The following is a 115,343-nucleotide window of genomic DNA, read 5'->3' as shown; positions in this document are numbered from 1 at the left end:
AAGCCAGTCAGTTCCAGTGAATTTGGGCATCTGATAGAGAGAAGCGGCAGGTAAGGCGACGTATTGGAGGATGAGAGATGACGATCGATTCTCTTAGGGAGTTTGGTGCAAATGTAGATGAGGGCCTTGAGCGGTGCATGGGCATGGAAGACTTCTATCTGGAAATGATAGAGCTTGGTCTTTCTGACCAGCGCTTTGAAGCGCTGGGAGAACTATTGGACGCCGGGCGCTTTGATGAGGCCTTTGAAATGGTCCATGCCCTTAAGGGAGTGATCGGTAACCTGGCGCTGGGGCCACTATATAACACTATTTCTGATATGACGGAATTCCTTCGGGTCAAGGCTGACGTTGATTACAAGGCGCTGTACCAGCGGGTGATGGAACAGCGGAAGAGGATAATGGAGGGGTGAAAGGTTGTTTGGTGGCTCCTGGGTAGCTGAAGAAACTAGCTGGGAGCCACTATTTTTGGGCGCAAAAAAACGACTGCCATCTGGCACCCGCTCTTTTGCATTATATATATGTCACCTACCTTACGCGTATAGGTCGATAGCACTGCCACTCATTCCATAGCTCAGGGCTTCTGAGTTCTGTGCGTACCCTGTTGTCATCCCCTGGAATTTGGAAGCTACATCATTGTACATACGATTTGCTTCCTGACTTTTCTGAACTGTATTTATTGAAAGTGCAAGTGGATCGCTTTCATCATCTGCCTTTGGAATTTCCTGTGCGTTTGGATAAACCACAGGAGGCACATTCATAATGGCATTTGACATTCCAGTCTCCATGAAAGCATCTGATACAGAGCCTTCGTTCTTAACTGGATAGTTCATTGGCTGAATGAAGCTCATTCCGTATGCACTTCCGATACCACCGATTGATATAGCCATTTGACTCCCTCTCGATGACGCGCGTCTGGGGCAACAATTTGGACCCCATGTGCGCCGTCATCTAAAAAACCGCAAACTACCTTTATAATTTAGCTTGTATGGAAATATTACAGCTACAGGCTGGCGGATTCAATTATGAGAGTGGGAAATAAGTATTAAATAAACATAAAGTCGCCGCAAAGGGCTTGTTTAGGCCTTTTGCGGCGATTTGTTTTAGTTGGATTCTGTTTTGCTGGTTAGATGTTCTCGATGGCTCTGAACTCATCAAACTGTGGATCTTCCACAAACTCCATAATGAGATTAAGCGGCGTTAAGCCAATTGCCTCATGATGGATCTGCTGCTTGATGACCATCTTTTCGTAGTTTGACAGATCCTGGAACTCAGGATGTGTCTTCTCATACTTTTCATTAAGCTGGTCGAATAAATTGTACTCCGGATCACCCCACGCAAATACTTCGGCTGTCTTCAAATTTGGTTTGAACGGAGAATATTGCAGCTGGTTAGTTGACATAATCAGGTGCTCCTTTCTCTGGCAAAAATTGAAGTTGCAAGTCCGAAGGATAAATATACCCCTCTTCAATATGATAGCACAGAAGTGAACAAAATTTCAGATATTTTGTTACAGGGATGGTATATAGTTGTGCTTTTTCTCTAGTGGGGAGTATGGCGAGGATTTTGTATTTCTTAAGAAAAATTAATGATTTTCGATGGTAAATCTTAAGATTTGACTGGTATAGTTGTCTTTGTGCAATTACTGCACGTTCTTAGGTTACTGTGTCTGCACAGTTCTAGCGTATTCTTATGGGATTCATTTATGGCGATTCGCCAGGAACACTTCCTAAAGAAGATTCTTATTTTTGAATGAAGAGGTATGAAACATGGATATTACTGCACTTATGCTTGCAGAAAGGGCAAAGCTTGTAGAGAGGCTGGCTAGAGAGGAATATGAGTTTGAGAAGGCTCATTATCCTGAAGGCGGATTAAGGGCTAAGAAAAATGGCGATTATTTCAAATACTATCAACTGATAGAAACGCCATCTGGCACGAAGTGGAAGTATATAAAAAAGTCAAATCAGGGTCTGGCCAAAGAGCTGGCTATGAAATCCTATAAAAAGCGCGTGATTTATGGGATTGAACGTGAGATCAAAGCGATAGATGAATATCTTGAGTATTATCCTAAACAAACTGCAGATGAGCTTTTCCGAACTGCGCCAGGATTCAGGGCGCTCCTTGAACCACAGGTGATTCCGGATAACTCGTGTGAAGGATGGGAAAAAGAACCATATGACCAGAGCACGGATCACCCTGAGCATCTTGTATTTCCGACAATGAAAGGACATCTAGTTCGATCTAAGTCAGAAGCTATGATAGCTGATGAGTTATACAGGAGAGGAATTCCATATAGATATGAATGGGTGAGGATGTTTGGTGGACAACTGCTTAGTCCGGACTTTACCATTCTTGATCCAAAGACGAAGGACATTCGGATATGGGAGCACTATGGCAAGATGGATGATCCTGACTATGTTGAAAAGTATCTAAGGAAGATGCAGATCTATACCCGGAATGGCTACATAGAAACCATGAATCTAATCTGTACTTACGAGACTAAAGACTGCCCATTGACTTCAATAAAAGCTGTAGATGTGATTGAACATTATTTTGTTAATCATTACTGATGTTGCCATGTAAAATTGGGCCAAAAAGTGGGTTTGGGGAAAAGAGGGGCAATCAGAATCAAGGTTTTTCATAGGAAATCCAAGGAAAAAGGCTATCTGAATTGCCCCTCTTTTTCAAAAGATAGGGGTTTGGCCCAAAAGAGTGCGATATAGCGATAAGTTTTTAAAAGTCAGGTACACCCCTTTTTGAAAATGGCGGCTTTTGGCCCAAATTGCAGCGAGCAGAGAGACTTTTGGCCCAAATTGCATCTGAACAAGAGCATAACAAAAAGATAGAATTGTTTTGGCGCGTTCCGCGCCAGCCATCATAGCCAAGCGCATAACGATCAAAATTCTGCCCAACCAGCGCCAGTCACCAAATCTCCTTAACCCTTTTTGAAATTCCCCTCCCCAAGTGGTACTATTGACCTATGGAAGAAAAAAACAGCCGAATCGGCACACTAATTGAACATATTCCAGACCTTGACCTCATTGGCAGGATCAGGGTGCTGTTTAGATGGGTAGTCCTTGGAGGGCTGACGGGCGCTATAGTTGGCGCGATCGGAGCCTTGTTCTCCAAGGCTATTGGCTTTGCGACGGAGTTTAGGACCAGCCATGACCTGATCATCTTAGGCCTGCCAGTAGCAGGTCTGTTCATCGTATTCCTCTACAGGCTCTGCAAGGACTACGAGGACAAGGGCACAAACCTTGTCATCAAGTCTATTCAGGAGGGAGAGCACCTTCCGGTAACGAAGGCGCCGCTTATCTTTATTTCAACGACGATAACCCACCTGTTTGGTGGATCTACAGGACGTGAGAGTGCTGCGCTCCAGATGGGCGGCAGCATTGGCTATAACCTGGGCAAACTCTGCAGGTTAAAAGAAGGAAACGTCAAGATCATGACCATGTGCGGTATGAGTGCCGCTTTCTCAGCGCTGTTTGGAACGCCTATGACAGCGTCATTCATGGCGATGGAGATCGAGAACGTAGGTGTAATGTACTATTCAGCCCTGGTTCCATGCGTAATCTCAGCTCTTGTAGCTCAGGGAGTTGCGGAATTCCTTGGCGCAACAGGAGAGCAGTTTGCAGTTAACATCGTTCCTGAGCTGACGGTTCAAAACGGCATCTATACTGGCCTTCTGGCGCTTCTTTGCGCCTTTGTCAGCGTGCTGTTCTGTACAACCCTTAAACTTGCAGGCAAGACATACAAAAAAGTTTTCGCAAATCCATATATTCGCGTATTCGTAGGCGGCTGTATCGTAACAGCATTGACCTTCATATCAGGAACAAGATACTACAATGGTGCAGGTATGAACGTCATCGAGATGGCGCTTAAGGGCGAGGCTCCAGCCTGGGCCTTCCTATTAAAGATAATCTTCACAGCTCTGACACTGGGAGCAGGCTATAAAGGCGGTGAGATCGTGCCAGCGCTGTACATCGGAGCGACCTTCGGATGCCTGTATTCACAGCTTCTTGGCTTTGATCCGGCTCTTTGCGCAGCTATCGGAATGGGAGCGCTGTTCTGCGGCGTCACCAACTGTCCGATCTCTTCGCTGTTCATATGCTTTGAGCTCTTTGGATTCAAGGGAATGCCATATTACCTTCTGGCAATTGCCTTAAGCTACACCTTCTCTGGCTACTACAGCCTCTACAGCAGCCAGAAGATCATGTATTCCAAGTTCCACAACAAGTACGTTAACAGGGAAACCAAATAATATGAAGAAACTAAAAGAAGCACTGCCGGCGATCCTAGCGGTAGTGCTTGTCTATTGTCTATTTTACATATCAGGCATTGGTTGCCCCATCAAATATCTGACGGGGATTTCCTGCATGGGCTGTGGCATGACCAGGGCGTATGTGTCCCTGCTTCGCCTCGACTTCGCCAGTGCATTTAAATATCATCCGTTATGGATAATCCCCTTGATCGCAGCAACCATCTTCCCTTTCCGCGCAAGACTTTCAAAGAAACTAACCCATTTTTTGTTGTTTACAACCATAGTCCTCTTCTCTATAATATACCTGTTGAGGCTTTGGAACCCGGCAGATACAGTAGTAGTGTGCGAGCCGGCTCACGGAGCGATCTACAGAACTATACGGCTGGGGCTTAGCTTTTTTGGGTGAAAAGAGATCTCTATTCCCTGCCATATATTGAGGAGGAGAAAAGATAAATGTTTTGTGAGAATTGTGGAACACAGGTAGAAGACGGCGCAAAGTTCTGCCCTAACTGCGGAACACCTGTGAATAATAGCGGTGAAGTTAAGGGCTTTGTTTATGACGAGAATACACCAGTTGATCCAGCTCCAGCACCTGGCTTTACAGGAACAAACGGCGGATACAATGGAGTAAACAACGGATACAACGCAGGCAGCTACAACGCTGGCCCACAGGCATTCATGCCACTTAGAACTGACAGAAGCCTTCTGATCTTCATTCTTCTGTCACTTGTAACCTGCGGAATTTACATGTACATTTTCCTGTACTACATGATCAAGGATGTAAACACAGCCTGCGCTGGCGATGGCGATGAGACACCAGGGCTTCTTCTGTACATCCTTCTGTCCCTGGTAACTTGCGGTATCTATTCATACATCTGGGTTTACAAGCTTGGCGACAGACTTGCAAGAAACTGCCAGAGATATGGCTACACAGTTACTGAGAATGGCACAACAGTGCTTCTCTGGTTCCTGTTTGGTGCACTTCTTTGCGGCGTTGGACCATTCATCGGATGGAACATCCTTATTAACAACACAAACATGGTCTGTGCGGGCTATAACAGAGAGCATGGCGTAGGCTAATAAGATATTTTGGGCAAAAGAGCTATCTCACCCCAGGATGGACTTACCATCTTGGGGTGTTTTTATGCCCCTAACCCCAGTATCCACCAACTTTGCACGTTTCACGCACCGCGTCCCTCACAATCCCCTAATATACGCGAAAACGAACATGAATTAACGTTTATTACATGATTGCAATAATGTTTCATGAAGCGTAAAATTATTCTATAGGGGGATAAACTTCATGCTTACATTAGCTTATGCGGGGATTGCCTTTTCTCTGGTTTTCTACGTTGTGTTTGGCTTAGCTGTTCGCTTCATGGAGTTGACTGAAAAAGCCAGAAATAAGGCAAGGTTAGTAATTCTTATTACTTCCATGTTTGTTTTTGCAATATCGGGTACCACTGCTGGAGTCCTGAATCTACGACTAGGGCTTACAATCTATGGCGTGGGATTTCTTGTTTTCTCTTCTTTTGCGGTTTTCATCGTACTTTCCATCATCATAGAACTTCATCAGATTAACACGAGAGTGCGTATGCGCAGGTTTATGGTTCTGTTCGACATCGTGGACAGATTCAGGCGTGAAGGTAAGAGCAGAGACGAGATATTTACGTACTTAACTGACAGCCAGAAGCTCTCTAACAGAGAGGCTTCAGATTTTCTGGAATTCATATCGGATCCGCACAATCACCAGTTTTTGTGCGATGTAAACGACAAGATACAGGAAGCAAAGCGTCTGCGTTAAGCAGACGCTTTTTTTTATCTTCAAACACTTTTTTGCTTTAAAGTATTGACTTTTTACTATAATTAATTAAACTTGAAATATATATAATTGTATACAAATATACAAATCGAGGAGGACATTAATTATGAAGAAGGCTAAAAAAGTATTCAGTGCTGTTCTTGCTTCAGCAATGGCTCTTTCACTTCTTGCAGGATGTGGCGCAGGCGCTGCAAAGGGCGGAAGTGACACATTCAAGATTGGTGCCATTGGACCTCTCACAGGTGCAGCAGCAGCTTATGGTAACGCTGTAGTAAATGGTGCTCAGATCGCTGTTGACGAGATCAACGCAGCAGGCGGCATTAACGGATATCAGATCGAGTACAAGTCAGAAGACGACGAGCTCAACGCTGAGAAGTCAGTTAACGCTTACAACACTCTTAAGGACTGGGGTATGCAGATCCTTGTTGGTTCAACAACATCTGCTTGCTCAATCGCAGTTTCAGAGAACACCAAGAACGACAACATGTTCCAGCTTACTCCTTCAGGATCAGCTGAGGATTGCGTTAAGTACGACAACGTATTCCGCGTATGCTTCTCAGATCCTAACCAGGGTATCGCTTCTGCTCAGTACATCAGTGATCACAACCTTGCAACTAAGGTTGGTATCATCTATGACAACTCAGACGTTTATTCTTCAGGTATCTACCAGAAGTTCGCTCAGGAGTCTGAGGGCAAGAACTACGAGATAGTTTCAGCTGAGGCTTACACACAGGACAACAACACAGACTTCTCTGTACAGCTTCAGAAGGCTAAGGATGCAGGCGCTGACCTCGTATTCCTTCCTATCTACTACTCAGATGCAGCTCTTATCCTTACACAGGCTAACACAATGGGTTACGCTCCTACATTCTTCGGTGTAGACGGTATGGACGGAATCCTTACAGTTGAGAACTTCGACACATCACTTGCTGAGGGACTTATGCTTCTTACTCCTTTCGCAGCTGATGCAACAGATGACCTTACAGTTAACTTCGTTAAGCAGTACAACGACAAGTTCGGTGAGACTCCTAACCAGTTCGCAGCTGACGCTTACGATGCAGTTTACATCATCAAGGCAGCTATCGAGAAGGCTGGCGTAACACCTGACAAGTCAACATCAGAGATCTGCGACGCAGTTAAGGCTGCTATGCTTGAAATCGAAGCTAAGGGTCTTACATCACAGAAGATGACTTGGGAGGCTTCAGGTGAGCCTAACAAGGAGCCTAAGGCTGTTGTAATCAAGGGCGGCACATACGTTTCAGCTGAGTAATTTCTGCTTACGGGCAAAAGAGCTAACGGCTGACTCAACAATTTAACAACGACTAAACATTTTCATACAGCGAGGGATGCTGTCAAAGGTATCCCTCGCATTCTCTGTTGTAGGCGGAATATTCATACATGCTTGCATGCAACGGAACAATTCGTTTATCATATATTAGATAATATTAACTTGGAGGTGCGGGATGAGTTTTTTAACCTATCTCATTAATGGACTAAGTCTGGGGAGCATATATGCCATAATCGCCCTTGGATATACCATGGTTTATGGTATTGCCAAGATGCTGAATTTCGCTCATGGCGACTTCATCATGGTGGGCTGCTACATTATCTTTTCTGTCAGCGCAGCGCTGTCGGGCAATTCTGTGGTGGGCATTATCGTGGCTATCGTCCTGTGCACCGTCCTTGGCGTAACAACTGAATTCGTGGCCTACAGGCCTCTTAGAGGGGCTGCATCTCCTCTGGCGGTTCTTATCACTGCCATCGGTGTCAGCTACCTTCTGGAAAATATAGCGCTTCTTATCTACGGCGCAGATATCAAGTCATTCACATCCGTAGTTAACTGGGAAGGCCTTAGCTTTGCAGGCGGAGAGCTCAAGATCCAGGGCGTAACAATCGTGACCATCGCCATTAGCGTAGTGATCCTCATTGCTCTTCAGCTTTTCATCAACAAGACCAAGCAGGGCCAGGCTATGCTGGCTGCTTCTGAGGACAAGGGAGCTGCAGCTCTCATGGGCATCAATGTAAACAGGACAATTGCCCTGACATTCGCCATTGGTTCAGCTCTTGCAGCTGTTGCCGGTGCACTTCTTTGCTCAGCTTATCCTTCACTTTCTCCATACACCGGAGCAATGCCTGGTATCAAGGCTTTCGTTGCAGCGGTTCTTGGAGGAATCGGCTCAATCCCAGGTGCCATGATAGGCGGTCTCGTTCTTGGAATCGTTGAGATCCTGTCCAAGACCTACATTTCATCACAGCTTTCCGATGCCATCGTGTTCGGAATCCTGGTAATCGTGCTGCTTGTAAAACCAACAGGAATCCTGGGCAAGCAGATACAGGAAAAGGTATAAGGGGGAGGAGCCATGAAAAACAAGATCACTAAACAGAACTTAATCACATATGGCATTGTCCTTGCCTTCTATATAATCGTTGAGATCCTGATGCTGACAGGTGTTCTGTCAAGCCACATGAAGGGCCTTCTGGTACCGATGACCTATTACGCTATCATCGCCGTTGCCCTTAACCTCTGCGTAGGTATCCTTGGAGAGCTATCCATCGGACACTGCGGCTTTATGTGCATCGGAGCATTTACAAGTGCGTTCTTTTCAAGAGCTACAGAGAACAGCATCCCAACAGTGCCAAGATTCATCATTGCTTTCATCATAGGAATTGCCTTCGCAGCGCTGTTTGGCTTCCTTATCGGAATCCCTGTTCTTCGTCTTAAAGGTGACTACCTGGCGATCGTAACTCTGGCCTTTGGCGAGATCATCAAGAACGTCATCAACTCTTTTTACATCGGAATCGATTCTAAGGGCGTGCACTTCTCCATGAAGGACAGCATGGCTCTTGGCATGGAGGCGGACGGAGACATCATCGTCAACGGTGCCATGGGTATTACAGGAACACCTCACAACGCCAACTTCACCATCGGTATCGTGGTGCTCCTCATCTCACTTTTCGTAGTACAGAACCTTGTTAATTCCCGTGACGGCCGTGCTATCATGGCCATCCGTGACAACTATATCGCCGCTGAGGCAACAGGTATCAACATCACAGGTTACAAGATGATGGCATTTACCATTTCTGCTGCAATTGCAGGGGCTGCGGGAGTTCTTTTCTCCCATAACATCACAACCCTGACGGCGTCATCACAGTACTTTGGCTACAACGCATCCATCATGATCCTGGTATACGTGGTACTTGGTGGCATCGGAAACATCAGAGGCAGCGTCATTGCGGCATGCATCCTGTACCTGCTTCCTGAGCTCCTTAGAGGCCTCAACACCTACAGAATGCTGATCTATTCAATCGTGCTCATCGTCATGATGATCGTGAACTGGTCACCGAAGGTTATCGAGTGGAGGAAAAGAACTTTCGGCCGCCTGAACCTTAAACGCGCAAAGGAGGTGGCTTAAATATGGCACTTCTTGACGTAAACAACCTTAGCATTTCATTTGGCGGTCTTCGCGCCGTTGACAATTTCAATATATCCATCGAAAAGGGCGAGCTCTACGGCCTTATCGGACCTAACGGCGCCGGTAAGACCACAGTTTTCAACCTTTTGACAGGTGTGTACAAGCCAAACGAAGGTATCATCAGGCTTGACGGCGAGGATATCACAAGAAAGAGCACCATCGAGATCAACCACGCAGGTATCGCCAGAACCTTCCAGAACATCAGGCTTTTCAAGAACATGAGCGTTATCGACAACGTTAAGGTAGGTCTTTCAGAGCACTTCAAGTACAGCGCCCTCGAGGGAATCCTTCATCTTGGAAGATTCTCCAAGGTGGAAAAAGAGATGGACGCTGAGGCAATGCGCCTTTTAAAGGTCTTTGATCTTGACGCTGAGAGGGACACTCTTGCTGCGAACCTCCCTTACGGGAAACAGCGTAAGCTTGAGATCGCAAGAGCCATGGCTACAGGCCCTAAGCTCCTTCTTCTTGACGAGCCCGCAGCCGGAATGAACCCCAACGAGACAAAAGAGCTGATGGACACCATCGCCCTTGTCCGCAGGGAGTTTGATATGACTATACTTCTTATCGAGCATGATATGAAGCTGGTTTCAGGAATCTGTGAGAAGCTGACAGTGCTGAACTTTGGTAGAGTTCTTTGCCAGGGCGAGACAAAAGAGGTGCTGGCTAATCCGGAAGTTATTACTGCGTATCTGGGAAGCTGAGAGAACTTGGTGAGGTTCTGTCGAACCTAGTTCGAACGTTGTTATGGTGAGCGTAGCGAGGCAGAACTTCCTTATGAAAGAGGTATATATGAGTTCAATTTTGGAAGTCAAAGATTTATCCGTATATTATGGCGTGATCCAGGCCCTAAAGGGAATCTCTTTTCACGTAGACAGGGGCGAGATCGTGGCTCTTATCGGTGCAAACGGCGCTGGTAAGACTACAACTCTTCATACTTTGTCGGGACTGATCGCGGCAGATGGTGGTACAATTAATTATAAGGGACATGAGCTTACCAAGATCCCAAGCCATCAGATCGTAACCTTTGGAATGGCACAGGTGCCTGAGGGAAGGCGCGTATTCGCTCAGATGACAGTTCTTCAGAACCTGAAGATGGGTGCCTACACAAGAGCTGACAAGGCTGAGATGGAGGCTACACTTGCTAACATCTACAAGCGTTTCCCAAGACTTGAAGAGCGTAAGAATCAGCTTGCTGGAACACTTTCAGGTGGCGAGCAGCAGATGCTTGCCATGGGAAGAGCTCTGATGTCACATCCTGACCTTATCCTTATGGATGAGCCATCCATGGGACTGTCACCTATCTTCGTTAACGAGATCTTTAGCATTATCGAGGACGTCAATAAGGACGGCGTTACAGTTCTTTTGGTTGAGCAGAACGCCAAGAAGGCCCTTTCAATCGCCAACAGAGCCTACGTTTTAGAGACTGGCTCAATTGCCAAAGAGGGCGATGCAAAAGAGCTGCTTAATGACGAAGCAATTCGTAAGGCATACCTTGGAGAGTAAGTTCAAGAACTGCCGAGCTCCGCATCCTGCGGGAGCTTAGCTACTAATTCAGATAGACGGAGGCGCATATGAAGCGTAACATAGTCATCACAATCGCAAGACAGTACGGAAGTGGCGGAAGGACTGTTGGCGAGATGCTCGCCAAGGACCTCGGTATCCACTATTACAATAATGAGCTGATAAGGCTTGCTTCAGAAGAGAGCGGTATCAGCGAGAGCCTTTTCCTTGAGAACGATGAGAGGATGAGGAACAGTCTCTTCTTCAAGGTCCCTGTTAAGGTGTATAACGGCGAGATAATCGGACCTGAGAGCAAGGAATTTACTTCAGAGGACAACCTCTTTGCATTCCAGGCAAGAGCCATCAGAAAGCTTGCTGAGACCACCAGCGGAGTAGTTGTTGGAAGAGCAGCAGATTTTGTGCTTAGGGACTACGACAACGTTCTTAGCGTATTCGTTCATGCCCCACACGATTTCCTCGTGGAGCAGGCAGCCAAGGTTAAGAGCCTTCCCAAGGATGAACTTGAGAAATTCATGGCCAAAGAGGACAAGTATCGCGCAGCTTACTATGAGCACCACACAGGTCAGAAGTGGACAGACGCCATGAACTACGACCTCTGCCTGGATTCTAGTAAATTGGGATTTGAAAAGTGCGTAGAAGCCATAAAAGCCCACTGCAAGGTTCGCTTCGGCGAGGATATATTCGACTAAAGAGTATAAGAAAAGCCCGATGCAAAAGCACCGGGCTTTAACTATGTCATGATATGGATTATTTGAAGAACGCCAGATCCTGTTCAAGCTTATCTGCAACGCTCTTGAGGTCGTTAGCATTGCCAGCGAGGGTAGTAACTGTTGCGGAGAGCTCCTGCATGGAAGCGCCAGTTTCCTGTGAAGAAGCTGCATTCTCTTCAGAAATAGCTGAAAGAGCACTCATTGTATCTACAACCGCATTCTTACTTGTCTCGCACTGGTCAGCGCCTTCGCTGATGCTCTTTACGCCGCCAACTGTGGAGTTGATGTCATCAAGCATTCCGTTGATGGATGTGATGGTTCCTTCAAGAGCTTCCTGCTGATCCAGATTGCCCTGGCGAACGTCATCTGCTGCACTAACTGCTGCATTTGCCTCTTCAAGGAGGATCTCCATCTCTTTCCTGATCTCGTCTGCCATGATTCTTGAGTTCTCAGCAAGATTACCGATCTCTCCAGCAACGACTGCAAATCCTTTTCCTGCTTCACCGGCTCTTGCAGCCTCGATAGAAGCGTTGAGTGAAAGGAGGTTGGTCTGTGTTGCGATGGATGTGATTCCTTCAACCTTTGAAGAAATATTGTTAACTGCTTCCTGTGTTCTCTGGATGGTAGTTGAGATCTCGTCGATCTTAGCTGTCATCTCAGCAGATGAGCTCTTGAGGGATTCAAGGGATGAACTTGAAACTTCAGAAGCCTCTTTCATCTTGCCTGCAAGATTGTCGAGCTCGCCAGTAGATGTCTGTACGTTTCCAACTGCATCGCCAATTCTTCCAACGTTGTCTGCGGCATTCTGGATCTCGTCTGCCTGCTGGGTTGCTCCGGATGCGATCTCCTGTACAGCATTTGAAACGTCTTCAGCTGTGTGTGAAATCTGATCTGCCATGTCAGAGAGCTCTGTGGATGAAGCGTTTACAGAACTTGCTGACTGTCTGATGTTATCAACTATAGTCTCAAGAGTATCAATAACTCCATTTGTATTGTTAAGTGTTACTCCAAGTTCGTCGCTTCTATCAAGATATTTTTCAGGACGAACGAATTCACCATTTGCCAAGTGCTCAATACTCTTATTTATCTCTCTGATGGCTCCTGCCATTCCGGATGAAAGATAGATGGCAACCAGGATAGAGAGAACAAGTACGATAACTGCAACGATCACCATGATACTGGTTGATCTTGCCACAAGTGCGTCCACAGACTCTCTGGAAACACCGGTAAATGCCATGGCAACTGTCTTTCCGGATTCATCCTTAACAGGTACATATGCAACGAAATACGCTTTTCCAGCGACCTGTGTATTGGTGGAAGAGAAAGTGTTACCGCCGTTAATTACGGCCTTTATTACAGTATCTGCAGCCTGGGTTCCGATTACGTTTGCTCCCAGGGATGAGTTCTTTCTGGTATCTCCGTCAAACCAGGTGAAATCGTAGCCAGTATCTTTTTTCAGATTACTCTCAATTTCGTTGTCTCCAGGTTCACGGTATGTAACATTCACACCTATATCCTTATAGGTATAAGCAGAGGACATAAGTCCCTTTAAGATCTCCTGCTCCATTCCGCCCTTGATCAGTCTGATACCGCAGATCAAAAGAGCTATCGTGATAACGGTAGCAGGCAGAACTGTGAATGATAAAATCCTTAACTTAATTGAAAAACCTTTCTTCATCTTTGGCGCCTCCTAATATAAGTAATATCATCATAATGATTATCGGCATTTCATATGAATATTATAACGCTTTACCGACTAAAATTATCTCATTTTCCTAACAATTCTCTAAATTTTGCATAAAGTTTGACAAAATAGGCACATTTTAGAATCATCATCTCATTTTTCTTGTTGCAAAACTTATATAATGATAAGATTTATGGGTATATTGCTATGAAATTTAAGGAGGCATTATGTCCGACAAATTTATCCTCATAGATGGCAGCTCCATGCTGGTAACCAATTATTATGGAAACCTTCCGAAAGCTCTTTTGTTCGAAAAAGATCCTGACAAGAAGGTGGCGCTCTACAATCAGATCATGCACAACGACAAGGGCCAGTACACCAACGCCATGTATGGCATGATGCGCACGATCCTTAAGATCATGGCTGAGCAGAAGCCCACACATATGATGTTTGCTTTCGACAGGACAAGGGACACTTTCCGTCGTGAGAAATACCCGGATTATAAGGGCAATAGAGGCGACACTCCAGAGCCACTCAAGGAGCAGTTCGAGAACATGGAGAACATGCTAAGGGAGCTTGGCTTTGTTGTCATGAGCGATAACAGGTTTGAAGCCGACGACATCGTAGGCAGCGTGGTTACGCGTTTTGAAAAAGAGATCCCGTCCTATATCATTACCAAGGACCACGATTATCTTCAGCTGGTGTCCGATTACACAAGAGTGTGGCTGATCCAGACCAAGCAGGAGACCGCTGAGGAACTTCAGAATAAATACGGTGCGGAGTACGGCTGGAACAAGAAGCTTGTAAGCCTTCCTGATAAAGCCTTTGAAGTAACTCCGGACCTTTGCCTTAAGGAGTACGGCGTCCGCCCTGAGCAGATTCCGGACCTGAAGGGCATTCAGGGTGATAGCAGCGATAACATTCCGGGCGTCAAGGGAGTCAGCAGTGCGGCGATACCTCTTTTGGCTAAATATGACACTATTGAGGGTATCTACGAAGCTATCGACGAGGCGGGAGATGACAAGGCGCTCAAAGCCCTTGCTGGCAGCTGGAAAGAAGAGCTTGGGATCACCAGAAGCCCCATGAAGCCACTTTGTGAATACAGGGATATAGCTCTTTTGTCAAAAGAGCTTGCACAGATCCGCAGGGACTTCCCAGTTCCGGATGAGCTTGAGCACTACCGCATAAAGTTCGATAAAGATAAGGCTGTGGCTCAGTTTAAGGAGTTTGGATTTAAGTCTTTGATGGAAAAGATTTGATGTGATATAATTCTTCGTTGTTATACACATTTTTAGGACTAGAAAGTTTTTTGAATGAGCAATTATGTAGTTACGATTATTAAAAATCTTCATCGGATCATCTACTACGTGGTGAAGGCAAGGATCTGGATGAGACATCCGGAGAGGCACAGCCTGGAAGATCGCTACGCGGTGGCAAGAGAGATGGTGTCCAAGATGAACGGTTCCATGGGCTACAAGACTGTAGCTATCGGTCAGGACAAACTCCCCAAGGAGGGTGGATACATCCTGTACCCCAATCATCAGGGCAAGTACGACGTTCCTGGTATCTTTGCTACTCACGATGCGCCATGTTCCTTCGTTATGGATGAGGCCAAGGCCCACATCATCCTGGTGGCGGAGTTTCTGATGCTGGTGGACGGCAAGTCATTTGGACTTACGGATCTTCGCGGTACCATCAGGGTTTTCCAGGAGATGGCAAAAGAGATCCAAAAGGACGGCAAGAAATACATCCTCTTCCCGGAGGGTGGCTACAAGGAGAACAATCAGAACGTGGTGGAGCCCTTTAAGGCAGGAAGCTTTAAGGCGGCGCAGATGGCCAAGTGTCCCATCGTTCCAGTGGCGCTTGTTGATTCCTACAAGGTTTACAACAGCCCTCACAAGGGACCTGTGACCACTTACGTTTACTACCTTGATCCCATCAGTTACGAGGAATATAAGGGAATGAAGACCCAGGAGATCGCAACTCTGGTGGAGAATAGAATTAAGGACAAGATCAAAGAGCACATTGCTGGCTGAACCAGAATGTGCTCTTTTTTAATGCGCTCTGCTGGCGCGATTATTTATATTACATGCAGGTCAGGACCGCTTTTACTGTGAAGCTGTCTTCTTCCTGGGTGAAGCTTGCCACGCCTCCGTACTTCTCGGCGATTCCTTTGATCTGGGCGGTTCCGACACCGCTTTGGACCTCTCTGGTGCTGACGGGAAGACCGTTCTCTTTAAAGGTGGTCTCCACTGTGTAGGGATTCCTGGTAAAGAGCTTGAGCTTCCTGCCATCGTAGGTTATTTCAAACTGGAGAGCGCGTCGCTCCTCCTCTACGTGGCTTAAGGCTTCGCAGGCATTTTCGAGGATATTGCCCACAAGACTTGTAAGGTCGGTGGACTCTATTGGGAAGTGCTCCGGTACAACTGCCTTGAATCTTGGCTTAAATCCCATCTTCTGACAGCGGTTTGCGTAGATGGACAAAAGCTCGTTGACAATAGGATTGTCGCAAAAGCTCACCGATGTTACGGTTTCTAACATATCGTCAAATTCCTGCAGGTACTTGGCGGCTTCGTCATACTCTTTATTCTGTATGAATCCTGCCAGCACGCGGTTGTAGTGCCTTACGTCGTGCTTGTATTTTCTGATGGTCTGCTCGTTGCTCTCGTAGATCTCAAGAAGACGCTGTAGCCTGTGAGTTCTCTCTTTCTGGTAAAAAGAGATCTTCTCGTCCGAGAGCTTTTTATCTATCTGGTAAGTGGTAAGCTCATACTCGATTACAGCTGATGCCATCATCATTACAAAGTAGATAACGGTAAACCAGTTGATCATGTTCTTGCCGTAGGGCTGAAGGTAATACAGCATCCTGGTGTGGAAGCACACAAAACTCAGTATCAGTCCGCTAAAGGCAGCTATAGTGCCATACACAACTCCTGCCATGTAGTCTGTTATAAAGGGCATGACCAGAATAAAGAGCCAGAAGGCGTCCATTCCGATGGTCCAGTCAGTCTCTGTGATGAAATGGATGAACAGCACCAGACACAACTCGTAAGACCCCAGGATAACGGTGCTGGCATGATTATGGAATAGCTGGAGATGTAGCATCGCCAAAAGGAAAACCACGATGATAGAGAGGTTTGAAACCATGCCATGAAGATATCCCCTGTTGACGCAGGGAATGATAGTAATGGCAGAGTAGAGGATAAACCCCACGAACAGGATCATGGCGGTGTGATACCGCTGCTTCTGTATGGATTCATCCTTCTCAAAGTCCATCAGCTGTTTTAAATTGTAGCGGAATCGCCCGCGAAAGCTGTCTGTTGCGTAATTAGTATTCATGAAATAAGTATAAGGTTTATTGGGGGAGAGAGTCAATTGCCATAAGCCGGCGTGTTCTTGACTGTTTGCGTAGTAGTTGTTATTATTGGCTCTGCACTTTGTGTTGATGTGCGGGGATTCTGTTTTTACCGCATCTGCGGTTACTGTACATTGTTCTGATGTACGGAAAAATCCATTTTATACTGGGATTTTGATGAGTTTACGGGCTTTTTGTTGAATTTATACCTTCATGAGTGAAAATTGTTGCGTGAAGGTATACCTTTTTTGAGTGTTGATGATGCTGTTGCAAAAAGTATACCTTCGGTGAGCGAAAAGAGTCTCTGAAGGCATACGCTGAGATAGCCCACATACAATAACTTGAAAAAAGTATACCTTTAGCGAGCGAAAACATCTCCTGAAGGCATATTTCTATTTTTTTTGCCGCTATACATTGTTCTGATGTGCAGAAAAATCCATATTTATACTTGGCACCCTCTGCTTAAGAAAGATGCTAAATATATACTTATGGCAGAAATGGGAAAATATAGTATAATAAAGCTAACTAAGACCATATATCTAGTGTTTTGAGGAAAGAAGATATGTCATTCGATATTTCAAAACTGACAAGTGCTGTCAACAAATACCTCAATTCAATATCAGAAATAAGCCTGGCTTCCAAGCGTGCTCAGGAAGAGATTGCAGCTAAGACACAATTCTCAACCGAGCTCTCAAGCGCTATTCAGCAGAACATAGAGAACAGGATCCATGACCAGGTTACAATGCCTGACATCGGGAAGCAGGTTCAGGACACAGTAGAAGCTAAAGTGCAGCAGGCTGTAAGTTCAATTGACAATACATTCGAGCAGCTCAATGGTGCGTTTGAAGAGATCAGAAAGGCTGGAGCTGCCAACGCAGTGACAGATACAGACAAAGCGGTAGAAGCTACTAAGGCGGCAGACGCTACCAATCCCTTGGCAAAGGCTGTTGCTTCAGGAACTGCTGCATCTGGAATAACATCAACTACTGGTGCTACAGGTGCTAACGCTTTAAATACCAACACTAACCGCGATGCATACAGCGGAACTCTTAGCACAGAGGCTCTTCAGGATCTGTCCAAGTCACAGTACTTCTCAGCTAACCTCATCCAGAGCTCGCTTTTCAATGAGGGTAACGATTCGGAGAATAAGAGCAGCAATGGAACCTCAGCCTTCGATACAGTATCACTGTCAGACCTTAACACAAATTCCCTGTTGGCCAACGCACTGACATCTGGAAACGTGACGAATGCACTTACATCCGGAAACGTGGCTACAGAGACAGCAACTACATCGAACGCCACCAACAACACTTCCGACCTGGCTAAGGCCCTGATCAAGGCCTACACCAGCAACGCTTCATCAGCAGCTACAACAAGTATATTTGGAGACTTTACATTATGAATAGAATGCTCACAATCTACGCCGCTCTTATCTTTATAGCAGGAGTGGTGGTATTCACAATTGGGCAACTCAATAAAGATAATGAAGAAGAGGCAGAAACTTACAGGTGGATGCGTATCTTCGCCATCATAGCTGTCGTACTGGCAGCAGTCTGCGCCATCGCAGCCAAAGCCATTGGCTGATCCAGGCGTCATCGTCACCAAAGACCCTCGCAAGCGACCCTGTTCCGCGCAAATAAAAAAGACCCCGCGCGATCCTGTCACACGAAGCCCTTTTAACAAAATTAAAAAGAAAAATTAAAGATCAAAGCTACCAGTTACATCGTTATTAACAACATAGTAAGCTTTGCCTTCTTCTGGCTTTACATAAATATCAAGATTCTTGATATCCTTCTTGCCATAAGCCTTCTTAGCCTGAGCAACGAGCTGATCCTCGCTAACTGCCTTATCGCCAAACTGAAGCTCAATCTTAGTATTAACCTTAGCTGCCATCGCTGTTTCCTCCCTTTAAGAAAATTTAAATGTAAACTATTGGAATATATTATATTCCTTTTTTTGATTAATATGCAAATTTTTTTCTTTTTTACCGTTTAGTTTTGATACAATTATTAAAAGAGGTATCAACATGACAAACGAAAAATCAACTAATAAAATATCACTTCACGTCCTTGGATGCCGAGGTTCCATGCCGGTTTCAGGCCCTGAGTATGTAGAGTTTGGAGGAGCTACCAGTAGCTATCTTTACATGACAGAAACAGAGGCAATCATCCTTGATGCAGGCACAGGTATCATGAACATGCCTGACATTGGCGACAGGAACGTGACCATTATCATAACTCACGCCCACATCGACCACGTGCTGGGACTCCCCATGTACGTTGCAACTCTTGGGGCAAAAGAACTGACGATTGCCGGAGCTTCTCACGAAGGCCGCACAATACGCCAGCAGCTGGACACTTACATCAAACGCCCACTATGGCCTGTAAGCCTTGATATTTTCCCAGCTAAGATCAATTACATTGATGTAAAAGAAGATGCTTCTGCCTTTCAGATTGGTCCTGTTACTATAACAGCTATACCAGCCAATCACCCAGGCGGATCCACTATATATAAACTTGAGTGCGATGGAACAACCTTAGTTTATGCTACAGACTTCGAGCACGAGGAACTTCCAGATGACAGGAAGGACAGTGGGCTCATACCACCGTATTCTACAGAGCCACTCAAAACTCTGATAGACTTTTCTCAGGGGGCAGACCTCGTCCTCTACGACGCCCAGTACACCCCAGAAGAGTACCCAGGATGTAAGACCTTTGGTCACTCAACCTGCGAGAAAGCCAACGAACTCAGGACCACAGCCGGAGTTAAAGAGATGATCCTGGTTCACCATGCACCTAATCACTCCGATGCATTCCTTAATGGCATGGAGAATGCCATGCACGACATATATAACTGCGCTTCGAACGAAATGCGCCTGGCAAGAGAGGGCGATGAGATTACAATTAAATAAACCTACTTGACAGAAAATGTTACTATATAGAGAGCAAAAAACACTGAATCGCAAAGAGGAATACTATGGAAAAACTTGCAATACACGGGGGAACCCCGGTTAGATCAAAAAAGATATATTACGGTCGTCAGTGGATTGGCGATGACGATGTTAAGGCTGTAGCAGACTCACTTACAGGAGACTACATCACATGCGGTCCAAGAGTAACAGCCCTTGAACAGAAGCTCTGTGAGGTTACTGGTGCGAAGTATGCAGTTTCAGTCTGCAACGGAACAGCAGCTCTTCACTGTGCAGCAATCGCTGCAGGCCTTGGCCCTGGTGATGAGATGATCACAACACCGCTTACATTTGCTGCTTCAGCGAACTGTGCAGTATATGTGGGTGCAACACCTGTATTTGCTGACGTCAATCCTGAGACCTACAACATAGATCCAGACTCAATCGAAGCGCATATCACTGACAAGACTAAGGCAGTGGTTGCAGTTGATTTCACTGGTCAGGCAGTAGAACATGACAGAATCAGGGAGATCTGTGACAAGCACGGTCTTACCCTTATTATTGATGCAGCTCACGCCATTGGTACAAAATATAACGGTAAGCCAGAGGGCTCCATCGAAGATATAACATGCTTTAGCTTCCATCCAGTTAAGACCATCACATCCGGAGAGGGCGGAGCTATTACAACCAATGACCCAGAACTGTACCGCAAGCTGCGCCTTGCTTCACAGCATGGTATCAGCCATGATCCAGCAGAATTCGTGGACAAGAACCCTGAGGGACCATGGGTATATGAAATGCAGACCCTTGGATTTAACTATAGAATGACTGACTTCCAGGCGGCTCTCCTTACCAGTCAGCTCACTAAGCTTAAAGAGTTCTCAGACAGACGTAAGGCCATAGTTAACCGCTACAATGAAGCTTTTGCCGACATGCCAGAGATCATTGTGCAAAAAGAAATCCCAGAGTCCGACACAACAAGACATCTGTATATCATTCGTCTCAACAAGGACAAGCTCTCCTGCACAAGACGAGAGTTCTTTGATGCTATGAGCGCAGAGAATGTTCAGTGCCAGGTGCACTATGTACCTGTTTATTACTTCCCGTTCTATCAGGAACGTGGCTATAAAAAAGGCCTCTGCCCCAATGCAGAAGCTATATATGAAGGAATCATGAGTATTCCTCTGTACCCAATGATGACAGATGATGACGTAGAATCCGTAATCGCAGCTGTTAAGAAGATTGTAGATTACTACAGAAAATAAAACATGCATAAATAATAACTATCAATGACTCAAAAAATGGGCGCAAATCCGAAAAACAACAGATTTGCGCCCTCTTTATGTGGTATACTGTTATGTGGTTATTCTAGGAATAATATTCCCTAAAACAGGAGTGTAAGAACCCATGAAATCAAAAACCAAAATTTTTTGGATAATAATACTTGCTGCATTTATAGCTGTAGATGCCTACATGCTGTTCCACAACCTTGGAAAAGGCTTCCTTGTTCAGACTGATGAGGCATGGCATGCGACTAACGGCTATGAGATGGTCAAGCAGGGCAACTGGATCATCAATTCCTACCGCTATGCGGCTGACTACTTCAATTCCAAGCCACCGCTTTGTCTGGACCTGATGATGGTGTCCTACAAGATATTTGGTGTCAGCAATTTTGCAGCCAGATTTCCTTCAGCACTGGCTGGACTTATCACTATAGCACTCATCGTAGTATTTCTTATCCGAGACAAGAAAACCTACGCAGCAGCACTGTTCCCAATAATCTTTGGAGCATGCTCAACCTTCTTTACATTCCATATGTACAGAGCAGCAGAGATGGATGCCATTTACAATCTGTTCTTTGTGACAGCTATGCTGTCTCTCTACATGATGGCTGAACAGCCAAACTTCATGTACCTCTATGGCCTTTCCTTTGGCCTGGCCTTCATGTGCAAAGGCCCTCACTCAGCACTGATATTTGTGATCGGCCTTCTCTATATTCCGAAGTGCAAGGCAGCATTTAAGTCTATTCCAAGAGTTATCATTTCAGCACTCCTTGCTGCAGCTATTCCGCTTGCCTGGATGGCTAAGAGATATATGTTTGATGGAATGGAGCTCATCAATAAACTCTTTATGGGCGAAGTTGCTGGAAGAGTTTCAAACGCCAGCCAGAATATGAGCGCGCCCATCATAGATTTCTTTACATCAAACAGTTTCTTTGTATTTGTGGCAACTGTTATAGCGATGGTGATCATAGCATTGGTCGCAAAACGCACTGCTTCGGATCAGGAGAAAAGAGCTACAACGTCCCTTAAGGAATTTGCATGGGACAACTACCTCTTTATCGTCTGGACTGTGGTCCCTGTAGTGTTTTTTGCAGCAACCAGAAGCTTCCTTTCATGGTACACATACACCGCACAGATAGCTCTTTGCATCTTAGCAGCCCGCCTTGCTGAGTACTGTATCAAAGAGGTGGGAAAAGAAACTGTAATATCCCAGGCACTTACTGCAGTAGCTATAATTGCTGTTTCACTGTTCTGCATCGTTCCAACAATTATGTACGATGTAAATCTTGCTGGAACAGGAGGACATCCGGTGGATCAGTTCCTGGAAGACATGCAGCAGTTCAAGGATCAGTACGGTGATACCTATTCAGGAGTCAACGCATACCTGATATCAGAGTTCAGACTGGATGTGGCAAATGAGGACCACTGGGAGCCGGAGTACGTTGCTCCGGCTGAGATGTATCCTGATCTCATGCCGGTAGATGGTACAGTAGACAATTTCCTGTCTGACCCAGATTCAATCATCATCGTTGACAAAGACCGCTGGGATGAGTTTGCAGGAGATTTAAGTGGTCATGTGATCCTGTTCGATGGCTCATATCTTATATTAAGTAGTGACATGTACTGATCAAATAGTGTAATATGCACCAAGAGAAAAACACTGAAACGAAAGGCAACTAAATGGATATATCAGTAGTAATACCTGTGTATGGCTGCAGAGAAGCAGTACCAGAACTTCATAAGAGACTAGTGGCGACCCTGGAGCAGACAGGCAGGACTTTTGAGATAATACTTGTAGATGATTGCTGTCCTCAGGGCTCCTGGATCGAGATTAAGAAGATCTGTGAGGCTGATACCAGAGTGGAGGGAATCCATCTCTCAAGGAACTTTGGCCAGATGAGAGCCATAACAGCAGGTCTTCAGAAGTCAGTAGGTGATCTTGTTATTGTTATGGACTGCGACCTTCAGGACCGTCCGGAGTTTATACCTCAATTCCTGGACAAGATAGATGAGGGCTACGATATCGTCTATTCCAAGAGAAAAGAGCGTAAGGATTCCGCAATAGTTAAGGCTTTGTCCAGATCCTTCTACGCAGTTTACAATTATCTTTCTGATATGAAATACGACTTTGAGGTTGGTAACTACAGTATTGCCAGAAGAAAAGTTGTTGACTCATTCCTTGAGATGAAGGAGCAGAACAGAGACTACATCATGTTCCTTATGTGGCTTGGCTACAATGACACCACTATAGAAATCGAAGGTGATGAGCGTTTTGCTGGCGAGTCTTCATATACCTTCAGGAAAAAGGTGAATCTCGCCATCAGTATCATTACTGAGCAGTCAAACAAACCTCTGATCATGGCCATGAAAGCCGGACTTGGAATTGCTGCCATATCAGCCATATTCATCATTTACCTGCTGATCAGAAACTTTGCAGTGGGAGATCTGGACATGGGCTGGCCATCTATGATCGCTTCAATCTATCTCATGGGAGGACTTACTTTGAGTGCCATTGGAATTGTGGGCCTGTATATTGGTAACATCTTCTCAGAGAGCAAGAGCCGCCCAATATATGTTATTTCAGAGGTCCTTAATGACCATCAGGAAAGGACTTAAGGTTAATGGCTAAACTCGACAAAATAGTAAATGTCGTTCTGTGCCTTGTGGCAGCAGCTCTGACTATTTGGATCGTGTTGATATTTGCAGATGCCAATATCAATCACTATACAGCATATATGGACGCAGATGTGGCAGGAGAGACACTCCTTGCCAAAGCCTGTTGGGAGAACGGGGGCTGGCAGCCAGACACATGGTTTATGTCCACCGGTCGAGAGATTTTCGCAGCAGCGAGGCTCGCGCCCTTTATTTATCCATATGTAGGAAACGACCTTAATCTCTCCATGGGAATAGCCTGCACCATCATGGTGATTGCCCTGATTGGCTGTATGCTTTTCTTCAATTTTGAGATCGGACTTACGCTAAAAGAGAGCCTTGTCATGCTGATCCTGTCCCTGACTCTTGCAGTACCTGCAGGCTCTATACACAAGATGCTATACCTTTACGGCGTAATGTATCTTGGACTTTTCATCACCATGTTCTTTGTGATGGCAGTATATGCAAGATCGCTTCGGTTAAAAAAGCTATCCCTTCTTAGCATAATCGCCCTGGCACTTACTGTTGTTAACGGACTGCAGGGTATGCACGCCAGCGTATTTATCTTTATGCCTCTCCTTGGAACAGAGATACTTAGAAGACTGGTGCTTTTTCTCCAGAAGAAAAAGGATGAAGCCAGATTTGTAACAGTAAGCGTTATAGTCTATGCTGTTACAGCCCTTGCTTGTGCTATATTTCTTGGAACACACATGTACAGTGATACCTCCAGAAATCTAAGGCACGCTCCCGAGAAATTCCTCCAGGAAGTGTGGCCGTCATTTACTGAGGTATTTCAGATAAACAGGATGCAGCCACTGATCATAGTGTTTATCATCCTTGCTGTTGCTGGAGTTATACTATCCATTAAGCATTTCCTGGATACACCTAATCTGTGGGGAGCAGCAGTAATACCGATTGAGATTGCAGTAGTAATGATATCTACCACCTTTAGTACAGTGGAGGTTGCACCAAGATATTTCCTTCCGCTGATCTTCCTGGTGGCAGTAGGACTTGCTCTTTTATCCCATTATTCAAAATCATGGATAGCTGCTATAGTAGCTGCTCTGGTCATTGTATTTGGAGCAGATTCAGGAATGCTTTTTGACCAGGTTCTTATTAAGAATGATGCTTCAGACAGTTCAACCTATATGGAGATGGCCAGGTGGATGCAGGACAACGGCTATGAGTATGGTTACTCAAACTTTGCCCATGCAAGTACCATGACTGTAGTGGCCAATGAAGCGGTCAAGATCAGACAGCTTGATAAGTTTGAAGAATTAAACGCCATGAAGTGGCTAAGTGATGCCACCTGGTACCCTCCCATCAAGAATGATCAGGGACCGACGTGTTATGTGGTTTCCAAGCCGAGATTAGAAGAGTTTGATGTGTTTCTTAAGAACAATGATCCGACGATAGTAGAACAAAAAGAATTTGGTGATTTCGTTGTATTTGTTCTTGATAAAGATTATACTCATCTAGATATGTAAAAATTTCAAACAAGAGGAGTAATAAGTGAAAAATCTATACAAAGTTACAAATATCATATTAATAGCTTTTTTTGCGGTACTGATACTGCTTCGTATTTTCTACAGACTGGATGCTATTGGCTGGCTTGATATTGATGAAGCTAAGCATGCATCCAATGCGTATGAAACATTTAAGGCAGGTAACTGGGTGGTGCATTTATATAACGGAGAAGTAGACTACGTTAATTCTAAGCCACCTTTATATTATTGGCTTACAAACATCCTTTTTGGATTATTTGGAATAAACATATTAACGTTTAAATTGCCATCTGCTATAGCTGGTACGATTCTTTGTGTTATTATTTCTGTTTTTTTATATAGACATATTACTAAAAGATTTGGCAAAAAGGATTTAGCTCTTAGCGGGGTAGTAGTATTTCTGGCCGTATTTCTTTCCATGGACCTATTATATGATTATCACATGATTAGAACTGGTAATTTTGATGCATTATACGTTCTCTTTATACTCGCTGGTATTATCTGCATGATAAAAGCTCAGGACGATAACAGATATCTTATTCCTTTTGGCGCATTTACCGGATTGGCTTTTTTGGCTAAGGGATTCAATTCAACAACAGTAGTTTTGTCAGCAATTTGTTGTATACCTTTGTTGGCAAAGGAAAAGAGGCTAAAATATATTATTTATTCTGTTCTTACTGCAATTGTAGTAGTCTTTCCTTGGGCAGCGTTAAGATTTAGATTTGATGGCACAGAATTCTTTTATAATATGCTTTTTGGAGAAGCAAAAGATAAGCTTGTTGGAGTGACTTTTGAATTCTTTCAGATGATGCCCAAAACGCTTACGTTTAGACTGTTAATGTACGGAATGGCGTTTTACATTATAGCGCTCTTCATTGGTAAAAAATCAGGCAAAATGGTTGCTGAGGCTGTTTTGTCTGATTTGAGAGAAAATGCGATCTTGTGGATATGGTTTTGGGTTTCGATTTTGTTCTATTCCTGGGCTGGTTTTTTTAATGAGTGGTACATATATTCGTCGTTCGTATTAGCCGCTGTTCTGAGTGGTATCTATGTAGCTATAGGTATTGATTCATTAAAGGATACAACAGTTGCTTTGAAGGTGATAGCTACATTGTCTATTGGCGTAATTTTGGCTGTAGCAGCATATGATGGAATCCATAATCTTGGTAGTTATTGGCTAGCTGGCAATGGAGGTGGACCAGCACTTCCTTTCTGGGCGGATATGCGAGAAATCAAAGAAATGTATGGAGACCAATACCAGGGAAGCGATGTCTATGTGGAAGATATCTCACAATATGCGGACCTGGATGACATCTCTATTGAGGATGCACCTACAAGTCAAGAACTGTTCTTTGACAAGCTAGCTTATGCTGAGTATGAGTGTGACTGGCATGAAAAGAAGGGCGGAATAGATGCCTGGAAAGAGGCAGAAGATGGAATTCTAGTAGTAAATAAAGATATTCTGGATAGATTTATTGATCGATTGTCAGGTCATGTGATTATTCAGGATGATGGATATATTTATTTTATTCACGACACGTATTAACAAAAAGCTTGGCCAATTTGACCAAGCTTTTTTATTTGAGAGAAGAGTTTAATAGTTATAATTTGTAAGGTAAGATTGTTCTTTGTCAAGGAATTCATCCACATTGTCAGAAGTGATCTTTCCTTCTTCGTTTGCTATGTTCTGTAGAATGAAAGAACTCACCCATCCAACATAATGGACTGCATCATTATAGTTTTTGGGATCCTCTAGTATTTCGGTATGGTCATTGAAAGAGTATACTTCTATATTTTCCTGTTTAAGCATCATGTTTATGGCAATTTCTTCTGCCTGAAGTACTTTAACTAAACTTCCTTCCTTATACATCTGTTTGTAATGATAGATGCTGCAGGGAGGGATGAAGTAAATCATTTTTGTGTCAGGGTATCTTTTAGCTATATCGATGATATTTTGCTGTACATTGCTTTCTACATTCTTGATTTCGGATTCAGTTAGTTCATCTTGAAAAACTGATTTATCCAGAGGAGCTATAACATTGTTAACCCAGCTACCATCAGAATAGTCATAATCATCGTTGGATAAATGCAGGTAGCCCTGCTTTTCATAGCTTTCAACACCAGGCTGTTCGCCTGCTTTAGCTGCTTTTATCATGGGATAGATATAAGTAAAAAGAACTTCTTTGTTGAAGATGTATTTTACATCATCCAGGAAAAAATCATTGTATAGATATGTTGGATGATCCAGTATATCTGAACGTCTGTGATCTTTATCCTGATACAGCTTCGAAAGGAACAGACTACACAGAACTATTCTGGTATCTGGCTTGGAGCGAAGAGTTCTTGATATGCCTTCACCAGTTTCCTTGAATGTTCCGCCAGAGTAAATGATCTTTTCGCTTTTCACACCGAATAGCGAGTCAAATTCAGACATGCAAAAGCCTTCGCTGACAGAGACACCGGTTATAAGAGCATTAAAGTCAAAATGCCTCGCGATACCATCGTTGGTGTATCTTTCTACTGTTGCTGAACGCTTATAATAAAAGGAATTCAATGGAGCATGAAAGTGAAAAAAGGGATCAATATATACCACAATGGCTCCATGAATTGTCAAAAGAAGCAATGTGATTATCAAAATGATAGATATGTTTTTCTTAGCCATTTTATACACCTTAGAAATTGAAATAAATAAATACGGAAACTCCACCCAGAGAAACAATTGAGCAAAAGAGGAGGATTGCAGCAATTAACGAAGTTCTAAAGTTTATCTGTATCTTCTTTTCAATATTGTTTCTATGATTCAAGCAGATGCAGAATCCCATGATAATAAAGAATAGTGCTATAACAAAAGGAGCTTTACTGATAATCGGATTTAAGTGAAGAATATCGGTTATAAAAGGTTTCTCAGGAAGAGAGAAGCAATTGAGTAGCTCGTCCCTTACAGTCAGATTCTCCATTTTTATCATCCTAAGTACTAATCGAATCCATTGTGATATGCTGTCTGCTCTAAATAATAGCCAAAGGATATTCACAGAAATAAATGTGATAAACCATTGAAATGCAACATGCATCTTCTGATATTGGTTATTTAGTGCTCTTGTAATGATATTAGCGATTCCGTGTAAAACACCCCATAATATAAATGTCCAGTTTGCTCCATGCCAAACTCCACTTACTACAAAGACAATAAAGATATTAATATACGTTTTAATGGTACCCTTTCTGCTTCCTCCAAGTGGAAAGTAGATATACTGTCTTAAAAAACCTCGTAAGAGTCATGTGCCATCTTTTCCAAAAATCAGGAATGGTCATAGCTTTATATGGTGAATTAAAGTTCATTGGAAGGGCGAAGTTAAAACAACGAGCGATGCCCGTTGCCATATCGCTATATGCACTGAAGTCAAAATAAATCTGAAATGTGTATGACAACATGACTATGAAAATTTCAAGGGATGTTAGTGTATACAGATTGCCATTCCATGCCCAATCAACGCATCTTGAATATGTATCAGCCAATAAAACCTTTTTTGCTAAACCAAAAGAAAACAAAACAAGTCCGGAATAGATGTTATCCGCATTTGGTTTTAGGTTTGAAGTATTTCGAAATTGAGGAATTAATTCATTGTGAAGGACGATGGGGCCAGCTATTAATTGTGGGAAGAATGTAACGAAAAGAGCATATTCAAGGAAACTATAATCTGAAGTTTCTCCCTTGTATGAATCCACCAAAAAAGAAATTTGCTGAAAGGTATAGAAGCTGATTCCCAGAGGAATTACAATATTGCTTATCACGAAATCAGTTTTGAAAGCGGTATTGATACATTCTTTAAAGAAATCAAAGTATTTAAAATAGAATATTACAGAGACGTTGACAATTATCCCAATAGTGAGTAGTGTCTTGCTTTTTCGAGAAAAGACTATTTTCGAAAAGAAATAATTAAAAAGAACACTTCCGCAGATAATAAATAAATACCATGGATTGAAATATCCATAGAAAAGAAGGGACATAAAACCTAATACTGCTTTAGATAACTTCTCACTATGTTGAGCTATCAAAAAATAAAGTATTAGCGTAAGCGGGAAGAAAGCTAAGATAAAATATAGGAATTAAATAACATTTTGTATTCTCCTGCGAAAGCTTACTCTATAATAGTTATTTCTTTAACTGAATAGGCCTTCTTATAACTAGCATCTCCTGTGTTGAAGTATATCTTCATCAGTATCTCGCTCATAAGTCCAAATATGAACATCATGATTCCTAGAACAATAAAGAATACTGTGAGAAGTGGCGCCATCAGGTTATCTGACATATCAAAGCCAGTGGCGAAAAGAACTATTGACCAGATACCACATACTAGACCCAATGTAAAGAATGTAATTCCTATTGCTCCGAGAAGATGGAGAGGTCTTGATGCATAGCGATTCCAGAACCATACAGAAATCATATCTACGAAGCCCTTAACGGTTCTCTTCCAGTTGTACTTGGTAACTCCTGCTGTACGAGGTCTGTGGTTTACAACCATCTCGCCAACCTTAAAACCTCTGATCTCAAGAAGGGCTGGAATAAATCTGTGCTGCTCGCCGTAGAGAGTAAGACCTTCGAAACATTCTCTCTTATAGATCTTAAGAGAACAACCACTGTCATGGATATGATCCTTGACAATAATGCCTCTTAAAAGATTAGCACCTCTTGATACAAACTTTTTGGCAGGAGTATCTTTTCTATTTTTTCTCCAACCGGAGACAACATCCAGATCATTTTCCTCAAGGTAAGCAATAAGCTTTGGAATATCCGCGGGGTCGTTCTGTCTGTCGCCATCCATTGTGACGATGTAATCCTTGGTTGCGGCATGGATGCCAGCATCCATGGCAGCAGTCTGACCAAAGTTACGGCGCATTTCGATGTATTTTAGTGGCTTAAGGGACCTGCAGATCTCATCGGTCTTATCAGTGGATCCATCATTGATAAAAATGATCTCGTAGTCATAACCCTCTTTGACACAGACGTCCTTGATCTCGTTGTGAAGTTCCCTCGCGTTTCCTTCCTCGTTATAAACAGGTACTACTATTGAAACTGACTTCATTCTGTTTCTTCCTCTTTCTTTACAAAAACAAACTTTTTACCAAAAACATAGTTCAGGATGATAACAATGACCTGAATGAAATATTTGGATATCATCTGGTCTATGCCACATACGCTGACCATAAACCACACGCCCACGAAGTCCACTATACCAGTGAACCCTCTTGCTATAAAGAACTTGAAGAATTCAACAAAGAATTCCTTGAAGCTTGGAGTGTGAGTCCTGAATACCAGGATCTTATTGGTTACAAACGCATAGAGCTTGGCGGTTACAATGGCAATGAGATTGGCTATGTTGTAACCAAGACCTGCCTTCTGCAGAAGGTAATACACACCGATGTTGACGATGGTGGTAGTCACTCCTGAGATTCCATACCAGAACAGCTCTTTTAATTGTTCCTTATCTTTTAGTTTCTCTATTATCTTATTTATCATTTATTCTATACCTTTTTCGCGTAACAATGAATTATATCATAATTATCAGGATAATGCATTCATGTTAGTAAACTATCATAAAGTGGCGTATAATTATAAAATAAGACACATGATTTCGGTTCGTTTGTGATAAGTCACCAAGAAAGGAGAGCGTCCCATGAGTTCTAATGAATTTAATAACAAGGCTATGTACAAGTTGTCATACGGTCTCTTTGTATGTACTGCCAAGCGCGGCGACAAGATGAACGGCTGTATCATCAATACTGCAGTCCAGGTGGCTTCAGATCCCAACCGCATATCCATCGCCATCAACAAGGCCAACTATACCCATGATATGGTAAAAGAAACGGGCGAATGTAACATATCTGTTATCAGTACTTCAGCAGGATTTGATATGTTTAAGCACTTCGGTTTCCAGTCAGGTAGGGATGTGGACAAATTCTCCAAGGATTATACTACCTATCAGCTGGCTGAAAATGGTATTCCTTATATCATTACAGGTACTAACGCCTACTTTTCGCTGAAGGTGGAAAAAGAGGTTGATCTTGGCTCCCACACTTTGTTCATCTGCGAGCCTACCTTCATGACAGTACTCTCAGACACTCCATCCTGCACTTATGAATACTATCAGAATAATATCAAACCAAAGCCTCAGCCTGTTGGCGAAACTCCAAAGGGTGAGACAATCTGGAGATGCGTGATCTGCGGATATGAGTATGTCGGCGAAGATCTTCCAGATGACTTTATCTGCCCTATCTGCAAGCATGGAAAAGATGACTTTGAGAAGATAATCAGATAAATACTAATAAAGAGAGTAAACAAAACAATAAATGGATATCGATAACAACATAAAATCCACCCAAACATCATACATATCTCCCACCCGATGCCCCATTTTCTGCGTGAATTACTGCGTCTCCAATCTCTATGACGCAGTCCAGTATGTCTATACTCACTTGAACGACCTTTCGGGCCAATACATATGTTTCTCCAACGTCCATACCACAGTTATGGCAAAAGAGAATACGGAGTACTGCAACATCCTCAACGCAGCAGCTCTTACATACCCGGATGGAGCACCAGTTGCAAAGCTTCAGAGAAAGAGAAAACATCCGGAAGCCAAGCGCGTGGCGGGACCGGATTTCATGGATCTGATGTTTAAGGCAACAGCGGATGGAACTGTTAAACACTACTTCTATGGCTCTAAACTAGAGACCCTTGAAGCTCTAAAGCGTAACTTGATTAAGAAGTACCCCAACCTCAACATATGTGGCATGTATTCTCCGCCCTTCAGACCATTATCGCCAGAAGAAGACGACGAGGCCATCAGCCGAATCAACGATTCTGACGCAGATATTATCTGGATCGGTCTGGGAGCTCCCAAGCAAGAGCAATGGATGAATGCCCATAAGGGCAAGTTTAATGGCGTTATGATGGGAGTTGGCGCCGGCTTTGATTTCCACGCTGGAACAATCCAAAGAGCCCCTGTGTGGGTACAGAAGATAGGTCTCGAGTGGCTATATCGTTTGACAAGAGATCCTAAGCGCTTGTTTATGAGGTATCTTGTTACCAACACAAAATTCTTCTGGTATTTGCTTACTGAACATTCAAAGAGGGCAACAATATAATATGGCTGCGAAATACCGCACAACAAAGATATTCTCGCGAAAAGAGCTTATCATAGCATTTAGTTTTTCAATATATCTGTTCGTTCACATGTCCATTCAGACTATGATAAACCGGACATCAACAGGTATACTGACCTACTTGCCGGCATTTGATCACTAATATTAAACTCAGGATGTATTTATTTGAGGAAATTAGAAATATATAAAAACATAAAAATTCATGAAGGAGGGTAACTTAATGAAGTATGTATGTAATGTATGTGGGTATGTTTACGACGAGGCAGCAGGCGATCCAGATAACGGAATCGCTCCTGGAACAAAGTGGGACGATCTCCCAGCAGACTTTACATGCCCACTGTGCAGCGTAGGCAAGGATCAGTTCTCATCACAGGAGTAAAAAACAACTAAACTAATGGAGGGTAACAACATGAAATTCTACAGATGTGAAACTTGCGGAAACATAATTACTAAGTTAAATGATTCAGGGGTACCAGTTGTATGTTGCGGAGAGCCCATGAAGGAACTTGTTCCTGGTGCTGTTGATGGCGCAGTAGAAAAACACGTGCCTGCAGTAACTGTAGAGGGAAGTACTATTAAGGTTCAGATTGGTGAAGTGGAGCATCCTATGATGGATAACCACTATATTCAGTTTATCGCGCTGGAAACAACAAGTGGTGCGCAGGTCAAGTATCTCAAGCCTTCTGAGAAACCAGTTGCTGAATTCGTACTTCCAGCCGGAGAAAAGGCTATAGCAGTATATGAATACTGCAATCTCCACGGACTTTGGGTTAAGGAAATCTGATACGGTAATTGGATTGATATCACATTACTATATAGCGGAAGCGTTTCACGCTTCCGCTATATTATGTTATAATAGGATGTTGTATTTTGTTTAAATATATCTAAAAAGAGGAAGAATAATGACCAGTCACAACGACAGTGTTTTATCCATGGTGGGACGTACAAAACCACTTTTTGATAACGATATAGCCCGTATAGAAGATAGTATCAGCGAGATAGTCCATGGTTCCAAGTTCCTGGTTATAGGCGGTGCTGGTACAATTGGGTCTGCAATTTGTAGAGAACTGTTTGCAAGGGACCCCAAAGTGCTTCATGTGGTAGATATTTCTGAGAACAACATGGTGGAGCTTGTCAGGGATATCAGATCTTCAAAGGGATATGGAACTGGCGAATTTGCTACCTTTGCCATTGATTGTGGCAGCGATATCTTCAAGGCATTTATTGACGAACAGACCAAGAGGTTTGGAGGGTATGACTACATCTTTAATACCTCAGCCCTCAAGCATGTTAGATCAGAAAAAGACCCATATACTTTGATGCGCATGATAGACACCAATATCTTCAACACAGACCTCACCATGATGATGGCGAGTGATATGGGTGCCAAGAAATATTTCTGTGTGTCCACAGATAAGGCAGCCAATCCCGTTAACATGATGGGTGCTTCCAAGCGTATTATGGAGATGTTTTTAAATCGCAGGAGCGAAACAATGCCTGTATCTACCGCACGATTTGCCAATGTGGCTTTTTCTGATGGCAGCCTTTTGTATGGCTTTAACAGACGAATTGAGAAGAACCAGCCCTTGTCTGCTCCTTGTGATGTTAGAAGATATTTCGTGACGCCCAAAGAGTCCGGACAGTTATGCCTTATGTCGTGCCTGACTGGAGAAAATAGAGATATCTATTTCCCTAAGCTTGATGAAGAACTTAATCTTGTCACGTTTAGTAGCATAGCAGAGAAGTACCTTGAAAACTTGGGATACGAGCCTGTGCAGTGTGCGACAGAGCAGGAAGCAAGAGACAGAGTTTCAGAGCTCAAGGCAATTCACAAGTACCCTGTATACTTCTTTACCAGTGACACCACGGGTGAAAAGGATTTTGAGGAGTTCTATACCGAAAATGAGATTCTTGATATGGATAGATTTGAATCCATAGGTGTTATCAAGAATAATGCTGATTATGATAGTGATAAACTGGATATGTTTGAAAAGACTATTGATTCATTTAAAACAAGTGGAATATGGAGCAGAGGTGAGATTATAGATCTTTTCAACGAAATGATTCCCGACTTTAATCATAAGGAAACAGGAAAATTCCTGGATTCAAGAATGTAAACTACTTTTAGAATGATGGTGCATTGTCAATGAAAAAGATGGTTCCTCCTACATCCAGGAGAAATAGTAAATACTTATATCGATATGTGTGTGCGGCTGTATTTGTGCTGATTTCAGCGCTGTTGTTTTTGCCTTTCTGGATTCCTTACGTAAAAGGACATTATTTGCCGACTGACTCGCTTCTTGGTCTAGGTAACTTGGCAATGTCTGTTGGGTTATACGGAATCTTGTACCTTATTGTTGGCAGATGGCTTCATGCATTTAAGATAGGTGTTGAGCGAAAATCAAACGTGCTGGCAAGCCATGTTCTAACACTTCTTACTGTGAATTTTTTGGGAACTCTATTATCTAGCGCGATTTCGGGACAGTTTAGATACTATTTTGATCTTGTAAAAATGTATGCTGGGTTGTTTTTTGTTCAGGCTCTCATCAATTGTGTGATTTCTATTCCTATGATTGATGTGTATAGAAAATTATTTCCACCACTAAAGCTCCTGGAAATCTTTGGACATTACGAGAACGATCTTAGTGAGAGATTAAATGGTGTTTATCATAAGTATCAAGTGGTTGATAGAATTTCAGCAGAGACAGATGAAAGTGCGCTGAAAGAGTATATTAAACAATACGATGCCGTTATATTAAATGATCTGGATTCTCACACAGAAAACAGAATGATAAAGATTTGTTTTGAGATTGATGCCAGAGTCTATTATGTGCCAAAGCTGTCAGACATCATAGTTAAGAGCGCGGAAGAATTAAATCAGATAGATGCACCATTGTTTCTCAACAGAAATAATGGAATTGGACCAATCACACGGTTTGCCAAGAGATTTTTTGATATAATTCTCAGTTTTATTGCGTTAATCGTATTAAGTCCTTTAATGCTAATAGTAGCATTATTGATTCATTTAGAGGATGGCGGACCGGTATTTTATAAGCAGGAACGAGTTACTTTATGTTCGAAGCGCTTTATGATTATAAAGTTTCGGTCAATGATTGTTGATGCGGAGAGAGATGGAACTCCTCGTCCTGCTGGTCAGGATGATGACAGGATAACCAAAATAGGAAAATTCATTCGAAAAGTAAGAATAGATGAGTTGCCACAGCTTATCAACATTATCAAGGGAGATATGTCTATAGTAGGGCCAAGACCTGAAAGGTGGGAACATGTGGAAAAATATACGCAAGAGATTCCGGAATTCTCCTATAGGTTAAAGATGAAAGCCGGACTTACAGGTTACGCACAGGTATATGGTAAGTATAATACTACAGCGTTGGATAAGCTTAAATTAGATTTATGCTATATCACGAATTATTCGCTTCTTTTGGACCTTCAGATTATTTTTGAGACAATAAAGATACTTCTTCATAAAGATAGTACAGAAGGGTTTACAGAAAAAAACATAAATGAAATGAGGAATTGATTTGACTAGAGTTTTTGATATTGTTTTTTCATTTGTCGCCATAGTTATTCTTACCCCATTCATGATTCCGATTATGATAGCTTTAAAGCTTACTGGAGAGCATGATATTTTCTATAAGCAAATGCGAGTGGGCAAATATGGCAAGGAATTTGGATTACTTAAGTTTGCTACCATGTTGAGAAATAGCCCGAATCTGCCAGGCGGATTGTTTACATCTGAGAATGACCCAAGAATGCTTCCAATGGGACCCTTTCTCCGCAAAACTAAGATAAATGAGCTCCCTCAGTTGATAAACATCCTGAAAGGTGATATGAGCATTATAGGGTATAGGCCTCAAGTCAGGAAACAGTATGAATTTTTTCCTGTTGAAGATCAGAAACTTATGGCTACTGACATTCCTGGACTTTCCGGGCTTGGAGCGGTTGTATTTCGAGATGAAGAAGAAATGCTAAGAGGGATAGATGATCACGAAAAGTTTTACGAGGAGATAATCAGTCCTTATAAGAGCAAGTTGGAATGCTATTATATTCAGCATAAAACTGTCGGACTATATTTCAAAATGATTTGGCTTACAGTGAAGGCAGTACTAAAACCGGGAGATAATAGTTGGAAAAAGCTTAAGGATTTGCCTGAAATACCTGATGAGCTAAAACCGTATATCTAATGGAGTAAATACTATGAATCTTAATTATAATGATGATGACCATATTAAGTTTTGTTGGCCAGATTTAACTGAAGAGGAAATTGAAGAAGTTGTTGACACTCTTAGAACTGGGTGGATTACTACTGGACCTAAGACTAAACAGTTTGAAAAGGATATAGCTGAATTTGTAGGTGGCAATCGTGCTGTCGCACTGAATTCAGCTACTGCTGCGGAGGAGATGAATCTCAGGGTACTAGGTATTGGAGAGGGTGATGAGGTAATCGTTCCTGCCTTTACATATTCAGCTACGGTTTCTGCAGTTATTCATGTTGGCGCAAAACCAGTGATGATCGATGTAATGCCTAATCCAGTATCTAAAACTCCAGAGATGGATTATGAGGCTGTTGAGAAGGCGATAGATAAATACACTAAGGCGATTATACCTGTTGATATTTATGGTATTCCATGTGATTATGACAGGCTATATTCAATTGTTGAACAAAAAAAATCCTTGTTTGAACCAAAGTCTGATCTACAAGCTGCGTTGGGACGAGTGGCTATAATATCTGATGCTGCTCACGCTCTAGGTGCTGACCGAATAGTAAATAATACCAGGGTAAAATGCGGTCAGATTGCAGATTTTACATCGTTTAGCTTTCATTCAGTAAAGAATATTACTTCTGCTGAGGGTGGAGCATCAGTGTGGAGACCGATTCCAGGAGTGTCGGATGATGATATCTATCGTCAATTTATGCTTTATAGTTTACATGGTCAGAGTAAAGACGCTTTTACAAAGAATAAAGGCGGTGGTTGGGAGTATGATATTTTAGGACCATGGTATAAGTGCAATATGACTGATATCCTGGCATCAGTGGGACTTGTTCAGCTTCGAAGATACAATAAAATGTTGGATCGCCGAAGAGAGATAATCGGTATATATGATAAAGCGATGGATGAGATGGGAGTAGAGCATGTAATTCACTATACTGATGATTACACTTCTTCTGGTCATTTATATGTTACAAGAACTCCATGGTTAGATGAAAGTGGCCGTAATGAGGTGATTAAATGCCTGGCAGATAATCATCTCCCTGTTAATGTTCACTATAAACCTCTTCCGATGATGACAGCATATAAGAAGATGGGAATAAAAATAGAAGATTATCCTAATGCTTTTGCATATTATCAAAACCTGATAACACTTCCGCTGTACACATTGTTAACTGATGATGACCTGGATTTTATTGTTCAAATGTTCCGCTACGTAATTTCACAGAATAAATGATAAGGGTTAGGACGTTTATGAGCGCAAATTTATCGAATGAAGAATTATTGGATATTACAGAGTGGGACACAGTAAATTGGGGAAAGGCTATTAAATGGATCGATGGCTTGAATCTAGACATTAATGGAAAAAAGGTACTAGAGATGGGGGCGCGAAATGGCGGAATGAGTTTATATTTTGCAAATCGAGGTGCCTTTTGTACTTGTACTGATTTATTTATCCCAGGAGAAAAAGCCAAAAATAAGCATAGGAAATGGAAGGTTGATAATAGAATAAGCTATGCAGCGCTTGATGCAACAGAAGATAAAATTCCAGAAAAGTATATCAATAGTTTCGATATTGTTACTTTTAAGAGTGTATTAGGTGGAGTGGGTTCATACGAAAATGTTGATAACGAAAAAAAGATGGTTGAACTGATAGGAAGAGTATTAACAGATAACGGAATTGTTGTTTTTATCGAAAACATGAAGGCATCTGACTTACATGTAATGTTAAGAAGAATATTCAGAAAACATGGTCATAGATGGCATTATCAAACTGATCTCAATATCAATGAATTGTTTAAGGATTATATTCTTATAGACAAGAAATACTACGGTTATTTGGGGTTGTTTGGACCCACAGAAAAAACCAGAAAAATACTTGGAAGAATTGACATCTTTTTCGAAGCAATTATTCCAGACAAGTGGAAATATTTGGGGGCTTATGTATATCGAAAAAGTAATTGAATTAAGGAGCAATCACCATGAAATGGGAACTAAGTTCCTTATTTTAGTCGATTTGGTGGATAAAGAATACTGATGAATATATTGTACTTAGAACATTACGCCGGCTCACCTGAAATGGGGATGGAGTTCAGGCCTTATTATTTGTCGCGAGAATGGGTGAAGATGGGGCACAAGGTCACAATAATTGCTGGAGACTATTCGCATCTGCGTAAGAAAAACCCTATTGTAACTCGGGATTTTCAATCTGAAGATATAGATGGAATTGAATATGTTTGGGTGAAAACTGGGTCGTATGAAGGTAACGGAGTCGCCCGTGCGCTAACAATGGAGCGTTTTGTTAGAAAACTCTATACTTGTTCAAGGATGATAGCCCAAAGATGGAAGCCTGATATAGTAATAGCATCATCTACATATCCTTTAGATACTTGGCCGGCACAGAAAATTAGTAAAATAGCACAATGCAAATATATTCACGAAGTACATGACTTGTGGCCGGCTACACTATATGAGGTAGGAGGGATGTCAAAAAAACATCCTTTTGTAGTTGCTATGCAGATTGCTGAGAATTCTGCTTATAAGCATTGTGATTTGTGCGTGTCACTAACTCCTTATTCTAAGGGATATATGGTGCAACATGGATTAGAACCAGAAAAATGGGTGAATGTTCAAAATGGTATAGTTGAGGAGGAGTGGGATAATCCAGATCCACTTCCTGAAGAACATCAGAAATTTTTCGAGGAGCATAAAGATAAGTTTATAGTTGGATATTTTGGTGGTCATGCGCTTTCAAATGCATTAGATAATTTGCTAGATGCAGCAAAAATGATAACTGATCCCGGCATAATCTTTGTTTTGGTGGGAAATGGCGTAAAAAAAGAGAATCTTATCAAACGCAAACAAGATGAGAGTATTGACAACGTTTTTTTTCTTCCGCCAATAAAGAAATCTGTAGTTCCAACATTAACTAAACAATTTGATGTTTCTATAATGACGGGTGTGCCATCACCACTATATAAATACGGATTGTGCATGAACAAGATGTATGATTCTATGATGGCTGGGAAACCAATAATATGTGCGATTAGCGCTCCGAAAACGTTGGTAGATGAATACAATTGTGGGGAGCAGATTTCAGATGTATCGCCATTTGAGATAGCAAAGTCTGTGGAAAGATTTGCCAGGATGAGTGAAGGTGACAGACAAAAGATTGGGATAAACGGCAGAAATGCAGTGAAAAAGAACTATACTTATAAAAAACTAGCTGAATGCTTTATTCAAAGAATTGATAAATAATCTATTAAACAAATGCACTGTTCAAGAGATTTTAAAATACAAAAGGAGATAAGAAAATGAAATATGCACTAATTGGATGTGGAAGAATAAGTCCGAATCATATTGCGGCAGCAAAGGCGAACAATCTTGAGTTTGTGGGCATCTGTGATATTAATCCAGAAAATATGCAGGATAAGATCCTGAAATTTGAACTGAATCCTATTCATACATATTCCAACTATAAGGAAATGTTGGAGGTAGAAAAACCTGAACTTGTAGCCATTTGCACGGAATCTGGAAAACATGCTCAAATAGCTCTTGATTGTATAGATGCAGGATGTAATGTGATTATCGAAAAACCAATTGCGTTATCTTTGGCCGATGCAGATGAAATTATTAGGCGCGGAAAAGAAAAAGGTGTCAAGGTTTGTGCTAATCATCAGAATCGCTTTAATAAATCAATTCAGAAAATCCGCGATGCTGTTGATAAGGGAAGATTTGGAAAAATGTTTTATGGAACCGCTCATATTCGCTGGTGCCGTGACTGGAACTATTATTCCAGAGCTGATTGGCGTGGAACTTGGGAACAGGATGGAGGAGCTTTAATGAATCAGTGCATCCACAACACTGATCTTCTCAGATGGATGATGGGAGATGAGATTGATACTGTTGTAGGAATGACTGATAAACTTAATCATGATTATATTGAGGCGGAAGATCTTGGAATAGCTCTTATTAAGTTTAAGAATGGCTCATATGGAATACTCGAGGGAACTACGGATATCTATCCCAAAAATTTGGAAGAGACTCTTTACCTTTTTGGAGAAAAAGGGACTATTAAGGCAGGCGGAACAAGTGTTAATCGTATAGAGGAATGGAGATTCTCCGATCAGCTTGATGATCCAGAAGAGGTGATGGCACAGTTCCACGAGAATCCACCGAATGTATACGGATTTGGTCATACACCATTATATGCAGATGTCATAGATGCCATTAAGAATGATAGGGAGCCATATGTTACTGCGGAAGATGGACGTAGAGCGCTAGAGCTTGTGCTTGCTGTATATAAGTCTGCAGCTGAAGGCAAGCCGGTGAAGTTGCCACTTACAGACTGCAGCACTATGGATTTCGTTGGAAGATTCGGCGAACGAAAAATCATGAAATGAGTTTTTGGAGATAAATAAAATGGATTTATATAACAAATTGATTACTAACGAAGATTCACTTGCACTTGTGGGGCTGGGGTATGTAGGAATGCCTATAGCGCATGCTTTTGCTAAGAAGGGAATAAATGTAATTGGTTTTGATCTGAACAAAGAAAAGATTGAACTCTACAAGTCTGGTATTGATCCGACAAATGAAGTAGGCAATGAGGAGATTAAGAAGACAAAGATACATTTTACTTGTGACGAGACTGAATTAAACAAGGCAAAGTTTATTATTATTGCTGTTCCTACTCCAGTAAACACTGATCATACACCAGATTTGACACCTGTTATCGGAGCATCAGAGATAGTTGGAAGAAACCTTCAAAAGGGATCAATAGTTGTATATGAATCGACAGTATATCCAGGGTGTACGGAGGATGTATGTATTCCTATTCTCGAAAGAGAGTCGAGGTTAAAATGCGGAGAAGGTTTTAAAGTTGGTTACTCACCAGAACGTATTAATCCTGGAGACAAAGTTCATCGACTCGAAAATATTCGAAAGATTGTATCGGGAATAGACCAAGAATCGCTTGATATAATTAAGGCGGTTTATGACATTGTAATTGAAGTGGGAACATTCCCTGTTTCAAACCTTCGTACAGCTGAAGCGGTGAAGGTGGTTGAGAATTCTCAGCGTGACATAAATATTGCTTTCATGAACGAACTAGCAATGGTGTTTGACCGTATGAGCATTGATACAAATGAAGTAGTTGACGGAATGAATACCAAATGGAATGCACTTGGCTTCAGACCAGGCTTGGTGGGTGGTCACTGCATAGGTGTCGATCCTTACTACTTTACTTATGAAGCGGAAAAGCTAGGGTATCATAGCCAAATAATTCTTAATGGGCGAATGGTTAATGATCATATGGGCGCATACGTTGCTGATGCTGCGATACGTAAGATGATCAAGGCGGGACAGGCTCCTAAGAAGAGTAAGGTGGTCATTCTCGGTCTTACTTTTAAGGAAAATTGTCCAGATACAAGGAATAGCAAAGTGTCTGATATTATAAATGAGTTGGGGAGGTTTAGAATAAGACCTTTAGTTGTGGATCCATGGGCAAATGAGCGAGATGCAATGAATGAGTATGGCGTGGAACTCACAAAGCTTGAGGACGTAAAAGATGCCGATTGTGTGATTGTAGCGGTTGCGCATAATGAGTTTAAAGAATTAGGACTAGATAAAGTAAAGAAGCTTTATAGAGATGGAGCAGATGATGAGAAGGTTTTGATTGATGTTAAGGGAATTTATAAGGTGGATGAGCTGAAGGCATCAGGACTCCAGTGGTGGAGATTATGAGATTTACATCTAAAAAACGTATTGGCAATGGAGAAGCATAAGAAATGAGAGTATGTCATGTGACGAGCGTTCATCCAAGACACGATATTAGAATATGCGAGAAAGAATGTGTTTCGCTATCTGAGTATGGTTTTGATGTGTTTTTGGTGGTAAATGATCCTGAAGCAGATGAGGAATATAGAGGCGTACATATCATTTCAACTGGAGAGAAATATAAAGGCAGGATTGATCGTATTATCAAGGCACCAAAATGTGTTCTGAGAAAGGCGTTAGAAGTTGATGCTGATATCTATCATTTGCATGACCCGGAATTGCTGAGCATAGCTTTAAAGCTCAAAAGATATGGAAAAACAGTTGTTTTTGATAGTCATGAGTTTACTGCAGTGCAGATAGAATATAAACCATATATTCCAGAGTTTCTTCGCAAGCCTGTTTCAGATATGTATAAGCTATACGAGGCGAGAATTCTTCGAAAACTAGATGGAATGGTTGAGCCCTGCACGTACAATGGGAAAGATTTTTTCGGAAAAATAGGTATTCCGAAGGTGATTATTGGTAACTATCCAAAACGTGGACATTTCGACGAAATTAGTAGGGGGGATATAGATTTTAATAAATGCTGTTATGTGGGCGGTATTACAGCAATTCGAGGAATCTTCCATATGATCAAAGGATGCTATTTGGCAGGAAAACGGCTTGTGCTAATTGGAAGCATTGATGCTGATTTAAAAGAGAAAATTGAGAGCATGCCAGAATATGATTGTGTAGAGTATATGGGAGTGTTGCCACATGATGAAGCAATGAAGGAAGTTGCCAAATGTGGGATGGGTTTGTCGTTATTAGAACCTGTAGCACAGTATGTAAACATTGATAATTTGCCAACAAAAGTATATGAATATATGATGATGGGAATGCCAGTTGTGTTATCCAACTTTCCTTTCTATAACAGAATTATAGAAAAGTATGCGTTTGGCCTGACGGTTGATTCAACAGATGATCAGTCTGTTGCGAAAGCAATAATTGAATTGGCTGCTGATAAAGATAGAATGAAAAAAATGGGAGAAGAGGGTAAACGTGCCATAAAGGAAGAAATGAGTTGGGAGTTAGATGCAGAAAAACTGGTGAGCTTTTATAAAACAATCTTGGGAGAATAACAAGAGAAATGATAGCCATAGTAGATTATGGGGTTGGAAATCTCGGCTCTATCAGCAATATGCTAAAAAAGGTTGGAGTGGATGAGATTGTTCTAGCCACTACTTCAGATGACATAAAAAAAGCTGACAAAATAATATTACCCGGTGTTGGGGCATTTGATACAGGAATGAAACTGTTAAATGAGTCCGGATTGCGGCAGGAATTGGATATACAGGTGATGGATAATCACAAGCCAATTCTAGGGATATGTTTAGGAATGCAAATGCTTGGTAAAGGAAGCGAAGAAGGAAATGAGGCAGGTTTAGGGTACATTGATTTTAAATGTTATAAATTTAACATCTCTGACCATAATTTGCATATTCCGCACATGGGGTGGGACTATGTGGAAATAAACAAAGAAGTACCGCTAACACGGAATCCAAAAGAAAAAATGAGATTTTATTTTGTTCATTCTTATTATGCTGAGTGCGAGGATAAGAATGATATTTTGTTTTCTTGCGATTATGGAATTACATTTGCTGCAGGTGTAAATAAAAAAAATGTATATGGCGTTCAATTCCATCCTGAGAAGAGCCACAACTATGGAAAGTGGCTAATTAAGAATTTTACGGAGATCTAATAGATGTATACAAAACCAAGAGTTATACCTAGTCTCCTCATAGAAAATGGAGATTTAGTAAAGACAGAAAGATTTAAAAAAAGAACATATATTGGAGATCCTATCAATGCAGTAAAAATATTCAATGAAGAAGAAGCAGATGAATTGTGCCTTCTTGATATTTCAGTGAAGAAGAACGATGATATCAATTTCAGTTTGTTAGAAGACATTGCAACTGAGGCTTTTATGCCATTATCTTACGGAGGAGGGATAATGGATATGGACGAAGTGAAAAAACTGTTTCGAATAGGATTTGAGAAATTGATATTTAACACTGCATTATATGAAAAACCAGATCTTATTAGGGAAGCAGTAGCTTTTGCGGGATCGCAGAGTATTGTGGCATCTATTGATGTGAGACGAGACTTGTTTGGAAAAACTGTTTGCTATACAGATCATGGATGTAAGAAAATAAAATCCAATATTATCGATTACTTACATCAAGTTGAAAACTTAGGGGTTGGAGAAATACTACTTCAATCCATAGATAACGATGGAGTAATGAAGGGCTATGACTACTCTCTTATTGGAAACATAACATCTAATACGATACTTCCGGTTATTTGCTTAGGAGGTGCAGGTAATCTTTCAGACATGGTCAAGGCAGTAAATGAGTGCGGTGCCCATGCGGTTGCGGCGGGTAGTATGTTTGTTTATTATGGGGAGCGTAAAGCGGTTCTAATTAATTATCCGACTGAACAAGAACAGGCGGAAGCGGGTATATTTTAGGAATTGGAGGAATTAAGATTGGACTACCAAATATGTACACGATGTATCATGGACAATAAATCAGATCCATTGATTACTTTTGATAATAATGGAGTGTGTAATCATTGTCGTGATTTTGATAGCGTAGTTGATAAGTTACCTAAAACAGATCAAGAGAAAGAGATTGCATTTAATTCAATTATTCAAGAGATAAAGGAACATGGAAAAGGCAAGGAGTTTGATTGTGTTCTAGGAATATCCGGTGGAGTTGATAGTGCTTATTTAGCATATATTGCAAAAAAAGCAGGCCTTCGTATTCTTGCAACACATGTGGATGCTGGATGGAATACTGATGTTGCTGTTGAAAACATAAAAAAATTGTGTAAAGCGCTGGATATAGAGCTTCATACGATTGTAGTTGATTGGACTACTATTAAGGAGCTGCAACGAGCATATATGTTTTCTGGATTACCAAATCTTGATGTTGTGCAGGATCATGCTTTTCTTGCTGGAACATATAAGTTTGCGAGGAAGTATGGGATAGATTATATGCTTAATGGCAGTAATTATCAGACAGAAGGAATCCTTCCATCCAACTATGGTTATGCTGCGATAGATTATAAGAACATTAAGGATGTTTATAAGAAGTGTGGTCGAGGAAAAGTGTCATTAAGGAAATATCCCAAAATGTCTTTATTCACATATTCCTTGACTTACTTGGGTAAAACCAAAAGAGTTAATCTGCTTAATTATGTTCCATACTCCAAAAAAATGGCGATAGAGGTTTTACATAATGAATTCGATTGGAATTATTATGGAGGTAAACATTTTGAATCAAGGTTTACAAAGTTTTTCCAATCATATTATTTGCCAAAAAAATTTAGGTATGAAAAGAAGAGAGCCCATATTTCAAGTCTTATAGTTGGAGGCGAGATATCAAGAGAAGAAGGGCTTCGTGAAATGTCCGACGATTCGGCATATACTGAGGTACAGATGCTGGAAGATCGTGATTATATTCTCAAGAAACTGGATATTTCTATTGATGAATGGAACGCTCTTATGGCGGCACCGAATAAGACGGAAGATGACTATAAGAACAACAAGAAATTGATGAAGTTGATGCAGAGCGTTAAGAGGCGTATTAAGAAGTAAATATAGCTTTTTGAACCTACAAAAAAGTTTTAAGGATATTATTCATGTATAGAAAAGAAGATGATTCTTCATGCGGTACATTAGTTGTTAAGGTATGTATAAATGAGTGGGAGAATGAAAGTCGTGACAAAAAAGAGCTTTCAGTTTGCAGAGAATTAGGTGCAAAAATAGAAGTTGTTGCAAAGGGCGACATCGGTGATTATGGAAGAGTGGAGAATGTGGATGGATATGAGGTGCATCGATTATCTTCAAGGCCAGTTAAGTTCTTACCATCATCATTGAATCGTATTATTTCTGTTTTTACATGGGCTAGATATGTTCACTTGTTACAAGCGGATATCATTAGTGGTCATGATATTATAGGTCTTACCATTGCGTGGATTTCTAATTGGTTTTCAAAAGAGAATAATAAAGCAAAGCTGGTTTATGACTCACATGAATTTGAAATAGGTAGAAATGTTAAGCGTAATAGGCTACAGAAATGGATTATCACTAAGTTAGAGAGACTTCTCATCAGCAAAAGCGCATTTATGATTGTTGTCAATGACAGCATTGCTGATGAGGTTGTTAAAATACATAGATTAAAAAAGAGACCGGTAGTAGTCAGAAATATTCCACCTCGTTGGACTGTCAATGAAGAGGAGTGCAGATATGTTCGTTCAAAATTCCTTTCCGATTTTAAAAGGGCTGAAGGACCATTACTCATGTACCATGGCGCAATCTGTTGCGGGCGTGGAATAGAGGAATGCCTAAACGTTTTATCATTGGATGAAAGGTTATGCCTGATTTTGTTGGGGAAACTTCAGAGCAGTAAATATAGAGAAGAACTGGAAAAACTTATAGATGAATACGGTATTTATGATAGAGTAAAATTCTATGATCCAGTTTCTTATGAAGAGCTTTGGAAATATATAGGAGCAGTAGATGTAGAAATGGTATTGATACAACCAATAGTGCAAAGCTATTATTTTGCACTTCCTAATAAGCTATTCGAGGCAATTCAGGTTCACGTGCCTGTTGTTGCTACAGATTTACCAGAGATTCGACGAATTGTGGAAGAATATAAGGTTGGGGAATTGTGTAAGAAGTATGATATAAATGATATTTATGAGGCTCTTTCTAATATTCTCAATAATGAGAATGTAAAAAAAGAGTATATAGAAAACGAAATTAAAGCAGCCACAGAACTTTGTTGGGAGGTGGAATCTGAAAAGCTTAAAAAGGAATATAAACAGCTTTTTCAATAATATTGGTTAGAAGAAATACAAATTAAGTATAGTCATTCCAAGCATTGGAATGACTATACTTATACTATTGGAAAAAAGCTAGTAAGAAAGATGGTGAGTTGATTTTGAAAATTGGAGAAATAGATTTATGTATAAGTGAATATAAGGAATATCATACGGAAAGATTTGATATGTATTTATCAGGAGATATTTACAATCTGGATGATAAAGAATCGCTGGAACCTGGAGGAGAGGCAAAATATCTTGAAAGTATAGCCAAAGCAATAACTAATCAGGAAGCTGATTTTGAAAGAATATATGGATATTATAGACTTTTCATTGTGGATAAAGAAATATCCTCACAGTATTTCTTTTCTGACAACCTTGGAAGCCAGCGATTTTATATGAATGAGAATACTATCAGTGTGTCAGACAGTTTTCTTAGTCTTATGAAGGGCATCGGGGTTGATAAAATTGACAGGAATGCAATAGCACAATTGTTTGCTTGGGGTACGATAGCAGATGGAAAGACCATAGCAAAGGGAATTACTAAAACTGATAGCGATTATTATTATGAAATTAAAGATAAAACAATCATAAAACATAGTAAAGGGCTTAAGCGATTTTGCGATAAATATACTGGACATAATCTTTATGATTTTGTAGCTGCTGAGTGCCGTGTGAATAAAGGGAATCTTATAGGGGCGCGAGTTACTGGAGGGAATGATTCTAGGGCTATACTTGCTAGTATTTTGAAATCTGGAAATAAACCAGAAACAATTATAACTGGTCATGCCGGCAATCCAGATATACCAATATCAAAAAAGATAGCAGACATTGCTGGAGTTGATTTGGTGATACTTGATTCTGATGAACATGAGAATGGGTGGATTGAGAAAAGTTATGACTTTTTTGATGGTTGTTTTGACCCAGTATTAGCTTATCGTCAGCTACAAACTGTAAGGTCATTAAAAGCTGGAACCAGATTATTGTTTGGCGGTGTTGGTGGAGAATTTTACAAAAACTACTATATTAATCCTTTCCGCGACAAGATTATTTTTCAAAAAGCATCTGTTCGAGATGTAGTCAACAAAGTATTTGGTCATAACACAGGCTGTTACGCATGGCTTTCAGATAGCATATTACAGCAAACCAAAGGCTTAGAAAAACAAATTTTAGAGTTATTCCAAGATAAACTTGAAGTAGAGGACGATCAGCTGGCGCTTTTTAACCATGCTGGTTTTTACAGACTTAGAAGCACCTTTTCGGATATAACCAATTCTATCACAAGAGATATGATACAGGCTGATCCGCTTGTTGATCCAAGGCTAATAAGAAGTATAGCAGATAAAAATCCGTTCTTCCTTGCTATGGCAATATGGCAGAGAAGACAGATACATAGAGATTACCCTGCTCTTTCAGAAATTGAGACCGATCAGGGATATTCCATGACAGTTAATCCTATAAAGCTTACATACGAAAGAATTAAAAAAGGTTTTTTCTGGGCATCAAGGGTGACTGCAAGGGTGAGGCGGACATTAGGATTGAAGTGGAAAGATATTACACAAAATTACTGGGATGTAGACTATGCTGCAGCAAGACAGACTGATGCGTGGCTGAAATGCTTTCAGATATGTAAAGATTATGAAATCTTATCAAAAAAAGCAAAAGAGGATGACATTCCTTTGGCTTGTACAGGAATTATTATTCTTTTGGGTATGAACATAGAAGGAATGAAGAATGGAGCCTAATTATTTATGTGTGGTATAGCAGGGATAGTTGGAAAAGATAGAGATAAGGATATCAGAGAGAAAATTGGCAGGATGCTTGCTGTAATTGTACATCGAGGACCTGATGGAAACGGTAGCTTTTTTTATGATGATCGTATTGGTTTGGGCCACAGGAGGCTTTCTATCATTGATCTGACGGATAATGGGGCACAGCCAATGACTTATCTTGGCAGATATCATATTACATATAATGGAGAGATATACAATTATTTAGAACTCAGGGATGAATTAGAAAAAGCGGGATTTACTTTTACTACTCATACAGATACAGAAGTTCTTTTGGCTGCTTACTGCAAATGGGGAGCCGATTGTGTAAATCATCTCAATGGAATGTGGGCTTTTGCGATTTTTGACGAAAAGGAAGAAAGAATATTTGCGTCGAGAGATCGATATGGGGTGAAACCATTTTACTACCATATTGCCGACAACACGTTTATATTTGCATCGGAGATCAAGGAGATTCTTGAACTTCTGCCTAGGCCTATTCGTGCAGATAAGAGTCATTTTTATGCATTTCTTGCAAACGGGTCATTTGACTATGATGAAGGCACCATGTTTGACGGAATCAAACAATTGATAGGTGGACATAATTTGATATTGGATTGCAGGACGTTGGAAAATAAAATCTATCGATGGTACGACCTTCGGAAAGTACAGGAAAATAGTAATTCAAAGGAAGAAAATGAGCAATTATTTCACGATAAATTTGAGAAAGCCATTAAGCTTAGATTGAGGTCTGATGTGCCTGTAGGGTCATGCCTTTCGGGAGGGCTTGATAGCTCATCCATTGTCTGTATGGTTCATAACGTTCTTAGTAGAACTACTGATAATGGGAATCATGATCTGGCAGCTATTTCTTCCTGCTTTGAGGACAAAAAATACGATGAGCAGGAATATATTGATGAAGTCATTAAAGAAACAGGTGCAGTATCACATAAGATATTTCCTGATATGAATGAGGCGTTTAATATTCTGGATAAGATCATCTGGCATATGGATGAACCTTTTCCAGGATTGTCTGTTTATGCGCAGTGGTGTGTGTTTGCAGAAGCAAAAAGACAGGGGCTTACGGTTATGCTTGATGGGCAAGGCGCTGACGAACAGCTAGCGGGATATACGCCATTTTATAAAGTACTCTTTATTGAATTGATGAAGAAGAGAAAATGGCAAAAATTAAGGACTGAAATTAACGCTTACAGGACGTTGCGATCGGATACCGAAGCTGATTCGTTTGGAGAAATAATGATGTCAACGCTTACTTCATTGCTTCTCCCGGATAGCATAAGGTATAAGTTGAATAAAATATATGTGAAGAGGGTAATTGGGCTTCCTCTTCCTACCGTAATGTACAAGAACAAAAGTATAGAACAGAGTTACAGAGCATATAATAAACGAAATGCCAGACAATATGTGTATGCTGGTATGCATGATGGATTGAGAACGCTACTTCACTTTGAGGATAGAAATTCTATGGCGCATTCTATAGAATCAAGAGTCCCATTCCTTGACTACGAACTGGCGGAGTTTATTTATTCTGTTCCATTAGAACATAAGATAGAAAATGGAAGAACAAAGAATTTGATACGAGAGGGATTAAGAAATATCATACCGAAGGCGATCTATAACAGGATATCGAAGCTGGGATTTGTAACGCCTGAAGATAAGTGGTTAAAAGAAAATGAGACCTTTTTCTATAACGAGTTGGAAAAAGCGTGCGATAGGCTTGACAGAATTCTTGATAAACCAAAAGTATTATCTTGGTATAGCGATCATGTACAGTCTACAAGAATGGGAGACACTACATGTTTTCGAATCATCTGCGCTGCTCATTGGGCAGAGGTGTTTGGTGTGGAGTTTGGATAATGAAGGATAGAGTAAAAGCATTTTTAAACAGGCATCCATTTTTTAAGAATATAGCTGTGCTAATTAGCGGAAATGTGATTGGATATGGAATATACATGGTTTTTCTTCCTGTTTTAAGCAGGATTTTTGGCCCTGTTCAAATGGGGGAGTATGACTTGATTCTTTCTTCTGGCCGTTTTGTATTAGACTTTATTAGCCTCGGGTTAATCATGGCTGTCATGCTCCCAAAAGAAGATGACAATGCAAAAGATATATGCCAGATAGTGCTTTTTCTAAATGTTGGATTCTTACTTGTTTTTATTTCTATATTATTTGCAATAAGAAATGTATACCATTTGTTCGATACCAGCATACCATATGGTTTGTCTGTAATACTACTTGCACTGTATCTGTTTGCCTTCAATCTGCAAGCACTATTCTATTCCTATACGAATAGGAGCAAGAAATACAGGGTGCTTTTTTGGAATCCTATAGTGCAAAATGTTGCAAATGTAGGCATATCTATTACATTAGGTATTATGGGTTTCGGAACTACCGGATATCTGATGGGTACTGTGGCAGCATATATTATATGCACAATCCATATGCGTTTCTTTGTACAGCCATTCCATACAAAAATATCAATTAAAAAATGGAAAAAGCGATTACGTGAATATAAAGATATTCCCCTGGTTCAGCTTCCTGCAAATGTTATTTCCCAGATAGGAACGGAAATACCTACACAGTATTTAGGAAGAGTATTTGGAAGTGGCCTTTTGGGTGGGTATACCATGGCAAATAGGATACTTAGTATACCGGTTTCGCTTTTGGCGACTCCTATTAATCGCGTGGTTTATCAAACAATGGCAGCAAAGAGGAATAGCAATGAAGATGTAGGAGATTTTTGTTTTGGTGTTGTAGAAAAAAACATTAAACTGGCAATTCTTCCTGTAGGTGTTCTCATAGTATTTTCAAGGCCTTTAATACCATGGGTTTTAGGAAAAGAATGGGTTGTTGCAGGTGATTACATAGCGATACTGGGAGTCATGTTTCTTCTAAAGTTCTGTTCTGCTTGTGTTTCAGGAACATTTGTGGTTATGGGAAGACAAAAGTTGTCACTTGTGATGTCTTTTGTGAATCTTGCGATATATGGCGCTTGTTTTGGGCTATCTTATGTGTTGGGATTTAATGTTCGTACAACAGTGCTCATTTTCTCAGTAAGCGAATGCATGTATCAAATCCTTAATTTGGTACTATGTGTATATTGCACGCATTATTCTATGCAAAAATTTATTAAATTCTTATTGAAATATATAATTGGTGGAAATGTTATTATTTATTTGGTTTATTTCGTCATGCTTAAAGTGGTAGGAACTTTCTAGCGGAGGGTGGTTAGATGAAACTAGATAGTGGAAGGGTAGATGAGGCTACAAAATATCTTATTTCTTTTTTGGTCCGAGACGAGAAATATGAGTCATTTGTAAAATACCTGTATGAAGAAGATGTTTTGAAGGAGTGTAAGAGTGGTGTTGGTAAGATATATATTGTAAACTCTGGATTCTTTGAAAATGATTACGGTCAAAAGAGTTCTCTTCCTGCGAAACCATTGAAAGAATATGAGGGAATAAAAATCTTTTATGGAAAGGCTGAAGAAAAAAGGCTAAATGGAAATGTTGTTATTTATGCAGATCTTATAGCTTCTGCTTATTTTGTACTTACACGATACGAAGAACTAATTAATGAAAAAAGAGATATTTATGGGAACTTTCCAGCATCTGAAAGCATTCTCGTTAATGAAGACCTGATTAATATACCGGTAGTAGATTATTATGGGAATATTATTAGGAGAAAATTAAAGTTTTTGAACTACGAGATACAAGAAAAGAAAGGATTTTCTAAGCTTTATTTTACTCATGATATAGATATACCTTTTTATGAATATAGTTTTACTGATATGGTAAAAACGATTGGTAAAAGCATAATAAAGGATAAAAGATTTATTGTCCATCCGCTATTCAATTATCTAGGGATTTACAAATGTAATCCTGGCAAAACATGGGATTACATGTTGGCTAGAGAACAAGATGTAAAAGAGAAAACGGGGATTGATACGGAGAGCATATGCTTTATTGTGGCTACTGAGAAGAAGGATGAGTATACCCAAACGTATTTATGCGATAAAAAAACAAAGCCTATCTTAGATGAAATGCGTCAATTAGGCGCTCTTTTGGGGATGCATACAAGTTATAGCGCGGCGGTAGATGGAGAGGCTGTTAGACGTGAGCGGAAATTATTGATTGAAGAGACTGGAGAGGAGATACTCTATAACAGAAATCACTTTTTAAGACAGCTAAGACCTTATGATCTGGAGTATTATGAAAATGCTGGCTTTACTGATGATTTTACAACCGGATTTAATGAAGTGATTGGCTTTCGACTTGGAACGTGTCATCCAATAAAATGGATAGACCCAAGGAACGCTAGAATATCCAACCTGACAATTCATGGTATGGAAATAATGGATGGAAGTGTAATAGGTGAGAAACCGTATCAGATGGAACTTTCGTTTGAGGAGGGTAAAAAAGCCTGTAAAGCAATAATTGATGAAATATTTGATAATGGTGGTGAGTTGGATTTTCTATGCCATAATGGTATGTTTGATAATAAATCTGGTAACTATTTAAAAGATCTTTATGACTGGATACTTGATTATATCGTTGAAAAAGTGGGATTGAAGCAATGAGTGAAGTATTGAGAAAAGAAGATATCCGCATAATATTTATTGGAACCTCGAGTGATTATTCTTTAGCATGCCTCGATGCAATTCGAAAGGATGGTTTTGAGGTGGTTGGGCTAATAGATTCCTATCGGAGAAAAAAAAGATATACAAGATGGGATAAGCGGATGGTACTGAAGAGCCAGCTCAGAAAATATGGAAACGAGAACCGCATTCCAGTAATAGCGACAGATAATATGAACTCTTCTGAGGCTGAACATTTTATCAGAGAAAAAGGCACGAATTTGATTTGTGTAGCTTCAGCCTGTCAGCTATTAAAAGAAAACATTATAAACATTCCTTTTTATGGAGTGATGAATGCACATGGGGCGTTACTCCCTGATTATAGAGGGGCAGATCCGACTTATTGGATATTTTTAAATCATGAACAAGAGGGGGGAGTAACCCTTCACTATATAGATATAGGTGAAGATACAGGCGATATAATCACCCAGAAAAAATTCCAAATCCCTTTCGGAATGTCAAGCGTTGAATATCATGAAGAGGAGACTAAAGCAGCAGTAGATGCATATCGAGAGGCGCTAAATTCTTTGGTGAGCAGAACTATAGAACGAAAACGTCAGGGAGACAGTTCCCATCCTCAGGCGCGGAATGTTACAAGAGATGATTTCCTTCTCGAATATGAGCAAATGGAAGTAGAAAATGTATATCATTTCCTTATGGGGACAGATGGGATTAGTCAAATATATACGGGATGGCTGTATAGCTATGATATTTATGAATATAAAAAAGGTAGTTTTGTATCTATAGGGAAGTACGATATTCGTTGCAAAGATGGAATAGTTTGTGTGAGAAGAAGAATAGTGCCTGTGAGTGCCATCAAGAAGCTTTTGAAAACAATAATGATGACCTTTTGATATTAAGGAGATTATTTAAGTCGGCCTATGAAAGCAATAACATCAGTTAAGGCGAAAATGAAAGAGTATGATTTTCAACTTGCCAAAGTAAAATGGCATGAAATTTGTGAGAGTCATCCAGAGATGCCAATATATAAAAAAGATTGGTTTTGGGATGCCACTTCAGACTCTCCGGAAGATTGGAAAGTAATAGTATATGAAGGAAAAAACATAACAGCTGCTTTTCCGTTCATGTATCGAAGAATACATGGGATGTGGAGAATTGAAGCTCCTTGGCAGGTGGCCAGAAGTGGACTTTGGTTGGATATGTCCGAGGATGTGTCGCTTGAAAAAAAGATTCACAAATTGAATGAGATTGTAGAATTTGTCCTGGATAGACTTCCAAATTATGATTATTTCAATATTTATTTTGATACAGATTTTGACAATTGGAGTCCGTTTTGTTGGAAAGGATTTCAATCTAGTGTCAGTTATACGTATACAATAAGTGGCTATTCATCTGAAGAAGTAAAATCAGTTGTTTCAAAGAGAAGGAAGCAGCGGATAAATGCTGGAGAAAAGAAGTATGTAATTCGGGAAAATGAATTAAGCTTTCAGGGAATTTGGGATTTCTATGAACTTGCATATCTTAGATGGAATAGAGAAATATCCTTTACTAAGGAGCAGTTTTTTAAACTAATGGAAACACTTGAAGATCACAATGCAATGGAGATAAGGAGCGCTCATGCAGGAGATCAGATAGTGGCAGTTGAAGTTGTATTAAAGGATGAAACTACACTATATCACCAATTTTGTGTAAATTTACCAGAGTGTCCGGATGCACAGTCGCTTTTAACACATAATGCAATTTGTAAAGCGTTGGATGATGGGAAAAAGTTTGACTTTGAGGGGAGTATGATAAAAGGTCCGGCTCTATTTTACATAAGTTTTTCGCCAAAAGAAGAAATATGTTACTGTATACATGATGAAAGTGGGAAGTATACCTTTTTAAATTGTATTAGGAGGATGTTAGCATTGATCAAAGATAGTATAGTTGCGCAATTTAGGGGGGGGTACGACTTTGCTCAGGCAAAGAATAGATGGAGACAGTTCTGTGATGTAAATTCTAAAGTGCCTTATATTTCAAAGCGTGGTACTGGGATGCGACATGCGATGATGAAGATGACTGGTGGGTTATACTCATAGAGGATGATGCAGGAGAGATTGAGGCAGCCTTTCCTTTTGTATATCAAAAGAGAAAAGGACTATATTTTATTGAGATGCCATGGCAAGTAGCTGCCGCAGGGATATGGGTTAATAATCAGAATGTATCTTTAAGTGTATTAACCCAATATGCCAATATTGTTATCAGTCTAATGCCAAAATATGATAGATTTCGCATGGTGTTTTCGGAAAGATGGTGGACATGGCAACCGTTCTATTGGAATGGTTTTAGATCTACTCCGTATTATACCATGTGCGTAAAGGCAGACTCAGTAGAAGCAGTACTTCCTTCGATTTCTAAAAAAAGAAGAGAGCGTATAAATCGAGGGAAGAGAAAATATAGAATTGATACGGATAATACTTCATTTAAGACTTATTGGGACTTTCTTAAGTCGAGTTATGAAGACAGAGGAAGACATCTCGATTATGGAGAAGAAAAGTTTTACAGATTATTTACTGCGTTAGAGGAACACAATGCTTGTCAGATAAGATCTGTCTATGATCAAGACAGACTGGTTGCAGTGAATATCATGCTTGTTGATGAAGAAAAGTATTACCACCAATTCGGAGCACAAATGAAAAAAACGGATTCAAGTGCTACATCCTATGCTGTATATGATGCTATATGCAGTGCCGTTAATAGCGGGAAGGTTTTTGATTTTGAGGGTAGTATGATTCAGGGGGTATGTGAGTTTAACAGTAGCTTTAATCCGAAGTGGGAGACTCAGTATTTGATTGAAAGTTATAGTGCTAGATATATTCTTATTGACAGTATACGTAAAATTGGAAATGTGATTAAGGAGAGTATTTCTCCCAGATATAGAAAGAGGAGCAATATTTAGGATAGATAATCCTGGAGTAGCTGTTAAGAATAATAAAGAGATGATTTCCAATATGGTTTATCATAGACTAATACTATAGAAAGGTGGATAACTAACAATGAATTATTCATTACATGAAACAGCTATCATAGATGATAACGTTACTATTGGTGACAACACAAAGATATGGCATTTTAGCCATATTCAGTCTGGGGCTATAATTGGAGAATCTTGTTCACTGGGACAGAACGTTAATGTTAGTAACAATGTTACTCTTGGAAATGGCGTTAAGGTACAAAACAATGTATCCATATATGAAGGAGTAACTATAGAAGACTATGTATTTTGTGGTCCATCTTGCGTGTTTACTAATGATTTAACGCCAAGAGCCAGATATCCCAAAAACCATAAATATCTTCCTACTATAGTACGTCATGACGCCACTATCGGCGCCAATGCTACTATTGTATGCGGTCATGAAGTTGGCCATCATGCTACGATAGCAGCTGGCGCGGTGGTTACTTGCAATGTTAAGCCTCACGCTTTGATGGCGGGTGTTCCTGCGAAACAGATTGGATGGGTATGTGAATGTGGCCAGGTCCTGAAGCAATCTCAGAATAATGTAACAAGAGATGATATGGGGAATGGGTTTGTTTGCCCTGACTGCGGAAGAGAATATAAGGTGATTGATGGAGAAATGATATCTGACTAGAATAAAAAGGATGAAAAAAGAAGTATTTTTTACGAAATCAGAGAATCATATTTAGGAGGTTATTATAATGTCAATTCAATTCAGAGATTTACAGAGACAATATGATCATATAAAGGATGAAATAGATAGTAACATCCAGGCTATTATTTCTTCTGCACATTATATATCTGGACCTGAGGTGAAAGAGCTTGAGGCAACGCTCGCGTCTTATGTTGGTGTAAAGCACTGTATTTCTTGTGCAAATGGAACTGACGCTATATCAATTGCGCTTATGGCGTATGGCATAGGTCCAGGAGATGCCGTATTTGTTCCGGATTTTACTTTCTTTAGCTCTGGGGAATGTCCAGCGACCGTAGGGGCAACACCGATATTCGTTGACGTGTTGGATTCAACATATAATATTTCGGCATCATCATTGGAGAAGGCAATAATTCAAATTATAGAAGAAGGACAGCTTACACCCAAAGCGGTAGTTGCTGTAGATTTATTTGGTCAACCTTTTGATGTATCTGCTATCAGTGATATTTGCAAGAAATATAATCTCTTGCTACTTGAAGATGGAGCTCAAGGATTTGGTGGATCTTATACATTCCCATCTGGCGAAGCGAAAAAAGCATGCGCATTAGGAGATATTAGCACAACTAGCTTCTTTCTAGCGAAGCCGCTAGGCTGTTATGGTGATGGTGGCGCGATATTTACAAATGATGACAACATTGCGTTGCTTTGTCGTTCTATAGCTGTTCATGGTAAGGACACTCAGAATCTTGAAGATCCCAATGCTAAGTATAACAACATTCGCCTTGGCATGAATAGCCGTTTGGATACTATTCAGGCAGGAGTATTATTAGCCAAGTTTACAACATTTAGAGATGAAGAATTAGATGCTGTAAATTATGTAGCTGAAAAGTATACTGAGCTATTATCGAATGTTGAAGGTTTGATAGTACCTTTAGTTGCTGATGGGATGTATAGCTCTTGGGCGCAGTATACTATTCAATTGCCTATTCAGATCTCTGATTCCGAGCAGATTGAGTATAGGAAAAGAATACAAGAGCTGCTTAAAGCAGACAATATACCCACAAATATATACTATATCAAACCAATGCATTTACAAGGGGCGTTTGAAAACACAAGAAGTTATATAGCTGACTGCCCGAATACGATAGAACTCTGCAACAGAGTATTGTGCTTGCCAATACATCCATATCTTAAAGATGATGAGATAGAGAAGATATGTGACAAATTGAAGAAGGCTCTGAAACAATAATATAACGTTGCGTTGTCAATAATATTATAGTCGGGAGCGTTTTTTATATCATAAATATTAGCATCATTCATTTGTATGTTGTGGATGGTTGCTAACAAGAAAGAATCTGTTACGATTGGAGAGAGCCTATGTGTGGAATATGGGGTATTTCTGATATGGGTGAAGATATTACCCGTCAGACGCTTGCAAATATAATTAAGAAACTTATGATGCTTGCCGAGGTAAGGGGAAAAGATGCCTCAGGTATTGCAGTTATGCAGGAAGATAAGCTTTGTGTGCTCAGAAAGGCAAAGGCTTCGCATGAATTGCTTAACGATGTTGAGTTTGTTAGATATTTGGAAGAGAATATATTAGAATCTGACAGTTCAAATATTTGGATTATGGGTCATTCTAGGTTGGTAACCAATGGAACACAATATAATCCAAAGAACAATCAACCTGTATCAAAAGAAAATATGGCTATAGTTCATAACGGCATAATTGTGAATGAGGATGAACTATGGATACATTTACCAGAGCATACAAGAGAGTGTGAAGTTGATTCAGAAGTTATCTTGGAGACATTCAGGAAAAAATACCGTGAGTCACGTGACGCGAAGAGTGCGTCAGATGAGACATACAGTAATCTGAATGGAATGGCGTCTACTATTCTTATGATGCAGGAAGGCCATCATATGATAGCGGCAACAAATAATGGCTCATTATATGAGTGCCATAGCAAAGATGGAAAACTTAGGATCTTTGCATCAGAGCGGTTAATGCTTGAAAAGCTCATTCTTACGACACCAGAGCTCAAAAAATTGATAAGTGAAAAATCTATTACTCAGTTGGCTATGGGGAAGAGCGTAGTAATGTCAGATGCATATACAGGGGAGGTATCCGATATTGAAATAATACAAGATTCACCAACTGAGAACCATTCACCTAATCTAAGTAAAATAAATTATTCCAAGTATGAGATTGACTTTGACAGAATTCGGAAAATAAAACGCTGCAGCAAGTGTGTTCTTCCTGAGACAATGCCATTTATAGAGTTTGATAGAGATGGAGTGTGCAATTATTGCAGAGGATATAGGAAGATGTCCTATATGGGAAAAGCAGAACTTGACAAATGGAATGACGACTTCCATAAGAACAATAAGACAGCAATGATATCTTTCAGCGGTGGGCGTGATAGTAGTTATGGACTACATTATTTCGTGAAAGAGATGGGCATAAAGCCAGTGGCCTACTGCTATGATTGGGGGATGGTTACTGACCTGGCAAGAAGAAATCAATCCAGAATGTGCGAAAAACTTGGGATAGAATTTATTCTAGTTTCAGCGGATTTAAAGAAAAAACGTAATAACATAAAAAAGAATGTTGAGGCATGGCTTAGAAAGCCATCGCTAGGAATGGTTCCCATTTTTATGGCTGGTGACAAACAATATTATTACTATGCCAATAAGGTTATGGGAGACTATAAGCTAGATACTACACTTATGGCCACTAACCCCCTTGAAAAGACATATTTTAAGTTTGGATTCTGTGGTGTTAAGCCTGACATTTTAAAGGAGAAGTTCAAGAAACTTGATTTTGAAAGGCTACCGGCGAGTGATGTTTTGAAGATGTCTGGATATTATGTTAATCAGTTTGTAGGAAATCCAGCATATATCAATTCCTCTATTATTGATACAGCCACAGCGACTGCCAGCTATTATGTGATACCACATAATTATTTCAGGTTATATGAATACATTCCGTGGGATGAAGAATTAGTTGATAAGACTCTTATTTCTGAGTATGGATGGGAATTGGCTAATGATACGGAAACAACTTGGAGAATAGGGGATGGAACAGCGCCATTCTATAATTATATCTATTGTATGGTGGCTGGGTTTACGGAGAACGATACGCTTCGTAGTAATCAGATAAGAGAAGGCATGTTGGATAGAGACAAGGCCCTTGAACTAGTATACAGAGATAACAAAGAACGTTTTGATTCCATGAGATGGTACTTTGACGTGATTGGTGTCAATATGGAAGATACACTTAAGATTGTTTCTGAAATTCCTAAAAGGTATGAGTAAAAATGATTAATGAGAAAAAGATTGCAGTTGTGATAAAAGCATATAACGAGGAGAAACAGATCACCAAGGTTGTTTATGGGATTTCGGACTTCGTAGATAGGATTGTCGTAGTTAACGATGGCTCAAAGGATAAAACCTCTGAGGTGGTGCGAAGGCTGATTTCTGAAAATGACTCTAGTTCAGTTTGCATACCGAAGCACGTTGTAAATGTTGAGGATGTTGACGGGTTCAATAAAGCAGATGCTATACTCTATGAAATGCGACAGGATGAGGAAAACTATTATCCAAAACATGTTATATACAATGATAACGATTATGATAGGATCGTATTGATTGACCAGGATAATTCTGGGCCAGGAGGTGCTGTCTCAGTTGGGTATAAATGGTGTAGGGATCATAATATTGATTGTTCTGTAGTGATAGATGGTGATGGACAAATGGATCCTAATGAGATGAGAAGCATTGTTAGGCCTGTGATTTCAAATGGAGTTGACTATGTAAAAGGGAATCGCCTTTCTCATCCGGCATCAAAGATTATTATGCCGCAGATCAGATATTTTGGGAATAATATTCTAAGTCTTTTGACTAAAATAGCTTCTGGATACTGGACAGTCTCTGATACGCAAACAGGGTACACTGCTATTTCACTGAAGGCATTAAATTCTATTCCTATTCATCAGATATATCACTACTATGGATATCCAAATGACATATTAGTAAAGCTGAATATTTCAAATTGTATAATAGCCGAAGTTCCGATAAAGCCAGTGTATAATATAGGCGAACAATCCAAGATGAAAATATTGAAGGTGGTTCCAAGGATATCGGCATTGTTGTTTAAAAGATTTTTTGAGCGTCTTTATAAGAAATATCTACTAGATAGCTTTCATCCGCTCTTTATGCTTTATTCTTTAGGAATTTTGCTTGGAATCATTAATATACCAGTACTTATAAAGATAGTATATGAGGTTATTGTAAAGAATGGATCTGTTCCATTCGGATGGTATATTATCTTCCTGCTATTGACCTTGTTTTCTTTTCAAAGTATTTGTTTCGGTATGTGGATGGACATGCAGGACAATGCACGACTTGAGAAGTGATGAAGGAGAAACCTATGAGAGTAGGGATTAGTATTGAGCATCCTGCATGGGCGCACCAATTTAAGAATATTATTAAAAAAGTAAATACTGATGGAACAGCGCTTGTGTTAGCTGTAGATAAAGATGGCGATTTGGATTTGCTGGATTCGTTTGGCATAGAATATGTAAAACTTGCTGATTCAACAGGGAAGAATGTTCTAGAGAAAGGATTCTTATTTATAAAATTATGTGTGGGTTATTATAGAGAGATTAAACGGTTTAAGCCTGATGTATTGATTGGAAGAGCATCACCGATGATGGCTGTTGCCGCCTGGCTTACAGGTAAACCTCACATTATCTTTGAAGATACCGAAGTTTCCAAATTCTCACTTAACATATGTAAAAGATTTTCAAAATGCATAATAACACCAGAGATGTTTCATACAAATCTAGGAAATAAACAGAAAAGACTTCCGGTTTATAAAGAACTGTTTTATTTACACAGAGATTTTGTTCCTGATATTGATATATTACAGAAATTAGGAATACGAGCAGGGACACCATTTTCAATAGTGCGATTTGTGTCGTGGAATGCTAGCCATGATGTGGGAATGAGAGGCTTGCCTAATATGGAAAAGATCCGCTTTATTCGCAGAATTGAGGAGTTGATGCCGGTATATATTTCTTCTGAAGGTGAACTGCCAGAAGAATTGGAGAGTTATCGCCTTAATATTCCGTATGAAATGGTGCATCATGTTCTATATTATGCGACATTTGTGTTCAGCGAAGGGGCAAGTATGGCAAGTGAAGCAGCCATACTTGGGACCTACGCTTTTTACTTAAATCAGATAGCGTCAGGAACAACAGAAGAACAGGAAAACAAATTTCACCTGTTAAGAGTGCTTCATGATCCCAAAACAAGATATAATGAAGCAATAAAAGAAGCAACTGAATTGATGAAAAATCCTTCATTATGGGAAGAAGGAAAAGAAAAACGTGAGGAGATTCTTAAAGAGATGCCAAATCCAAACGAAATATTCTGGCAAAAGATGATAGAGGTGGTTTCCTGATATGGAATGGAAGAACAATGCTCCATATGTGCTGTGTCTTTCTCATGATGTGGATCGCATTACAAAACAGTGGTATCACTATATTTATTATGGATTAAAGCATCCAATGATTCAGTTTAAGAGTCTGGTATTGAAAATGAAAGGCATTGAACCATATTGGAATTTTGAAAAGATAATTAGACTTGAAAAAAGTTACGGTGCAGTGTCTACATTCTTTTTTTTAAATGAGAGTCGGCGTGAGCTATCTGCAAATTTTTTGGGTAGATATAAGATTACATCAAAGCGAGTGGTCGAAATCATTAAGATGCTTGATGAACAAGGGTTTGAGATTGGGCTCCATGGCTCTTTTGATTCTTACAATGATTTGGAATTGCTGTCTAAAGAAAAAAAAGTACTTGAAGAGATACTTGATCATCAAGTGGTAAGCACGAGGCAGCATCATCTGAATTTTGACAAGGATAAGACCTGGGAATATCACAAGAAAATAGGGATTAAATATGATTCCACCATTGGATATTCCAATAAGGTTGGAAATGAGCCATACAAAAGAACAAAAGAAAACATTATAGAAATTCCGATTACAGTAATGGACACTGTAGAACTAAATCAGAATGTTTATGAGGATTGCTGTAGAACTGCTGACAATGGTGGTATAGTCATGCTGAATTTTCACCAGTGTCATTTTAATGAATTAGAGTATCCAGAGAATGTGGATTTTTATTTGAAAATGCTTGAGAAAGCAAAAAAGGATGGCGCTTGGATAACATGTGTGAAAGATATAGGTGGATGGATTGATGAGCAGATATAATGAAAACTTGCATAAAACTGAATTGTCTAGATTTAGAATAGAATGCGCGAGAAAAATGACTGGACGAGTGCTAGATGTAGGAGGGGGATTAGGAGAATATCTATCATATTTTAATACATCACATGTGACAGTGCTTGATTCTGATGAAGAAACGATCAGTAGGCTCAACCATGATGATAAAGTCGTAGCTGATGCCGTACATACACCTTTTTTGGACAACTCATTTGATTGCATTTGGGCATGTGCTGTTGCTGAATATCTCGATGAGCCTATTGAAGAATTTATTAATGAAATGAAACGAATATGCGTTCAGGGAGGGCATATTGAAATCCTGGTGCCAAATGGAAAGTCTTTATGGGATAGAATAAAGAAGATTTTTGGGATGCAAACGTGGGGAGACCTTGAAAATGTGAAGTGGCTATATTGTGTAGATGACTTAAAAAAATACGGTCGGGTTAAGGGAGAGATAAAGTTTCTGCCATTTGAAAGCATATTTCGTAATTGTCCAAGGATGGGGCATACTTTGATGTTGGAGATTGTAAATGATAAAAAAAAGTAATAAAAGATTTCTTGTAGTACTGATTCATAACGTGGTAAGTAGATCTAAAATGTTGCGATTTTTGGCTGTAAATGCATATGATACCTTTTCTTTAATTGTGTATGGTGTTATGAGGAGGAGACAGTATATAGAGGATAATGATAGAAAAGTAATATATATGGTAAATCCTAAAGTGGCATGTTCTTCAATTCAAGAATGTATTATTGGCGAAAAGTTTGAAAATGAAAATGATATTCACCTAGAAATGGAACAAAGAGGACTAATTCATTACGGATGCCCCCCAAAAAAAACTGAGAATTATTATAAATTCTCGATAGTCCGGAATCCTTTTTCGAGACTTGTAAGTTGTTATGAATATAGATACCACAAAAAGATTATTGTTAATGGCAGGCTAGTTAGAGAATATGACTCTTATTTATGGGGGAAGTTCAGTAAAGATGAGGGATTTAAGAAATTTGCAGATAAAGTATGTATGACGCCTGATAGTCTTAGTGATCAGACGTTTATTTCACAAACATATCTTTTGTATGATAACGGAAAGCGTCTTGTGGATGATATAGGGAAAATTGAGAATCTTCAGGATGATTTTGCTATAATTCGTAGAAAAAGCGGATTGGGTGAAATAGGACATTCAAATTCTTCAACAAGGGCTCAGAAAAATTGGAGAGATTATTATGATCAAGAGACTGCTTGCAGGGTATATGAGAGATATAAAAATGATTTTGAAATGTTGGGATATAAAGACGAATTGGAGAAACTGTTGATATATATACAAAATAGAAACATAGACAAGTCATGAGAAATGGAATGTTTTTTAGAAAGATAGTTGTTGCAGTTTTAGGACAGGGGATAGGCTTATTATATGAGTTCCTGATAATGGTTTTTGCTGGACGTTTATTAGGTGCAGATGATTATGGGAAAGTATTGTATGTTTATACATTACTTTCCATTTGTATGATTATAACAAAATTTGGCTTTGAAGGCTGCATCGTATCCTACGTGGCACGTAATGATATTGGACCTGAAAAGAAGAGATGGATAGTTTTGCTTTGTCTAGGTGTTTCTTTGGCCGTGTCGATTTGTATGATAATCCTTATCCATGTATTAAAACCATTTATGATTGTACTAATGGGGGCAGGCAGTGATAATTATGACGTTTTAAGAACGATGTCACCTATTATTGTTCTCGAAACAATGGGAATACTGCTCTCATCTGTAATAAAAGGGCGTAAAGAAACATTTCGATATTACGTTGTTTATATGCATATGCAATATGGTATCAGACTGATGTCTTTTATAATTTTATGGTATTTGTTTGGGATAAGGAACATCTTTTCTCTTATTATCAGCTATTATCTAAGCTGTTTTTCCATGATATTAGTTGCATTCATTTTCCTGCGTGAGACTCATATTATTAGTGGTATCAAAGAAAAAGAATCTCTTCATAGTGTTTTCATGATATCTATACCACTTATGCTTTCGAGTGCCATAACTGTCCTTAATTCACAGATTGATCAATATATGATTGGATATTATCTCAACAATGCAGTTCTTGCAATTTACTCCATGGCTTTGAATATTGGGAGAGTCTCCAGTTTTGCTTTAATAGCTGTTAACAGCATATTTGCACCAACAATATCAGAATGTTACTATTCTGGAATGAAGGAAAGATTAAAAAATCTATATATTAAAACTACAAAATGGGTAACTTGTTTTAATATGTTGATCTTAGGAGTGTTTTCTATATGCTCAAGAGATATTATGATGCTTGTTGGAGAGGAGTATTCATCTGGTGCCACAGTGATCATTATTATATTGCTTGGGGAGGTTGTTAATTCTTCAGTAGGCGCAGTGGGATATTTGAACTCTATGACGGGAAAGGCTGTAAATGTATTTGCTTCAAATCTTATAGCGGTTGTAATGAATATTATTCTAAATATGTATTTGATTCCATCATATGGGATAGCAGGGGCAGCTATTGCTTCTGCAATTTCGGTCATTACCTGCAATTTGTTACTGTTTTATTTTATGTACCGACATTTGAAGATGATTCCGTTTACGCGGAATTATGTTGGAATTATCGTAGCTTTCTTAGGAGCATTTCTTCTTACTATTTCAATTCATAATTTTTGTGTTTTGAGCGGCGTTTATATTATAGTAGTTTGTAGCTTGGTTTTTTGTTTTGTTTTTGGAGTTATTGCCTATTTTTTGATAATCGAGAGTGACGAAAGACAATATATTAAAAGATTGATATCAGGAGGAGCAAAGTGAGTAATGCAATGAACTATTTAGATGTACTTGAATCGGAGGCTATCTATATAATGCGAGAGGTTGTATCTGAATGTGAAAAGCCTGTTATGCTGTATTCTATAGGAAAAGATTCTTCTGTGATGCTACATTTGGCACTAAAGGCTTTTTATCCGGAGAAGCCACCATTTCCTTTTCTTCATGTAAATACAACTTGGAAGTTTAGAGAAATGATTGAGTTTAGAGATAAGCGTGCGCATGACCTAGGGATTGAAATGCTGGAGTACATCAACGAAGACGGAGTGAGGCAGGGTATAAATCCTTTTGATCATGGGGCTGCTTATACTGACATAATGAAAACTCAAGCTTTAAAACAGGCATTAGATAAATACGGTTTTACTGCTGCTTTTGGAGGCGGAAGACGAGATGAGGAAAAAAGTAGGGCAAAAGAAAGGATATTTTCATTTAGAGATTCTTCTCATGGATGGGATCCCAAAAGCCAGCGACCCGAGATGTGGAAGTGTTATAACACAGAGATAAAAAAAGGAGAAAGTACCAGGGTTTTCCCTATATCAAACTGGACTGAAAATGATATTTGGCAGTATATACGAAGGGAGAATATTCCTATTGTACCTCTGTATTTTGCAGCAATGAGACCGGTGGTGGAGCGGGAAGGCAATCTAATCATGGTCGATGATGACAGGATGAGGTTACTACCTGGAGAGAAACCACAGATGAAAATGGTTCGCTTCCGTACTTTGGGGTGTTATCCGTTGTCTGGTGGTGTTGAATCAAATGCCACGACTATAGATCAGGTTATTGAGGAAACGTTATCAGCTACTGAATCGGAGCGTACTAGTCGCGTTATAGATAAAGATGGCGGAGCATCCAGTATGGAAAAGAGAAAAAGAGAAGGGTACTTTTGATTATGAAGAGTTTGCTAAAATTTATTACTTGCGGCAGTGTGGATGACGGAAAATCTACATTAATAGGCCATATGTTGTATGATGCCAAGTTGTTATTTGCTGATCAGGAGCAGGCATTAAAACTTGACAGCAAAATTGGAAGTAGAAATGGTGCAATTGATTATTCTCTTCTTTTGGATGGCCTGATGGCGGAAAGAGAGCAGGGCATTACTATTGATGTTGCATATCGTTATTTTACTACCGACAAAAGAAGTTTTATCGTAGCAGATACTCCAGGGCATGAGGAATATACAAGGAATATGGCAGTTGGAGCTTCGTTTGCTGACTTGGCTGTTATCCTTGTTGATGCTTCGTTGGGGATTCTTGTTCAAACAAGGAGGCATGCTAGGATATGTGCACTCATGGGGATCAGACATTTTGTATTTGCTATAAATAAGATGGATTTGATTAATTATGACAAGGAAAAGTTTTTGTGTTTGGAGAAAGATATTAGAAAGCTAAGCGTGGAACTTAATCTTGAAAAAGTTAAGTGTATTCCTGTTTCTGCGACAGAAGGCGATAACGTAACAGAGAAGTCTGAGAATATGCCATGGTATGATGGTGAATCTCTATTGAATTACTTGGAGAATATTGATATAGAGACGAATGATGAAGTTGGTTTTGTTATGCCAGTGCAGAGAGTTTGTCGTCCAGATCGAACTTTCAGAGGATATCAGGGAGAAGTCGAATCTGGGATTGTTTCGGTGGGAGAAGAAATAACAGTCCTTCCAAGTGGTGAAAAGGCATTGGTTCGAGCGCTGCTAAATGGTGATAGTAAGGTGGATACTATTATAAGTGGTATGCCTGTCACAATGCAGTTAGATAGAGAAATTGACATTTCAAGAGGATGCGTTGTTGTTAAAGGAACGGAGTTGCATGTATCATCGATGTTTACTGCAACTTTATTATGGATGGATGATAAAAAACTGGTAGAGGGAAGGAATTTTCTTCTAAAGTTAGCTACACAACGGGTTCCGGCAACAATTATGAAAATTAAATACAAGGTGGATGTAAATTCTGGTAACCATGTACCTGCACGTAGCATTTTTAAGAATGAAATAGCAGTTTGCGACATTGCACTTGCAAAAAAGACTGTATTTGATAAGTTTGCTTCCCATAGGGTTATGGGAGAGTTTATTATGATTGACCGCATAAGCAATATGACTTCTGCATGTGGTGTAATTGATCATTCATTAAGACGGTCTGACAATTTGACATGGCAAAAGACTGATCTAGATAGAGAAATACGGTCTGCCAAAATGAACCAAAAACCGATGACGTTATGGTTTACAGGTCTTTCAGGCGCAGGTAAGTCATCGCTTGCAAATGCCGTAGAAAAGATTCTTTCCGTCCGAGGAAATTATACTATGCTTTTGGATGGCGATAATGTTCGCTTGGGACTAAATAAAAATCTGGGCTTTGAAGAAGATGATAGGGCAGAGAATATCCGTCGAATTGCTGAGGTTGCAAAGCTTATGAATGATGCGGGGCTCATAGTTCTTACTTCATTTATTTCGCCGTATAAATCAGATCGTAGGAATGCAAAAGAAATCATTGGAGAAGAATCGTTTGTTGAGATTTATGTAAGTACACCGTTAGAAGAATGTGAAAAAAGAGATGTTAAAGGATTATATAAAAAGGCTAGAAAAGGTGACATTCCTAATTTTACAGGAATAAATAGTCCTTACGAGCTTCCGGAAAATCCTGATATTGCGATAGACACTAATAATTTCGCCATTGAAGAAGCAGCTGAGTATGTAGTTAAAGAACTAGAGAGGTACTTATGAAATGTGGGAAAGAGAACTTGCAGTTGCTAAAGAAGCCGCGATAAGAGCAGGCGGTGAAATAATGCGGATTTATGATACTGATTTTACGGATAGTATTAAGTATAAAAAAGATGAATCGCCACTTACGGTGGCGGACATAGTTTCCAATAAACTAATTGTTGATGTTCTGAGTAAGGAGTTTCCTGAATATGCAATTTTATCAGAAGAAAAAAAAGATGATGTAGATAGACTTAGCAATCCGCTATGCTTTATTATTGATCCATTGGATGGAACAAAGGAATTCATAAAAAGAAATGGGCAATTTACGGTTAATATAGCATTATCTAATAAACACAAATCGGTTATGGGGGTAATATATGTACCAGTTACACATGAGCTGTATTTTGCCTCAGAGGGAAGTGGGGCATATTTACAAAAAGCGGATAGACCTGTTGAAAGAATACATGTATCAGATAATATAGACACTTACACACTTAGTGCGGTAGTTAGCAGCTCTCATCTTTGTGATGAAATGGAGCAGATGATACAGAAATATCATATTTCAAAACTAAAAAGAATTGGTAGTTCATTGAAAGGATGCTTGGTGGCTAAGGGAGATGCAGATATATATTATCGTCATAATCCTACCATGGAATGGGATACGGCAGCAATGCAATGTATCGTTGAGGAAGCGGGAGGAATATTCAGGCAAATGGACGATAGTGAATTGTTCTATAATCGAGAAGATTCGTTAAATCATAAGGGTTTTTATGCAATAAACAGATTGGAAAATAGATTATATTAAATGAGAGGAGAATCAAAAAATGAGTATGAAAAAGTTTAACTTGTGTGTTGTAGTCATGGCTATTATTTTAAGCATGTTAACTGGATGTGGAGCAACTAGTGGAGGTGATTCGAAAAATGTAAAAGGAAATTCCAAGACTGTGACAATAACAAATGTATCATATGATCCTACAAGGGAGTTATATGCTGCGTATAATGAAATTTTTTCTGATTATTACAAGAATGAGGCAGGGATTGATGTGACGGTAGTTCAATCTCATGGAGGAAGTGGCGGCCAAGCAAGAAGCGTGGTTGAAGGCGCAGAAGCAGATGTTGTAACGCTTGCTTTGGCCCATGATATTACACTGATTGAAAAAGCAGGACTTATTGAACCTGATTGGATAGAAGAGTTTGAGGGTGATTCTTCTCCATATACTTCTACGATTGTTTTTTTGGTGAGGAGTGGAAATCCAAAAGGAATAAATGACTGGGACGATCTTATAAGAGATGGGATAGATGTTATATCTCCAGATCCTAAAAGTAGTGGAGCGGCTTGTTGGAATTTTCTTGCTGCATGGTATTATGCTAGCCAAAAGTATGGTAATGATGAAGAACAGATAAAAAGTTTTATGTCGAAACTGTATGGAAATGTAAAAGTAATGGATTCTGGAGCAAGAGGTTCTACTACTACTTTTGTTGAAAATGGGCAGGGTGATGTTTTGGTATCATGGGAAAACGAGGCAATTTCAACTCTATCAGAATATCCTGATGATTATGAAATAGTGTCACCGTCTATAAGTATTCTTGCACAGCCCAGTGTGGCAATTGTTGATGAAAATGCTGACAGAAATGGGACTCAAAATATTGCGCATGACTATTTGTCATACTTATACTCTGAAAATGCGCAGAGATTAATTGGCGAATATGGTTATAGACCTTCTGATAAGGCGATTCTTGGCGAATATGCTGATAAATTCGATTTAGATATGAGTTTGTGTACTATAAATGATTTTGGCGGATGGAATGCTGCATATGAAGAGTTTTTTAAAGATGGCGGCGTTTTTGATGAAATATACAGTAGATGATTAAAGAAAAAAACAAAGAACAAAATAATAAGAGAAAAAAGAGGCACGGTAGTATACCAGGATTTGGATTGTCAATGGGCATAACGCTAACTATGCTTTCCATGCTAGTTTTGATACCACTCGCATCAATACTTTTGTATGGATTGTCACTATCGCCTAGTGAGTTTTTTGCTATAGTTTGTTCTGATAGTGTTAGGTATGCATTGAGGACTAGTATATTATGTTCATTTATTGCAGCAACCATAAATTGTGTTTTTGGGATGATTATTGCGTGGACACTGGTTCGATATAATTTTTTTCATAGGAGACTGATTGATGGACTAATTGAACTTCCGTTTGCGCTCCCAACAGCTGTAGCAGGTATTACCTTATCGAAAATGTATTCCAACACTGGAATTCCTGGGAAATGGCTCTCGGCTATTGGGATAGATGTTTCATATACTCATTTGGGGATTGTTGTTGCACTCATTTTTGTAGGGATTCCCTTTGTGGTACGAACAGTTCAACCAGTTTTGCAGAAATTTGACTATCAGTATGAAGAGGCTGCACATATTCTTGGCGCTGGGAGAATTATAACTTTTATAAAAGTTATGTTGCCGGAACTTATGCCAGCACTACTAACAGGATTTGGACTGGCGTTTGCCAGAGGAATGGGAGAGTATGGAAGCGTAATATATATATCTGGTAATAGTGCAAAGGACCACACGCAGGTTGTATCGTATGTCATAATGCAAAAACTTAACTATATGGATTATGCTGGTGCTACTGCCGTTGCGCTAGTCATGTTAATAACCTCATTTGTTATTTTGATGGTAATTAATTTGATTCAGATAAAACAATCAAAGAGGACTAATAATGTCTAAAAAAAGAAATATAAAAATACTAATGATTATAATCAGCACATTGTTCGTATTATTGATGCTTGTATTTCCCTTGGCTTCGGTGCTAGTTAATTCGTTTAGTAAAGGGTTGGAGTTTTACTTCAACTCTTTAAAGACTGAATATTTTTTTTCTGCCTTAGGGCTGACTTGCATTGTTACTTTCATTACGGTTATTGTCAATTCTTTTTTTGGAATAATAGCATCATATCTCCTAACACGTTATTCGTTTGCGGGAAAGCATATCTTGGCGACATTGATAGATATACCTTTTTCTATCTCGCCTGTTATAGCTGGGTTGGCGTTTATTATGATGTTTGGACGATTGGGATGGGCGACCCCAATTATAGATACTATAAACAGCATAACTGGGTGGAATATCAAGATAGTGTTCGCAATACCTGGGGTTGTTCTTGCCACTATATTTGTAACATTCCCTTTTGTATCTAGAGAAATTATTCCGGTATTAAATGCCGTAGGAACTGATGAGGAAGAGGCTGCGGCAATAATGGGGGCGAGTGGGTTTACAATCTTTAGGAAAATTACTTTTCCGCATATTAAATGGGCTCTAGCATACGGAGTAGTATTATGTTCAGCAAGAGCAATTGGTGAGTTTGGAGCTGTGAATGCGCTATCTAAAACCAGAGGGATGACGTTTACTTTGCCGCTTGAGATAGATGCATTATATCTTTCTGGGTCATCGGATTCTATTGTTGCTGCATATGCTGTGTCATCCATACTTGTTTTGGTATCTGTTATTCTGTTAGTAATTAGAAACATACTTGAATATAGAAGCGATCGCATCAAAATTTCTGTTGAAGAGCGGGCAGAAATCAAGGAAGATTGAGGTCAATAATATGTATATTGAACTGAAAAATGTAAATAAGCGATTTGGAGATTTTCAAGCAACAAAGGATATCAGTTTGGATATCGAAAAAGGTCAGCTTGTGGCACTTCTTGGGCCAAGTGGCAGTGGTAAAACGACTATACTTCGAATGATAGCGGGACTAGAAATGCCAGATTCCGGAGATATTGTAATTGATGGAAAAAGAGTAAATGATATTCCACCAGTGCAAAGACGAGTTGGCTTTGTGTTTCAGAATTATGCATTATTTCGGTACATGACGGTTTATGACAATATAGCATTTGGATTAGATATTAAAAAAATGGATAAGAAAGCGATTAAAGCACGCGTTTCTGAACTGTTGGAACTAACAGAATTAACTGGTTTGGAAAAGCGATATCCGAATGAATTATCCGGAGGACAAAGGCAACGTGTGGCGTTTGCAAGAGCTTTAGCTCCTGAGCCGGGGTTGCTTCTTTTGGATGAGCCTTTTGCTGCGATAGATGCTAAAGTCAGAAAAGAGTTGAGACAGTGGCTTCGAGAGATGATTCATAAGGTTGGAATAACGAGCATATTTGTTACTCACGATCAGGATGAGGCTGTTGAGGTTGCAGATCAGATTATTGTTACAAATAATGGGCAAATTGAGCAGAGTGGTACCCCGTTCGATATTTATAAGCTTCCTCAAACAGCGTTCGTCGCTGAATTTGTCGGAAACCCAGTATTTGTGAAAAATTACAATTGTCTAAGAGGCTTTACCGACGGCGATTATGATTACTATATTATCAGGCCTGAGTTTGTGGAAGCCTTCAAAAGTGATAATATTCATTTTAAGGAAATAATTGATTTTTCACAGAAGGGTATAATCAAGGATATTATGTTTTGCGGGAATATGTTACAGGTTAGTATTGATGTCGCTGGGCAGGAAGTAGTGACACATAGATCAATGGAGAGGCGTTCAATTAGTGTTGGAGAGGAGATGAATGTAATTATTTATAGGGTTTTCGCTGTTAGTGGAAATGAAGTTACTTTATTAGAAAATAGTTTTTTGAAAGAAATGGATTTGACTGGGAGGAATAGAGAGAAATACCTATATAGCGATGATGGTTATTTCGCTGGATGAATAGTTACAGCTATTTTAATGGAGTATGGAGAATATGGAGAATGAGTGTTCAATAACTTCATTTTGGCCATTGTGAATGCAATAATAGGAACAGTCATATTTTGGTCTTTGTCTATTTACCTAGAGAAGAAGTGTAGTTGTAGCCATTTGAACAAAATTCTTGCATTTATTGGAGAAAATTCCATTATATACGTGTGTCTTAATAGGAGAGTTTTAGATTTGACATCACCTATATTGACAGCTTTATGGCCGAATTGTAACATTTGGCAATTTGCTGTACGTTTCATTTTGGTGTTATTAGACATATTTATTTGCAGTGTAGTAATGCATATTATTTTGGGGAATAAAATCACTAGAATAGTTGTAGGAAAATAACCTAAAAAATAATCCAAACTTTTTAGTGATGATGCATTTTATGGCATGAAAGATGGAAAAATGGAGGATAATTGTATGCAAGGATTATTTGGAGGATTTTCAAGAGTAGGGGTAATTCATATTGATAGTTCAAAAACACCATACTCATCTCAATACAAAGAAAGTGATTGGAATAGTGTTCAATGTCAAATAGGATGCCTTGACTTTGAAAACAGAGATAATAAAGTAATCGAACACGAGAGATATGTGGTTGCCTTTTTTGGATATGCATTGGGACTTGTAGATGACGAATTAAATACCATGGAAGAGTATGTGGTCGAGAACTCTTCTGATTTGATTGAACTAATATCGGACAGAGGGGAAAAGGCACTTTTGTGTTTAAATGGTTCGTTTATTGCAGCTATTTTTGACAAGGCGTCTCAAGAATTACGGATATATAATGATCGTTTTGGAATATATCCATTGTTTTATACAACTAAAGAAGATGGTAGTTTTTATTTTGCTCAAGATGCATTGCTTTTAAAGCAAGTGATGCAGTTTGATCCAGATTACATCGGTATTTCTGAATATTTATCTTTTGATTATTGTTTGGAAGATAGAACACTATTTAAAAACGTTTCATATATTTTGCCTGCTCAAAAGATAGTTGTAGGAATGGATGGAATTTATAAGGAAACATATTGGGAATTACCAAGATGTCATGGAATAAAGACTAAATCAAAAAAAGAGTATCTTAAAGAATTAAATACATTGTATAGGGACGCTATAATGAAACGAAAAAGTAGCGTAGCCAATATTATAGGATTAAGCGGAGGGTTTGATTCGAGACTTATTCTGGCTGTTCTTGATGGGAAAAATGTTTTCTCATATAATCATGGAAGTCGCGGGAGTGGAGATGTAGTCGGTGCAAGAGCGTTGGCTGATGTTTATGCGACAAACCATCATTACTTGGATTTTGCAGATGTTGATTATAACAAAATAGCGAAGGAGATAGTGATACGTACTGGAGGCCAGATGCATCATGAGGAGTTTTATCAACTTGCATCTGCATATGAGAAGAGAAAAATAGCTGACGCAATTGAAATTGCAGGAATTGGGGGGGATGCAGTGTCGGGGCAAAAGAGTAATTTTACTGGTCTTGTTCCAATTATGAGCGCGAAGATGACCCCAAAGAGAAAAGTAAGACAAAGAAAGCGAATATTGCATGATATCACTCGTGGAAGGCAGCCGGCATATGATTCAAAGTATTATGGTCCAATAATTTCTAGCTCCTGGGATAAAGTAAAAGAGGATTATAATAAAGCGGTAGATGAAGCTGAGAAGGGGTTTACATTTGGAAATTATTCAATGCGCTTAAAAATGAGGTCCATAGAACGAAGAATTACTATGCCATCAATGGCAGTAACTGATCAAATTCTTCCTGTAAGACTTCCAATTTATGACTATAGGATTATCAACTTTTTTAATTCTATACCACAAACGTATAGATTCGGCCAAAGACTTTATATCAGATTGATACAGGATTATTATCCAAAAGCGGCGTCATGTCCGCACTCAGAAACAGGAAAAGCAATAAAAGAATCACACTGTGTTATGACAGATTTTGTAACAATAAAAAATTTCATAAGGGGAAAGATTGGATTAAATAAAACAAGATATACGAATATTTTCCACTTTGCTGATGAAGCGATGCTTAACAATCCAAGCATAAATGATATTGTTGCTAATCAGCCTCCTGTAGATTCTGGGATTTTCAATCTTGATGAGTATGGATCAGTAGATGGATTGATAGACAAGGCAAAAACTGGTGATAATTCTGCGATAAAACTATTAAAGAATATTATTCAATTTTCATTACTGAATGAATCGTTTTATGATGGAAAACTGTCTTTGTATTACAAACCTTAATTATGGTTGAGGATGTCAAATGGTTATGGGCTTTTTACTACTGTTATATTTCATTAGGATATGTCTTATAGGTATCACATTAGGAACGGCATTTATCAAATTAAAGCTTTTTCATAACAATTCAGATGTACAGGTGATGGCTATAGGTATGGCTTCTACACCATTGTTTATTTCCTTTTTTGATTATGCTTTGGGGCTTGTTTTCATTGGTTGGCCAAGTGCTTTTTTTTTCCTGGTTCCGATTCTTGTTGCCCTGGTTTTTCTTTTGTTGAAAAAGAATTATTTGATAACAGCAGATGTTTGTAGCGTAATACGCGGTGAAATTGTCAATAGTTTTAAGCACCTTCGTAGGTGGATACTGTTTGATGCTGTTATTATAGTGAGTGTTGTTTCTTATTTCGTTTTTAAATATTATGAGATAAGTGCGAAAGGACTGCTTTTAATAATATTCTATTCGATGAATACTATAGGAAAGTTTTTTGTTGTAGCTTTAGTATTTGCATTAGTTTGCACAGTAGCTTATTTCATACATAGAATGATAATAGAAGGTACCGTTGAGAAGAATGCAGTTATCCTGGCATTAGGAATTATGATTTGCACTGCCAATGTGCATGCTTTGATTATGTTAGAAAGACCGGGGATTGATTCTGATGGGGCACATTATGAGCTAGAGGCTCGATATTTTTTAGAGGATAAGAATTCTTGGGAGGTAGATAATTACAAAGACGATAAATACGGTTCATCTATGGTGGATGATCATGGACCACTTTGGGTACTATATCTTGCTGACGTGGAGATGGCAATTGATACTTTTGGAGAAATGGATTCAGTATGTGGTGTGAATTTTGCGATTTTTTGGGCTTTTATATGTTTTAATATTTTTGTGTTTATTTTGTCGTTATATGGAAATGGAACTTATCGTACAGGCCTAATGTCACTCGTGTTATTTCATATATATGTATATACAGCCTTGATGGTGCTAGGCAGTCGAGATGCATTTAGGTTTGTTGGACTTATTTTTTTGACGATGATTGTACTTAATCAGATTGATAGTATTAGTCTTGGCAAATGTAGGTGGAGCGACTACTTTTTTTTATTTTTGGGGTGTTATCTTTGTATGAACGGACACGCGGGCAACGCCTATATCATGTTAGGAATGTTTCTTGCTGTAGGATTAATACTAATAGTGCATAAAACGCCTATTAAATATCTGTTTTCAACTGGCGTAGCTGTTCTCGTGGGAACGCTATTTGGAATAACCAAAACGATAAAAATTTATCTTTCTACAGGAAGATTAAAAAGCTGGACGCTGATTCCTTTTCATGACACCCCTGTAATAGATCAAGTCGCCGAGGTGAATAGAAATAGAGCGGATATAGCAATTATATGGGATACGTATAGTTATCCTGTTAGGATTATGATGTTAATTGGAGTTATCGGTTATATTGTGATTCTAATTTCTGCAATTAAGAAGAAGAATAAAAGTGATATCTATCTCATGTTGCTTATTGGTGGAATGCTTTTACCTATGACAGGACTAATGAATTGGATTGGATGGGATGTTTCGTTGTGGTTTGCGGAACAGTTAAGATATCGAATGTATTTCTTGATGCTATTTGCTGTTACTGGAGCTCGGATAATAACAAAAAAATGGAAAACATGGAAAGGAAATGGAATTGCAGCATTTGCTTGTCTGATATGTTTCATGTTATTCATTCGGGCAGAAGTTACAAGATTTGATTTATATAATCAATCTTATGTAGAAGTATGTAAAAATATACGACTTGAATACGAAAAAATAGCCAATATTGTTGACACTGTAACTGATGGAGATGCGTATACTCATGACCAGCTTCTTTTGCTTTATCTCCATGGATCTCCTAAACTACTATATCATCCATGTGTAGAGGAATTGATACAAGCAAAGACAGATAGTGAAATTGAAAACGCGATAGATAATCTTAATGTAGGCGCGATAATAATTCCGGCCGATGGAATTGATTATCACGATTATTCTTTATTGCCGTTTTGGGACTATATTAATGACAATGCTAATTTTAAAAAAATCACACCCCAAGATGGTGGTTATTCGTTGGATAAGGTCATATATTATAGGACACGATAATTCAGCTTGGCAAGCATATAAGTTGAATGTATATAGCGTAGGAAATAATTAAGGAAATGTAAGGGAAGATCATGAGGCTATTATCATTAGTTGCTTATCTTTTGAGAATTATATTATTAGGATCTGCACTAGGAATGATGATGACTAAATACAAGCTATTTAAACAATTGGAGTGCTTTCATACATTTTTGATAGGCATGGCGGCGACTCCTATGTTTATTAGCACAATATGTTTTTTGCTTGGAATGGTATTTATTGGAGGAGCGAGCCAGTTTTTCTTTTTTGTACCAATTGTAATATCTTTGTTTCTTATAGCAATAAACAAAAACTATTTAATTATCTTAAGCAACTACAAGAGAATATTTGAGATATTTCGTGAATTTGTAAGTTCGAGTGGAAAGGGAATTATCTGGGATTTATTCTTTTCTTTCAACATAGTATTTTGCTACCTGTTGTTATTTAATGGAGTAGATTTACAGAGTATTATTTTGGAAATTTACAATGCTCTAAATCTTGTGGGACTCCTTGTGCTTTTGATACTTGCTGTAATAATATTTGTGGCCATCTTTATTACGATTCATCGATGTACTAAAAATGGTAGGTTAGAAAAGCACTTTTTTATCTGTATTCTTTTAATCGTGATTGGAACATGTGGCGCACATACCTTATCCATGATATCAAGGCCGGATTTGGATTCTGATCGAGCCCACTATGAACTTGAGGCAAGATATTTCTGTGAGGATAAAAATTCATGGGAAGTAGATAATTATTTTGATGAGAAATATGGATCTTCATTTCAGGATGATCATGGTCCTTTGTGGACATTATACTTGGCAGATGCATATATAGTTGCAGATACATGTGGGGACAATGATTCATTATGGATGGTCAATCTTGCAGTTTTTTGGGCCTATTTTTGCTTTGTTGTTATATTGTTTGAAGTGGCCTCGTATGTATCAAAAAACTATAAAGCAGGTGTAATTTCTTTGTTTTTTTTTCATGAATATGAGCATACTTTGCTAATGGTGGCTGGGTCTCGTGATGCTTTTCGATTTATAGGACTTTTGTTACTAATTATATATATTTTGTGTCATATTGAGGACATCAGTACAGGAAAAGCAAGATGGGTTGATTACTTTTTTTTGCTCGTTTTCTGCTATTTTTGCATAAACGGGCATGCTGCTAATATATATATAATGTTTGGTTTATTCATCGCAGTTGGTTTGGTTTTGATTGGATTAAAAACGCCTATTCAAGATATCATAGCAATGGGATTAGCGTGTTTTGTGGGGACATTGTTGGGCGTTATAAAAGAGATTAAAAACTATGTTTCTTCAGGGTATTTTTATAATGCAGCACTTTTGATTTTTCATGATACTCCTATAGTAGAACAAATGTCACAGAAAAAGACAATGAGGACTGATCCTAATATTGTTATGCAATCGTATTCCTATTCTGTGAAGATTATGATTGTTATAGGAATAATTGGTCTCATAACAATGCTAATTGTGGCATGGAAGAGAAGAAAGAAGCGAATATTCTTCTTTTCTGTTTGTAACATTGGGATGCTTTTGCCTTTGACTGGGATGATGGATTGGCTGGGATATGAGGCTTCTGTATGGTTTGTAGTTCAGATAAGATATAGGATGTATTTTTTACTATTGCTTTCAATCACTGGAGCTTGGCTGTTAACGCAAAAAACGAAATTCAAAGTTTTAAATATGGCGGTAGTTGGGATATGTGTTGTGATGTTTGGATTCTTTCTTAGAACTGAGGTTATAAGGTATAGTACTATTAACAAAGCGGAAAAAATGAATAAAATTGAAATTGTTAGGGAGTATAAAGAAATTGCAGATATAGTTTCCGATAAAACAAGAGGAGATGTCTATACTCGTGATCAGGTCTTGTTGCTTTATTTGCATGGAACACCCAAATTACTATATCATCCAGTGTCTGAAGACCTTATACAAGCGAAGACGGAGACAGAAATAGCAGATGCTATTGAGAAATTAAATGTTGGAGCAGTTATACTTCCTGAGGATGGAGTGGATAATTATGATTTTTCACTTCTTCCATTTTGGGAGTATATTAACAATAACGAGCATTTTTCTAAGATAAGAACAGAGGACCGACAAGGGGAGGTTGACAAGGTGATTTTTTACCGTGATAAGTAACTAATTTATTAAAAAGTTGCTGTTATATTCAAGATTTTTTGACATAAAGCTAAAGAGAATATTGGAATAATAGGGAGGGAGAAGGATTAAATATGGATAAGAGAATTAGGGTATCTGAATTTATATATTTTGCCTTCTTCCTCTTGTTATTTACGACAAGGATCATAGGCCTTTATGAAGGCAACATCGTATATTCAGTAGTTTTAGTATTAGGCATGTCTTTTTTTGCTTTGGGCTATCTTCTGACACCAGGGACTGTGCTATCTTTTTTGATTGATTTTTTGCTACTGTCATGTGCTTTTATTTCGTGGTTTTATTCTGGTGAAAAAGGGTTATTACTTTATTTTGCCATGATGATTGGGGCAAGAAGAATATCATTGGAAAGGCTGTTTAAAGTGGCGCTTGGAGTGTCTGGTAGTGCTTATACAGTCATGATTATACTTGGTGTATTTGGAATCATTACCGACTACCAGAATGTAATTTCATATAGACCAATTATAGGTTATATTAGTAGACGCTCAATTAGTCCTTTGCAATTAAATATTTTGATGGAGCCATATCTTGTACTGATGATCATGGTTTTGTATCTTGTTAGAAAAAAAGATAAGATGAGTACACTGAAAATATCTGTTTTGCTTTTGGCAGGGCTTTGGTATTTGTTTGGTTACTGCGTTACTATTTCTTCGTTAGTAGTAGGAATGGTGTTGTTAGGTTTAAACTACTATTTACGATTTTATAGTAAATTTAATAAGACCACTTTGATTTTTGCTCAATTAAGTTACGCAATGTGCGCAATAATTGCTATTGTTGCACCATACTTTGATAGTAGTGAATTTGGCACGGGAGGAACATTTGCTCGTCGATTACAAATTGGCTATTATTATTGGCACAATTATTCTCTTAAGATGTGGGGACAACGTATGGATGTTGCCAACCAGCCTTTAATGCCTTATGGGATTCATCAGTCACAACTACATCTTTTACTTCAATGTGGAATAGTTCTCTTCATAATAGTTAATCTATTACATCATTATTCTATTATGAATATGGTAAGCCAAAAGAAGGGTACGGAGTTAGCAGCAGCATTGTCTTTTGCTATGCTTGGTGTTGTAGAGCCATTTCTATTTAACTTGTCATTTAAGAACATCGTTTTTGTTTTTGTGGGAAAAGAATATGGTAGTTGGCTGGATGATGTTGCAACAAAGATGTCTTTTTTGGGAAAAAGAATACAAATAATACCGGATAAACAATTTACTGTCAGAATTCCTATTCTTAAAAATGTGAGTGGTGGGAAAGAATGCTTAGTGAAAGATAAGCGATATCGACGCCGAATGTTCGTGGTATCGATTGTGCTAGGGGTGCTAGTGGGTATGATTGTTTCCACTTTTACTCCTGAACAATCATATCTATATGATCAAAACTCCGAGAATAGTGTAGATGGAAAAGCTTATTATTTTTCTCCTGGAGAAGTAGAAAAAATGACAGAAGAGCCTGTTATTGATTATGAGGATGAAAAAACACCTCTATATAAACATGTTAGCTATTTTCCCATGTATGATCATGTCAGATTGATTATAAGCGCATTTGTTTGGACTACTGTCATTTCTATATTATTGTTTTCGCTACTTTATTGTATAAACCCCAAACGAATAAAAGAAGAGAATCTTCTGTAGACAATAAGACTTAGGAATGTTCAGAATAGTTACTTTTATGAAACAATTATGTATAATTATTATCATAAGTGAGATTGGAAGAGCTATACAACAAGGTTGTTGGGTAAATGAATCAAAAATATAAGACTTTGCAAACATATGCTTTGTGGGCGATAGATATGATATGCATTGTCATATCATATCTTATTGCCACATGGCTAAGATATCATGACAGAAACGATTATGGAGATAAGACTCTGCACTATATGGTGTGTGTAGTCTTTCTCCTATTTTGCGTTATATACTCTTTTCTTGCTGACTGGAACAGGGACTTTATTAAGAGAGGGTATGCGCTGGAAGCATTCTCTGTAGTTAAATCCATATCCTTTATCCTTTTTACTTCTTTAATAGTGGTCTTTTTCCTGCAGTGGGCATACATCTTATCAAGACTTGTTGTAGTATATTTCGTTTTGATTGATGTGGTTTTGACCTTTATCTTTAGAGTGATGTTTAAGAAAGCTCTTTGGAGACATATATCCAATGAGAAAAATGTCACAAGAGTTGTAGTTATAGCCGAGAATTCTGTGCTTGATGAAACTGTGAGAACTCTCGAGAAACAGGTTGGCGAAGTGGGATACAAGATAGTGGGAGCATATTCTTCTGATGGTATTGAAGATATCACCGCAAGGCTTGTTACGGATCCCTTTGATGAAGTATTCATCAATACGCCCAGTATTGCTCAGAGCGAAATAGAGGATAGTATTTTAAAGTTTGAGGAAATGGGAGTAACGACTCACTACAACCTGGAGCTCCCTTCGATAACTAAGGCTGTTCCTCAGGTTGAGAAGTTTATGGGATATTCTGTAGTTACATATACCATGAACAGGACTAGCTACAAGAGATTGTTCATCAAGAGGGTTGTTGATATCATTGGAGCTATTGTGGGTCTTGTAATTACAGGCGTGATTACGATATTCCTGGCTCCTGCTATTAAGCTGGATTCTCATGGCCCTGTATTCTTTTCCCAGACAAGAGTTGGTAAGAACGGCAGACGCTTTAAGATATACAAGTTCAGATCCATGTATGTGGATGCTGAAGAGAGAAAAAAGGAACTTGAAGACAAGAATGAGATGAATGGTCTCATGTTTAAGATAGAGGATGACCCCAGGGTGACAAGAGTTGGTAAGTTTATCAGAAAGACCAGTCTGGATGAATTTCCTCAGTTCTTCAATGTTCTAAAAGGGGATATGAGCCTGGTGGGAACCAGACCACCCACAGAGGCAGAATTTGAGCAGTACAATGAACACTACAGAAGGCGTCTTTCTATGACACCTGGCCTCACTGGCCTTTGGCAGATCAGTGGCAGAAGTGATATTGATGATTTTGATGAAGTTGTAAAACTGGATCTCCAGTACATAGATAACTGGAGTCTTACTGAAGATATTAAGATACTGCTTAAGACAGTCGGGGTAGTGCTGTTTGGCAGAGGAGCAAAATAATACATGCTGGATAAGAATATTGATCTATCAACAAAGAGAATACTGGTAACAGGTGCGGCAGGCTTTATCGGCGCCAACCTTGTGATGGAACTCATGCAGAGATTTCCTGGGTGCAAGGTGCTTGGCATCGATAACGTCAACAATTATTATGACGTTGGTATCAAGGAATACAGACTGGACAGGATAGCAGAGGCGGCACAGGTAGACGCACAGTTTGAACTTGTCAGGGGCAGTATTGCTGACAGGGATATAGTAGACAGGGTATTTGATGAGTTTAAACCTGAGGTCGTGGTTAATCTTGCTGCCCAGGCGGGAGTCAGGTATTCTATAGAGAACCCTGATGCATATATGGAATCCAACATGATAGGCTTCTACAACATTTTAGAAGCCTGCAGGCATTCATATGATAATAGCGATGGAGTGCAGCATCTTGTTTATGCATCCAGCTCAAGTGTCTATGGAAATAACAAGAAGATTCCATACAGCGTAGAGGATCAGGTGGATAATCCTGTATCTCTTTATGCTGCCACCAAAAAGTCCAATGAACTTTTAGCTCATGCTTATTCCAAGCTCTATGGAATCCCTTCCACAGGACTTAGATTCTTTACTGTATATGGACCTGCAGGACGCCCTGATATGGCGTATTTTGGCTTCACCAATAAACTGATCAAGGGTGAGACTATCAGGATATTCAACTATGGTAATTGCAAGAGAGATTTTACCTTTGTTGATGATATTGTAAAGGGCATTATCAGTGTTATGCAGGTTGCACCTGCTGAGAATGAGACTGGTGCCAGATATAAGGTTTATAATATTGGCAATAATGACCCTGTTAATCTTCTTGACTTTGTTGATATCCTACAGCAGGAATTGGTTGAAGCAGAGGTACTTCCGGAGGATTATGACTTTGAGGGCCATAAGGAGCTTGTTCCTATGCAACCTGGTGATGTGGAAATAACTTACGCAGATGTAACTGCACTGGAAGAGGACTTTGGTTTCAAGCCTTCAACTTCTCTTCGTGAAGGACTCAGGGCTTTTGCAAGATGGTATAAAGAGTATTACAGGATTTGATTGGAGAAATTGTTTTAGATGTTTAGTTACGAATTACCAAAATGGAAATATCAGTTTAATAAGAGGCATCTGAGCATACTGTTAACCGCAGTGTACGTACTGATGTTAGTTCCGATGCTGATTCTGGGTTTCTTTGACTTCCCATCAGCAGATGATTTTTCCATGGCACTTCAGACTCATCAGGCTTTTGTAGAAACAGGGAGCGTATTTAGTGCAGTGGTTGCATCCCTTCAGAAGGCGTGGCTAGTGTATTCACAGTATGAGGGATATTTTTTCTCGATAATCCTGACTAATGTTTGTCCAAGCGCCTTTAGTGAGAGCCTTTATTTCTTAACTCCGTTTATTATGCTTGGAATGCTGACATTTGGTGTTTTGTATTTCTTTGATGCGCTTTTTGTCAGGGTCTGGAAGTTGGACAAGGATCTTACTCACATAGTAGCCATGATCACTCTGATACTTATGGTTCAGAGTCTTCCAAGGGAAGGCCTTAGAGTTGAGGCCTTTTATTGGTATAGTGGTGCAATAAACTATACATTTACTTTTGGTATGGGATTCTTCTGGTTGGGACTCCTTATGAGGGCTGTATATGATGAGGATGCCAGGACCAGGAAGAGGAAGCTTATCTGGGCAACCTTCTGGGGATTCTGGATGGGAGGAGCCAATTATCTTACTGCGCTTGAACTTGCTATTATTTCAGTGCTGATTCTGTTTATATGCTTCATGGTAAAAAGAGGTGTGTTTAAACAGGAGACCTCCTGGAAGAATATTTGGATTCCTGCGGTGGCTAATCTGATTGGCTTTGCATGTTCCTGTTTTACACCAGGAAACCTGGTAAGAGGCGCAGAAACAGAACATATCAGTGCTGTGAAATCAGTTCTGTTGTCGCTTTACTCAACCTTCGACATGATGATCACTGATATGTCCAGATGGGAACTGTGGGTAGCACTTATACTATTAGTGCCTGTTTTTTGGACAATGGCTGGTGGACTTAAGGCGAGATTTGAGCATCCTTTTATGTTTGTACTCTTTTCATTTCTGCTTGTTTCATCCAATATGACACCACCATTTTTTGCAGTAGGAAATATAGGCGCCGGAAGGCTTAAGGCTCTTGGCTGGATGGAATTTGTTGTTATGGCTGTACTTACGCTGTTTTATCTGACTGTATGGGCAAGACAACAATTAACAGAAAGAGCATCTGATGATGCAACACTTTCTGTAAGGGCATCTTTTGTCATCGCTGTATGCCTCGGATTTCTTATCTTTGGATCAGCTCTTAACGTGATTCCAGAGCATGACTATTATAGCGGCACGTCAGCTCTTTTTGCCCTGTTAGATGGCACCGCAGCGACTTATAAACAAGAGAACACAGAACGTCTTGGTATTCTGCGGGATGACAGTATCAGGGATGCAGAACTTATGGAGTATTCTGTACATCCAGAGATGCTATTCTATTGGGATGTCACAACCAATAAGGATGAGTGGGTTAATACTGCGACAGCAACTTATTACAATAAGGACACTGTGGTTATGATAAACAGGAGCAAGGGTGAATAAGGCAAGAGACATATTTAATTACATAATTGTGCTATGCCTGTTCATTGCTTCGCTGGTTGTGCTGGCGGTCAGCAGTGTGACGACGATTTACTATGACATGCACTGTGAGAATGACTGGCCCAAGTATGGAAAAGAAAACATTCCATTACTATTCATTTTGGTATTGGCGGTGTTTTGCCTTCTTTGGTTGTTTTTTAAGAATCGCATTTTTGAACGGAGCAAAATGCTGATTGCCATAGCTTTGGGTATAATTGCAGCTTACTGTCTTATGCTGATAATTGTTATTGTTCCGCAGGCTGTCAATGATTCAAAGATGCTGGATGACGTTATCAATCAGTTTATGGCTGGAGACTATTCATCTTTGACTGAAGCCGGCGGATACCTTTTTACCTGGCCTTTCCAGCTTGGGTATGTTGGATTTGGACAGATAATGCACTTCCTGTTTGGTGAGAGCAATTATTTTGCATGGGATATTGTTCAGCTGATATCGATCATAATAACCATATACCTTCTGTATCAGATAACCTGGGAGTTGTTTGAAGATAAGGTTGTTTGTGGGATCATGGCAGTTATATCCTGCGGGGCATTGTTTTTTTACAACTTCGTTACATATATTTATGGCGATATCATCAGTATGGCGCCTCAGACCCTGGCTCTTTACATGATGATACTGTATGTGAAGCGTGACAAGGCAAGATATGCCATTGTCTCTGCAGTAAGTATAACAGTAGCCATTCTGATAAAGCCAAACTGTGAGATAGCGCTGATCGCACTTGTTATGGCTCTCCTTGGAAGCGTAATAAACCGCTTTGACTGGAGACGCTTGTTTAGCAGACTGGTATTGGCTGCGTTGTTTCTGGTGCTGACTTTTGGTTCAAAAAATGCCGTTAATGCATATTACTGTAATCTGACTGGTCTTTCTGCCATTCCGGATGGATCACCATCCTGGTCGCATATTGCTATGGGGCTTCAGGAGAGCGAACTGGAAGACGGCTGGTATAACAGATACAACTATGATGTGTTTTCAGAAAATGGATACGATACTGAGGCTACAGCAATAGCTGCAAAAAAGAACATACAGGAGACTTTAAAGACGTTTGTTGACAGACCTCTTCATGGGGCCAAGTTTTTTGTAAGAAAGTTTACTACCCAATGGGCGGACTCAGTATGTATTTCCACCCATGATCTGGATCTTGTAAGCAGGCATGTTGATATAACATCTCCCTTAAGAGAGTACCTGGTTTTTGGCTCTGATAAAGGGTGCCCTCTGCTCATATGGATCATGAATGTGTTTATGCCAGTCTGCTATATTGGAGTGGCAGTATATCTCTTTGGAATCCTCAGGGGACGGGATGTTTCCTGGCAGGAGATGCTGGTGCTTATTCTGATATTTGGCGGAATAATGTTCCATGAATTCTGGGAGGGTTCATCCCGCTATACCATGAGATATTACATATACTGGATTCCTTATGCAGCATATGGGATCAAGGTTATACTAAGTGCCATTCCTTTTGGAAAGGCAAAATAGAAAGGAAATTTGCACCTGATGGCAAAGTACAAGAAATTTGTGTCAGTAGTTGCATATATGTGCAATCAGGAAAAGAATATCGAGAGCTTCATTGAGACAGTTATGGGTAAGTGTGAAGAGCTCTTTGACAAATGCGAGCTCATCCTGGTCAATGATGCTTCCACAGATAATTCTCTTGAAACAGCCAGGCATTACCTTAAAGAGAACCAAAAGAAATACATGGTAAGTATTGCAAGACTTGCCACAAGGCAGGGACTGGAGCCTTCCATGAATGCCGGAAGGGACATGGCTATCGGAGATTTTGTCTTTGAGTTTGACGATATGCTGGTTGACTATGATGGCAGTGTTATCGAACAGGCTTTTGAAGAGTGCCTTAAGGGAGCAGATGTAATATCTGTTTCCTCCAATACAGGCATCAAGCTCTCTTCAAAGATCTTTTATGGAATTTACAACAGATTTAGCAGGACTCAGAACCCCATTGGCAACGAGACCTTTAGGCTCCTTTCAAGGAGAGCTGTAAACAGGGTTAAGGCTATGGGAGTTTATATCCCATACCGCAAGGCTGTATACATGAACAGCGGCCTTAAGGTGTCTGGTATCACCTACAGCAGCACACTTGGTGGAGGAAGCCTGCATTCAGTTAAGAAGCAGAGATCTGAGCTTGCAATAGACAGCTTTATCTATTTCACCAACGTCATGGAAAAGATATCTCTGACCATAAGTGTATTGTTCTTTGCTGTAGCTATTATCGTGGTGATCTATGTGATCCATTCGTATCTCATGGATGAGCAGCTGGAGTCTGGGTGGGTTTCAATAATGGGATTCCTGTCCATGGCTTTCGTTGGGGTATTTTCTCTTTTGACCATAATACTTAAGTACCTGTCAGTATTGGTTAACCTTGTGTTCAAGCAGCAGAGATACCTCATAGAGGATATTGAGAAGATAGCGGGGAATTAAGTCAGATGACAACGATAGATATACTGTTTCCGGTGCTCAATGAGCATTTAAGGTTGGAACGCGGGATCAGGAGAACAACAGATTATATTTTAGAGAACAAAGAGTTTTTTGGCGGACGAGCTGCCTTCTCTCTTACGATTGTGGATAATGGTTCTGACGATGATACGCCGGATATAGCAAGGACCCTTGTAGAAGAGTTTGCAACCCTCGACGAAGAGTATCTTAAGGTCAGGTTCATAAGACTTGAGGAGAGAGGTGTGGGTATCGCCTTCAGAGCAGGCGTAGAGGCCACATCTTCCGATATCGTGGGATATATGGATATCGATCTTTCAACAGATATTGATTACCTTAAGACCATGCTCACCACCTTTGAGGATCAGAAAGACATTGTCTATGTGAACGCCTCAAGATTTGCCCGAGAGTCTGACGTCACAGGCAGGAAATGGTACAGAAAAGTAACATCCAAGGGGCTTTTGATACTCCTTAAGTCAGTATTTAAGATGAAGAGCACTGACGCCATCTGCGGATTTACATTTGTCAGAAGACCTGAAGCTTTAAGGCTCGTATCTGAGTGTAGCAACGATAATGGATGGTTTTACATGATAGAGTTTCTGCTTCGGGCAGAAAGGGATGGCATGAAGATTTATGACATGCCAATTAAGTGGACTGAGGACTACGACACTACAGTCAATATCCCTAAGACTGTTAAGAACTACTTAAGGAACATAAACAGGCTCAGGAAAGAGTTTGCCAGAGAAGATCGGAGCAATAACAGATGAAGCTTAAAAGAATTGATCTTACAAGAGATTACCAGAAGCATAAAGCTGAATATATGGCAGCTATTGAGAAGGTCTGTGAGGAGACAGCTTTTTCAGGCGGAAGATTTGCGGATGAATTTGATAAGGAGTTTGCAGACTACTGCGGCGTTAAGTGCTGCACTGGTGTAAACAACGGAACCACAGCTCTTCAGGCAGCTATGATTGCTCTTGGAGTTGGCCCTGGGGACGAAGTTATCGTTCCTGCCAACACATATATTGCAACCGCTTGGGGAGTTACTCACGCCGGAGCAACACCGGTTTTTGTGGACTGTACAGCTGACACCTGGGAGATTGACCCATCAAGGATTGAAGAGAAGATCACAGATAAAACAAAGGGGATCATTGGAGTTCACCTCTATGGCCAGCCCTTTGATTTTAAGGCAGTAAAAGAGATTGCTGATAAACACAGGCTTTTTGTGGTTGAGGACTGCGCTCAGGCCCACGGCGCTAAGTTTGAAGGTAAGCGTGTTGGGGGGCTTGGCGATATCGGATGCTTTTCTTTTTACCCAGGCAAGAACCTCTATGCCTTTGGAGAAGGCGGCGCCTGCACATCTGACAACGAGGAGTATATTGATACCATCAATGTTCTTAAAAATCAGGGATGCCGCGTAAGGTACTATCACGAGAGAATCGGATACAACATGAGACTTGAAGGAATCCAGGGAGCAGTTCTCTCCGTGAGCCTTAAGTATCTTGATAAGTGGACCGAGGCCCGTACAAGGATTGGTAAGAGATATATGTCTGAGATAAAGAACGACAAGTTCGTTCTTCAGGCTCATCCTGAGAACACCAAACCGGTATTCCATCTGTTTGAGGTTCAGGTTCCGGATCCTGAGGACTTCCTTAAGTACATGGCTGAGCATGATGTAGAGTGCAACAGGCATTATCCTGTGCCTTGCCACCTGCAGCAGGCCTATGCTGACCTTGGCTACAAGAAAGGTGACTGTCCAAACGCTGAGAGGCTTGCAGAGCACTGTGCAACCCTTCCTCTTTTCCCTGAGATGACTGACGAAGAGGTTTCACTTGTTATTGACCTCTGCAACAGGTACTGATATGACAGGAAATGCTATAGAAAAATATGACAGGATCATAATCGGAGCCGGGCTCTATGGCCTTTATGCCGCTGAGCACTGCGGAAGGCGAGGAGATAAGGTTCTGGTCCTTGAATATGATGATGCGCCATTTAAGAGGGCCACATATATCAATCAGGCCAGAGTCCACATGGGATATCATTATCCAAGGTCTCTATCTACGGCTATGAAATCCGCCGGGTATTACAGAAGATTTCATGAGGATTATGGTTTTTCAATCTTAGATAAGTTCAAGCAGATCTATGCCACAAGCTCTCAGTTTTCCTGGACTAACGGAGAGCAGTTTATGGAGTTCTGCAGGGCTGCAGGGATCTACTGCAGACAGGAACATCAGGCTTCTTTTTTCAAGGATGGAACAGTAGATGGTGCGTTCCTCACCGAGGAAGACACCTATGATGCACATATACTTAGAGACTTCTTTGTGGACAGGATTTCTGACATGAAGAATGTAACTGTTGTATACGGAGCGAGGCTGCAGAGGATCAGGAAAAGCGCTGATGCTTATGAGGCATATTACTATTCTGAAATGTCTGAAGACAAGGCTGAGAAGTGCGCTGCTTCTGACTTTGTTCTAAATGCCACCTACGCGTCCTGTAATCAGGTGCTGGGGCTGGTAGAAGGCGATTCTGATGACAGTTTTGAAGCTTTCAAGATCAAGTATGAGCTTTGCGAGATCATTTTGTGTAAGCCTTCAGATGACCTCAGGGACTATGGCTTTACTGTAATGGATGGACCATTCTTTTCCATAATGCCCTTTGGCAAGACTGGCTTTCATTCACTGACATCGGTTACTTTTACGCCCCATGTGACGAGCTATGATAAGCTGCCATCTTTTAGCTGCCAGAATGGGCAGAAGTGTTCGCCTTCGCAGTTGTGCAACTGTAATGAGTGCCCTGCAAGACCGGAAAGTGCCTGGGAGTACATGAGCCATCTGGCAGATAAGTATCTGCTTCCACAGTACAGCTATACATATGACAGTTCGCTCTTTTCCATGAAACCAATATTAAAGAGCAGTGAAGTTGACGATTCAAGGCCAACGTCCATAGTGGTAAGCAGCAAGGGGCCTACCTTTATCAGCGTGCTGTCTGGCAAGATCAACACAGTCTATGATCTGGATGAGTTTTTGGATGAATGATTAAGGAGTAAAGAGTGAGCGGGACAAAAAAAGAGAGACTTTGCTACATAGATATGCTCAGGATAATTGCCTGTTTTCTTGTGGTACTCAATCACACTCCAGGCTACATCGCTTGTTTTGACCATGAAAAGGGAGAATTGTCTCTGATAGTGGTACTGCATCTCATAGTTACAATGGTGGTGAAGATAGGAGTGCCTGTTTTCTTTTTGATCTCAGGATCTCTCCTGCTGGGCAGGGAGCATCAGATAGGATCAGTTCTAAAGAAGACCTTGAGATTCTTTTTGATATTACTGGTTTTCAGTATAGCAGTTAAGATTGTAACCACAGGAAGTTTATATTTTCCTGGATTTATCAGGACCTTTGCTGCTGCAGATGTTGATGGCGCAGGCTCATACTGGTATCTGTATGCGTATTTGGGACTGCTGCTGATTCTTCCATTCTTATCATTTATTTCCAGTAATATAGATATTAAGCTTATTAACTACCTAATAGCACTTCGAATAGTGATAACTGGTGTACTCCCAATGCTGTTTATGGCTGCAAACCTGATCACAGGCAGCAACATGTATCTTGCGGAGGAGTTTAATCCGGCGCTGGTTATAGTGGATTGTATTTTTTATCCCCTTGTGGGATATGGAATAGATAAAAAAGTAAATATTGAGGCTCTAAAGGGAAAGGGCATCAGACTGCTGACTCTGCTTTTCTTTGGAACCATTGCTCTTGAAGGATTTCTGACCTGGATAGCTGGCTTTGACAATGTATTTCATGGATTTGATTTCCTGATCGCCATAAGCCTGTTCCTGATCGTAAAGTATACTTTCACTGTGCATGAAGCAAAGGACGGCACTAAGAAAGCTATTATCGCAGTAGGATCACTTACCTTTGGAATATATTTGCTGGACCCTATCGTTGGAAATGTGATAGAGCAATATGTTCATGGGTTGTATCCGGTAGTTCCTTCACTTCTTTTGGTGTCCGTTATTCACAGTCTGGTTTCCATGACAGTAAATGGAGCCATAACTTATATTTGGAGATTTATTAAGAATGCAGGTATTAAAGCATTTAAAAAACAATAAAATATGGTGCCTGTTGTCGGCCATTTTGGCGATAACTGTCTGCAGCAGATCATCTTTCCTGTACGTGTTCAATATCTGGGATGATGCAAACAGCTATTTTACTGTGGGAAAATGTATCTTCAGGGGATTTGTTCCCTACAGGGACCTCTTTGATCAGAAGGGGATAATGCTGTATTTCATCTATGGACTGGGATCTCTGATATCACCAACTACTTTCATTGGTGTCTACATTATGGAGGTGATAGCTGCCTTCTTTTCACTTCTTGCTGTGTTTAAGATCTATCAGCTGTTTTTGAAGTCCGAAGCTATGCCCTATATCATCACTTCCATAACAGGTGCCGTGATCTATGCATCCTGGGATTTCTGGTGGGGTGGAAGCGCAGAGGAGTTTCTTTTCCCATTTTTGATGTGGGGAATGTATCTGTCTGTAAGACAGTACAGGGAGTATTATCCAAGGCCTATGGAGTACAGGACAGTACTCTTTGGTGGACTCCTGGCGGGATGCGTTTTGAATATCAAGTTCTCATCCCTTGGATTTTATTTTGGCTGGATGGCTTTTGTTTTCTTTGCTGATCTTGCAGTAAAGGAAGTGAAAAAAGCCTTTGTGAGCTGTTTTGTATTCCTTGGAGGAATGGGACTGGCAACTATCCCATGGCTCATATACTTTGGAGTAAACAAGGCGATATATGACTGGGTTCATGTATATATCTACAAAAATGTCTTTGAGTATTCCAAGAAGCTTCCAATGGGAGAGAGACTTGTAAGAATGTACGAGATAGTGAAAAACCATGCCACTGGAAATGAGCTGGTTTTCCTACTGATCTTTATCGGAATGGTGTATTTTACTGTGGCAGCAGTGAGAACTGCAGTAAAGGGCAAAGATATCAAGGAGAGCCCTGTAATTATCACCCTTAAGCTTTCAGAGCTCTTTAACCTTGGAATGATGCTGTTTTTCCTGGTGTTTGTTCTCTTTATTGGAGGAGTGAGCCTTCTTTACTACCCATTTCCTATGAATGGATTTGTAATCTTTGGTTTTATTCCATTTTGTTATATAATAGAAAGACTATTGGGTGAAAAAACAGGCAGGGTTTTAGTGGCGTTTTCACTTATCGCCACATTTCTGATCACTTGGTTTACATCGGTAAATGTTAAATCAATGTATCTGAAAGAGGAGGACCTGTATCTGTTTAAGTTCAGGGATTATATCCTTGCCTCTGGCGTGGAAGACCCTGGAATCATCACCGAGTTTACATTTGATGTGGGATTATATACGGTTCTGGATGTGGAACCTATATGTTATTATTTCCAGACCCAGACTCTGAACATGGATGAGGTACTTGAATATCAGAAACAGTACCTTCACTCGGGAGAAGCAGACTTCGTCGTCACCAGCAATATTGAAGCGGAGGGCATAGGAGACAGATATGATCTTGTTATGGAAGATCGCCTTGCTTTCTATCACTTTGACCAGACATATTATCTATATCAGAGGAATTCTAATCCTGCTACAGAATAAAAGGAGAGTTTTGTTATGCCAATAAGAGTTAATAGTTTTATGGGAAAGTTTGGATGGTTTGCGAGAAAACATTTCCCAATGCTTGCAAGTAATGCTTATCTTAAACTTCAGTTTGTCACAAGGAGCAAGTCACAGAAGGCTTACTGCGATTATTTCTTAAATGCAAAAGAAGTACCAATGCCCAACGTTGTAAACATCGAGACCATCAACAGATGTAATTCAACCTGTGCATTCTGTACTGCTAACGTACATGCAGAGAAGAGACCTCTTGCTACAATCGATGATGATCTTTACAGAAACATCATTGATCAGCTTGCTGACTGGGGATATAAGGGCCATCTTACACTCTATGGCAACAATGAGCCACTGCTTGATACTAAGATCGTGGAGAGACATAAATATGCCAGGGAGAAGCTTCCAGAGAGCTTTATCTTCATGTCAACTAATGGACTTATCCTGACCATCGACAAGGTTAAGGAAGTAGCACCATATATCAATCAGCTTATCATCAACAACTATTCAATGGAGATGAAGCTCCATAAGAATATTCAGGAAATATACGATTATGTTAAGGCTCATCCTGAGGAGTTCAAGGATCTGGACATTCAGATCCAGATGAGATACCTTCAGGAGGTTCTTACAAACAGGGCAGGAAGTGCTCCTAACAAGCAGGAGACTGAGAAGGTTATCAAGGAGACATGTCTTCTTCCTTTCACAGATATGTGGATCATGCCAAATGGCAAGATGGGACTTTGCTGCTGCGATAACTTTGAGGTCACTGATTTTGGTGATCTTACCAAGATGACTCTCAAGGAGGCATGGGGCTCTGAGAAGTTCCAGCAGGTAAGAAGGCAGATTGCTGAGGGCAGACAGAACTATCCATTCTGTAAGCACTGTGACTTCATTGATGCCGGATTCAGAATGCAGATCATAAACGCTATTCTTCGCGGTGATCAGGACGCAGCTAATAAGCTTGGCGGACATGAGAGAATGAAGATTGGTAACAAAAACAACGAAGAGGATGGAATCAAATAATGACCAGCGTTGAGAAGAAAATAGTTGATTTTATAGTCAAATACTTTTGGGTAATAGTAATACTTGTTGGTTTATTTGGTGGCCTGGCAGCCAGAAGTAAGGGCTGGTATATGGTGAGTCCTGATTATGACGGGTACTTATATCCATGGATGGACACACTGGATCAGAATACCGGACTTAAGGGACTTGCTATTGATCATCTTGGAACTTATTACATTCCATATATGACAGTTCTTGCCCTTATCACTTATTTGGATCCTTCCAAGTGGCTTGGGGCAGTTAAGGCTATTTCTGTAATATCAGAAATGCTTTTTGCTGTTGGAGCAGCGTTGATAGCGTGGAAACTGCTCAAGGAATCAGGTAAGAATCCAAAGTGGGCAGCTGCAGTATTTGCTTTGTTTATGCTATCTCCTGAGATTGTTATGAACGGCGCTTTTTGGGGACAGTGTGATTATATCTATGCGGCCTTTATCATGTTCTGTGCTTATTTCATGCTGTGTGAGAAATATACTCTGGCAATGAACATGTTTGGAATTGCTTTTATTTTCAAACAGCAGGCTCTTATGGTACTGCCGGTATTGGCGCTTGTATATCTGTGCAATAAGAAATTTTCCATATTGAAGTTCCTCTATATCCCAATGTGGTATTTGATCGGAGGACTTCCCGCTATCATAGCAGGCAGGCCTGCAGCTAGTGTCTATAGGATTTATTTAAATCAGGCCAATGAGTTTGGTCAGCTTTCAATGAACCTTATGAATATCTACAGGTTCTTCCCTAATCTTGCGAAAGATGATTTCTTTACATGGGGAATGGTTACAACTGCAGTTATTCTGTTTATGTTGGCTTTATGGTTGTTTGAAAGAGGCTATAAATTAAATAATCAGATAATTCTTGGACTTTTCTTGGTTAGCACTGGAGTTTGCGGAATGTTTCTTCCAGCTCTTCATGAGAGATATATTGCTCTATATACAGGCTTTTTATTTTTGTATTACATGATTTTTTCAAAAAAGAAAGTAGTTCTTGCTGGCATAGTAGAAACCCTAGTCTGTGTAACATACTTTTATTCGTTGTATGGAATAAACCGAGTGGATCAGTATCATTGGGCTGCAGCCACTAATTTATTGATATTGTTCTATGTTATTTATGATGTTACTCAAACAATCAAAAGGGCTAATAATTCATAATTCAAGAGCTATAAGATGATAAATAGGATAATAAATAAAACAATAAATATTCTATTCTGCATTTGCTTTATCTGGATTGCTGTAGTGGTATTCTTTTTTAATACCCTTCCAATACCAGACTGGGTAAGGAAAGAGTTTTTGCTTCCGAACTTTGTTTTGTTAACTCTCGGGGTAATATTTGCCTGCGTTATAATTGCGCTGGCAAATAAAATAAGATTCTCTGTTCCAATAGTGACTTTGATAATTTGTCTTATATTATGTGTTGGGACTTATTTTTGTTATTTTAAGACAGGATGGGACGCAGGACAGGTGACAGATAAGGCCTGGAATGCTGCCTTGAATGGGATTATTGATGTACCGGAGTGGTATTATTCATTTTATACAAATAATATTCTTATCCATTGCTACGAATATGGCATTTTCAAATTGTGTATATCCTTTGGAATTACAGAATTAGAGCATGCAATGTATGTGCTGGTGCTTATAAACTGTCTGGTATCTGCCGTTTCAGCACTGCTTGTATATGATGCTATTCATATGCTCTATCCTGCAGGCAGGAGAGCGGCAATTCTGGGATATGTTTTCTATCTGGGACTGATCATGCTATCACCATGGGTGCTGATTGCTTATACAGATTCTTTGGCGCTGGTATTACCAATACTGATCGTATGGATGTATCTGAAACTAAAAAAGGATGTCAAGAATCCTGTTTTTGCAGTTCTTTTTGGCGGACTTATCTGTTTCGTTGGATTTGTAGCATATAAGCTTAAGGCTACTGCAGGGATTGTTCTTATAGCGGTGGTCATTACAGAAATTATTAGTGCACTGAGAAGCTTTCGTGATGAGAAGGTCAGGACTTCGCTAAGAGTAGTAATATCTTTGGCAATTTTGGTAGTGATGTACTATCTTTCAAATATGTTGTACACCTCAACCTATACAGCTTGCGGGGTTGTTCTTGATAAGGAACTGGCCTGCCCTGTTACTCATTATCTGAAAATGGGATTTAATGACAGTGAAGCAGGAACCTTTAATTACCCGGATTCCGATGAAACTGCGTATATCTCTTTGTACAAGGACAGGTACGAGAATGATCTGAGCAAGGCAAAGAGCAGGATCAAAGCAATGCTTCCTTTCGGGATCATCAGGTTTGAGGCAAGAAAAGCACTGGTCAACTATCATGATGGTACATTTGCCAATGGAGTTGAGGGTGGATTTTATTCCACAGTGTATCCTGACAGGGATAAGATCCTATCGCCATTTTTAAAGAGTATTTTTTGGATAGATGGTGCTTTATACCCATATCTTGAGTGCATCTTGCAGGGACTGTGGCTTACAGTTCTGGTGCTGTGTATCGTATTTGGCGGAAGCAATGACAAAGACGGAGAGCTGTTGATCAAAATGGTATTGATAGGGGTGTTTGTGTTCCTGTCATTATTTGAGTCAAGAGCGCGCTATTTATATATCTTTTCACCAATATTCATCGTGGCTTTTGCTGGCGGGAGTGAGAGGATATTAGGTAAATGGAGGAAACATTTTGGATAAGATTGCGGTCTTAATTCCTTGTTACAATGAGGAAAAAACCATAGGAAAAGTTGTAAGAGATGCTATAGCGGCGCTTCCAGAAGCGACCGTTTATGTCTATAACAACAATTCAAAAGACAGAACTGCGGAGGTTGCCAAAGAGGCAGGTGCAATTGTCAGAAATGAGTACATGCAGGGCAAGGGCAATGTTATCAGAAGGATGTTTCGTGAGATAGATGCTCTGGTGTATGTCATGGTAGACGGCGATGACACTTATCCTATGGAGTCAGCTGCAGAGATGGTTGATCTTGTCCTTAATCACAATGCGGATATGGTTGTAGGGGACAGGTTGTCTTCTACTTACTATCAGGAAAATAAGAGACCATTCCATAATTTTGGAAACAACCTGGTTAGAGGTAGCATCAACAGGCTTTTTGGATGCAATATCAGGGATATCATGACAGGATTCAGGGCTTTCAGCTATGAGTTTGTTAAGACTTTTCCTATTCTGTCAAAGGGCTTTGAGATTGAGACAGAGATGACCATTCATGCTGTCTACAACAATATGCAGATCGACAATGTGGTCATTGATTATAGAGACAGACCAGAGGGTTCAGTGTCCAAGCTGAACACCTACGCTGATGGATTTAAGGTATTAAAGACTATCGCTAGGCTTTACAGAAGCTACAAGCCATTTGGGTTCTTTAGTATTGTGGCTGCTGTACTGGCTATTATTTCTATCATTTTCTTTATTCCCATACTTCAGGAATACTGGGCTACACATCTTGTGCCAAGGATTCCAACACTCATTGTGTGCTGCTTTGTAATGATGGCAGCTGTACAGAGTATGTTTGCTGGAATAATACTTTCGACTTTGGCAATTAACAACAGAAGAGATTTTGAAATGCAGCTTAATATGCTTCAGAGGCATAAAGAGATTGATTCAGGAAAAGAAGAGCTTTGATGGGTAAAAGAAGTTTAAAGTTCATATTTATTGCAATCTCTATAGCCGCACTTGTATTGTTATGCCTGTACCCTCTTTGGAGCCCAAATGGTCCCAGGCGGTTTAACAGGCTAATACTAAGTGACGGTGAATTAGAGAATATAATGTCTGTCAGACAGTCTGATAAAAATGTTATGACAGACATTTTTTTTGGTGATCAAAAACTGGTATATGATGCTGAAGGTAATGACCTGTATTATTCTCTGATCGAAGGTGACATGTGGGCTTATAATCCGTTAGTGTCCACCAGAAATTCAGAGAGCAGGGTATTGATCGGGATAGTAAATGACCGCATCACTTATGATAGTGTTGCTTCGAATTCCAGGATAAAGATGATCGTTTACGACGATTCAAGATATTATTTATGCCATCTGGTATGCACGACACTTCCGCTGGTTTCTATAGAATGTCAGGCAGAGGTGACTACAGAAGAAACTCAGATGAAGGTCAGTCTTTTTGACAATAGAAAAGATTCTAATATTAGAGTTGTGGACTCTGAAGGAATGATAAAGGTCAGAGGTGCAACATCCTCCCGGTATCCAAAGAAGTCCTTTAAATTATCTCTGCGTGATGGGGAAAAGAAAAAAGACTTATCATTACTTGGCATGCGTTCTGATGATGACTGGATCCTATATTCATGCTATGCAGATTATGAGAGAGTAAGAAATGTTTTTTCTCAGAATCTCTGGACCGAGAGTTGCGGAAAAGATAACGCTTATAGATTAAACACCGGATCATATTATAAGTACGTGGAAGTCTTTTTAAATGGAGAATACTACGGACTCTATGCACTGGGATACAGAACTGACTTAAAAACACTAGGTATAGATAAGGTTGGGGACGATGAAGGCCTGTTTCAGAAAATAGCCTATGGCCTTTTTGAATTTGAGTCGGATCAGCCTTTGGATATAATGTTTGACTATCTTTGCTCTGTCGAAGAACATGCTGATGACAGGCAGTATCTCATGAGCTGCGTGGATCTGGATAACGCTGCTGATTTCTTTTTATACAGGACGCTTATCCAGGGATGGGATAATTTTGATAAGAATTACCTGGTTCTTCTTAAACATTTTTACGATGGCAAAAAAGCTATCTTTATACCTTGGGATATGGATCTTTCTTGGGGGGACATGTGGAACGAAACTCAGAGAAACTGTATTTCATTTTATGAGTTGACACCAGACTATAACTCTTTTTCTTATGATACTAGTTTTTCTCAGCTGCTTCTTAACAATGATGAAGAAACATATGACCTTATGTATTCGAAATATAAATACAACAGAAAGCACGGATGGTCTGAAGAAAGAATCGACATTTTGCTTGACGGAATAGAGCAGGACCTGTTTGCTTCCGGAGCATATTACAGAGACTGCGAAAGATGGCCGGAGAGTGGAACTGTTGAAGGTATGAAGTCCTTGGATACATTCAGGGAATATGTTCATGACAGACTTCATGAGATGGATGATTACATTGAAAGATTAAAAAATGATCATTCCACAAACCCTTTGCTCACGCAGCTGTTACAGTACAAAGATCTGAATGATTACAGGTTTGTTATTTCTACGCAGTATCCTGAAATGCTTGAAGATCCTATGTACTCAGAGTTTATTGATTTTGTCGGAAAAGACAAGGTTACCATTGAAGCAGATGTAAACCTTGATGAATACAGGCTGATCAATGTATATAGCATTAATATCTCGGAAAGAGATGTCAAGGTATATGCAATCAGTGGTAATAGGTGTGATATGTTATATCCTGATGACTGCTGCAGATTCAGGATAGAGGAAAGCAATATCACTACTTTGTCTCGCTGGCTAAGATGCCTGGATAACGTATATGGCAACATTCTCCTTCAGATCAATGAAATGGATAAGCTTGATATAGACAAGGAGCATTTCCTGGAAGAATTTGATGTTGATTGTGGCAGTTTTGGCTCAGTACAGGAAATATTAGAGGAGAATAATACCCTGGTGTTCCTGCTTAACTGTGACAGCAGGAAAGGATACTATATAGAAGATGCCTATGCTTCTGGCAATTTGGTAACTACAGGCATTGGAGATTGGTTGTATTACGAAGGAGACGAAAACTACGGAATCTATATCGGCGGTGAAGAAAGTATGGTAGAACCTTTGGGTTCACAGCTTGGGTACAACATAAGAATAACTGAGTACACTACTGACTGGAAAAACATTATTTGCGATTACTCTGAATAAAAAAGAGAGGATGATTATCATATGATAATCATCCTCTTTAATTATTTAGTGTCCTTCGTTATCTTCCGGGATCTCGCTTACATATATTGATGGCTGAGCAAGTGGATACTCGCCATGAATGTATTTGTCCCATGACTCTGGATATTGCTTTTCCATTACATTCTCGTCTGCGCGATAAGTCTCTTCAGGGTTAAAATCTGCTACCTTGATATAATCTGTATCCCAGTAAGGAAATGGTTCATTGCCTTCTACGTAATTGATGTTGTGAGCAAGAATCCTGGTGACTATCTGTCTGCCAGTAAGATTCAGGTGAAGATTATCCATCAGATACTCATTGGCAGTGTCTAAATATAGATCGAATCTTGATCCAAACATACCATCAAGGATATAGCATTTATTGTCGTCAACAACATTTTTAACTTTTTCTGCATACTCTGAAAGAGTACCAATACCGTTACTTACTATATAGGAATCACCAATATATGCTCCGCTATCATCCATATATATTCCATAGAATGGGGTGATGACAATGAATGTGGCATTGGGACTAACAGCTTTAAGCTCGCTTATTCCCATAGACATGGCACCATATAAGGAATGAGCTTTTTCTACATCTGTTCCATAGTAATCCGCATCCATGGGGACATTGGATAAGAAATCGTTGGTTCCATAGCACAGTACGTAGTAGTCTACATCCTTAGGCTCGATACTGTTCATGGTGTTCAGGATTCCAGGATAAGCTTCAAGGGTTGCCTCCCTATCGGACTTACCTTCAAAACAGTAGACCATGCCAAGAAAACTTGTGGATGTCAGATTACTTGGTGCTATTTCTGAAGTGTTCTGCTCTACAGAAGCTGTTGTTCCGCTGATCGCCATGTTAAAGACTCTCGAGTCAGGAACCTTGGGAGCAAGCAGATGAGGTATATCAGTTCCATCGTCTCTTCCGTTTGCTAACTGACTGTCACCAAAACATACGATGTTTACTACATTATCCTCTTCATCAGTGTCTTCTTTTTTCTCTTCTTCTGTGGAAGCTTCATTGGATGCCTCTGCAGTTGAGACTTCCTCTAACAGTGGTTCAAAGAGATCATTGATGACCACAATTGACTTTTCAGAAGCGGCTTCGTCTTCAGCAGAGTTCTCTGTGTTGGCGTTATCGCCAATATATTCTGTAGCTTCTTTTACATCTTTATTCGGGAGAGAACATCCGGTAAAGATGATGCTCATAGAAGAAAGAAGCGCTATGGCAAATGTGATACTTTTTTTCATATCTTTAACTCCTCGCTTTCCAAAGGTATTGTAACACCGGATAAAAAAATGAAAAGTCTTTTGGTGTAAAATTAAGAAAATCTGCTGCTAATCTTAAGAAAGTCTTAAGAAATAGACGGAATAACGATTAATTCATACCAGTTTTTGACGTTTAAGTGTGCGTTGGCTTAATACCTTCAATTATGGTATAATTCTCGATAAGTATGTAGTATTTTAAGGAAGGTACGTGTAATGAAAAAAGCACTTATTATTGGGGCAGGCCCTGCAGGTCTTACAGCGGCCTACGAACTTCTGACTAAGTCCAAGGACTACCAGGTGGTAGTTTTTGAGGAGACTTCTAAATTTGGTGGCATCTCAAGAACTGTTGAGTACAAGGGCAACAGAATGGATATGGGTGGCCACAGATTCTTTTCCAAGGTTCCAGAGGTCAATGAATGGTGGGACAAGATGCTCCCTCAGCAGGGACATCCTACCTATGATGATATAGTTCTTGATCGTCCTATGAAGATGAAGGAGGGCGGTCCGGATCCTGAGAAGGAAGACCGTGTCATGCTCAAGAGACACCGTGTTTCCCGAATCCTCTTTGATTCCAAGTTCTATGATTATCCTATTTCATTAAAGCCAGAGACATTCAAGAATTTTGGATTCCTGACTACTCTTAAGGTTGGATTCTCATACATGGGATCCGTATTCCATAAGAGACCTGAGGATAATCTTGAGAACCTCTATATCAATAACTTCGGTAAGAAGCTCTACTCAATGTTCTTTGAGTATTATACCGAGAACCTTTGGGGCAGACATCCATCAGAGATCGATGCTTCCTGGGGAAAACAGAGAACCAAGGGATTATCAATCTTTGGTATCATAAGGGACTACCTTGGAAGACTCTTTAAGGTCAAGAACCGCAAGGTCAACACATCTCTTATTGAAGAGTTCAAGTATCCTAAGCTTGGTCCTGGTCAGCTTTGGGATGTTACAGCAGAGGAGATCAAAAATCTTGGTGGAACCATCATCATGAATGCCAAGGTTGTTAAGATTCGCAAGGATGGCAATCACATCAAGGGTGTTACTTACCTCATGGATGGAAAAGAGATTGATATCGACGGCGATGTTGTTATCAGTTCAATGCCAGTTAAGGATCTTGTAGCGGGCATGAACGATGTTCCGGCAGACCCTGCAAGGATTGCAGCTGGTCTTCCATACAGAGATTACATGACTCTCGGAGTTCTTGTTCCAAAGCTTAATCTTGAGAACAAGACAAACATTAAGACTATTGGCAATATCGTTCCTGACAACTGGGTATATGTTCAGGAGAGAAGCGTCAAGATGGGACGTTTCCAGATCTACAACAACTGGTCACCATATCTTGTTAAGGATCTTGAACACACTGTATGGGTTGGCCTTGAGTATTTCTGCTTCGAGGGCGATTCTATGTGGAACATGACTGAGGATGAGTTTGCCAGGATGGCTATCGATGAGATGGTTACTCTGGGACTTATTGATAGTGCGTCTGAAGTTATGGACTATCATATGGAGAGAGTTAAGAAGGCTTATCCTGCATACTTTGATACCTATGATGAGATGGACAAGCTTGTTGAATATCTCAATTCTATTGATAACCTCTACTGCGTTGGACGTAATGGACAGCACAGATACAACAATATCGATCACTCAATGTGCACTTCCTTTGAGACAGTCAAGAACATCTTAAGCGGCGAGACAGACAGAAGTAACATCTGGAACGTCAACACCGAGGAAGAGTATCACGAAACTGACGAATCGAAGTCAGAAGAAGAGGATGGAGTTGAAGTTGACTAATATATGTGGGCGGCGTTTTTGCCGCCTACTGCTACGTTAAGAAGGTTTGATACATGCAGTTTGTTTCACTGGCATTTTTGCTGCTGCTTCCTGTGGCGGCTCTCATCAATTTCATAATCCCAAGGAAGTTCAGATATATCTGGCTCCTGGCCATCAGTGCAGCTTTCTATATCAGCATTGACCTTAAAGCGTCTGCTGTTATGGCAGGAACTGTAGTGGTGACTTACTTTGCAGCTCTTTTGATCGAGAAGGTATCTGGAGGAGCAGAAGAGAAGAGGACCAAAGGGGCAACAGCTCTTTTAGTCCTTGCAGTCGTTGTTGAAGTTGCTGCCATGCTTATCTTTAGAAGTGGCAAGATAATGGGGGCAATCGGTATTTCTTTTTACATGCTCAAGTCCCTTGGATATATCATTGATGTCTACAGAGGCGACGAGGTTGCAGAACACAATTTCCTTAAGCTCGCCCTGTTTGTTTCATTCTTCCCTCAGGTCATCTCTGGACCTATTGAGAGAGCAGGGAATATGCTTCCTCAGTTTTCATATCCTGTGACAGTGGATTTTGACAGGATGAGGGACGGATTCCTGCAGATGCTGTGGGGATATTTCCTTAAGCTGGTTATAGCTGACAGGATCGCCATCTATGTAAACAGCGTGTTTGAGGCGCCGGATACTATTTCAGGAACACTGGTGGCTATCGGAACGGTTCTTTATTCATTTGAAATTTACTGCGACTTCGCAGGTTACTCTGCAATAGCAATCGGTTGTGCAAGGATCCTTGGAATAGATGTGATGAAGAACTTTGACAGCCCATATATGGCCAAGAGCATCGCGGAGTTCTGGAGAAGATGGCACATCTCTCTTTCTACATGGCTAAGAGATTATGTATATATTCCTCTTGGAGGAAACAGGAAGGGAACCGTTAGAAAGTACTTAAACGTTCTGATTGTATTTGCAGTGAGCGGAATCTGGCACGGCTCAGCTCTTACATTCCTGGTATGGGGGCTTCTCCACGGTGTATATCAGATCATTGGATTTGTGACAATGCCCTTAAGGGACAAGGTTGTTGAGGCGCTTAAGATTGACAGAAGCGGGCTTTCCCACAGGACAGTCAAGACTATCATCACCTTCCTTCTGGTTAATCTGGCGTGGATATTCTTCAGGGCAGAGTCCCTTGAAAAGGCTTTTACTGTTATAAAAAAGAGCCTTGAGTTTACCCCATGGGTATTTAGCGATGGATCCTTGTTTGAACTGGGACTTACTCAGGGCAGCATGAACATTGCTGTTTTAGGAATAATTCTTTTGATAGTAATGGATATCCTGGCCTTTAACGGCGTTGAGATCAGGGACAAGATCATCAGGCAGAGTATCTGGTACAGATGGATCATCATGATCGCAGGTATCCTGGCAATCCTCATCTTTGGAGTATGGGGCGCAGGCTACAATGCAGCCAGCTTTATATATCAGCAGTTCTGAGGCAATTTATGAAGATTAAGTTAAGCAGTATCCTGAAGACAGTGGGCTTTACCTGCGCAGCGCTTCTGTGCATCTATGGTGCCACAGTGGTACTTCGGGACAAGGAAAGTGAATATAAGTACGCAGACTTTTTTGACAGAGCGGATCAGATAGATGTATTGTTCATTGGTTCATCTCATGTGATCAATGCCATAAATCCCGCAGTTCTCTATGGGGAGTATGGATATACCTCTTACAACATGGGAGGCCACGGCTCTGTAATGCAGGCCACCTACTGGGAGCTTATAGAGGCTCTGCAGTACACCACGCCAAAGTGCGTTGTGGTTGATACCTATCTGATGAACAAGGACTATCAGTACCTTGACCAGATGTACGAGGACAGCGATGAGGAGGACAGGGCAACATCTGTAGCTCAGCTCCATCTCAACATGGACTGCTGGCCTATGGACAAGATTAAGGTGGCGGCGGTTGAGGACCTCATAGCAGATAAGGAGATTCGCAAGCAGTTCTACGTTCCCTTCCATGTTTATCACAACAGGTGGGAAGAGCTGGACAGTAATGACTACAAGGCCCTGACAGGAACAGCAGACAGGAATCCTCTTTTTGGCGCTGAGATGCGATATGGCATTGAGCTTACTCCAGGGATCTATCCGGACCCGGAGGATGAAAATGGCCTTGGTGGACATACAGTTGGAGAAGAGTACCTGCGTAAGATCATTGATGAGTGCCAGAGGAGGAATATCGACGTAATGGTGACATTCCTCACCTGCAGTGCATCCACAGAAGATAAAAGAGTTATGGACAGCGCAGAGATGATCTGCGAGCAGTATGACGTTCCCTTCATTAACATGCAGGAGATGGGCGTTGTTGACCTGTACACTGACCTTAACGATACCGGCCACATGAATGCCATGGGAGCAATCAAGGCCACCAAGTGCATTGGGCAGGAGCTTTCAGAGATAGATGGTATCACTGACCACAGAGGCGATGTAGCCTATGATTACTGGCAGCAGCGTGCTGATGAGTTCTATGGAACCATCTATGACATGGCAGTTGACTCAGAGAGTATCTACCAGCAGCTCAACTACCTGTCAGGAGCCAAGACAGTCAGCTCTATAATTTACATCAATGACGGATCCCAGGCTTTTGGAGATAATGAGATGCAGAGGCTCCTTCACAACTTTACTGTAACCCCTAAGATCTATCACACAGACGGGCCATATATTCTTATCAACGATGTGGCGTCCGGACAGTTTTATGAGGCCTGTGACGGTGAAGTTCTGGATGGTATAAAGACAAGTCTCGGTACAGTTCACTATCAGCCGGTGGAGCATCTTTTCAGGCTCTTCTATACTGATGAGGATCCGGAGACCAATCTTTTGTATGATGACAGCAAGAGTGACTATGACATACAGATAATAACCTATGACGCAGCGTCGGGAGAGATATTATCCCACAATTACTACAAGTCATATGGCAGTAACTATACTCAGGAATAAATGGAGGATTATAAATGAGCGATAAGGTTTGCATAGTAGGAATAGCAGGAGGCACAGCTTCAGGCAAGACCACAATAGTCAGGAAGATCAAGGAGAAATTTGGCGACGATATCGTGGTCATCAATCATGATTCATACTACAAGGCTCATGATGACCTCTCCTATGAGGACAGGAGCCGTCTTAACTACGATCATCCAGCGTCATTTGATACAGATCTCATGATCGAGGATGTCAGAAAGCTCAAGGCAGGACAGGAGATCGACATGCCTGTTTATGACTTCACTGTTCATAACAGGTCAGATGAGACCGTTCATGTAATGCCTAAGAAGGTCATCATAATTGAAGGAATCCTGGTCCTTGAGAGCCAGGCCTTAAGAGACCTTATGGACGTCAAGGTTTTCGTTGACACAGACGCCGATGAGAGACTTATGCGAAGGATCATCCGTGACATGACAGAGAGAGCAAGGAGCATTGAGTCTATCCTTACTCAGTACAGAGACACAGTAAAGCCCATGCATGAGCAGTTTATCGAGCCCAGCAAAAAGTATGCTGACATCATTATCCCAAGAGGCGGAGAGAATACCACAGGTATCAGTATCCTTCAGGAGCACTTAAACCTCATGATGGCTGACTAAAGGACGTTTACGTATGCTTATTCTGTTAAGAGCAATTCCCAGCCTGATACTGTGGCTGTTACTTGTGCCATTCTGCGTTGGGATGCTGGTTAATTTCATATTGCCAAGGGCAAGGCGAACCATAGGAATAACCTTTATCCTGGGTTACCTGGTTTACATGGCTGTCTTTGAAGTGATTGCCATAACATGCATGCTCAAGGCTACATACAGTGCATTTACATACTGCAGACAGATATTCATTGTGGTGGTATCTGTTCTTGCCATTGCAGGAATTGTAAGGAGCTTTTTGAAGCTAAGGGACGGGGAAAAGAACTATCTGACCCTTTTCCCTGGAGAGGCCCACGCAGATGTTTTTGACCTTATGAGCCCAAGAGCCAATCCTGGTTTTTACAAGCACGATTATTCAAAAGAGAGCAGGATCTACTGGGGAATCTTTTTTGCGATAATGGCCTTTCAGATGATTATGTCCGTAGTTATGGCCAGCTTCGATGGTGACGACGCATACTACGTTGTTGAGTCTCTCCTGGCACAGAAGGTAGATGTAATGAATACAATCCTGCCTTACACCGGATCTTCAACCTATCTTGATATAAGGCATGCCCTGGCTGTTATCACCATGTGGATAGCTTTTATAGCAAAAGAGTCAGGAATACACGCTACGATCCTGTCCCACTCTGTAATGCCTCTTTTCCTTATTCCACTGGTTTATCTTGTTTACGTGGAAATAGGAAGAGTACTGTTCAGGACTAGGCAGCAGATAATCCCTGTATTTATGATCATTGTGTCATTCCTTTTGATGTTTGGAAATGTGTCCATTTATACGCCGGCTACTTTCTTTCTTATGAGGACCTGGCAGGGCAAGGCTCTTGTTGCCAATCTGGTATTTCCAATGATCTTCTGGATATTCCTGTGGATGTTCGAGGAAGCCAAGCAGACTCCCGCACCAAACAGGAAGGAAAAGGAATGGGAACAGCCAAGAAGAGACTGGTGTCCATGGATTGAGCTGTTTTTTGTAAACATGTTATCCGGAACCTGCAGTTCACTGGGAGTTATTTTTGGAAGCGGGCTTATAGCTCTTTTGACCCTGGTGCTGCTGTTCTACACCAGAAAGATCAAGGTGATATTCGGAGCACTTTTATGTATCATACCGAACCTGGTTTATCTGATGATATATTTCTCGATATTTTTACATAAATAACAAAAGGAAGTCTGGTATTTAAGCATGAGTAAAGAAAGTAGAGAAGAAAGAAATATCCCCATGTGGGTTCATATTGCGATACTTGTAGTTATCGTCCTGGTGGTGGCTTTCACGGCATATAAGCTGATCAAATGGAATGCCGGAACAGCCAAGACTGAAGGCGTTGTTGAGGGCGATTTTGAAGTAGAGGTTCAGGACCAGGTGTTCCTGCTTCCTGATGACAAGAAGGCAATGCATGAAGATGACGGCGTTGAGACTATTCTCTTTCTGGGTAATGATATCTTAACTTACTACAGTGATGAGAATGGACTGGTAGAGCAGGTTGCTGCTAAAACCGGGGCTACATGCCTGAATGCTGGATTCCCGTCTACAACCATTGCACTTAAAAAGGCCGAGTTTGACCCTGAGTATCCACTTGATGCTTTTAGTTTTTACAATGTCAGCAAGGCTATTGCAGACAGAGATTTCTCGCTTCTTCACGGCAATGAGAGAAGTTTTGAAGATTCAAGGTATTACAAGGGCGCAGGTCTATTGGAGAACCTTGATATGAATACAGTAGATACTCTTGTAATCTTCTACGATGCTCAGGATTACATCAGCTACAGGATTGGTCTTAACCCTGACAATGACGTTGACCCTGTTACCTACAGCGGAGCTCTCACAGCAGGCATTAAGGCTATTCAGGAGAAATATCCATTTATCAGGATCGTATGCATGTCTTCTCCTATGTGTTATGCATATGACGCATCTGGAAGCCTTGTAAATGGCGATATGTACGACTTTGGAAACGGAAGGCTCACAACATACTATCAGTTCATGATGGATGTGTGCGGAGCAACTGGAGTAACATTTATTGACAATTACTATGGAACCATCGATGAGGACAACAGTTCTGAGTGGCTCCTTGATAACATACATGTAAATGCTGCCTGCAACGAGCATATGGCACAGCACTTCGTGAATGTAATATACGGTGAGAATTAAGAGGTAAAAGTTTTGAACAAGAAATTATTTGAAAAGATAAAACCAGCAGATTTTCTGCTGCTTCAGCTATCAGTGCTGGTGTATTCATTATCAACGGTAGCTGCAAATATGGCTTCCAAGCAGGCATTTCTGTCCTGGGGATACATCCTGTTTTTTGGACTGGAATTTGTTATCCTTGCTGTCTATGCAATTCTCTGGCAGCAGATCATTAAAAAGTTCCAGCTCTCCATCGCCTATGCCAATAAGTCCATGACACTTCTGTGGTCCATGCTATGGAACTTCCTGATCTTTAGCCAGGGCATTACTCCAGGCAAGGTTGCAGGTGTTCTACTGGTAATGGCTGGGGTTATTGTTATGAATCTTGGAGGTGGCGAGGAATGATAAATGTATTTTTTCTTTTAATGCTCCTCTCAGAAACAATAGCATCCACATCACAGGTTCTCCTTAAAAAGAGCGCCATAAAGGAATACCCCAATATCATCAAGGAGTATCTCAATGTCCTTGTTATTGGAGGATATTTCCTGCTGGTACTGGCAATGGTCATCAGTATCTACTGCTACAGTGGTCTTGGATACATGGGCGTTGTGGTAATGGAGCCAATCGCTTACGTAATAGTAATGTTCATGTCCAGAGTTGTGTTTAAAGAGAAGTTCGTTCGTTCCAAGATAATCGGAATGGTACTTATCGTTTCTGGTATTGTAGTGTTCTATGCTCTTGGATGATTTTGGGAGGAAACATGTTTTTTAAGAGTCAAAGGATAAAAAGGCTTGTCGTAATTGAAGCTATACTTCTGTTTATTTCATTAATGCTTTTTTGCATTCCACTCCGTCATTATTCTTATTCTATTGATGGTTTCCAGTCAGATGGAGGGGTTTTGCTAGAAGGCTTATTCGATGTTACTGAAAGCGGGATCTATATTGACAATGCTATAACAGAAGAAAAAGGTACTATGACAGATGGAACAGTTATTCCTTGGGCAACTGTTACATCTCCTGCAACTGACCTTCGTTTTGGAAGTTACAATATCATCTTTAAGTATCTTACTAGTGATCATAACAATACGTATTCCTGCTCTTCGTTGTATAACACTATTCCGGTAATTCTTCTAAGAGAGAACATGGGATTGAACGAAATTAGTGATCCTGATGGAAGAATGGTAATAACATTGAATTCAGCGCTTAACGTTGATGGATATCAGGTTTTATTTAATTATACTGGAAATGGGTATCTATATGTTTATGGAATGGAGATACAGGAAACAAACTGGTGGAAGTTTTATATCCTGTTTTGGTTGCTTACTGTAAGCATAGTAGTGGATCTGTTTATCTATCTTGGAGAAAAGAAAGGCAAATATGCACAAGGGTCAATGGTGGTGATATTTGCATTAGCTATTCTTTCTTCCCTGCCTCTTTTCGATCCATATCTTGTGACTGGGCATGATTGTTTTTACCATCTTGCCAGGATTGAGGCTTTGGTGACTGCTATACAAAATGGACAGTTCCCCGTAAGAGTATCTCCGGTATGGATAAATGGGCAGGGCTATGCATCATCGATTTTTTATAATGACCTGTTTATGCTTCTTCCAGCTGGAATAAGGCTGCTAGGGGCTTCGATTCAGTTTGCATTTAAAATATATGTATTTTGCATAAATCTGCTTACAGCAGCTATAGCAGTTGGGTGTTTTTCTAAATTGTTTAATAAAAAGATATCACCATTTGTGGCTGGAGTTATATATGTTCTCGCTCCATACAGAATAACCTGCTTATATACAAGATCAGCTGTTGGAGAGTACACAGCAATCACATTTCTTCCATTAGTGTTTTATGGATTGATGAAAATATACAAAAATGAGGAAAGCGATAGAAAAATTACCGCGAAGCTTATGAGAGCTTTGCCACTTGCATTGGGAGTATCAGGTGTAGTTAGCAGTCATGTTGTATCCTGTGTAATAGTTTTTATATTTGCAGTAATCTTTGCGGTAATGTGGTATAAGAAGACTTTCACTGTCAGAGTTCTTACTGATATTCTCTGCGCAGTAGCGATAGTGTTGATGATAAACATGTGGTACTTCGTTCCATTCATTCAGGTTATGGCGGATGGTATTGGGTCCGCAGCTCCAAGCTTTGATGGAAGACTACGATCAAATGGAACTTATTTATGGCAGCTGTTGTCTCTTTTTTCAAGCACAGGAATTTCTATGAGTATAGAAGAAGCTGTTCCTATGGCGAGAGGAGCAGAGATGACGGTAGGAATTGGGCCAGCATATTTTGCTTTGATTCTTTACGCTGTTTTGAGAGTGTGCGGAATAATAGCTAAGGAAAAAGACAAGAACTTGGTCAGATATATCGATCTGTTGTGTGTTGCTGCTGTTATCTCATTAATTATGGAGACTCCGTTTTTTCCATGGGATGGTGTGAAGCGGCTTTCCAGCATAACCAATATGGTCGCACAGAATATTCGTTTTCCATTTAGATTTATCGGTGTTTCTATGCTTTGTCTCGCATTGATTTCAGGATACCTATTTGAAATACTTGATGATCAAAAAGAGGAAATTAGAAGATATGCTCCAGCGTTTGTGGGGGCAATATTTATTGGAACGTTTATATCAGCCAGCTACACAACCAGTGTGGTCGGATCAGAAGTGGATCATATGTATATTCCGGATGATTACAACAGCTTTGGTATCATGGGGGCAGAATATCTGCCAATTGGCATAGCTGAAAATTATGGCGAGATAAATGAGCCAATAGGAGAGGATGGAATAGATCTTTTAACTTGGAACAAAGAGAAAGGTAGTGTTAAAGCTAGTGTCACTAATACATCATCTTCTGAAAAACTTCTTGAAGTCCCGTTTATCTATTACAGAGGCTATAGGGCAAAAGATTCTAAAGGAAACAACTTTATTGTTGTAAGAGACAGTAATGCCTTTGTTTCTGTGGTGCTGCCTGCGGGCTATAGTGGAGAAATCACTGTATATTATAAGGAATCAGTTTTATGGCGGATTTCAGAGATTGTTAGTTTTCTTTCAGTAATAGGACTTATCTGTTTAGCGAGGTACACTTATGTACGGAATATTCATGGAGTGTTGGGTCGCTCTTAAGCTATATTTTGGGAACCCGATATTACCAATTATCCTTTTTGTGTCTGCTGTTTATCTGTTAGTGTGCGAGAAGGACATTCGTAAAAATATAATACTGGGTATTCTGCCAATTGTGATCCTGGCAGGATTTCTTTTGCCTATTACCAAGATCGTGTATGTAGCAGCTTTCGATGATGGAAGCGATACATACTACCGTGTGCTGTGGCTTATTCCAATGTATGTAGTGATAGGATATGCTGCCTGCAAACTGATCTTTGGATTTGAGAGTAAGGTTAAGCAGAGGGTAGCTCTGGTGGCAGCAGTTGTGATCGTGATGCTGTCAGGGTCTCTGGTGTATTTTAACCAGTACATGTCTGTCGCTGAGAATATGTATCACATCCCTCAGGAAGTCATTGATGTCTGCGATGTGATAGCACCAAAGGATGGTGATTCAAGAGTAAGAGCTGTGTTCCCGTCAGAACTGGTGCACTTTGTAAGACAGTACGATGTCAACATCCTGATGCCATATGGAAGGGAAATGCTGGCTACTCAGTGGGATTATTACAACGCAGTTTACGATGCTTATGAGAAGCCTGAAGTTATTAATGCGGAGAAGCTCCTTGAGGCTACCAGACAGTCCAAGTGCCTGTACATCGTTCTTAGGACTGACAGGAAGGTGGATGTCAGCCTTGTTACCATGGGACTTAAGCTGGTTGACACTGTTGGCGATTATATAATCTATTCCGATCCTGAAGTTCAGACATGGTATGAGGAACAGGGTGTATATGTGTTAACTCCCTGATTAGGATGTAAGTTATGACTTTTAATTCTTTTGGTTTCATCTTGCTGCTCCTGCCACTATTCATAGTGGCTATGCAGCTGACAAAAAGAATAACGATAGGAAAACCAAGATACAGGGAGGCGTGTAAGGTTGTTATCATCGCGTTCTCCTTGGCTTTTTATGCCCCTTTTGGGGTTAAGAACATTGCGGTTCTAGCTGCCAGCATTTTGATAAATGCAGTGGGAGCAAGATTTCTTTTTGGAAAAAGAAACAAGGCTTTCCTTGCAGTTCTTCTTGCAGTTAATGTAGGAGCGCTCCTTTTCTTTAAGTTTAACGGATTCTTTTTCCCAGTTGCTGTAAGCTTCTATACCTTCAATCAGATATCCTATATCGTTGATATATATCGCGGAGATGCTCCGGAGTTTAGCCTTCCTGATTATCTTGCGTATATTCTGTTCTTTCCCAAGATCCTCCAGGGACCACTTATGGGATATGGGAAATTTGTAGAAAAGCTGGATAAAGCCCTTGAGACTGGTGATGCAGGTGGAAGAGTTAAGGCGGTTGATTATGAGATGGCGCTGAGGGCTATGCTACTGCTGTCCATGGGACTCTTTAAGAAGGTGATCCTTGCTGATACCTTTGGAAGAGCAGTGGACTACGGATATGACAATCTGATGACCCTGGGAAGCATGGAAGCTATCCTGGTTGCTGTGTTCTATTCCATCCAGCTTTATTTTGATTTTAGCGGTTACTGCGATATGGCAGCTGCTGTTTGCATGATGATAGGATTTGACCTTCCGGAGAACTTTAATTCACCCTATAAAGCCGTGAACATCGTGGATTTCTGGAAGAGATGGCATATATCTTTAACCAGGTTCTTTACCAAGTACGTCTACATTCCTCTTGGTGGTAATCGTAAAGGTGCCATGAGGATGTATATAAACTTCATGATAGTGTTCCTTCTTAGCGGACTGTGGCATGGAAGCGGATGGACCTTCATTGTATGGGGAGCCATGCATGGTGTGCTGTATGTGATAACAAGGGCAGTTAGCGCAGGGGCCGTTGCGGGAATAGATGTTAAAAAGGAATCTGTAATTGGCCGTGGGGTCAAGGTTCTTTTGACCTTTATCTATGTCACTGTGGCATGGGTATTCTTTAGGGCGAATACTATTTCAGATGCTGTAACGCTTCTTACAAGAGTGTTTACTGGTGGCGCAAAGCGTATCTCCACAGGAATATCTGCATGTTTCCAGCTTGATGAGCTGTGGTACATCATCAAAGTTACGCCTCTTATGAAGATGGGCTTTGTGTGGGAGATATGTCTTTGGCTGTTCCTTCTGGTATCGGTAGCTGTTATCTTTTTTTCCAGAAATGCCATAGAGATAGCAAAGACA

Annotated in this window: 104 protein-coding genes (2 of these 104 cut by a window edge); 93 read left to right on the top strand and 11 right to left on the bottom strand. The window is 40.1% G+C overall.

The window, feature by feature from the left end:
- Positions 1-54: the 3' end of a putative bifunctional diguanylate cyclase/phosphodiesterase gene (locus D6855_RS12880; protein ID WP_158589529.1), read on the top strand. 1,665 nt of this gene lie to the left of the window's left edge; only the last 54 of its 1,719 coding nucleotides appear in the window; its start codon lies off the left edge, out of view; it ends in the stop codon at positions 52-54.
- A gap of 23 nt (positions 55-77) precedes the next feature.
- Entirely contained in the window at positions 78-410 is a 333-nt protein-coding gene (locus tag D6855_RS12875; RefSeq protein WP_120741741.1) for an Hpt domain-containing protein, read from the top strand.
- Between the two features lie 120 nt (positions 411-530).
- Here the strand turns inward: D6855_RS12875 and D6855_RS12870 are convergent, their stop codons facing one another.
- The gene (locus D6855_RS12870) at positions 531-887 is read right to left on the bottom strand and encodes a hypothetical protein (protein WP_120741740.1); all 357 of its coding nucleotides are present in this window, start codon (positions 885-887) and stop codon (positions 531-533) included.
- 236 nt (positions 888-1,123) lie between these two features.
- The gene (locus D6855_RS12865; protein ID WP_120741738.1) at positions 1,124-1,399 is read right to left on the bottom strand and encodes a hypothetical protein; all 276 of its coding nucleotides are present in this window, start codon (positions 1,397-1,399) and stop codon (positions 1,124-1,126) included.
- Positions 1,400-1,766: 367 nt separating this feature from the next.
- Between D6855_RS12865 and D6855_RS12860 the strand changes: the two genes are divergently transcribed.
- The 11 genes from D6855_RS12860 to D6855_RS12805 all read left to right on the top strand — a co-directional run bounded on the left by D6855_RS12860 (position 1,767) and on the right by D6855_RS12805 (position 11,766).
- Complete coding sequence (locus tag D6855_RS12860) at positions 1,767-2,567, top strand: hypothetical protein (RefSeq protein WP_120741735.1); 801 nt, start codon at positions 1,767-1,769, stop codon at positions 2,565-2,567.
- 410 nt (positions 2,568-2,977) lie between these two features.
- Positions 2,978-4,261: a chloride channel protein gene (locus tag D6855_RS12850; protein ID WP_120741731.1), complete on the top strand. Its 1,284-nt coding sequence runs from the start codon at positions 2,978-2,980 to the stop codon at positions 4,259-4,261.
- A 1-nt stretch (position 4,262) separates the two neighbouring features.
- Entirely contained in the window at positions 4,263-4,667 is a 405-nt protein-coding gene (locus D6855_RS12845; protein ID WP_120741729.1) for a DUF2752 domain-containing protein, read from the top strand.
- A 47-nt stretch (positions 4,668-4,714) separates the two neighbouring features.
- Positions 4,715-5,341: a DUF4234 domain-containing protein gene (locus D6855_RS12840; RefSeq protein WP_120741727.1), complete on the top strand. Its 627-nt coding sequence runs from the start codon at positions 4,715-4,717 to the stop codon at positions 5,339-5,341.
- A gap of 223 nt (positions 5,342-5,564) precedes the next feature.
- Positions 5,565-6,065 (top strand): hypothetical protein, encoded by a 501-nt coding sequence (locus tag D6855_RS12835; RefSeq protein WP_120741725.1) that lies wholly within the window; start codon positions 5,565-5,567, stop codon positions 6,063-6,065.
- A gap of 124 nt (positions 6,066-6,189) precedes the next feature.
- Positions 6,190-7,353 (top strand): ABC transporter substrate-binding protein, encoded by a 1,164-nt coding sequence (locus D6855_RS12830; RefSeq protein ID WP_120741723.1) that lies wholly within the window; start codon positions 6,190-6,192, stop codon positions 7,351-7,353.
- 193 nt (positions 7,354-7,546) lie between these two features.
- Entirely contained in the window at positions 7,547-8,431 is an 885-nt protein-coding gene (locus D6855_RS12825; protein ID WP_120741721.1) for a branched-chain amino acid ABC transporter permease, read from the top strand.
- Positions 8,432-8,443: 12 nt separating this feature from the next.
- On the top strand, positions 8,444-9,496 hold the full coding sequence (locus D6855_RS12820; protein WP_120741719.1) for a branched-chain amino acid ABC transporter permease: 1,053 nt from the start codon (positions 8,444-8,446) through the stop codon (positions 9,494-9,496).
- Positions 9,497-9,498: 2 nt separating this feature from the next.
- Entirely contained in the window at positions 9,499-10,257 is a 759-nt protein-coding gene (locus tag D6855_RS12815) for an ABC transporter ATP-binding protein (RefSeq protein ID WP_120741717.1), read from the top strand.
- Positions 10,258-10,345: 88 nt separating this feature from the next.
- Positions 10,346-11,059 (top strand): ABC transporter ATP-binding protein, encoded by a 714-nt coding sequence (locus D6855_RS12810; protein WP_120741783.1) that lies wholly within the window; start codon positions 10,346-10,348, stop codon positions 11,057-11,059.
- A gap of 68 nt (positions 11,060-11,127) precedes the next feature.
- Positions 11,128-11,766: a cytidylate kinase-like family protein gene (locus tag D6855_RS12805; protein WP_120741715.1), complete on the top strand. Its 639-nt coding sequence runs from the start codon at positions 11,128-11,130 to the stop codon at positions 11,764-11,766.
- 58 nt (positions 11,767-11,824) lie between these two features.
- On the opposite strand, the gene D6855_RS12800 is transcribed toward D6855_RS12805, so the two are convergent.
- Complete coding sequence (locus D6855_RS12800) at positions 11,825-13,465, bottom strand: methyl-accepting chemotaxis protein (protein ID WP_120741713.1); 1,641 nt, start codon at positions 13,463-13,465, stop codon at positions 11,825-11,827.
- A 233-nt stretch (positions 13,466-13,698) separates the two neighbouring features.
- Between D6855_RS12800 and D6855_RS12795 the strand changes: the two genes are divergently transcribed.
- Together D6855_RS12795 and D6855_RS12790 are read left to right on the top strand one after the other, a co-directional pair.
- Positions 13,699-14,730 carry a 5'-3' exonuclease gene (locus D6855_RS12795; RefSeq protein WP_120741711.1) on the top strand — a complete coding sequence of 344 codons (1,032 nt, stop codon included), beginning with the start codon at positions 13,699-13,701 and terminating at the stop codon, positions 14,728-14,730.
- A 54-nt stretch (positions 14,731-14,784) separates the two neighbouring features.
- Positions 14,785-15,507, top strand: coding sequence for a lysophospholipid acyltransferase family protein (locus D6855_RS12790; protein WP_120741709.1), 723 nt, complete (start codon positions 14,785-14,787; stop codon positions 15,505-15,507).
- Positions 15,508-15,556: 49 nt separating this feature from the next.
- On the opposite strand, the gene D6855_RS12785 is transcribed toward D6855_RS12790, so the two are convergent.
- The gene (locus tag D6855_RS12785; protein ID WP_120741707.1) at positions 15,557-16,810 is read right to left on the bottom strand and encodes a sensor histidine kinase; all 1,254 of its coding nucleotides are present in this window, start codon (positions 16,808-16,810) and stop codon (positions 15,557-15,559) included.
- A gap of 578 nt (positions 16,811-17,388) precedes the next feature.
- Between D6855_RS12785 and D6855_RS12780 the strand changes: the two genes are divergently transcribed.
- Both D6855_RS12780 and D6855_RS12775 read left to right on the top strand, forming a co-directional pair.
- A complete protein-coding gene (locus D6855_RS12780) occupies positions 17,389-18,228 on the top strand; it encodes a hypothetical protein (protein WP_120741705.1) in 840 nt (279 codons plus the stop codon).
- A complete protein-coding gene (locus D6855_RS12775) occupies positions 18,225-18,410 on the top strand; it encodes a hypothetical protein (protein ID WP_120741703.1) in 186 nt (61 codons plus the stop codon). The genes D6855_RS12780 and D6855_RS12775 overlap by 4 nt, the downstream gene beginning before the upstream one ends.
- Before the next feature lie 114 nt (positions 18,411-18,524).
- On the opposite strand, the gene D6855_RS12770 is transcribed toward D6855_RS12775, so the two are convergent.
- Positions 18,525-18,719: a DUF6465 family protein gene (locus D6855_RS12770; protein WP_120741701.1), complete on the bottom strand. Its 195-nt coding sequence runs from the start codon at positions 18,717-18,719 to the stop codon at positions 18,525-18,527.
- Positions 18,720-18,852: 133 nt separating this feature from the next.
- Between D6855_RS12770 and D6855_RS12765 the strand changes: the two genes are divergently transcribed.
- From D6855_RS12765 to D6855_RS12740, 6 genes are all read left to right on the top strand, one after another.
- On the top strand, positions 18,853-19,737 hold the full coding sequence (locus D6855_RS12765) for an MBL fold metallo-hydrolase (protein WP_120741699.1): 885 nt from the start codon (positions 18,853-18,855) through the stop codon (positions 19,735-19,737).
- Between the two features lie 65 nt (positions 19,738-19,802).
- Positions 19,803-20,999 carry a UDP-4-amino-4,6-dideoxy-N-acetyl-beta-L-altrosamine transaminase gene (gene pseC / locus D6855_RS12760; RefSeq protein ID WP_120741697.1) on the top strand — a complete coding sequence of 399 codons (1,197 nt, stop codon included), beginning with the start codon at positions 19,803-19,805 and terminating at the stop codon, positions 20,997-20,999.
- A 142-nt stretch (positions 21,000-21,141) separates the two neighbouring features.
- Positions 21,142-22,644: a glycosyltransferase family 39 protein gene (locus tag D6855_RS12755; protein WP_120741695.1), complete on the top strand. Its 1,503-nt coding sequence runs from the start codon at positions 21,142-21,144 to the stop codon at positions 22,642-22,644.
- A 53-nt stretch (positions 22,645-22,697) separates the two neighbouring features.
- Positions 22,698-23,633, top strand: coding sequence for a glycosyltransferase family 2 protein (locus tag D6855_RS12750; protein ID WP_120741693.1), 936 nt, complete (start codon positions 22,698-22,700; stop codon positions 23,631-23,633).
- Between the two features lie 5 nt (positions 23,634-23,638).
- Complete coding sequence (locus D6855_RS12745) at positions 23,639-25,156, top strand: hypothetical protein (RefSeq protein ID WP_120741691.1); 1,518 nt, start codon at positions 23,639-23,641, stop codon at positions 25,154-25,156.
- 25 nt (positions 25,157-25,181) lie between these two features.
- Positions 25,182-26,720 (top strand): ArnT family glycosyltransferase, encoded by a 1,539-nt coding sequence (locus D6855_RS12740; RefSeq protein ID WP_120741689.1) that lies wholly within the window; start codon positions 25,182-25,184, stop codon positions 26,718-26,720.
- Between the two features lie 48 nt (positions 26,721-26,768).
- Here the strand turns inward: D6855_RS12740 and D6855_RS12735 are convergent, their stop codons facing one another.
- The 5 genes from D6855_RS12735 to D6855_RS12720 form a co-directional block, all read right to left on the bottom strand.
- Positions 26,769-27,836 (bottom strand): hypothetical protein, encoded by a 1,068-nt coding sequence (locus D6855_RS12735; RefSeq protein WP_120741687.1) that lies wholly within the window; start codon positions 27,834-27,836, stop codon positions 26,769-26,771.
- Between the two features lie 10 nt (positions 27,837-27,846).
- Positions 27,847-28,386 carry an MBOAT family O-acyltransferase gene (locus D6855_RS17140; RefSeq protein ID WP_256372320.1) on the bottom strand — a complete coding sequence of 180 codons (540 nt, stop codon included), beginning with the start codon at positions 28,384-28,386 and terminating at the stop codon, positions 27,847-27,849.
- Positions 28,382-29,182: an MBOAT family O-acyltransferase gene (locus D6855_RS17020; protein WP_256372319.1), complete on the bottom strand. Its 801-nt coding sequence runs from the start codon at positions 29,180-29,182 to the stop codon at positions 28,382-28,384. Before D6855_RS17020 ends, D6855_RS17140 begins: the two co-directional genes overlap by 5 nt.
- A 131-nt stretch (positions 29,183-29,313) precedes the next feature.
- Entirely contained in the window at positions 29,314-30,258 is a 945-nt protein-coding gene (locus D6855_RS12725) for a glycosyltransferase family 2 protein (RefSeq protein WP_120741685.1), read from the bottom strand.
- Entirely contained in the window at positions 30,255-30,692 is a 438-nt protein-coding gene (locus D6855_RS12720) for a GtrA family protein (RefSeq protein WP_120741683.1), read from the bottom strand. The genes D6855_RS12725 and D6855_RS12720 overlap by 4 nt, the downstream gene beginning before the upstream one ends.
- 157 nt (positions 30,693-30,849) lie before the next feature.
- Here D6855_RS12720 and D6855_RS12715 point away from each other — a divergent pair, with 157 nt between their 5' ends.
- From D6855_RS12715 to D6855_RS12425, 59 genes are all read left to right on the top strand, one after another.
- Positions 30,850-31,491 carry a flavin reductase gene (locus D6855_RS12715; RefSeq protein WP_120741681.1) on the top strand — a complete coding sequence of 214 codons (642 nt, stop codon included), beginning with the start codon at positions 30,850-30,852 and terminating at the stop codon, positions 31,489-31,491.
- A 211-nt stretch (positions 31,492-31,702) separates the two neighbouring features.
- Positions 31,703-32,320 (top strand): WecB/TagA/CpsF family glycosyltransferase, encoded by a 618-nt coding sequence (locus tag D6855_RS12710; protein WP_243111921.1) that lies wholly within the window; start codon positions 31,703-31,705, stop codon positions 32,318-32,320.
- A 238-nt stretch (positions 32,321-32,558) separates the two neighbouring features.
- Complete coding sequence (locus D6855_RS12705) at positions 32,559-32,717, top strand: rubredoxin (RefSeq protein ID WP_120741677.1); 159 nt, start codon at positions 32,559-32,561, stop codon at positions 32,715-32,717.
- A 30-nt stretch (positions 32,718-32,747) separates the two neighbouring features.
- The gene (locus D6855_RS12700) at positions 32,748-33,122 is read left to right on the top strand and encodes a desulfoferrodoxin family protein (protein ID WP_120741675.1); all 375 of its coding nucleotides are present in this window, start codon (positions 32,748-32,750) and stop codon (positions 33,120-33,122) included.
- Positions 33,123-33,240: 118 nt separating this feature from the next.
- Positions 33,241-34,455, top strand: a complete 1,215-nt coding sequence (locus tag D6855_RS12695) for a UDP-N-acetylglucosamine 4,6-dehydratase (protein WP_120741673.1) — start codon at positions 33,241-33,243, stop codon at positions 34,453-34,455.
- 29 nt (positions 34,456-34,484) lie between these two features.
- A complete protein-coding gene (locus tag D6855_RS12690) occupies positions 34,485-35,879 on the top strand; it encodes a sugar transferase (protein ID WP_120741671.1) in 1,395 nt (464 codons plus the stop codon).
- A 1-nt stretch (position 35,880) separates the two neighbouring features.
- Positions 35,881-36,543: a sugar transferase gene (locus D6855_RS12685; protein ID WP_120741669.1), complete on the top strand. Its 663-nt coding sequence runs from the start codon at positions 35,881-35,883 to the stop codon at positions 36,541-36,543.
- 13 nt (positions 36,544-36,556) lie between these two features.
- Positions 36,557-37,807, top strand: coding sequence for a DegT/DnrJ/EryC1/StrS family aminotransferase (locus D6855_RS12680; RefSeq protein ID WP_120741667.1), 1,251 nt, complete (start codon positions 36,557-36,559; stop codon positions 37,805-37,807).
- Positions 37,808-37,824: 17 nt separating this feature from the next.
- Entirely contained in the window at positions 37,825-38,535 is a 711-nt protein-coding gene (locus D6855_RS12675) for a class I SAM-dependent methyltransferase (RefSeq protein WP_158589528.1), read from the top strand.
- Positions 38,536-38,607: 72 nt separating this feature from the next.
- Entirely contained in the window at positions 38,608-39,828 is a 1,221-nt protein-coding gene (locus D6855_RS12670; protein WP_120741663.1) for a glycosyltransferase family 4 protein, read from the top strand.
- A gap of 56 nt (positions 39,829-39,884) precedes the next feature.
- Positions 39,885-40,973 (top strand): Gfo/Idh/MocA family protein, encoded by a 1,089-nt coding sequence (locus D6855_RS12665; RefSeq protein ID WP_120741661.1) that lies wholly within the window; start codon positions 39,885-39,887, stop codon positions 40,971-40,973.
- A 19-nt stretch (positions 40,974-40,992) separates the two neighbouring features.
- Positions 40,993-42,315 (top strand): nucleotide sugar dehydrogenase, encoded by a 1,323-nt coding sequence (locus D6855_RS12660; RefSeq protein ID WP_120741659.1) that lies wholly within the window; start codon positions 40,993-40,995, stop codon positions 42,313-42,315.
- 44 nt (positions 42,316-42,359) lie between these two features.
- Complete coding sequence (locus D6855_RS12655) at positions 42,360-43,469, top strand: glycosyltransferase (RefSeq protein ID WP_120741657.1); 1,110 nt, start codon at positions 42,360-42,362, stop codon at positions 43,467-43,469.
- An 8-nt stretch (positions 43,470-43,477) separates the two neighbouring features.
- Positions 43,478-44,089, top strand: coding sequence for an imidazole glycerol phosphate synthase subunit HisH (gene hisH, locus D6855_RS12650; protein ID WP_120741655.1), 612 nt, complete (start codon positions 43,478-43,480; stop codon positions 44,087-44,089).
- A 3-nt stretch (positions 44,090-44,092) separates the two neighbouring features.
- Positions 44,093-44,857, top strand: coding sequence for an AglZ/HisF2 family acetamidino modification protein (locus tag D6855_RS12645; RefSeq protein WP_120741654.1), 765 nt, complete (start codon positions 44,093-44,095; stop codon positions 44,855-44,857).
- A 3-nt stretch (positions 44,858-44,860) separates the two neighbouring features.
- On the top strand, positions 44,861-45,988 hold the full coding sequence (locus tag D6855_RS12640; RefSeq protein WP_330546959.1) for an N-acetyl sugar amidotransferase: 1,128 nt from the start codon (positions 44,861-44,863) through the stop codon (positions 45,986-45,988).
- 44 nt (positions 45,989-46,032) lie between these two features.
- Positions 46,033-47,235, top strand: a complete 1,203-nt coding sequence (locus D6855_RS12635; RefSeq protein WP_120741650.1) for a glycosyltransferase — start codon at positions 46,033-46,035, stop codon at positions 47,233-47,235.
- Between the two features lie 104 nt (positions 47,236-47,339).
- A complete protein-coding gene (locus tag D6855_RS12630; RefSeq protein ID WP_120741648.1) occupies positions 47,340-48,965 on the top strand; it encodes a hypothetical protein in 1,626 nt (541 codons plus the stop codon).
- Positions 48,966-48,971: 6 nt separating this feature from the next.
- Positions 48,972-50,867 (top strand): asparagine synthase (glutamine-hydrolyzing), encoded by a 1,896-nt coding sequence (gene asnB, locus D6855_RS12625; protein WP_120741646.1) that lies wholly within the window; start codon positions 48,972-48,974, stop codon positions 50,865-50,867.
- Positions 50,867-52,228 carry an oligosaccharide flippase family protein gene (locus tag D6855_RS12620; RefSeq protein ID WP_158589527.1) on the top strand — a complete coding sequence of 454 codons (1,362 nt, stop codon included), beginning with the start codon at positions 50,867-50,869 and terminating at the stop codon, positions 52,226-52,228. The genes asnB and D6855_RS12620 overlap by 1 nt, the downstream gene beginning before the upstream one ends.
- A 14-nt stretch (positions 52,229-52,242) precedes the next feature.
- Positions 52,243-53,589: a DUF7033 domain-containing protein gene (locus tag D6855_RS12615; RefSeq protein ID WP_120741642.1), complete on the top strand. Its 1,347-nt coding sequence runs from the start codon at positions 52,243-52,245 to the stop codon at positions 53,587-53,589.
- Positions 53,586-54,500 carry a methionyl-tRNA formyltransferase gene (locus D6855_RS12610; RefSeq protein WP_120741640.1) on the top strand — a complete coding sequence of 305 codons (915 nt, stop codon included), beginning with the start codon at positions 53,586-53,588 and terminating at the stop codon, positions 54,498-54,500. The genes D6855_RS12615 and D6855_RS12610 overlap by 4 nt, the downstream gene beginning before the upstream one ends.
- A gap of 27 nt (positions 54,501-54,527) precedes the next feature.
- Complete coding sequence (locus D6855_RS12605; RefSeq protein ID WP_120741638.1) at positions 54,528-55,685, top strand: GNAT family N-acetyltransferase; 1,158 nt, start codon at positions 54,528-54,530, stop codon at positions 55,683-55,685.
- Positions 55,686-55,759: 74 nt separating this feature from the next.
- Positions 55,760-56,545 (top strand): GNAT family N-acetyltransferase, encoded by a 786-nt coding sequence (locus D6855_RS12600; RefSeq protein ID WP_120741636.1) that lies wholly within the window; start codon positions 55,760-55,762, stop codon positions 56,543-56,545.
- A 97-nt stretch (positions 56,546-56,642) separates the two neighbouring features.
- On the top strand, positions 56,643-57,236 hold the full coding sequence (locus D6855_RS12595; protein WP_120741634.1) for an acyltransferase: 594 nt from the start codon (positions 56,643-56,645) through the stop codon (positions 57,234-57,236).
- A gap of 67 nt (positions 57,237-57,303) precedes the next feature.
- Positions 57,304-58,503 (top strand): DegT/DnrJ/EryC1/StrS family aminotransferase, encoded by a 1,200-nt coding sequence (locus D6855_RS12590; protein WP_120741632.1) that lies wholly within the window; start codon positions 57,304-57,306, stop codon positions 58,501-58,503.
- Between the two features lie 128 nt (positions 58,504-58,631).
- A complete protein-coding gene (locus D6855_RS12585) occupies positions 58,632-60,572 on the top strand; it encodes a hypothetical protein (protein ID WP_120741630.1) in 1,941 nt (646 codons plus the stop codon).
- A 2-nt stretch (positions 60,573-60,574) separates the two neighbouring features.
- A complete protein-coding gene (locus tag D6855_RS12580; protein ID WP_120741628.1) occupies positions 60,575-61,672 on the top strand; it encodes a glycosyltransferase family 2 protein in 1,098 nt (365 codons plus the stop codon).
- Positions 61,673-61,686: 14 nt separating this feature from the next.
- Positions 61,687-62,721, top strand: a complete 1,035-nt coding sequence (locus D6855_RS12575) for a DUF354 domain-containing protein (protein ID WP_158589526.1) — start codon at positions 61,687-61,689, stop codon at positions 62,719-62,721.
- 1 nt (position 62,722) lies between these two features.
- A complete protein-coding gene (locus D6855_RS12570) occupies positions 62,723-63,529 on the top strand; it encodes a polysaccharide deacetylase WbmS family protein (protein WP_120741624.1) in 807 nt (268 codons plus the stop codon).
- A complete protein-coding gene (locus D6855_RS12565) occupies positions 63,516-64,088 on the top strand; it encodes a class I SAM-dependent methyltransferase (protein ID WP_120741622.1) in 573 nt (190 codons plus the stop codon). The genes D6855_RS12570 and D6855_RS12565 overlap by 14 nt, the downstream gene beginning before the upstream one ends.
- Complete coding sequence (locus tag D6855_RS12560) at positions 64,072-64,887, top strand: sulfotransferase family 2 domain-containing protein (protein WP_120741620.1); 816 nt, start codon at positions 64,072-64,074, stop codon at positions 64,885-64,887. Before D6855_RS12565 ends, D6855_RS12560 begins: the two co-directional genes overlap by 17 nt.
- A gap of 8 nt (positions 64,888-64,895) precedes the next feature.
- Positions 64,896-66,359, top strand: coding sequence for an oligosaccharide flippase family protein (locus D6855_RS12555; protein WP_158589525.1), 1,464 nt, complete (start codon positions 64,896-64,898; stop codon positions 66,357-66,359).
- An 8-nt stretch (positions 66,360-66,367) separates the two neighbouring features.
- Positions 66,368-67,261, top strand: a complete 894-nt coding sequence (cysD, locus tag D6855_RS12550; protein ID WP_120741782.1) for a sulfate adenylyltransferase subunit CysD — start codon at positions 66,368-66,370, stop codon at positions 67,259-67,261.
- A 2-nt stretch (positions 67,262-67,263) separates the two neighbouring features.
- On the top strand, positions 67,264-69,087 hold the full coding sequence (cysC, locus tag D6855_RS12545; protein WP_120741616.1) for an adenylyl-sulfate kinase: 1,824 nt from the start codon (positions 67,264-67,266) through the stop codon (positions 69,085-69,087).
- A gap of 1 nt (position 69,088) precedes the next feature.
- The gene (gene cysQ / locus D6855_RS12540; RefSeq protein ID WP_120741614.1) at positions 69,089-69,871 is read left to right on the top strand and encodes a 3'(2'),5'-bisphosphate nucleotidase CysQ; all 783 of its coding nucleotides are present in this window, start codon (positions 69,089-69,091) and stop codon (positions 69,869-69,871) included.
- A gap of 25 nt (positions 69,872-69,896) precedes the next feature.
- Positions 69,897-70,934, top strand: coding sequence for a sulfate ABC transporter substrate-binding protein (locus tag D6855_RS12535; RefSeq protein ID WP_334295391.1), 1,038 nt, complete (start codon positions 69,897-69,899; stop codon positions 70,932-70,934).
- Positions 70,931-71,797: a sulfate ABC transporter permease subunit CysT gene (gene cysT / locus D6855_RS12530; RefSeq protein ID WP_120741610.1), complete on the top strand. Its 867-nt coding sequence runs from the start codon at positions 70,931-70,933 to the stop codon at positions 71,795-71,797. The genes D6855_RS12535 and cysT overlap by 4 nt, the downstream gene beginning before the upstream one ends.
- Positions 71,790-72,659 carry a sulfate ABC transporter permease gene (locus tag D6855_RS12525; protein WP_120741608.1) on the top strand — a complete coding sequence of 290 codons (870 nt, stop codon included), beginning with the start codon at positions 71,790-71,792 and terminating at the stop codon, positions 72,657-72,659. Before cysT ends, D6855_RS12525 begins: the two co-directional genes overlap by 8 nt.
- A 10-nt stretch (positions 72,660-72,669) precedes the next feature.
- Positions 72,670-73,779, top strand: coding sequence for a sulfate/molybdate ABC transporter ATP-binding protein (locus D6855_RS12520; RefSeq protein ID WP_120741606.1), 1,110 nt, complete (start codon positions 72,670-72,672; stop codon positions 73,777-73,779).
- A gap of 450 nt (positions 73,780-74,229) precedes the next feature.
- The gene (locus D6855_RS12515) at positions 74,230-76,062 is read left to right on the top strand and encodes an asparagine synthase-related protein (protein ID WP_158589524.1); all 1,833 of its coding nucleotides are present in this window, start codon (positions 74,230-74,232) and stop codon (positions 76,060-76,062) included.
- A 19-nt stretch (positions 76,063-76,081) separates the two neighbouring features.
- A complete protein-coding gene (locus D6855_RS12510) occupies positions 76,082-78,187 on the top strand; it encodes a hypothetical protein (protein WP_120741602.1) in 2,106 nt (701 codons plus the stop codon).
- Between the two features lie 71 nt (positions 78,188-78,258).
- Positions 78,259-80,361, top strand: coding sequence for a hypothetical protein (locus D6855_RS12505; protein WP_120741600.1), 2,103 nt, complete (start codon positions 78,259-78,261; stop codon positions 80,359-80,361).
- Between the two features lie 92 nt (positions 80,362-80,453).
- Positions 80,454-82,034 carry a hypothetical protein gene (locus D6855_RS12500; RefSeq protein WP_120741598.1) on the top strand — a complete coding sequence of 527 codons (1,581 nt, stop codon included), beginning with the start codon at positions 80,454-80,456 and terminating at the stop codon, positions 82,032-82,034.
- Positions 82,035-82,192: 158 nt separating this feature from the next.
- Positions 82,193-83,512 carry a sugar transferase gene (locus tag D6855_RS12495; protein WP_243111919.1) on the top strand — a complete coding sequence of 440 codons (1,320 nt, stop codon included), beginning with the start codon at positions 82,193-82,195 and terminating at the stop codon, positions 83,510-83,512.
- A 3-nt stretch (positions 83,513-83,515) separates the two neighbouring features.
- Positions 83,516-84,583: a GDP-mannose 4,6-dehydratase gene (locus D6855_RS12490; RefSeq protein WP_120741594.1), complete on the top strand. Its 1,068-nt coding sequence runs from the start codon at positions 83,516-83,518 to the stop codon at positions 84,581-84,583.
- An 18-nt stretch (positions 84,584-84,601) separates the two neighbouring features.
- On the top strand, positions 84,602-86,137 hold the full coding sequence (locus D6855_RS12485; protein WP_158589523.1) for a DUF6056 family protein: 1,536 nt from the start codon (positions 84,602-84,604) through the stop codon (positions 86,135-86,137).
- Positions 86,130-87,665: a glycosyltransferase family 39 protein gene (locus D6855_RS12480; protein WP_120741591.1), complete on the top strand. Its 1,536-nt coding sequence runs from the start codon at positions 86,130-86,132 to the stop codon at positions 87,663-87,665. The genes D6855_RS12485 and D6855_RS12480 overlap by 8 nt, the downstream gene beginning before the upstream one ends.
- An 18-nt stretch (positions 87,666-87,683) precedes the next feature.
- Positions 87,684-88,622 (top strand): glycosyltransferase, encoded by a 939-nt coding sequence (locus tag D6855_RS12475; RefSeq protein WP_120741589.1) that lies wholly within the window; start codon positions 87,684-87,686, stop codon positions 88,620-88,622.
- Positions 88,623-88,627: 5 nt separating this feature from the next.
- Complete coding sequence (locus D6855_RS12470; RefSeq protein WP_120741587.1) at positions 88,628-89,401, top strand: glycosyltransferase; 774 nt, start codon at positions 88,628-88,630, stop codon at positions 89,399-89,401.
- Positions 89,398-90,492 carry a DegT/DnrJ/EryC1/StrS family aminotransferase gene (locus D6855_RS12465; protein ID WP_120741585.1) on the top strand — a complete coding sequence of 365 codons (1,095 nt, stop codon included), beginning with the start codon at positions 89,398-89,400 and terminating at the stop codon, positions 90,490-90,492. Before D6855_RS12470 ends, D6855_RS12465 begins: the two co-directional genes overlap by 4 nt.
- A gap of 1 nt (position 90,493) precedes the next feature.
- A complete protein-coding gene (locus tag D6855_RS12460) occupies positions 90,494-91,666 on the top strand; it encodes an FAD-dependent oxidoreductase (RefSeq protein ID WP_120741583.1) in 1,173 nt (390 codons plus the stop codon).
- Between the two features lie 14 nt (positions 91,667-91,680).
- Positions 91,681-92,742: an acyltransferase family protein gene (locus D6855_RS12455; RefSeq protein ID WP_120741581.1), complete on the top strand. Its 1,062-nt coding sequence runs from the start codon at positions 91,681-91,683 to the stop codon at positions 92,740-92,742.
- Positions 92,711-94,258, top strand: coding sequence for a hypothetical protein (locus tag D6855_RS12450; RefSeq protein ID WP_120741579.1), 1,548 nt, complete (start codon positions 92,711-92,713; stop codon positions 94,256-94,258). The genes D6855_RS12455 and D6855_RS12450 overlap by 32 nt, the downstream gene beginning before the upstream one ends.
- A gap of 15 nt (positions 94,259-94,273) precedes the next feature.
- The gene (locus D6855_RS12445; protein ID WP_120741577.1) at positions 94,274-95,293 is read left to right on the top strand and encodes a radical SAM/SPASM domain-containing protein; all 1,020 of its coding nucleotides are present in this window, start codon (positions 94,274-94,276) and stop codon (positions 95,291-95,293) included.
- The gene (locus tag D6855_RS12440) at positions 95,293-96,477 is read left to right on the top strand and encodes a hypothetical protein (protein WP_120741575.1); all 1,185 of its coding nucleotides are present in this window, start codon (positions 95,293-95,295) and stop codon (positions 96,475-96,477) included. Before D6855_RS12445 ends, D6855_RS12440 begins: the two co-directional genes overlap by 1 nt.
- Before the next feature lie 309 nt (positions 96,478-96,786).
- Entirely contained in the window at positions 96,787-98,019 is a 1,233-nt protein-coding gene (locus tag D6855_RS12435; protein ID WP_120741572.1) for a hypothetical protein, read from the top strand.
- A complete protein-coding gene (locus D6855_RS12430; protein ID WP_120741570.1) occupies positions 98,012-98,962 on the top strand; it encodes a glycosyltransferase family 2 protein in 951 nt (316 codons plus the stop codon). Before D6855_RS12435 ends, D6855_RS12430 begins: the two co-directional genes overlap by 8 nt.
- A gap of 143 nt (positions 98,963-99,105) precedes the next feature.
- Entirely contained in the window at positions 99,106-101,214 is a 2,109-nt protein-coding gene (locus D6855_RS12425) for a CotH kinase family protein (protein WP_158589522.1), read from the top strand.
- A 45-nt stretch (positions 101,215-101,259) separates the two neighbouring features.
- Here the strand turns inward: D6855_RS12425 and D6855_RS12420 are convergent, their stop codons facing one another.
- Positions 101,260-102,483, bottom strand: coding sequence for an SGNH/GDSL hydrolase family protein (locus D6855_RS12420; protein WP_120741566.1), 1,224 nt, complete (start codon positions 102,481-102,483; stop codon positions 101,260-101,262).
- Positions 102,484-102,714: 231 nt separating this feature from the next.
- Here D6855_RS12420 and D6855_RS12415 point away from each other — a divergent pair, with 231 nt between their 5' ends.
- The 11 genes in view from D6855_RS12415 to D6855_RS12365 are tightly spaced (at most 53 nt apart) and all read left to right on the top strand, a layout consistent with a single transcriptional unit that may run on beyond the window.
- Entirely contained in the window at positions 102,715-104,301 is a 1,587-nt protein-coding gene (locus D6855_RS12415; RefSeq protein WP_120741564.1) for an NAD(P)/FAD-dependent oxidoreductase, read from the top strand.
- 53 nt (positions 104,302-104,354) lie between these two features.
- On the top strand, positions 104,355-105,773 hold the full coding sequence (locus D6855_RS12410) for an MBOAT family O-acyltransferase (RefSeq protein WP_120741562.1): 1,419 nt from the start codon (positions 104,355-104,357) through the stop codon (positions 105,771-105,773).
- Between the two features lie 8 nt (positions 105,774-105,781).
- Positions 105,782-107,272, top strand: coding sequence for a hypothetical protein (locus D6855_RS12405; protein ID WP_120741560.1), 1,491 nt, complete (start codon positions 105,782-105,784; stop codon positions 107,270-107,272).
- Between the two features lie 14 nt (positions 107,273-107,286).
- Complete coding sequence (gene udk, locus D6855_RS12400) at positions 107,287-107,907, top strand: uridine kinase (protein WP_120741558.1); 621 nt, start codon at positions 107,287-107,289, stop codon at positions 107,905-107,907.
- A gap of 13 nt (positions 107,908-107,920) precedes the next feature.
- On the top strand, positions 107,921-109,105 hold the full coding sequence (locus D6855_RS12395; RefSeq protein ID WP_120741556.1) for a DUF6077 domain-containing protein: 1,185 nt from the start codon (positions 107,921-107,923) through the stop codon (positions 109,103-109,105).
- A gap of 24 nt (positions 109,106-109,129) precedes the next feature.
- Positions 109,130-110,089 (top strand): SGNH/GDSL hydrolase family protein, encoded by a 960-nt coding sequence (locus D6855_RS12390; protein ID WP_120741554.1) that lies wholly within the window; start codon positions 109,130-109,132, stop codon positions 110,087-110,089.
- 12 nt (positions 110,090-110,101) lie between these two features.
- Positions 110,102-110,470 carry a transporter gene (locus D6855_RS12385; RefSeq protein ID WP_120741552.1) on the top strand — a complete coding sequence of 123 codons (369 nt, stop codon included), beginning with the start codon at positions 110,102-110,104 and terminating at the stop codon, positions 110,468-110,470.
- Positions 110,467-110,811, top strand: coding sequence for a multidrug ABC transporter (locus D6855_RS12380; RefSeq protein WP_120741550.1), 345 nt, complete (start codon positions 110,467-110,469; stop codon positions 110,809-110,811). The genes D6855_RS12385 and D6855_RS12380 overlap by 4 nt, the downstream gene beginning before the upstream one ends.
- Before the next feature lie 14 nt (positions 110,812-110,825).
- The gene (locus tag D6855_RS12375) at positions 110,826-113,189 is read left to right on the top strand and encodes a hypothetical protein (protein ID WP_120741548.1); all 2,364 of its coding nucleotides are present in this window, start codon (positions 110,826-110,828) and stop codon (positions 113,187-113,189) included.
- Positions 113,152-113,970 carry a hypothetical protein gene (locus D6855_RS12370; RefSeq protein WP_120741546.1) on the top strand — a complete coding sequence of 273 codons (819 nt, stop codon included), beginning with the start codon at positions 113,152-113,154 and terminating at the stop codon, positions 113,968-113,970. Before D6855_RS12375 ends, D6855_RS12370 begins: the two co-directional genes overlap by 38 nt.
- Positions 113,971-113,984: 14 nt before the next feature.
- Positions 113,985-115,343, top strand: the 5' portion of a protein-coding gene (locus D6855_RS12365; protein ID WP_120741544.1) for an MBOAT family O-acyltransferase. The gene runs 102 nt beyond the window's last position; the window shows 1,359 of its 1,461 coding nt (coding positions 1-1,359); its start codon is at positions 113,985-113,987; its stop codon lies off the right edge, out of view.

The organism is Butyrivibrio sp. CB08 (genome assembly GCF_003625485.1).
GTDB lineage: Bacteria > Bacillota > Clostridia > Lachnospirales > Lachnospiraceae > Butyrivibrio.
The sequence above is the reverse complement of the archived record's forward strand: the minus strand, read 5'-3'. Positions and strand labels throughout refer to the sequence as shown.

Coding starts and splice junctions, on each gene's coding strand:
- D6855_RS12875 (WP_120741741.1), top strand. CDS start 78: ATGACGATCGATTCTCTTAGGGAGTTTGGTGCAAATGTAGATGAGGGC.
- D6855_RS12870 (WP_120741740.1), bottom strand. CDS start 887: ATGGCTATATCAATCGGTGGTATCGGAAGTGCATACGGAATGAGCTTC.
- D6855_RS12865 (WP_120741738.1), bottom strand. CDS start 1,399: ATGTCAACTAACCAGCTGCAATATTCTCCGTTCAAACCAAATTTGAAG.
- D6855_RS12860 (WP_120741735.1), top strand. CDS start 1,767: ATGGATATTACTGCACTTATGCTTGCAGAAAGGGCAAAGCTTGTAGAG.
- D6855_RS12850 (WP_120741731.1), top strand. CDS start 2,978: ATGGAAGAAAAAAACAGCCGAATCGGCACACTAATTGAACATATTCCA.
- D6855_RS12845 (WP_120741729.1), top strand. CDS start 4,263: ATGAAGAAACTAAAAGAAGCACTGCCGGCGATCCTAGCGGTAGTGCTT.
- D6855_RS12840 (WP_120741727.1), top strand. CDS start 4,715: ATGTTTTGTGAGAATTGTGGAACACAGGTAGAAGACGGCGCAAAGTTC.
- D6855_RS12835 (WP_120741725.1), top strand. CDS start 5,565: ATGCTTACATTAGCTTATGCGGGGATTGCCTTTTCTCTGGTTTTCTAC.
- D6855_RS12830 (WP_120741723.1), top strand. CDS start 6,190: ATGAAGAAGGCTAAAAAAGTATTCAGTGCTGTTCTTGCTTCAGCAATG.
- D6855_RS12825 (WP_120741721.1), top strand. CDS start 7,547: ATGAGTTTTTTAACCTATCTCATTAATGGACTAAGTCTGGGGAGCATA.
- D6855_RS12820 (WP_120741719.1), top strand. CDS start 8,444: ATGAAAAACAAGATCACTAAACAGAACTTAATCACATATGGCATTGTC.
- D6855_RS12815 (WP_120741717.1), top strand. CDS start 9,499: ATGGCACTTCTTGACGTAAACAACCTTAGCATTTCATTTGGCGGTCTT.
- D6855_RS12810 (WP_120741783.1), top strand. CDS start 10,346: ATGAGTTCAATTTTGGAAGTCAAAGATTTATCCGTATATTATGGCGTG.
- D6855_RS12805 (WP_120741715.1), top strand. CDS start 11,128: ATGAAGCGTAACATAGTCATCACAATCGCAAGACAGTACGGAAGTGGC.
- D6855_RS12800 (WP_120741713.1), bottom strand. CDS start 13,465: ATGAAGAAAGGTTTTTCAATTAAGTTAAGGATTTTATCATTCACAGTT.
- D6855_RS12795 (WP_120741711.1), top strand. CDS start 13,699: ATGTCCGACAAATTTATCCTCATAGATGGCAGCTCCATGCTGGTAACC.
- D6855_RS12790 (WP_120741709.1), top strand. CDS start 14,785: ATGAGCAATTATGTAGTTACGATTATTAAAAATCTTCATCGGATCATC.
- D6855_RS12785 (WP_120741707.1), bottom strand. CDS start 16,810: ATGAATACTAATTACGCAACAGACAGCTTTCGCGGGCGATTCCGCTAC.
- D6855_RS12780 (WP_120741705.1), top strand. CDS start 17,389: ATGTCATTCGATATTTCAAAACTGACAAGTGCTGTCAACAAATACCTC.
- D6855_RS12775 (WP_120741703.1), top strand. CDS start 18,225: ATGAATAGAATGCTCACAATCTACGCCGCTCTTATCTTTATAGCAGGA.
- D6855_RS12770 (WP_120741701.1), bottom strand. CDS start 18,719: ATGGCAGCTAAGGTTAATACTAAGATTGAGCTTCAGTTTGGCGATAAG.
- D6855_RS12765 (WP_120741699.1), top strand. CDS start 18,853: ATGACAAACGAAAAATCAACTAATAAAATATCACTTCACGTCCTTGGA.
- pseC (WP_120741697.1), top strand. CDS start 19,803: ATGGAAAAACTTGCAATACACGGGGGAACCCCGGTTAGATCAAAAAAG.
- D6855_RS12755 (WP_120741695.1), top strand. CDS start 21,142: ATGAAATCAAAAACCAAAATTTTTTGGATAATAATACTTGCTGCATTT.
- D6855_RS12750 (WP_120741693.1), top strand. CDS start 22,698: ATGGATATATCAGTAGTAATACCTGTGTATGGCTGCAGAGAAGCAGTA.
- D6855_RS12745 (WP_120741691.1), top strand. CDS start 23,639: ATGGCTAAACTCGACAAAATAGTAAATGTCGTTCTGTGCCTTGTGGCA.
- D6855_RS12735 (WP_120741687.1), bottom strand. CDS start 27,836: ATGGCTAAGAAAAACATATCTATCATTTTGATAATCACATTGCTTCTT.
- D6855_RS17020 (WP_256372319.1), bottom strand. CDS start 29,182: ATGTCCCTTCTTTTCTATGGATATTTCAATCCATGGTATTTATTTATT.
- D6855_RS12725 (WP_120741685.1), bottom strand. CDS start 30,258: ATGAAGTCAGTTTCAATAGTAGTACCTGTTTATAACGAGGAAGGAAAC.
- D6855_RS12720 (WP_120741683.1), bottom strand. CDS start 30,692: ATGATAAATAAGATAATAGAGAAACTAAAAGATAAGGAACAATTAAAA.
- D6855_RS12715 (WP_120741681.1), top strand. CDS start 30,850: ATGAGTTCTAATGAATTTAATAACAAGGCTATGTACAAGTTGTCATAC.
- D6855_RS12710 (WP_243111921.1), top strand. CDS start 31,703: ATGGCAAAAGAGAATACGGAGTACTGCAACATCCTCAACGCAGCAGCT.
- D6855_RS12705 (WP_120741677.1), top strand. CDS start 32,559: ATGAAGTATGTATGTAATGTATGTGGGTATGTTTACGACGAGGCAGCA.
- D6855_RS12700 (WP_120741675.1), top strand. CDS start 32,748: ATGAAATTCTACAGATGTGAAACTTGCGGAAACATAATTACTAAGTTA.
- D6855_RS12695 (WP_120741673.1), top strand. CDS start 33,241: ATGACCAGTCACAACGACAGTGTTTTATCCATGGTGGGACGTACAAAA.
- D6855_RS12690 (WP_120741671.1), top strand. CDS start 34,485: ATGAAAAAGATGGTTCCTCCTACATCCAGGAGAAATAGTAAATACTTA.
- D6855_RS12680 (WP_120741667.1), top strand. CDS start 36,557: ATGAATCTTAATTATAATGATGATGACCATATTAAGTTTTGTTGGCCA.
- D6855_RS12675 (WP_158589528.1), top strand. CDS start 37,825: ATGAGCGCAAATTTATCGAATGAAGAATTATTGGATATTACAGAGTGG.
- D6855_RS12670 (WP_120741663.1), top strand. CDS start 38,608: ATGAATATATTGTACTTAGAACATTACGCCGGCTCACCTGAAATGGGG.
- D6855_RS12665 (WP_120741661.1), top strand. CDS start 39,885: ATGAAATATGCACTAATTGGATGTGGAAGAATAAGTCCGAATCATATT.
- D6855_RS12660 (WP_120741659.1), top strand. CDS start 40,993: ATGGATTTATATAACAAATTGATTACTAACGAAGATTCACTTGCACTT.
- D6855_RS12655 (WP_120741657.1), top strand. CDS start 42,360: ATGAGAGTATGTCATGTGACGAGCGTTCATCCAAGACACGATATTAGA.
- hisH (WP_120741655.1), top strand. CDS start 43,478: ATGATAGCCATAGTAGATTATGGGGTTGGAAATCTCGGCTCTATCAGC.
- D6855_RS12645 (WP_120741654.1), top strand. CDS start 44,093: ATGTATACAAAACCAAGAGTTATACCTAGTCTCCTCATAGAAAATGGA.
- D6855_RS12635 (WP_120741650.1), top strand. CDS start 46,033: ATGTATAGAAAAGAAGATGATTCTTCATGCGGTACATTAGTTGTTAAG.
- asnB (WP_120741646.1), top strand. CDS start 48,972: ATGTGTGGTATAGCAGGGATAGTTGGAAAAGATAGAGATAAGGATATC.
- D6855_RS12620 (WP_158589527.1), top strand. CDS start 50,867: ATGAAGGATAGAGTAAAAGCATTTTTAAACAGGCATCCATTTTTTAAG.
- D6855_RS12615 (WP_120741642.1), top strand. CDS start 52,243: ATGAAACTAGATAGTGGAAGGGTAGATGAGGCTACAAAATATCTTATT.
- D6855_RS12610 (WP_120741640.1), top strand. CDS start 53,586: ATGAGTGAAGTATTGAGAAAAGAAGATATCCGCATAATATTTATTGGA.
- D6855_RS12605 (WP_120741638.1), top strand. CDS start 54,528: ATGAAAGCAATAACATCAGTTAAGGCGAAAATGAAAGAGTATGATTTT.
- D6855_RS12600 (WP_120741636.1), top strand. CDS start 55,760: ATGCCATGGCAAGTAGCTGCCGCAGGGATATGGGTTAATAATCAGAAT.
- D6855_RS12595 (WP_120741634.1), top strand. CDS start 56,643: ATGAATTATTCATTACATGAAACAGCTATCATAGATGATAACGTTACT.
- D6855_RS12590 (WP_120741632.1), top strand. CDS start 57,304: ATGTCAATTCAATTCAGAGATTTACAGAGACAATATGATCATATAAAG.
- D6855_RS12585 (WP_120741630.1), top strand. CDS start 58,632: ATGTGTGGAATATGGGGTATTTCTGATATGGGTGAAGATATTACCCGT.
- D6855_RS12580 (WP_120741628.1), top strand. CDS start 60,575: ATGATTAATGAGAAAAAGATTGCAGTTGTGATAAAAGCATATAACGAG.
- D6855_RS12575 (WP_158589526.1), top strand. CDS start 61,687: ATGAGAGTAGGGATTAGTATTGAGCATCCTGCATGGGCGCACCAATTT.
- D6855_RS12570 (WP_120741624.1), top strand. CDS start 62,723: ATGGAATGGAAGAACAATGCTCCATATGTGCTGTGTCTTTCTCATGAT.
- D6855_RS12565 (WP_120741622.1), top strand. CDS start 63,516: ATGAGCAGATATAATGAAAACTTGCATAAAACTGAATTGTCTAGATTT.
- D6855_RS12560 (WP_120741620.1), top strand. CDS start 64,072: ATGATAAAAAAAAGTAATAAAAGATTTCTTGTAGTACTGATTCATAAC.
- D6855_RS12555 (WP_158589525.1), top strand. CDS start 64,896: ATGTTTTTTAGAAAGATAGTTGTTGCAGTTTTAGGACAGGGGATAGGC.
- cysD (WP_120741782.1), top strand. CDS start 66,368: ATGAACTATTTAGATGTACTTGAATCGGAGGCTATCTATATAATGCGA.
- cysC (WP_120741616.1), top strand. CDS start 67,264: ATGAAGAGTTTGCTAAAATTTATTACTTGCGGCAGTGTGGATGACGGA.
- cysQ (WP_120741614.1), top strand. CDS start 69,089: ATGTGGGAAAGAGAACTTGCAGTTGCTAAAGAAGCCGCGATAAGAGCA.
- D6855_RS12535 (WP_334295391.1), top strand. CDS start 69,897: ATGAAAAAGTTTAACTTGTGTGTTGTAGTCATGGCTATTATTTTAAGC.
- cysT (WP_120741610.1), top strand. CDS start 70,931: ATGATTAAAGAAAAAAACAAAGAACAAAATAATAAGAGAAAAAAGAGG.
- D6855_RS12525 (WP_120741608.1), top strand. CDS start 71,790: ATGTCTAAAAAAAGAAATATAAAAATACTAATGATTATAATCAGCACA.
- D6855_RS12520 (WP_120741606.1), top strand. CDS start 72,670: ATGTATATTGAACTGAAAAATGTAAATAAGCGATTTGGAGATTTTCAA.
- D6855_RS12515 (WP_158589524.1), top strand. CDS start 74,230: ATGCAAGGATTATTTGGAGGATTTTCAAGAGTAGGGGTAATTCATATT.
- D6855_RS12510 (WP_120741602.1), top strand. CDS start 76,082: ATGGTTATGGGCTTTTTACTACTGTTATATTTCATTAGGATATGTCTT.
- D6855_RS12505 (WP_120741600.1), top strand. CDS start 78,259: ATGAGGCTATTATCATTAGTTGCTTATCTTTTGAGAATTATATTATTA.
- D6855_RS12500 (WP_120741598.1), top strand. CDS start 80,454: ATGGATAAGAGAATTAGGGTATCTGAATTTATATATTTTGCCTTCTTC.
- D6855_RS12495 (WP_243111919.1), top strand. CDS start 82,193: ATGATATGCATTGTCATATCATATCTTATTGCCACATGGCTAAGATAT.
- D6855_RS12490 (WP_120741594.1), top strand. CDS start 83,516: ATGCTGGATAAGAATATTGATCTATCAACAAAGAGAATACTGGTAACA.
- D6855_RS12485 (WP_158589523.1), top strand. CDS start 84,602: ATGTTTAGTTACGAATTACCAAAATGGAAATATCAGTTTAATAAGAGG.
- D6855_RS12475 (WP_120741589.1), top strand. CDS start 87,684: ATGGCAAAGTACAAGAAATTTGTGTCAGTAGTTGCATATATGTGCAAT.
- D6855_RS12470 (WP_120741587.1), top strand. CDS start 88,628: ATGACAACGATAGATATACTGTTTCCGGTGCTCAATGAGCATTTAAGG.
- D6855_RS12465 (WP_120741585.1), top strand. CDS start 89,398: ATGAAGCTTAAAAGAATTGATCTTACAAGAGATTACCAGAAGCATAAA.
- D6855_RS12460 (WP_120741583.1), top strand. CDS start 90,494: ATGACAGGAAATGCTATAGAAAAATATGACAGGATCATAATCGGAGCC.
- D6855_RS12450 (WP_120741579.1), top strand. CDS start 92,711: ATGCAGGTATTAAAGCATTTAAAAAACAATAAAATATGGTGCCTGTTG.
- D6855_RS12445 (WP_120741577.1), top strand. CDS start 94,274: ATGCCAATAAGAGTTAATAGTTTTATGGGAAAGTTTGGATGGTTTGCG.
- D6855_RS12440 (WP_120741575.1), top strand. CDS start 95,293: ATGACCAGCGTTGAGAAGAAAATAGTTGATTTTATAGTCAAATACTTT.
- D6855_RS12425 (WP_158589522.1), top strand. CDS start 99,106: ATGTCTGTCAGACAGTCTGATAAAAATGTTATGACAGACATTTTTTTT.
- D6855_RS12420 (WP_120741566.1), bottom strand. CDS start 102,483: ATGAAAAAAAGTATCACATTTGCCATAGCGCTTCTTTCTTCTATGAGC.
- D6855_RS12415 (WP_120741564.1), top strand. CDS start 102,715: ATGAAAAAAGCACTTATTATTGGGGCAGGCCCTGCAGGTCTTACAGCG.
- D6855_RS12410 (WP_120741562.1), top strand. CDS start 104,355: ATGCAGTTTGTTTCACTGGCATTTTTGCTGCTGCTTCCTGTGGCGGCT.
- D6855_RS12405 (WP_120741560.1), top strand. CDS start 105,782: ATGAAGATTAAGTTAAGCAGTATCCTGAAGACAGTGGGCTTTACCTGC.
- udk (WP_120741558.1), top strand. CDS start 107,287: ATGAGCGATAAGGTTTGCATAGTAGGAATAGCAGGAGGCACAGCTTCA.
- D6855_RS12395 (WP_120741556.1), top strand. CDS start 107,921: ATGCTTATTCTGTTAAGAGCAATTCCCAGCCTGATACTGTGGCTGTTA.
- D6855_RS12390 (WP_120741554.1), top strand. CDS start 109,130: ATGAGTAAAGAAAGTAGAGAAGAAAGAAATATCCCCATGTGGGTTCAT.
- D6855_RS12380 (WP_120741550.1), top strand. CDS start 110,467: ATGATAAATGTATTTTTTCTTTTAATGCTCCTCTCAGAAACAATAGCA.
- D6855_RS12375 (WP_120741548.1), top strand. CDS start 110,826: ATGTTTTTTAAGAGTCAAAGGATAAAAAGGCTTGTCGTAATTGAAGCT.
- D6855_RS12370 (WP_120741546.1), top strand. CDS start 113,152: ATGTACGGAATATTCATGGAGTGTTGGGTCGCTCTTAAGCTATATTTT.